General features: G+C 72.0%; 106 protein-coding genes, 1 tRNA gene and 2 pseudogenes. 61 read left to right on the top strand and 48 right to left on the bottom strand.

Annotation, left to right across the window (positions count from 1 at the left end; translation table 11 throughout):
- Positions 1-125 precede the first annotated feature (125 nt).
- A complete protein-coding gene (locus L615_RS17380; RefSeq protein WP_028654707.1) occupies positions 126-995 on the top strand; it encodes a sulfotransferase domain-containing protein in 870 nt (289 codons plus the stop codon).
- 269 nt (positions 996-1,264) lie between these two features.
- Here the strand turns inward: L615_RS17380 and L615_RS17375 are convergent, their stop codons facing one another.
- Genes L615_RS17375 through L615_RS17365 form a run of 3 tightly spaced genes read right to left on the bottom strand, consistent with a single transcriptional unit; the run spans position 1,265 to position 4,125 of the window.
- The gene (locus L615_RS17375) at positions 1,265-2,329 is read right to left on the bottom strand and encodes a glycosyltransferase (protein ID WP_028654706.1); all 1,065 of its coding nucleotides are present in this window, start codon (positions 2,327-2,329) and stop codon (positions 1,265-1,267) included.
- Between the two features lie 22 nt (positions 2,330-2,351).
- Positions 2,352-3,338: a GDP-mannose 4,6-dehydratase gene (gene gmd, locus L615_RS17370; RefSeq protein ID WP_028654705.1), complete on the bottom strand. Its 987-nt coding sequence runs from the start codon at positions 3,336-3,338 to the stop codon at positions 2,352-2,354.
- Between the two features lie 58 nt (positions 3,339-3,396).
- Positions 3,397-4,125 carry a hypothetical protein gene (locus L615_RS17365; RefSeq protein WP_186449913.1) on the bottom strand — a complete coding sequence of 243 codons (729 nt, stop codon included), beginning with the start codon at positions 4,123-4,125 and terminating at the stop codon, positions 3,397-3,399.
- Positions 4,126-4,189: 64 nt separating this feature from the next.
- Here L615_RS17365 and L615_RS17360 point away from each other — a divergent pair, with 64 nt between their 5' ends.
- The 3 genes from L615_RS17360 to L615_RS17350 all read left to right on the top strand — a co-directional run bounded on the left by L615_RS17360 (position 4,190) and on the right by L615_RS17350 (position 6,117).
- Positions 4,190-5,035 (top strand): methyltransferase domain-containing protein, encoded by an 846-nt coding sequence (locus L615_RS17360; RefSeq protein ID WP_051485498.1) that lies wholly within the window; start codon positions 4,190-4,192, stop codon positions 5,033-5,035.
- 108 nt (positions 5,036-5,143) lie between these two features.
- On the top strand, positions 5,144-5,380 hold the full coding sequence (locus L615_RS17355; RefSeq protein ID WP_028654703.1) for an acyl carrier protein: 237 nt from the start codon (positions 5,144-5,146) through the stop codon (positions 5,378-5,380).
- The gene (locus L615_RS17350) at positions 5,377-6,117 is read left to right on the top strand and encodes an SDR family NAD(P)-dependent oxidoreductase (protein ID WP_028654702.1); all 741 of its coding nucleotides are present in this window, start codon (positions 5,377-5,379) and stop codon (positions 6,115-6,117) included. The genes L615_RS17355 and L615_RS17350 overlap by 4 nt, the downstream gene beginning before the upstream one ends.
- A gap of 269 nt (positions 6,118-6,386) precedes the next feature.
- Here the strand turns inward: L615_RS17350 and L615_RS17345 are convergent, their stop codons facing one another.
- The 5 genes from L615_RS17345 to L615_RS17325 form a co-directional block, all read right to left on the bottom strand.
- Positions 6,387-7,346, bottom strand: coding sequence for a GDP-mannose 4,6-dehydratase (locus L615_RS17345; protein ID WP_145725868.1), 960 nt, complete (start codon positions 7,344-7,346; stop codon positions 6,387-6,389).
- Positions 7,343-8,128, bottom strand: coding sequence for a DUF563 domain-containing protein (locus L615_RS17340; protein ID WP_186449912.1), 786 nt, complete (start codon positions 8,126-8,128; stop codon positions 7,343-7,345). The genes L615_RS17345 and L615_RS17340 overlap by 4 nt, the downstream gene beginning before the upstream one ends.
- Before the next feature lie 365 nt (positions 8,129-8,493).
- Complete coding sequence (locus L615_RS17335) at positions 8,494-9,303, bottom strand: FkbM family methyltransferase (RefSeq protein WP_028654699.1); 810 nt, start codon at positions 9,301-9,303, stop codon at positions 8,494-8,496.
- A 14-nt stretch (positions 9,304-9,317) separates the two neighbouring features.
- Positions 9,318-10,166 (bottom strand): TylF/MycF family methyltransferase, encoded by an 849-nt coding sequence (locus tag L615_RS17330; protein ID WP_028654698.1) that lies wholly within the window; start codon positions 10,164-10,166, stop codon positions 9,318-9,320.
- Positions 10,167-10,291: 125 nt separating this feature from the next.
- Positions 10,292-11,689 carry a polysaccharide biosynthesis tyrosine autokinase gene (locus L615_RS17325; RefSeq protein WP_051485497.1) on the bottom strand — a complete coding sequence of 466 codons (1,398 nt, stop codon included), beginning with the start codon at positions 11,687-11,689 and terminating at the stop codon, positions 10,292-10,294.
- A 112-nt stretch (positions 11,690-11,801) separates the two neighbouring features.
- Here L615_RS17325 and L615_RS17320 point away from each other — a divergent pair, with 112 nt between their 5' ends.
- The 6 genes from L615_RS17320 (at position 11,802) to L615_RS17300 (ending at position 16,534) form a co-directional block, all read left to right on the top strand.
- Positions 11,802-13,655 (top strand): DUF4012 domain-containing protein, encoded by a 1,854-nt coding sequence (locus tag L615_RS17320; RefSeq protein ID WP_028654697.1) that lies wholly within the window; start codon positions 11,802-11,804, stop codon positions 13,653-13,655.
- Positions 13,656-14,129: 474 nt separating this feature from the next.
- Entirely contained in the window at positions 14,130-14,210 is an 81-nt protein-coding gene (locus tag L615_RS24775; protein WP_372449664.1) for a putative leader peptide, read from the top strand.
- A gap of 156 nt (positions 14,211-14,366) precedes the next feature.
- Positions 14,367-15,215 carry a sulfurtransferase gene (locus L615_RS17315; RefSeq protein WP_028654695.1) on the top strand — a complete coding sequence of 283 codons (849 nt, stop codon included), beginning with the start codon at positions 14,367-14,369 and terminating at the stop codon, positions 15,213-15,215.
- Positions 15,215-15,523: a DUF1416 domain-containing protein gene (locus tag L615_RS17310; protein WP_028654694.1), complete on the top strand. Its 309-nt coding sequence runs from the start codon at positions 15,215-15,217 to the stop codon at positions 15,521-15,523. Before L615_RS17315 ends, L615_RS17310 begins: the two co-directional genes overlap by 1 nt.
- Before the next feature lie 67 nt (positions 15,524-15,590).
- Positions 15,591-16,091, top strand: coding sequence for a thioredoxin family protein (locus L615_RS17305; protein WP_028654693.1), 501 nt, complete (start codon positions 15,591-15,593; stop codon positions 16,089-16,091).
- Positions 16,088-16,534, top strand: coding sequence for a DUF4395 domain-containing protein (locus tag L615_RS17300; protein WP_028654692.1), 447 nt, complete (start codon positions 16,088-16,090; stop codon positions 16,532-16,534). The genes L615_RS17305 and L615_RS17300 overlap by 4 nt, the downstream gene beginning before the upstream one ends.
- A 49-nt stretch (positions 16,535-16,583) precedes the next feature.
- Here L615_RS17300 and dtd read toward each other — a convergent pair whose 3' ends face one another.
- The 3 genes from dtd to L615_RS17285 form a co-directional block, all read right to left on the bottom strand.
- A complete protein-coding gene (dtd, locus tag L615_RS17295; protein ID WP_028654691.1) occupies positions 16,584-17,012 on the bottom strand; it encodes a D-aminoacyl-tRNA deacylase in 429 nt (142 codons plus the stop codon).
- Between the two features lie 20 nt (positions 17,013-17,032).
- Positions 17,033-17,968 (bottom strand): bifunctional 2-polyprenyl-6-hydroxyphenol methylase/3-demethylubiquinol 3-O-methyltransferase UbiG, encoded by a 936-nt coding sequence (locus L615_RS17290; RefSeq protein WP_186449911.1) that lies wholly within the window; start codon positions 17,966-17,968, stop codon positions 17,033-17,035.
- Positions 17,969-18,184: 216 nt separating this feature from the next.
- The gene (locus L615_RS17285; RefSeq protein ID WP_145725865.1) at positions 18,185-18,547 is read right to left on the bottom strand and encodes a DsrE family protein; all 363 of its coding nucleotides are present in this window, start codon (positions 18,545-18,547) and stop codon (positions 18,185-18,187) included.
- A gap of 25 nt (positions 18,548-18,572) precedes the next feature.
- Here L615_RS17285 and L615_RS17280 point away from each other — a divergent pair, with 25 nt between their 5' ends.
- The 12 genes from L615_RS17280 (at position 18,573) to L615_RS17225 (ending at position 30,536) form a co-directional block, all read left to right on the top strand.
- On the top strand, positions 18,573-19,067 hold the full coding sequence (locus tag L615_RS17280) for an FABP family protein (RefSeq protein WP_028654688.1): 495 nt from the start codon (positions 18,573-18,575) through the stop codon (positions 19,065-19,067).
- Positions 19,060-19,494, top strand: coding sequence for a Fur family transcriptional regulator (locus L615_RS17275; RefSeq protein WP_145725864.1), 435 nt, complete (start codon positions 19,060-19,062; stop codon positions 19,492-19,494). The genes L615_RS17280 and L615_RS17275 overlap by 8 nt, the downstream gene beginning before the upstream one ends.
- On the top strand, positions 19,491-19,958 hold the full coding sequence (gene tagD, locus L615_RS17270) for a glycerol-3-phosphate cytidylyltransferase (protein ID WP_036516949.1): 468 nt from the start codon (positions 19,491-19,493) through the stop codon (positions 19,956-19,958). The genes L615_RS17275 and tagD overlap by 4 nt, the downstream gene beginning before the upstream one ends.
- Complete coding sequence (locus L615_RS17265) at positions 19,955-20,923, top strand: folate-binding protein YgfZ (RefSeq protein WP_145725863.1); 969 nt, start codon at positions 19,955-19,957, stop codon at positions 20,921-20,923. Before tagD ends, L615_RS17265 begins: the two co-directional genes overlap by 4 nt.
- Positions 20,924-21,126: 203 nt before the next feature.
- Positions 21,127-21,498: a hypothetical protein gene (locus L615_RS17260; protein ID WP_145725862.1), complete on the top strand. Its 372-nt coding sequence runs from the start codon at positions 21,127-21,129 to the stop codon at positions 21,496-21,498.
- Between the two features lie 171 nt (positions 21,499-21,669).
- Positions 21,670-23,412 carry a DUF4012 domain-containing protein gene (locus tag L615_RS17255; protein ID WP_145725861.1) on the top strand — a complete coding sequence of 581 codons (1,743 nt, stop codon included), beginning with the start codon at positions 21,670-21,672 and terminating at the stop codon, positions 23,410-23,412.
- Positions 23,413-23,456: 44 nt separating this feature from the next.
- Positions 23,457-24,827, top strand: a complete 1,371-nt coding sequence (locus L615_RS17250; RefSeq protein WP_145725860.1) for a polysaccharide biosynthesis tyrosine autokinase — start codon at positions 23,457-23,459, stop codon at positions 24,825-24,827.
- Entirely contained in the window at positions 24,824-25,933 is a 1,110-nt protein-coding gene (locus L615_RS17245) for a glycosyltransferase (RefSeq protein WP_145725859.1), read from the top strand. The genes L615_RS17250 and L615_RS17245 overlap by 4 nt, the downstream gene beginning before the upstream one ends.
- Before the next feature lie 47 nt (positions 25,934-25,980).
- Positions 25,981-26,844, top strand: a complete 864-nt coding sequence (locus L615_RS17240) for a glycosyltransferase (RefSeq protein ID WP_186449910.1) — start codon at positions 25,981-25,983, stop codon at positions 26,842-26,844.
- Entirely contained in the window at positions 26,841-28,151 is a 1,311-nt protein-coding gene (locus L615_RS17235) for a hypothetical protein (RefSeq protein ID WP_145725857.1), read from the top strand. Before L615_RS17240 ends, L615_RS17235 begins: the two co-directional genes overlap by 4 nt.
- Positions 28,148-29,383 carry an oligosaccharide flippase family protein gene (locus tag L615_RS17230; protein ID WP_145725856.1) on the top strand — a complete coding sequence of 412 codons (1,236 nt, stop codon included), beginning with the start codon at positions 28,148-28,150 and terminating at the stop codon, positions 29,381-29,383. Before L615_RS17235 ends, L615_RS17230 begins: the two co-directional genes overlap by 4 nt.
- Positions 29,376-30,536 carry a CDP-glycerol glycerophosphotransferase family protein gene (locus L615_RS17225; protein WP_145725855.1) on the top strand — a complete coding sequence of 387 codons (1,161 nt, stop codon included), beginning with the start codon at positions 29,376-29,378 and terminating at the stop codon, positions 30,534-30,536. Before L615_RS17230 ends, L615_RS17225 begins: the two co-directional genes overlap by 8 nt.
- Positions 30,537-30,981: 445 nt before the next feature.
- On the opposite strand, the gene L615_RS17220 is transcribed toward L615_RS17225, so the two are convergent.
- The 3 genes from L615_RS17220 to cysD all read right to left on the bottom strand — a co-directional run bounded on the left by L615_RS17220 (position 30,982) and on the right by cysD (position 34,880).
- Positions 30,982-32,376 carry a sugar transferase gene (locus tag L615_RS17220; RefSeq protein WP_186449909.1) on the bottom strand — a complete coding sequence of 465 codons (1,395 nt, stop codon included), beginning with the start codon at positions 32,374-32,376 and terminating at the stop codon, positions 30,982-30,984.
- A 330-nt stretch (positions 32,377-32,706) separates the two neighbouring features.
- Positions 32,707-33,966 carry a sulfate adenylyltransferase subunit 1 gene (locus L615_RS17215; RefSeq protein ID WP_261376751.1) on the bottom strand — a complete coding sequence of 420 codons (1,260 nt, stop codon included), beginning with the start codon at positions 33,964-33,966 and terminating at the stop codon, positions 32,707-32,709.
- A complete protein-coding gene (gene cysD, locus L615_RS17210) occupies positions 33,966-34,880 on the bottom strand; it encodes a sulfate adenylyltransferase subunit CysD (RefSeq protein WP_145725853.1) in 915 nt (304 codons plus the stop codon). The genes L615_RS17215 and cysD overlap by 1 nt, the downstream gene beginning before the upstream one ends.
- Positions 34,881-34,980: 100 nt before the next feature.
- Between cysD and L615_RS17205 the strand changes: the two genes are divergently transcribed.
- The 3 genes from L615_RS17205 (at position 34,981) to L615_RS24395 (ending at position 37,256) form a co-directional block, all read left to right on the top strand.
- Positions 34,981-35,754, top strand: a complete 774-nt coding sequence (locus L615_RS17205; RefSeq protein WP_145725852.1) for a DUF4143 domain-containing protein — start codon at positions 34,981-34,983, stop codon at positions 35,752-35,754.
- Positions 35,755-35,844: 90 nt separating this feature from the next.
- Positions 35,845-37,011, top strand: coding sequence for a nucleotide sugar dehydrogenase (locus L615_RS17200; RefSeq protein ID WP_145725851.1), 1,167 nt, complete (start codon positions 35,845-35,847; stop codon positions 37,009-37,011).
- 116 nt (positions 37,012-37,127) lie between these two features.
- Entirely contained in the window at positions 37,128-37,256 is a 129-nt protein-coding gene (locus tag L615_RS24395; RefSeq protein WP_261376750.1) for a hypothetical protein, read from the top strand.
- Here L615_RS24395 and L615_RS17195 read toward each other — a convergent pair.
- Both L615_RS17195 and cysC read right to left on the bottom strand, forming a co-directional pair.
- Complete coding sequence (locus tag L615_RS17195) at positions 37,253-38,284, bottom strand: sulfite exporter TauE/SafE family protein (RefSeq protein WP_145725850.1); 1,032 nt, start codon at positions 38,282-38,284, stop codon at positions 37,253-37,255. The two genes, L615_RS24395 and L615_RS17195, sit on opposite strands and share 4 nt — an antisense overlap.
- Positions 38,281-40,131 (bottom strand): adenylyl-sulfate kinase, encoded by a 1,851-nt coding sequence (gene cysC, locus L615_RS17190; RefSeq protein ID WP_145725849.1) that lies wholly within the window; start codon positions 40,129-40,131, stop codon positions 38,281-38,283. The genes L615_RS17195 and cysC overlap by 4 nt, the downstream gene beginning before the upstream one ends.
- Positions 40,132-40,287: 156 nt before the next feature.
- Between cysC and L615_RS17185 the strand changes: the two genes are divergently transcribed.
- From L615_RS17185 to L615_RS17175, 3 genes are all read left to right on the top strand, one after another.
- Positions 40,288-40,746 carry a helix-turn-helix domain-containing protein gene (locus L615_RS17185; protein ID WP_145725848.1) on the top strand — a complete coding sequence of 153 codons (459 nt, stop codon included), beginning with the start codon at positions 40,288-40,290 and terminating at the stop codon, positions 40,744-40,746.
- A 5-nt stretch (positions 40,747-40,751) separates the two neighbouring features.
- The gene (locus L615_RS23470) at positions 40,752-41,450 is read left to right on the top strand and encodes a hypothetical protein (protein WP_186449908.1); all 699 of its coding nucleotides are present in this window, start codon (positions 40,752-40,754) and stop codon (positions 41,448-41,450) included.
- A 98-nt stretch (positions 41,451-41,548) separates the two neighbouring features.
- Positions 41,549-41,869, top strand: coding sequence for a DUF2516 family protein (locus L615_RS17175; RefSeq protein ID WP_051485494.1), 321 nt, complete (start codon positions 41,549-41,551; stop codon positions 41,867-41,869).
- A 744-nt stretch (positions 41,870-42,613) separates the two neighbouring features.
- Here L615_RS17175 and manA read toward each other — a convergent pair.
- Genes manA through rfbB form a run of 3 tightly spaced genes read right to left on the bottom strand, consistent with a single transcriptional unit; the run spans position 42,614 to position 46,188 of the window.
- A complete protein-coding gene (gene manA, locus L615_RS17170; RefSeq protein WP_145725847.1) occupies positions 42,614-43,795 on the bottom strand; it encodes a mannose-6-phosphate isomerase, class I in 1,182 nt (393 codons plus the stop codon).
- 4 nt (positions 43,796-43,799) lie between these two features.
- Positions 43,800-45,185, bottom strand: a complete 1,386-nt coding sequence (locus L615_RS17165; RefSeq protein ID WP_145725846.1) for a bifunctional dTDP-4-dehydrorhamnose 3,5-epimerase family protein/NAD(P)-dependent oxidoreductase — start codon at positions 45,183-45,185, stop codon at positions 43,800-43,802.
- 4 nt (positions 45,186-45,189) lie between these two features.
- Positions 45,190-46,188: a dTDP-glucose 4,6-dehydratase gene (gene rfbB / locus L615_RS17160; protein WP_145725845.1), complete on the bottom strand. Its 999-nt coding sequence runs from the start codon at positions 46,186-46,188 to the stop codon at positions 45,190-45,192.
- Positions 46,189-46,276: 88 nt separating this feature from the next.
- Here rfbB and rfbA point away from each other — a divergent pair, with 88 nt between their 5' ends.
- The 4 genes from rfbA to L615_RS17140 all read left to right on the top strand — a co-directional run bounded on the left by rfbA (position 46,277) and on the right by L615_RS17140 (position 51,640).
- Positions 46,277-47,152: a glucose-1-phosphate thymidylyltransferase RfbA gene (rfbA, locus tag L615_RS17155; protein ID WP_028654668.1), complete on the top strand. Its 876-nt coding sequence runs from the start codon at positions 46,277-46,279 to the stop codon at positions 47,150-47,152.
- A 68-nt stretch (positions 47,153-47,220) separates the two neighbouring features.
- Complete coding sequence (gene galE / locus L615_RS17150; RefSeq protein ID WP_028654667.1) at positions 47,221-48,225, top strand: UDP-glucose 4-epimerase GalE; 1,005 nt, start codon at positions 47,221-47,223, stop codon at positions 48,223-48,225.
- 479 nt (positions 48,226-48,704) lie between these two features.
- Positions 48,705-50,906, top strand: coding sequence for an MMPL family transporter (locus L615_RS17145; protein ID WP_145725844.1), 2,202 nt, complete (start codon positions 48,705-48,707; stop codon positions 50,904-50,906).
- The gene (locus L615_RS17140) at positions 50,903-51,640 is read left to right on the top strand and encodes a hemerythrin domain-containing protein (protein ID WP_222430594.1); all 738 of its coding nucleotides are present in this window, start codon (positions 50,903-50,905) and stop codon (positions 51,638-51,640) included. Before L615_RS17145 ends, L615_RS17140 begins: the two co-directional genes overlap by 4 nt.
- A 22-nt stretch (positions 51,641-51,662) precedes the next feature.
- Here L615_RS17140 and L615_RS17135 read toward each other — a convergent pair whose 3' ends face one another.
- The gene (locus L615_RS17135; protein WP_145725843.1) at positions 51,663-55,007 is read right to left on the bottom strand and encodes a BTAD domain-containing putative transcriptional regulator; all 3,345 of its coding nucleotides are present in this window, start codon (positions 55,005-55,007) and stop codon (positions 51,663-51,665) included.
- Positions 55,008-55,071: 64 nt separating this feature from the next.
- Between L615_RS17135 and L615_RS17130 the strand changes: the two genes are divergently transcribed.
- Positions 55,072-55,941, top strand: coding sequence for an N-acetylmuramoyl-L-alanine amidase (locus L615_RS17130; protein ID WP_222430593.1), 870 nt, complete (start codon positions 55,072-55,074; stop codon positions 55,939-55,941).
- 33 nt (positions 55,942-55,974) lie between these two features.
- Here L615_RS17130 and L615_RS17125 read toward each other — a convergent pair whose 3' ends face one another.
- Positions 55,975-56,157 (bottom strand): hypothetical protein, encoded by a 183-nt coding sequence (locus L615_RS17125; protein ID WP_145725842.1) that lies wholly within the window; start codon positions 56,155-56,157, stop codon positions 55,975-55,977.
- Positions 56,158-56,281: 124 nt separating this feature from the next.
- Here L615_RS17125 and L615_RS17120 point away from each other — a divergent pair, with 124 nt between their 5' ends.
- The 5 genes from L615_RS17120 (at position 56,282) to L615_RS17100 (ending at position 60,266) form a co-directional block, all read left to right on the top strand.
- Positions 56,282-57,217 carry a glucosyl-3-phosphoglycerate synthase gene (locus L615_RS17120; RefSeq protein ID WP_036516936.1) on the top strand — a complete coding sequence of 312 codons (936 nt, stop codon included), beginning with the start codon at positions 56,282-56,284 and terminating at the stop codon, positions 57,215-57,217.
- A gap of 38 nt (positions 57,218-57,255) precedes the next feature.
- Entirely contained in the window at positions 57,256-58,071 is an 816-nt protein-coding gene (gene folP / locus L615_RS17115; RefSeq protein ID WP_145725876.1) for a dihydropteroate synthase, read from the top strand.
- A 20-nt stretch (positions 58,072-58,091) separates the two neighbouring features.
- On the top strand, positions 58,092-58,565 hold the full coding sequence (locus L615_RS23465) for a hypothetical protein (protein WP_186449907.1): 474 nt from the start codon (positions 58,092-58,094) through the stop codon (positions 58,563-58,565).
- Positions 58,566-58,909: 344 nt separating this feature from the next.
- A complete protein-coding gene (locus L615_RS17105) occupies positions 58,910-59,452 on the top strand; it encodes a rhomboid family intramembrane serine protease (RefSeq protein ID WP_261376749.1) in 543 nt (180 codons plus the stop codon).
- Positions 59,453-59,486: 34 nt separating this feature from the next.
- On the top strand, positions 59,487-60,266 hold the full coding sequence (locus L615_RS17100; protein WP_028654661.1) for an enoyl-CoA hydratase-related protein: 780 nt from the start codon (positions 59,487-59,489) through the stop codon (positions 60,264-60,266).
- 43 nt (positions 60,267-60,309) lie between these two features.
- Here the strand turns inward: L615_RS17100 and L615_RS17095 are convergent, their stop codons facing one another.
- The 7 genes from L615_RS17095 to typA form a co-directional block, all read right to left on the bottom strand.
- Entirely contained in the window at positions 60,310-61,650 is a 1,341-nt protein-coding gene (locus L615_RS17095; protein WP_028654660.1) for a class I adenylate-forming enzyme family protein, read from the bottom strand.
- Positions 61,651-61,749: 99 nt separating this feature from the next.
- Positions 61,750-62,772 (bottom strand): TIGR03617 family F420-dependent LLM class oxidoreductase, encoded by a 1,023-nt coding sequence (locus L615_RS17090; RefSeq protein ID WP_028654659.1) that lies wholly within the window; start codon positions 62,770-62,772, stop codon positions 61,750-61,752.
- A 60-nt stretch (positions 62,773-62,832) separates the two neighbouring features.
- Positions 62,833-64,716 (bottom strand): hemagglutinin, encoded by a 1,884-nt coding sequence (locus L615_RS17085; RefSeq protein ID WP_145725841.1) that lies wholly within the window; start codon positions 64,714-64,716, stop codon positions 62,833-62,835.
- Between the two features lie 338 nt (positions 64,717-65,054).
- Complete coding sequence (locus L615_RS17080) at positions 65,055-66,449, bottom strand: MFS transporter (protein ID WP_145725840.1); 1,395 nt, start codon at positions 66,447-66,449, stop codon at positions 65,055-65,057.
- 16 nt (positions 66,450-66,465) lie between these two features.
- Entirely contained in the window at positions 66,466-68,052 is a 1,587-nt protein-coding gene (locus L615_RS17075; RefSeq protein WP_028654658.1) for a fatty acyl-CoA synthetase, read from the bottom strand.
- Positions 68,053-68,078: 26 nt separating this feature from the next.
- Positions 68,079-68,747 (bottom strand): nitroreductase, encoded by a 669-nt coding sequence (locus L615_RS17070; RefSeq protein ID WP_261376748.1) that lies wholly within the window; start codon positions 68,745-68,747, stop codon positions 68,079-68,081.
- 596 nt (positions 68,748-69,343) lie between these two features.
- A complete protein-coding gene (typA, locus tag L615_RS17065) occupies positions 69,344-71,239 on the bottom strand; it encodes a translational GTPase TypA (protein ID WP_028654656.1) in 1,896 nt (631 codons plus the stop codon).
- Positions 71,240-71,305: 66 nt separating this feature from the next.
- Between typA and L615_RS17060 the strand changes: the two genes are divergently transcribed.
- Positions 71,306-71,995, top strand: coding sequence for an aspartate/glutamate racemase family protein (locus tag L615_RS17060; RefSeq protein ID WP_028654655.1), 690 nt, complete (start codon positions 71,306-71,308; stop codon positions 71,993-71,995).
- 26 nt (positions 71,996-72,021) lie between these two features.
- Here L615_RS17060 and L615_RS17055 read toward each other — a convergent pair whose 3' ends face one another.
- The 3 genes and pseudogenes from L615_RS17055 to L615_RS17045 form a co-directional block, all read right to left on the bottom strand.
- Positions 72,022-72,318, bottom strand: coding sequence for a PqqD family protein (locus L615_RS17055; protein WP_028654654.1), 297 nt, complete (start codon positions 72,316-72,318; stop codon positions 72,022-72,024).
- Positions 72,299-73,273 (bottom strand): hypothetical protein, encoded by a 975-nt coding sequence (locus tag L615_RS17050; RefSeq protein ID WP_145725839.1) that lies wholly within the window; start codon positions 73,271-73,273, stop codon positions 72,299-72,301. The genes L615_RS17055 and L615_RS17050 overlap by 20 nt, the downstream gene beginning before the upstream one ends.
- A gap of 19 nt (positions 73,274-73,292) precedes the next feature.
- Positions 73,293-73,640 (bottom strand): annotated as a pseudogene (locus L615_RS17045) (lasso peptide biosynthesis B2 protein); the annotation flags it as partial.
- A 406-nt stretch (positions 73,641-74,046) separates the two neighbouring features.
- On the opposite strand from L615_RS17045, the pseudogene L615_RS24390 reads away from it, so the two are divergent.
- Positions 74,047-74,790 (top strand): annotated as a pseudogene (locus tag L615_RS24390) (nucleotidyltransferase family protein); the annotation flags it as partial.
- Between the two features lie 431 nt (positions 74,791-75,221).
- Here the strand turns inward: L615_RS24390 and L615_RS17035 are convergent.
- Positions 75,222-75,962 carry an SDR family NAD(P)-dependent oxidoreductase gene (locus L615_RS17035; RefSeq protein WP_145725837.1) on the bottom strand — a complete coding sequence of 247 codons (741 nt, stop codon included), beginning with the start codon at positions 75,960-75,962 and terminating at the stop codon, positions 75,222-75,224.
- Between the two features lie 130 nt (positions 75,963-76,092).
- Here L615_RS17035 and mshA point away from each other — a divergent pair, with 130 nt between their 5' ends.
- On the top strand, positions 76,093-77,394 hold the full coding sequence (gene mshA / locus L615_RS17030; RefSeq protein ID WP_145725836.1) for a D-inositol-3-phosphate glycosyltransferase: 1,302 nt from the start codon (positions 76,093-76,095) through the stop codon (positions 77,392-77,394).
- Complete coding sequence (locus L615_RS17025; protein ID WP_145725835.1) at positions 77,391-77,924, top strand: YbjN domain-containing protein; 534 nt, start codon at positions 77,391-77,393, stop codon at positions 77,922-77,924. Before mshA ends, L615_RS17025 begins: the two co-directional genes overlap by 4 nt.
- Before the next feature lie 12 nt (positions 77,925-77,936).
- On the opposite strand, the gene L615_RS17020 is transcribed toward L615_RS17025, so the two are convergent.
- Positions 77,937-79,121, bottom strand: coding sequence for an RNA polymerase sigma factor (locus tag L615_RS17020; RefSeq protein ID WP_261376747.1), 1,185 nt, complete (start codon positions 79,119-79,121; stop codon positions 77,937-77,939).
- Positions 79,122-79,134: 13 nt separating this feature from the next.
- A complete protein-coding gene (locus L615_RS17015) occupies positions 79,135-79,554 on the bottom strand; it encodes a YciI family protein (RefSeq protein WP_145725834.1) in 420 nt (139 codons plus the stop codon).
- Positions 79,555-79,880: 326 nt separating this feature from the next.
- Here L615_RS17015 and L615_RS17010 point away from each other — a divergent pair, with 326 nt between their 5' ends.
- Positions 79,881-80,903 (top strand): DMT family transporter, encoded by a 1,023-nt coding sequence (locus L615_RS17010; protein ID WP_145725833.1) that lies wholly within the window; start codon positions 79,881-79,883, stop codon positions 80,901-80,903.
- Here the strand turns inward: L615_RS17010 and L615_RS17005 are convergent.
- Positions 80,885-81,562 (bottom strand): response regulator transcription factor, encoded by a 678-nt coding sequence (locus L615_RS17005; RefSeq protein ID WP_028654646.1) that lies wholly within the window; start codon positions 81,560-81,562, stop codon positions 80,885-80,887. The two genes, L615_RS17010 and L615_RS17005, sit on opposite strands and share 19 nt — an antisense overlap.
- The gene (locus L615_RS17000) at positions 81,559-82,794 is read right to left on the bottom strand and encodes a cell wall metabolism sensor histidine kinase WalK (protein WP_036516925.1); all 1,236 of its coding nucleotides are present in this window, start codon (positions 82,792-82,794) and stop codon (positions 81,559-81,561) included. The genes L615_RS17005 and L615_RS17000 overlap by 4 nt, the downstream gene beginning before the upstream one ends.
- A gap of 122 nt (positions 82,795-82,916) precedes the next feature.
- Here L615_RS17000 and phoU point away from each other — a divergent pair, with 122 nt between their 5' ends.
- Positions 82,917-83,570: a phosphate signaling complex protein PhoU gene (gene phoU / locus L615_RS16995; RefSeq protein ID WP_028654645.1), complete on the top strand. Its 654-nt coding sequence runs from the start codon at positions 82,917-82,919 to the stop codon at positions 83,568-83,570.
- A 225-nt stretch (positions 83,571-83,795) separates the two neighbouring features.
- Here the strand turns inward: phoU and L615_RS16990 are convergent, their stop codons facing one another.
- The 3 genes from L615_RS16990 to L615_RS24385 form a co-directional block, all read right to left on the bottom strand.
- The gene (locus L615_RS16990; protein ID WP_028654644.1) at positions 83,796-84,542 is read right to left on the bottom strand and encodes a phosphoglyceromutase; all 747 of its coding nucleotides are present in this window, start codon (positions 84,540-84,542) and stop codon (positions 83,796-83,798) included.
- The gene (locus L615_RS23460) at positions 84,542-85,180 is read right to left on the bottom strand and encodes a hypothetical protein (RefSeq protein WP_186449906.1); all 639 of its coding nucleotides are present in this window, start codon (positions 85,178-85,180) and stop codon (positions 84,542-84,544) included. The genes L615_RS16990 and L615_RS23460 overlap by 1 nt, the downstream gene beginning before the upstream one ends.
- A gap of 154 nt (positions 85,181-85,334) precedes the next feature.
- Positions 85,335-86,474: a UbiA family prenyltransferase gene (locus tag L615_RS24385; RefSeq protein ID WP_261376746.1), complete on the bottom strand. Its 1,140-nt coding sequence runs from the start codon at positions 86,472-86,474 to the stop codon at positions 85,335-85,337.
- A 288-nt stretch (positions 86,475-86,762) separates the two neighbouring features.
- On the opposite strand from L615_RS24385, the gene L615_RS16970 reads away from it, so the two are divergent.
- Both L615_RS16970 and L615_RS16965 read left to right on the top strand, forming a co-directional pair.
- Positions 86,763-87,248: a CarD family transcriptional regulator gene (locus L615_RS16970; protein ID WP_028654642.1), complete on the top strand. Its 486-nt coding sequence runs from the start codon at positions 86,763-86,765 to the stop codon at positions 87,246-87,248.
- Between the two features lie 59 nt (positions 87,249-87,307).
- Positions 87,308-87,916 (top strand): 2-C-methyl-D-erythritol 4-phosphate cytidylyltransferase, encoded by a 609-nt coding sequence (locus L615_RS16965; RefSeq protein WP_145725832.1) that lies wholly within the window; start codon positions 87,308-87,310, stop codon positions 87,914-87,916.
- A gap of 29 nt (positions 87,917-87,945) precedes the next feature.
- On the opposite strand, the gene L615_RS16960 is transcribed toward L615_RS16965, so the two are convergent.
- Complete coding sequence (locus L615_RS16960) at positions 87,946-88,656, bottom strand: 2-C-methyl-D-erythritol 4-phosphate cytidylyltransferase (RefSeq protein WP_145725831.1); 711 nt, start codon at positions 88,654-88,656, stop codon at positions 87,946-87,948.
- Between the two features lie 103 nt (positions 88,657-88,759).
- Between L615_RS16960 and nirD the strand changes: the two genes are divergently transcribed.
- The gene (nirD, locus tag L615_RS16955) at positions 88,760-89,125 is read left to right on the top strand and encodes a nitrite reductase small subunit NirD (protein WP_028654639.1); all 366 of its coding nucleotides are present in this window, start codon (positions 88,760-88,762) and stop codon (positions 89,123-89,125) included.
- 20 nt (positions 89,126-89,145) lie between these two features.
- Here nirD and L615_RS16950 read toward each other — a convergent pair whose 3' ends face one another.
- Together L615_RS16950 and ispF are read right to left on the bottom strand one after the other, a co-directional pair.
- Positions 89,146-90,075: an alpha/beta fold hydrolase gene (locus tag L615_RS16950; protein WP_186449905.1), complete on the bottom strand. Its 930-nt coding sequence runs from the start codon at positions 90,073-90,075 to the stop codon at positions 89,146-89,148.
- Positions 90,076-90,296: 221 nt separating this feature from the next.
- Positions 90,297-90,788, bottom strand: a complete 492-nt coding sequence (gene ispF, locus L615_RS16945; RefSeq protein ID WP_232221679.1) for a 2-C-methyl-D-erythritol 2,4-cyclodiphosphate synthase — start codon at positions 90,786-90,788, stop codon at positions 90,297-90,299.
- A gap of 32 nt (positions 90,789-90,820) precedes the next feature.
- On the opposite strand from ispF, the gene L615_RS16940 reads away from it, so the two are divergent.
- Genes L615_RS16940 through L615_RS16920 form a run of 5 tightly spaced genes read left to right on the top strand, consistent with a single transcriptional unit; the run spans position 90,821 to position 97,120 of the window.
- The gene (locus tag L615_RS16940; RefSeq protein WP_145725829.1) at positions 90,821-92,365 is read left to right on the top strand and encodes a molybdopterin-dependent oxidoreductase; all 1,545 of its coding nucleotides are present in this window, start codon (positions 90,821-90,823) and stop codon (positions 92,363-92,365) included.
- 46 nt (positions 92,366-92,411) lie between these two features.
- The gene (locus L615_RS16935; protein WP_145725828.1) at positions 92,412-93,146 is read left to right on the top strand and encodes an SDR family NAD(P)-dependent oxidoreductase; all 735 of its coding nucleotides are present in this window, start codon (positions 92,412-92,414) and stop codon (positions 93,144-93,146) included.
- Between the two features lie 21 nt (positions 93,147-93,167).
- Complete coding sequence (gene cysS / locus L615_RS16930) at positions 93,168-94,601, top strand: cysteine--tRNA ligase (RefSeq protein WP_198020114.1); 1,434 nt, start codon at positions 93,168-93,170, stop codon at positions 94,599-94,601.
- A 1-nt stretch (position 94,602) separates the two neighbouring features.
- Entirely contained in the window at positions 94,603-95,574 is a 972-nt protein-coding gene (rlmB, locus tag L615_RS16925) for a 23S rRNA (guanosine(2251)-2'-O)-methyltransferase RlmB (RefSeq protein WP_145725827.1), read from the top strand.
- A 43-nt stretch (positions 95,575-95,617) separates the two neighbouring features.
- Positions 95,618-97,120, top strand: a complete 1,503-nt coding sequence (locus L615_RS16920; protein ID WP_261376745.1) for a metallophosphoesterase — start codon at positions 95,618-95,620, stop codon at positions 97,118-97,120.
- A gap of 15 nt (positions 97,121-97,135) precedes the next feature.
- On the opposite strand, the gene L615_RS16915 is transcribed toward L615_RS16920, so the two are convergent.
- A complete protein-coding gene (locus L615_RS16915) occupies positions 97,136-98,044 on the bottom strand; it encodes an FkbM family methyltransferase (protein ID WP_145725826.1) in 909 nt (302 codons plus the stop codon).
- A gap of 127 nt (positions 98,045-98,171) precedes the next feature.
- Between L615_RS16915 and L615_RS16910 the strand changes: the two genes are divergently transcribed.
- The 3 genes from L615_RS16910 (at position 98,172) to L615_RS16900 (ending at position 100,039) form a co-directional block, all read left to right on the top strand.
- Complete coding sequence (locus L615_RS16910) at positions 98,172-99,320, top strand: acyl-CoA dehydrogenase family protein (protein WP_145725825.1); 1,149 nt, start codon at positions 98,172-98,174, stop codon at positions 99,318-99,320.
- A gap of 70 nt (positions 99,321-99,390) precedes the next feature.
- Positions 99,391-99,882: a hypothetical protein gene (locus tag L615_RS16905; RefSeq protein ID WP_028654630.1), complete on the top strand. Its 492-nt coding sequence runs from the start codon at positions 99,391-99,393 to the stop codon at positions 99,880-99,882.
- 78 nt (positions 99,883-99,960) lie between these two features.
- Positions 99,961-100,039: transfer RNA gene (locus L615_RS16900), tRNA-Gln, on the top strand.
- Here L615_RS16900 and L615_RS16895 read toward each other — a convergent pair.
- Positions 100,028-101,044, bottom strand: coding sequence for a hypothetical protein (locus L615_RS16895; protein ID WP_145725824.1), 1,017 nt, complete (start codon positions 101,042-101,044; stop codon positions 100,028-100,030). The genes L615_RS16900 and L615_RS16895 overlap by 12 nt on opposite strands.
- Before the next feature lie 36 nt (positions 101,045-101,080).
- Between L615_RS16895 and L615_RS16890 the strand changes: the two genes are divergently transcribed.
- Positions 101,081-101,779 (top strand): type II CAAX endopeptidase family protein, encoded by a 699-nt coding sequence (locus L615_RS16890; RefSeq protein WP_145725823.1) that lies wholly within the window; start codon positions 101,081-101,083, stop codon positions 101,777-101,779.
- Between the two features lie 10 nt (positions 101,780-101,789).
- Here the strand turns inward: L615_RS16890 and L615_RS16885 are convergent, their stop codons facing one another.
- Both L615_RS16885 and L615_RS16880 read right to left on the bottom strand, forming a co-directional pair.
- Positions 101,790-102,701 carry an NAD(P)H-binding protein gene (locus L615_RS16885; protein ID WP_145725822.1) on the bottom strand — a complete coding sequence of 304 codons (912 nt, stop codon included), beginning with the start codon at positions 102,699-102,701 and terminating at the stop codon, positions 101,790-101,792.
- A gap of 59 nt (positions 102,702-102,760) precedes the next feature.
- A complete protein-coding gene (locus L615_RS16880) occupies positions 102,761-102,940 on the bottom strand; it encodes a DUF5999 family protein (RefSeq protein ID WP_028654626.1) in 180 nt (59 codons plus the stop codon).
- A gap of 214 nt (positions 102,941-103,154) precedes the next feature.
- Here L615_RS16880 and glmU point away from each other — a divergent pair, with 214 nt between their 5' ends.
- Positions 103,155-104,636 (top strand): bifunctional UDP-N-acetylglucosamine diphosphorylase/glucosamine-1-phosphate N-acetyltransferase GlmU, encoded by a 1,482-nt coding sequence (glmU, locus tag L615_RS16875; RefSeq protein ID WP_145725821.1) that lies wholly within the window; start codon positions 103,155-103,157, stop codon positions 104,634-104,636.
- Between the two features lie 31 nt (positions 104,637-104,667).
- Positions 104,668-105,648 (top strand): ribose-phosphate diphosphokinase, encoded by a 981-nt coding sequence (locus L615_RS16870; RefSeq protein ID WP_028654625.1) that lies wholly within the window; start codon positions 104,668-104,670, stop codon positions 105,646-105,648.
- Between the two features lie 92 nt (positions 105,649-105,740).
- On the opposite strand, the gene L615_RS16865 is transcribed toward L615_RS16870, so the two are convergent.
- Together L615_RS16865 and L615_RS16860 are read right to left on the bottom strand one after the other, a co-directional pair.
- Positions 105,741-106,913: an ATP-binding protein gene (locus L615_RS16865; protein WP_028654624.1), complete on the bottom strand. Its 1,173-nt coding sequence runs from the start codon at positions 106,911-106,913 to the stop codon at positions 105,741-105,743.
- 183 nt (positions 106,914-107,096) lie between these two features.
- Entirely contained in the window at positions 107,097-107,732 is a 636-nt protein-coding gene (locus L615_RS16860) for a maleylpyruvate isomerase family mycothiol-dependent enzyme (RefSeq protein ID WP_145725820.1), read from the bottom strand.
- A gap of 89 nt (positions 107,733-107,821) precedes the next feature.
- Between L615_RS16860 and L615_RS16855 the strand changes: the two genes are divergently transcribed.
- The 3 genes from L615_RS16855 to pth all read left to right on the top strand — a co-directional run bounded on the left by L615_RS16855 (position 107,822) and on the right by pth (position 109,800).
- Entirely contained in the window at positions 107,822-108,253 is a 432-nt protein-coding gene (locus L615_RS16855; protein ID WP_261376744.1) for a MarR family winged helix-turn-helix transcriptional regulator, read from the top strand.
- A gap of 222 nt (positions 108,254-108,475) precedes the next feature.
- Complete coding sequence (locus L615_RS16850) at positions 108,476-109,105, top strand: 50S ribosomal protein L25/general stress protein Ctc (RefSeq protein WP_028654621.1); 630 nt, start codon at positions 108,476-108,478, stop codon at positions 109,103-109,105.
- 101 nt (positions 109,106-109,206) lie between these two features.
- Entirely contained in the window at positions 109,207-109,800 is a 594-nt protein-coding gene (gene pth / locus L615_RS16845) for an aminoacyl-tRNA hydrolase (RefSeq protein WP_145725819.1), read from the top strand.
- Positions 109,801-109,835 lie beyond the last annotated feature (35 nt).

Raw genomic sequence — 109,835 nt, 5'->3', positions numbered from 1 at the left:
GGTGGCCGCGCGGTGCCCGCGGCGGGCTGCGGCTGCGACCACGGTTCCCGCTTTACTCTACGAGCGGGCGGCCAAAGGGCTACGGTGTCGGCCGGTGTCCCGGTGACGAGAAGGAAGCACAACCCATGTCGACCTCCCTCGACCCACGCGAGTGGGCCGCACGTACCGTCAACTGGCCGCCGGCCCGCACGGCCGTCAAGCGCGCGGTGCACCTCGCCGCCCGCGGACGCGGTCGCGTGCTGACTGCGCGCGACGCGGTCCCGGACCCCGGCACGATCATCGCCGCTGGCCCGCAGAAGGCCGGCAGCCAGTGGATCAAGGCGCTCTTCGACCACCCGGTCGTGCGCGCGCAGACCGGCCTGCTGACCCTGCCGCAGCTCGACTACGAGCTCACCCCGCCGCGCAACGGCTTCCCGGCGGGCACCTACGTGCCCGGCTTCTACGGCACCTACCAGGACTACCTCGCGCTGCCGAAGCGCCACCCGCACAAGGTGGTCTACCTGGGCCGCGACCCGCGCAACGTCGTCGTGTCCGGCTACTGGTCGGCCGTCGAGACGCACCGGCCCACCCACCTCGAGGAGGCCGAGCGGCTGCGCCTGGAGCTGAAGCAGATGTCGATGGACGAGGCGCTGCTGAGGATCATCTCGCTGTGTGGCGGCCACTTCGCCGCCATGGCCTCCTGGGTCGGCGCCGACGACCCGGACGTCGCCCGCTTCCGCCTCGAGGACGTCGCCCGCGACTCCGAGGCCGTCGTGCGGGCGATGCTCGAGCACTGCGGCATCGAGCTGTCCGAGGCCGACCTGGCCACCCTGCTGCGCGACACGTCCAAGGACGCGCTGCGCGCCAAGGACCTCGCCCAGCGCAGCCCGGACAGCGAGTCGCACTACCGCAGCCGCGCCTCGCGCTACCAGGACGTGTTCAAGCCCGAGCACCACAAGGCGATCGAGGAGGTCGCCCCCGGCCTGGTCGAGCTGCTGGGCTACGAGCCGGCCTGAGCCGCCTGGTCGCGGGCCGGCCGGGCGTCGTACCTGCTGGCCGGTTCCCGGGGTGGTGGCCCTTGCCGTGGTCGACCGGGTCGGGAATCACCACGGAAGCGGTGATTCTTGCGACGCATGGGACAGGTGTGACCGTCCGCGTCGCGCCTCGTGCAGCGCGGACTTCCTGACCGCTCCTGGCACTTCCTGACCGTTGCAACGGTCAGGAAGCGCAGGAATCACCTCTGGAGAGGTGATTCCCGACCCCGCCAGGCCCGGGCCGAGCGCCCCTACCCCTCCAGCGCACCCCGGGTACGACGGATGGTGCGCTCCCACGTGAACGTCTCCGCCCACTCCCGGGCAGCGGCCAGCTCCGCCTCGTCCATCGACCCGGCCCGCAGCACGGCCTCGGCGAGCGCGGCGGGGGTCCAGTCGGCCATCACGGTCGCGTGGCCGCCGGCGACCTCGAGGCAGGCGGGCTCGGGGCCGATGACCACGGGCTTGCCGAGCGCCATCCCCTCGACGGTCGGCAGGCCGAAGCCCTCGAAGTCGCTCGGGAAGACCACCATCCGGGCGGAGGCGATCACCTGCTGGAACTCGTCGTCCGGCAGGAAGGGCGCCAGCTCCACGACGTGGGCGATTCCGCGCTCCTCGATCGCCGCCTGCAGGGCGGGCCTGCGGGCGTTGCCGACGCCGAGCACGAGCAACGGGGGTGCGTCCGCGCCGCGGGCGACGAGGTCGGCCCAGGCGTCGAGCAGCAGGTCGGGGTTCTTGTTCGTGTGGTGCGCGAAGGACACCGCCGGGCCGGTGCGGTCCGGCGCGGGCCAGTCGCGCACGTGGTCGGCGCCGAGGTGGGCGACCACCGCGGGCTTGCGGGCGGTCGACGGGTGCAGGCGGTGCAGGTCGTCGAGGCTGCGCTGCGAGATCGCGACGAAGGCGTCCGCCATCTGGTAGGTCCGGCCGTAGGAGACCGCGCGGATCAGCCGCCGGCCGCGGCTGAACTGCTCGGGCCGCAGCTCGTGGCGCAGGTCGAGGATGATCGTCGCGAGCCGCCCGGGGCCCAGCGAGAGGACCGAGGTCGTCGGGGCGGTGGCCAGCACCGCGTCCGGGCGCAGGCGTCGCGCGAGCGAGCGCATCCGCGTGGTCTGCGCCCACGGCCGCCCGACGACGTACGGGCGCGGCACGGGGAGCTTGTGCAGCGTGTGCGGCGTGCCCGCGCCGATCGAGGAGTCGGCGGGCACGGCGACGTGGAGCTCGTCGTCGGGGTAGACGTCGTGCCACTGCGCCAGCACCGCGTCGACGAGGGTCCGGATGCCGCCGAACTCGGCGGCCATCGCGTCGATGAGGATCTTCATCGCAGCAGCCCGCGCCGCGGGCTCAGCCCTCCCGCTTGTGGGCGACCAGCCGGCCGAGCTGGTCGATGTCGGCGTCGACCATCAGCTCGGCCAGGCCCTTGGCGTCGGTGCTGGGCTTCCAGCCGAGCACCTCGCGTGCCTTGGACGCGTCGCCGATGAGCGCGTCGACCTCGGTCGGGCGCTCGTAGGACTGGTCGTAGCGGACGTGGTCCTCCCAGTTGAGGCCGGCGTGGCTGAAGGCGTACTCGCAGAACTCCCGCACGGTCGTGCCGATGCCGGTGGCGAGCACGTAGTCCTGCGGCTCGTCGTGCTGCAGCATCCGCCACATGCCCTCGACGTACTCCTTGGCGTAGCCCCAGTCGCGGACCGCGTCGAGGTTGCCCAGGGTGAGGTGGTCGGTGATGCCGAGCTTGATCGACGCGACGCCGAGGGTGATCTTGCGGGTCACGAACGACTCGCCACGGCGCGGCGACTCGTGGTTGAAGAGGATGCCGGAGACGGCGAAGAGGTCGTAGGCCTCGCGGTAGTTCACCGTCACCCAGTGCGAGTAGAGCTTGGCGGCGCCGTACGGCGAGCGCGGGTAGAACACCGTGCGCTCGTCCTGCGGCGGCGGGGTGGCGCCGAACATCTCCGACGTGGACGCCTGGTAGAACCGGCAGTCGATCCCGGACGCCCGGATCGCCTCGAGCAGGCGCAGCGTGCCGACCGCGTCGGTGTTCGCGGTGTACTCGGGGAGCTCGAAGGACACCTTCACGTGGCTCTGCGCGCCGAGGTTGTAGACCTCGTGCGGCTCGATGTCGCGCACCAGGTTCACCAGGCTCACGCCGTCGGTGAGGTCGCCGTAGTGCAGGTGCAGGTCGGGTGTGCCGCCCAGGTGGTCGATCCGCGACCGGTTGAGCGTGGAGTGGCGCCGGACCAGGCCGTGCACCTCGTAGCCCTTCTCGAGGAGGAGCTCGGCCAGGTAGGAACCGTCCTGCCCGGTGATGCCGGTGATCAGCGCGCGCTTCATGGGCGGTGACCCTAGCGCGAGGTCGCCGGACTTTTCCGGCCGTCCGCAGGTTCGACGCTCAGGACTTCTCCATCCAGCGCCTGACCTCGGCCTCGATCTGCGCCTGGCGGCCCTCGCGGTGGAAGAACTTCAGCCGCTCCGGCAGCTCGCGCACCGGCTCCGCCGGGTTGCCGCGGTAGAGGGTCAGCTCGGCGTTCAGCTTGGTGGCCACCACCGAGCCGGCGGACACGATCGAGCGCGCCGGCACGTTCGTGCCGCTCTGCAGCGTGCAGCCCGACATCAGCACGCCGTAGTCGCCGAGGGTCACCTTGCTGCTCCCGAACCGGTCGGTGACCAGGTTGAGGTTGTGGGTCAGGATCGCCGAGCGGAAGCCCGCGATCGCCGCCTGCTTGCCCAGCTCGATCCGGTCGGTGACGTCGAGGTCGTGCGCAGTGGTGATCACGGCGTACTCGCCCATCACCAGCGACGGGTCGCGCCGCGGGTCGGAGTAGATCCCGGACGACGACGGCACGCCGACGATCCAGTTGCGGCTCCCCCCGCGCCCCCCTCCCGGACAACCAGTGCTCGCGATGCTCGCGCCCTTCGCCATGCGCAGCTCGTCGAAGTCGCGGATCACGTTGAGGTGCCCGATCTGGGCGCCCTCCTCCATGGTCACCCGCGGCACCATCACCAGGCTGCGCCCGATGTACGCCGTGGGGTGGATCTCCCAGCCGAGGAGGCGTCGCGCAACGACGTGCTTGAGCCGTTGCGGCAGGAAGATCAGGAGCAATGCAAGGACACGCGTCATGGAAGTCCTCGAGAAGTGGTTGGATGCCGGGCGGGGGAGTCTATTGGACGAAGAAGGGACCAGCATGGGAACGACCGAGGCCGCGCCGAGCCACGAGCCGGATGTCCACTACGACCGCGTCCACGAGGCGTGGCGGTTGATCCTGGGCTCGGAGTTCCACTACGGCTACTTCGTCCCCAGCGGCATCCCGCTCGTCGACGCGACCGCCGCGCTCACCGAGCAGATGCTGCAGCGGGCCGGCATCACGCCGGGCGCCCGGGTGCTCGACGTCGGCTGCGGCACCGGGCACCAGTCCTGCCAGCTCGCCTCCGAGCACGGCGCCGAGGTCCTCGGCATCACGACGAGCGGCACCGGCGTGGCGGCCGCGACCGAGCTCGCCGCGTCCCGCGGGCTGGCCACCGCCCGCTTCGAGCAGCGCGACGGCACGGCCAACGGCCTGCCCGACGCCTCCTTCGACGTGGTCTGGGCCCTGGAGTCCTCCCACCTCATGCGTGACCGCAAGGGCCTGCTGTCGGAGTCCGCGCGGGTCCTCGTCCCCGGCGGCCGGTTCGTGCTGTGCGACATCATCCGCCGCCGCGAGATCCCCTTCCTCGAGGTCCGCGAGCGTCGCGACGAGTTCGCGCTGCTGCGCTCGGTCTACGGCGACGCGCACATGCTGCCGCTCGACGACTACGCCGCGATGCTCACCGAGGTCGGCATGGAGGTCGACGACCTGACCGACATCAGCGACGAGACGCTGCCGACCTTCGCCGCCTGGCGGGCCAACTGCGAGGAGCACGCCGACGAGATCACCCGGCTGATCGGCGCCGACGGCCTCGACGAGTACGTCCGCTCCACCCACGTGCTCGAGGCGTTCTGGAACGACCGCACCCTCGGGTACGGCATCCTGCGGGCCACCAAGCCCGCCTGACCGGAGTGCGGACAGGCCTCGTGACCTGACCCGCCCCCGACCGTTGGGGTGGGAGAACCGCCAGACCGAGCGTGTTGTGGTTGTCGTGCAGTGTCGAAAGGATCAGTAGTGACCGTGGATCGTGCCCGGGCCGTCATCGTGGAGTTCCTCCAGCGAGCCAACAAGGAGTTCGGGGAGCTGACCGACGACCTCAGCCTGTACGGCGGCGGGCTGGAGCTCGACTCGCTCGAGGCTGCCGAGCTCTCGGCCGTGCTCGAGGACGAGTTCGGGTCGGACCCGTTCTCCACCGGTGACACCCTCCCCGAGACCGTCGGCGAGGTCCTCGCCTTCTACAACGCCGCATGACCGCTCCCATCGAGGCGCGCGTCGCCCTGGTCACCGGCGGCAGCCGCGGCCTGGGTGCGGGGATCGTGGAGGACCTGCTCGCGCAGGGCTACGCGGTCGCCACCTGCTCCCGCTCCCGCACCGACCAGGTCGAGCTGTGGGAGAAGGAGCACCCCGACCGCTTCCACTTCCAGACCGCCGACGTCTCCGTCGAGGCCGACGCCACCCGCTACGTCAAGGACACGGTCGCCCGCTGGGGTCGTATCGACGTCCTCGTCAACAACGCGGGCGTCGCCGGCGAGGGCATGATCGCGCTCACCGACGACGGCATGATCGACCGCGTCGTCGACCTCAACATCAAGGGCACGCTCTACGTCACCCGGGCCGCCAGCCGCACCATGCTGGCCCGGCGCAGCGGCGCGATCGTCAACATCTCCTCGGTCGTCGGCCTGTCCGGCTACCGCGGCCTGTCCGTCTACAGCGCCACCAAGGCCGCCCTCGACGGCATGACCCGCTCCCTGGCGCGCGAGCTCGGCTCGCGCGGCATCACGGTCAACAGCGTGGCCCCCGGCTACCTGCGCACCGAGATGAGCCACGGCCTCGACGCGGACCAGCTCAAGCAGATCGAGCGCCGTACGCCGCTGGGCCGGCTCGGCGATGCCGAGGACGTCGCCCGCGTGGTGTCCTTCCTCGTCGCCCCGGAGAACCGGTTCATGACCGGCCAGGTCCTCGTCGTCGACGGTGGCCTGACGGCATAGACGGCGCGAGCGTGTCGCCTGTCGAGTGCTGCGCGCGGGCACTCGCAAGCTCGGCCCGCACTTGCCCTCGACGCGCCTCCGGCGCGGGCGCCACGCTGCCGCGCGCGCAGTTGCCTTGAGCGGGTGGCACAGTCCGCCCGGCGGCAAGCCGGGCGTAGGTGGTCCGAGCGGTGTTCCCGGTGGTTAAGCCCTCTCCGGTGGTTGAGGTGCGAGGAGCGCCCGCGACGATCCTCGGAACCTCCGGGCCGTCCCGGCGGGCTGTGGCCCGTTCAGAGGTAGGAGACGTCGTCCTCGACCCCGGTGCGGACGCGCTCGAGGTCGACCTCGACCATGCGGGTGACGAGGTCGGCGAACGACGTCGTCGCCCGCCAGCCGATCGCGGCGGCGGCCGGCTCGGGGTCCGCGCGCAGCACCTTCGAGTCCGCGGGGCGCACCAGCGCGGGGTCCTGCACGATCCGTGACCACGGGTCGTCGACCCCGGCGGCGGCGAAGGCGACCTCGACCAGGTCGGCGAGGGAGTGGTCGACGCCGGTGCCCAGCGGCAGGTCCACCGGCTCGTCGCGACGCAGCATGCGGACGAACGCGTCGACGTACTCGGCGGCATGGCCCCAGTCGCGGCGCACGTCCAGGGTGCCGAGGGTCAGCTGGTCCTGGCGTCCCAGCGCGATCTCCGCGGCGCCGCGGGTGATCTTGCGGAAGACGAAGCCCAGCGGGCGCACCGGGCTCTCGTGCACGTAGAGCCGCGCGTACGACGCCGGCAGGCCCTCGCTGCGCGCCTTCTCCACGACCCGCTCGGCGTCGGCCTTGGCCCGTGCGTAGGGGCTGTCGGCCGCCTGGCCGACCACCTCCGCGGACGAGGCCTGGAAGAAGCGGACCTCACGGCCGCGGGCGGCGATGTCGTGGGCCGCGGCGACGAGGTCGACGACGGCGTCGTGGTTGACCCGACGGGTGAGCTCGGGCTCCTGCCAGCTGCGGCCCACCGAGCTGAGCGCAGCGAGGTTGTAGACCTCCTGTGGCGCCACGTCAGTCACGAGCGCGCGCAGCTCGGGGCCGTCGGTGATGTCGACCTCGCGCAGCTCGACACCGTCGAGGTAGGCGTCGACGCGGGGACCGGTCGCACTGCCGGGCCGGACGACGCCGACCACCCGCATCCCGTCGGCGAGCAGGCGGCGGGCGAGGTAGATGCCGTCCTGCCCGGTCACGCCGGTGACCAGTGCGGTGCGGGTCATGCGGCGAGCAGCTGGTCGAGGGCGTCCATGACGGCGGCGGGGGAGAGCTCGATGTCCTGCATCAGCTCGTTGTCACCGGTGCGCTCCGGCGTCGGCGCGACCAGGTAGCGGTAGCGCGAGTCCGCGATGTTGGCGGTCATCGCCCAGTAGCAGTGGACGGTGTAGCCGGGGGCGAACATCTCCAGCACCCGCACGCCGGGGCGGCAGAAGGCGAGGTTGGTCAGTGCCGCGCCGTGCGGGGCGACGACGACACGAGCGGCCGCGAAGTGGTCGACCTGCTCCTGCACGGACAGGCTGCCGGGGTCGACGCAGGTGAAGCCGCGCGCCTGGAGGGCGGCGCGGACAGCGTCCTCCTGCACCATCCGGCGGGTGTGGGGCGTCGTGCCGCGGGTGACGTAGATCTTCTCCGGCAGGCCGGTCGTCCGCTGCGGCGGCAGGTGCTCGCGCAGCCACGCCTGCGACTCGGGCGGGGCGTCCATCACCGCGTTCGGCAGCGACGGCACGAGCAGCCGCTTCGCCTGCAGGTGCAGGCCGGGCCCGGGGGTGACGACGCGGTCCGGCTCGATGCCGAGCATCGCCAACAGCTGCTTCTGGTAGCCGGTGTGCCGGTCCAGGACCCACACGTCCGGCTCGATGTCGCCGAACGCCTCGCGCAGCAGCCCGATCCGGGGCAGCTCGTCGGTGACGAAGTGGTAGAAGTTGTGGCCGGTCCCGCGCGCGGAGAGGACGGCGACGGTGCCGTCGACGACCTCGGGCCGCGACGGCCACGGGTTCCAGAACACCGGGTGCTCCCGCCACGACGAGATGCCGAAGTAGTGGCTGGNGCCGGCCGCCGGCGAGCTCGAGGACGAACCGCTCGGGGATCGTCGTGCGCGTCCGGTCCGAGAGGAAGGTCAGCCCGGCCGGGTCGCCCGGCGGCGCCGGGCGCTCCAGGGTGACGGCTGCACCGAGCGAGTGCAGGGTCGCCGATCCGGGCTCGGCCGCGACCGTGGCCCGTGACGTCGTCGAGCCGGTGCGCACGCCGTCGCGCAGCGGACCGGTCGTGTGCCGGGACACCGCGCCGATGGCGAGGGCCCCGGCCCGGTGGCCGCGCTTGACCAGCGGCCACAGCGGCTGGAGCTGACTTGGCAGCCGGCTCATCGGTGCCTCACGCGCGCCGGAGCCAGATCATCCCGAGTCCGGGCTCGGTGCCGTCCTCCTGGTGGTACGGCGAGAGCCCGAGCGGCTCGAGGAAGCCGAGCAGCTCGTCGAGGGAGTGGCCCGGGACGGGGTGGTACTCCAGCGCCACGGCCTTCACGTCCGACCACGACGAGGGGGATGATCGCAGCACGACGTCGTACTCGGCGCCCTCGACGTCCATCTTCACCAGCTCGACCGGCCGGCCGTCGGCACGCGCCGCGGCGACGGCGTTGTCGAAGGACACCGCCGGCACGACGACCTCGGTGCCGTTCGGGGCGGTGATGCCGTTGAGCACGCTGGCGTCGCCGTTGTCGATCAGCGAGAACTCGCCGTCCTCACCCGCGAGCGCCGCCGCGTGCACGGTCACCCGCTGGGCGAGGCCGTTGTCGCGCACGTTGCGCTCGGCGTACGACGCACTGGTCGGCGACGCCTCGTAGACGTGCACCGTCGCGCGGGGCAGCTGGTCGGCGACCGCGAGCGCGAAGCAGCCCACCTGCCCACCGATGTCGAGCACCGCGGCGTCGGGGGAGAGGCCACGGGTCAGCTCGGCCATCCCGTAGGCGTCGTCGGCGAAGATCTCGTAGATCGGGTAGCGCGCGCCGTCCGCGTTCGGGATCGTCACCTGGAAGCCGTTGCGCAGGCGCAGCGTCATCTCGTCGCGCGCGAACCGGGTCCGCTGCGTGCCGAGGTCCCAGAAGACCGTCGGGAAGTTGCGGAACAGTCCGGGCGTCTGCCGGATGCGCTTGCTGAGGTGGGAGGCGCTGCGGAGGGCAGGCACGTCGGTCCCTTCGGTCAGGACTTGCGCCAGTAGGCGCCGTTGCCGTCGATGTCGATGATCTCGTCGGTGATGCCGTGCTGCTCGCGGTAGTCGTGCACGGCCCGGCCGGCCTGGTCGGGCAGCGTGCCGTAGTCGTCGATGATGCAGAACCCGCCCGGCGACAGCTTCGGGTAGAGCGCGTCGAGGGCCTGGATGGTCGACTCGTAGAGGTCGCCGTCGAGGCGGATCAGCGCGTACTTCTCCGCCGGGGCGGTGGGCAGGGTGTCCTTGAACCAGCCGACCAGGAACTTCACCTGGTCGTCGAGCAGGCCGTAGCGCTCGAAGTTGTGGCGGACGGCGGCCTCGCCGACCGAGAGGCCGGTCTGCAGGTAGAAGGTGTCGCCGGCGTCGGCCGGGAAGTCCTTGACGTTGGGGGCGGGCAGGCCCTGGAAGGAGTCGGCGAGCCACACGGTGCGCTTGGTGTCGCCCCACGCCTTGAGGTTGGCGCGCATGAAGATGCACGCGCCGCCGCGCCACACGCCGGTCTCGATCAGGTCACCGGGGACGTCCTCCTCGATGATGGTCGCGATCGCGTCCTGGATGTTCTGCATCCGCTTGAGGCCGATCATCGACTCCGAGCGCGACGGCCAGTCGCTGCCGGTCTCGCGCAGCGCCGGGTCGTAGGGCTTCTTGTAGGCGATCTCGAAGCCGAACTTCTGCGCAGCGGTGCCGGCCGCGTTGGCGAGCCGCTTCTTCATCGAGGGCGAGCCTGCGGTGCGGACCCCGCCGAGGATGGAGTCGTTGTCCTCCATCAGGGCGCCCGTCAGGGTGCGCTTCATCAGGTCGAGGTAGAGCTCACGAAGCTCGTCGGGGGTCGTCGTCACCGGGCGAAGATAGCAGCAGAAACGGGGCCGGAGGCGGCTCCGGTGAAGATTCCCGGAACACGTTCCATCCGGCCCCGTTCGAGGCTGCGCCCACGGCCGTGGGCAGGGGATTTTCGTGCGCTCGTTCAGGCGCGGCGGCGGCCGCCCGACGACGCGCTCGCCTTGCCGCGGCCGGTCGGCGCGGTCTCCTCGTAGTAGTAGTAGTAGTACGAGCCGACGGCGCGCTTGGCGACCATGTTGACGACCACGCCGTACAGGCGGGCGCCGACCTGGTTGAGGCGGTTGATCGCCTCGTTGACCTGGTCCTTGGTCGTCTTGGCGTGCCGCACGACGACGATCACGCCGTCAGCCAGCTTCGCCAGCACCGACGCGTCGGCGACCGGCAGCAGCGGCGGGGCGTCGATGATGACCATGTCGTACGACGAGCGCAGGCGACGGATCAGGTCGTGGGTGATCTTCGACTGCAGGATCTCGGTCGGGTTCGGCGGCTTCGCGCCGCTGGCCAGCACGTGCAGGCCGCTGGCCTCGTGGACCTGGATCGCGTCGTGGATCTCGGTCTTGCCGACCAGCGCGGTCGTCAGGCCGATCGCCGGGTCGAGGCCGAGCGTGCTCGCCACCCGCGGGCGGCGGAGGTCGGCATCGATGATCAGCGTGTTGCGGCCGGTCTGGGCCAGCGCGACGGCGAGGTTCGTCGACGTCATCGTCTTGCCCTCGCCCGGCACGGCGCTGCTGATGACCAGGCAGCGCGGCTGGTGGTCGAGGTCGATGAACTGCAGGTTCGTGCGCAGCAGGCGGAACGCCTCGGTGCGCGCCGCGAACCCGCCCAGGTCGGTGAGCAGCGGCGCCGAGCGGATGTCGCCGTCGAAGCCGATGCTGGCCAGGACCGGCGACTCGGTGAGCTCGGCGACGTGGTCCGCCGTACGGATGGTGCGGTCGAGCAGCTCGCGGGCGACCGCGAGGCCGACGCCGAGCAGGAGGCCGATGAGCGCTGCGATGATGAAGTTCAGCAGCGTGCGCGGGCTGACCTTGTCGGGGTTGTACGTGGGCTGGTCGGTCTGCTTGAGCTGGACCGTGGTCTCGCCGCCGGTCAGCTGCTCGAGCGTCTGGATGAAGTCGGTGTACTGCTCCGTGGTGACGCTGGCGATCTTCTGCGCCTCGCGGGGGTCCTCGTCCTTGACCTTCAGCTCGATGAGCGAGGTGGCCTCGACGACCTCGGCGCTGATCCGGTCCGCCAGCTTCTCGGGCGTCGTCTCGAGGGCAAGCTGGTCGATGATCCGCTCCGCCAGCTCGGTGCTCTTCGCGACCTTGGCGTAGGTCGCGGCGCGCTGGGTCACCGTGAAGTAGGTCGAGTAGGAGTCGCTCGCGTCGCGCACGTCGACGGTGAGCAGCACGCGTGCCTTCGACTCGTACATCGGCGTACGGGTGAACGTGATCCCCGCGGCGACGCCGAGTGCGAGCGCCAACAGGAGCACCACAGTCAGCCAGCGACGCCGCAGCACGACCAGAAACTGCTTGAAGTCCAAGACCCAACCCTTGCTGTCGGTACCGTGTGCCACGGACAAGTGAGGTGATCCTAGTCAACAGCAGGCGGCTTCCGGTGAGTGACCACCACAACAGCCCTGGGGGCGTGTCGAGGTGACCGAGGGATCCGCCGACGAGCGGGTGCGCCGGCGGCGACGGTCCACCCCCACGCGACGACTCGTCCGCCGCCTGCGCCGGCTCCGGCAGGAGCAGCCCCGCGTCCTCGTCCTCGCAGCGGTCGGCGCGGTCGCCGCGCTCGCCGTCGCGTGGGCCGCCTGGGTGGTCTGGGCGGCCAACCACGACCTGTCGCGCGTGCGCGACAGCGCGACGATCATGCGCGCCGCGCTGGTCCGCGCCGACGCCGAGGGCGCTCGCAAGGCGATGGCGGAGTACCGCGACGCCGCCGGCTCCGCCCACGACCGCACCTCCGGCCCGACCTGGGCCGTCCTCGAGGCGCTGCCCGTGCTCGGCGACGACGCCGAGGGCATCGCCACGGTCGCCGAGGTGCTCGACGACATCGGCGAGGACGGCCTCGGCCCGATCGCCGACGCCGCCGACCTCGTGACCGCAGAGACCTTCCAGCCCGACGCCGGCCGGTTCCCCGTCGAGCAGATCGCCGCGATGGTCGAGCCGGCCCGGGAGAGCGAGGCGGCCTTCGACGCCGCCGCCGACCGGCTGGCCGAGCTCGACCCCGACGACTACGTCGGCCCGGTGCGCAACCAGCTCGACCGGCTCCGCACGCTGGTCACCGACGCCCGCGAGACCCTCGGGTCGACGTACCGCGCCGCGCGGATCATCCCCCGGATGATGGGCGCCGACCGCGACCGGCACTACCTGCTGGTGATGCAGAACAACGCGGAGCTGCGCAGCGGCGGCGGCCTGCCGGGCGCGCTGTCGCTGGTGCGGATGCGCGACGGGCGCGTCGACATCGTCGAGCAGTCCGACATGTCCGAGATCGGGCGCAACACCGACCCCGTCGTCCGCCTGACCGCCGAGGAGCGGCGCATCTTCGGGCGGATCCTCGGGCGCGCCGCCGTTGACGCGACGCTGACCCCGGACTTCCAGCGCTCCGCCGAGATCATCCGCGCCCGCTGGGAGCGCGAGATCGGCGGCAGCCTCGACGGCATGTTCTTCATCGACCCGGTCGCCGTGTCGTACCTGCTGCGCGGCACCGGCCCCGTCGACGTCCCCGGCTTCCGCCCGGTCGACGCCGGCAACGTGGTCTGGGCGGTGGAGAACGAGATCTACCGCCTCACCGACGACCGCTCGATCCACAGCGACTACCAGCAGGCCGTCGCCGAGGCGGTCTTCGACGCCTTCGCCGCCGGCCGCGGCAGCTCTGCCGAGGCGATCCGCGGCCTGGTGACCGCGGTGCAGGAGGGCCGGATCCGGATGGCGGCCTTCGAGTCGGAGACGCAGGATGAGATCGCCGGCACGATGATCGCCGGGGAGTTCTCCGACCGGGCCAGCCACGTGCCCGAGGTCGGCGTCTTCATCAACGACGGCGGCCCGACGAAGATGCAGTACTACCTGCGCTACGACGCCCGGATCATCTCCCGCTCCTGCGTCGACGACGAGCAGGTCATCTCCGGCTCGATCGACTTCCACAGCGACACCCCGCCCGACGCCCGCTCCCTGCCCCCGGCGATCACGGGGGAGGGCTACCCGGGCCTGCGCGTCGAACCGGGCGACCAGCTGCTCGTCGTCTACGTGACCTCACCGGTCGGCGGCGACGTCGAGGAGCTCTCCATCGACGGCCAGCGCCTGGCGAACCCGGTCGTCGAGCGGCTCGCCGGCCGCGGCCTGGTCCGGATCGGCATCGAGCTGGAGCCCCAGTCGCGCCACTCGGTGGAGTTCGTGATGCGCAGCGGCCCCGACCAGACCGCCGACGCCCGCCTGTCGGTCACCCCCGGCGCCTTCCCGGGCAGCCCCAACACCACCGTGCCGACCTCCTGCGCCGTGCGGTGAGCGCCGCGGGGGCGGGGGCGGGTGGCCGGTTGGGTCGGGTACGCGTGTACCTGGTGGCCGGTTCTGGGACTTGTTGGCTGTTGCAGCGGCCGACAAGTTCGGGAATCGCCGCCGAAGCGGTGAATCCCGGGGCTGGTGGGGCGGGCGGGCCCTCGGGGTGGGCGAGCGTCGTACTTCGTGGCCGGTTCTGGGGCTTGTTGACTGTTGCAGCGGCCAATAAGTTCGGGAATCACCGCCGAAGCGGTGAATCCCGGGGCGCGTGTGACCACTGTGACCACCGTGATCGAGGCACCCGTACTTCCTGACCGTTCCCCTCGCTTCCTGGCCATTGCAACGGTCAGGAACCACCGGTATCACCGCTGAAGCGGCGATCCCACGCCCACCAACCACGAGCGATCTCACATCACGGACACCCGTCTCATCATCCGATACTCGATTAGGGCGAGCGCGGTAAAGCCGCCTACTCTCTTCCACATGTCGACGACTCTGCTGCTGACCAAGCGGCGCGCGGTGGACAACTGCCGCGTCAGCTCGGCGCTGTGTCGACCCTGCTGACGGGTTTCTGAACCGGCGGCGTCTGCCTGCCACCTCCCCGTCTCCTCCCGGCGCTCCTGCGCCCCGGGCCCCTGCGTCCTGTGCGCCGCCGCGCTGCCCAGCAGCACCGCTCGTATCCGCACCGCCATCAACCGCGCAATCCCAGTTAGGAACACCATGAGCCGCGAGAACTCGCTCGTCTCCGTCCAGTGGGTCGAGGACAACCTCGACAACCCCAAGGTGGTCGTCATCGAGGTCGACGAGGACACCTCGGCCTACGACAAGGGCCACATCCGCAACGCGATCAAGCTCGACTGGACCACCGACTTGCAGGACCAGGTCCGTCGCGACTTCGTGAACAAGGAGCAGTTCGAGGCGCTCCTGTCCGAGCGCGGTGTCTCCAACGACGACACCGTCGTGCTCTACGGCGGCAACAACAACTGGTTCGCCGCGTACGCCTACTGGTACTTCAAGCTCTACGGCCACCAGGACGTCAAGCTCATGGACGGCGGCCGCAAGAAGTGGGAGCTGGACAGCCGCGAGCTGACCGACGAACTGCCGCAGCGCGCCGCGACCACCTACACCGCGCAGGAGCAGGACCGCTCCATCCGCGCGTTCCGCGACGAGGTCGTCGCCGCGATCGGTTCGCAGAACCTGGTCGACGTGCGCAGCCCCGACGAGTACGCCGGCCGCCTGCTCGCCCCGGCCCACCTGCCGCAGGAGCAGTCGCAGCGCGCGGGCCACATCCCCACCTCGGTCAACGTGCCGTGGAGCAAGAACTGCAACGACGACGGCACCTTCAAGTCCGACGACGAGCTCAAGGCGCTCTACGACGAGGTCGGCTTCGACGAGGGCAAGGACACCATCGCCCTGTGCCGCATCGGCGAGCGCTCCTCGCTGACCTGGTTCGTGCTGCAGGAGATCCTCGGCAAGAAGAACGTCAAGAACTACGACGGTTCGTGGACCGAGTACGGCTCCCTCGTCGGCGTCCCGATCGCGCTCGGTGACGAGCCGGGTGACGCCTGATGTGCGGCGCGACGGTCGGTGGCCTCTCCACTGAGGGCATCAACGTGACCAAGGAGGCCGTGATCCAGGGCCAGGTCGTGCGTGGTGCCGGCGACGACGCGACGCCGGTCTCCGGCGCCTACGTCCGCCTGCTCGACGCCAGCGGCGAGTTCACCGCCGAGGTCCCCACCTCGGCCACCGGGCACTTCCGCTTCTTCGCCGGCAACGGCAAGTGGACGCTGCGCACCCTCGCCCCCAAGGCCGACCCGGTCGACCGCGCCGTCCAGGCGCAGACCGGCTCGGTCGCCGAGGTCCTCATCGCCATCTGAGGCCTGTGACGTACGACGGCGGCGGCTCCCGGAATCCGGGAGCCGCCGTCGGCGTTGGAGGACAGCTGTGAGCCCAGGGATCGTCATCCTCGTCCTGGCCGTGGTCGCCGCGGCCGGGTTCGGCCTGCACCGGCGCCGGGTCGACGGCCGCTTCGCCGGCCACGCCCGGACGCACGCAGCGGGCGAGCCCGGCACCGGACCCGCCCCCGCGCCGGCGGTCGCCGAGGACGTGCCGCACGAGCCCTCCGCCTGGGAGCGGCTCAGCGCCTCCGTCCCGCACGCCGAGCTGGGGGAGCGGGCGACGCTGGTCCAGTTCTCCAGCGCCTTCTGCGCGCCCTGCCGCACCACCCGCGTGGTGCTCGCCGACGTCGCCGAGCGGCACGACGGCATCGCCCACGTCGAGGTCGACGCCGAGCAGCACCTCGCGCTGGTCCGCGAGCTCGACGTCCGTCGTACCCCCACCACCCTGGTGCTCGACCGCGCCGGCCGTGAGGTCACCCGCGCCGCCGGTGCACCGCGCCGCGAGCAGGTGCTCGCGGCCCTGCCCCTCACCGAGGAGTCACGATGAGCCAGCAGTCCGGCATCGACCCCCGCGGGCCGCGGTTCACCGCCGCCGTCACCTTCGTGATCTTCGCGGTGGCGCTGCTGCTGTCCGACGCCCAGCCCGCCGTGGCGGCCGTGCTCACCGGCATCCAGGCGGTGTTCTTCGCGATCGGCGCCGGCCTCGGCGTGCAGAAGACGCCGACCGGGCTGGTCTTCCGCTCGCTCGTCCGCCCGCGGCTCACGCCGCCGGCCGAGCTCGAGGACCCGGCGCCGCCGCGGTTCGCCCAGGCCGTCGGGCTGGTCTTCGCCGTCGTCGCCACGCTCGGCTTCGCGACCGGCGCGGTGCTGCTCGGCCAGGTGTTCGCCGGGTTCGCGATCGTCGCGGCCTTCCTCAATGCCGCCTTCGCGTTCTGCCTGGGCTGCGAGATGTACCTGCTCGGGCTGCGCCTGCGCCCGGCGCGCGGCTGAGCCGCCAGAGCCGAGAGCGCCGCCAGAGCAGCCAGGGCCGCCAGAGCGGTCAGGGTGACTCGAGCAGCACGGTGAACGGGCCGTCGTTGACCGAGGAGACCTCCATCATCGCGCCGAAGACCCCGCGCTCGACGTGCGTCCCGGCCTCCTCGAGCGCGGCGCACACCGCCTCGTAGAGCGGCTCGCTCACCGGTCCCGGCGCCGCCGCGGTCCACGACGGGCGGCGACCCTTGCGCGCCTCGCCGTACAGCGTGAATTGCGAGACGACGAGTACCGGTGCGCCCTCCTCTGCGACCGACCGCTCGTCGCGCAGGATGCGCAGGTCGCGGATCTTGCGGGCCATCCACGCCACCTCGTCCGGCCCGTCGTCGTGGGTGACGCCGAGGTAGACCAGCAGGCCGGGGTCGCTGATGGCGCCGACGACGGCACCCTCCACGACGACCGAGGCCGAGGTGACACGTTGCAGGACGGCGCGCATGCGCCCATCCTGCCGGGCGTTCAGCCGGCGGCGGCCAGGCCCCCGGGCTTGGCCACGTCGCCTGCGGCCTCGTCGACCGGACGCTGCTCGCTCGCCGGGGCTGCGGCCGCCGGGGCCAGCTTCCCGGGCTTGCGGGCGTAGGCCTCGAGCACGATGCGCGGCGCCCATCCCCGGTCGATGAACCGGTCGGTCGCCCGGCCGACCGCCCCGGCGGCGCGGGCGGGGACGCCCATCGACGCCAGGTAGGCACCGGAGTTCAGCGAGTAGCGGGCCCGCGGGATGACCTCGACGTCGACGAACCCGACGGCGCGCAGGGCAGCCGTCATGCTCTCGGCGGTGTGCAGGTGCCAGTGGTGCGGGGCGATCCGGCGGTCGACCCAGCGCGACATCCGGCCACGGGCGGCGGCGGTCACCGCGAGCGCGGCGGTGTCGACCTTCGAGCGGCGCGGCGTCTGCAGGAAGAGCGTGCCGCCCGGCTTGAGCACGTCGAACGAGCTCTGCAGCAGCGCCTCCGGCTCGGCGACGTGGGCCAGCACGCACCACATCGTGACCGCGTCCTGCTCCGGCACGTCCAGGGTGGAGAGGTCGCCGAGGTCGACCTCGACGTCGTACGAGCGCTTCGCGAGCGCGACGTTGGCCTCCATCAGGTCGTTGCCGCGCACCCGGAAGCCGCGCTCGCGCGCGACCGCGAGGAACTGGGCGTCACCCGTGCCGATGTCGTAGAGGAGGCGGTCCTGCGGGCCGCCGTCGAGGCGGGCGGCCAGCTCGTCGAGCACCTCGGCCTGCGCGGCCTCCGCCGCGTGGTTGCGCTTCAGGGCGACCCAGGCGGCGCGGTCCTCGACGCTGATCTCGTCGAGGCTCACCGTGTCGGGCAGCACCAGCTCGGCGCGCTCGGACCAGCCGACCAGGCCGCAGGAGCGGCAGCGGAAGTTGCTGCGCCCCGTCCGACGCGACACGGGGTAGGACTTCAGCCATGCCGACGCACAGGCTGGACATGCGGTGACGGACATCGCCGTAGGAGCCTCCGGACCACCGTGGCGTAGGAGAAGGGGGGTGCACGGCGGTGTGAGCACACCCTAAGCCGCGCGACCCGTGCGTGGAGGTCGGTCCCGTAAATTTTCGTGAGGCGTCCAAAGATTTCGACCGACGGCCGCCGCTCGCCCAGGGGCGTCTCAGTAGACGAGCGCCTGGGCCCCCTCGGCCAGCGCCTCCTCGACGAAGACCGGCGCCCCGGCGATCCGGGCGCCGGGGACGAGGTCGTCGACGCCCAGCGAGCGACGCGCGGCGCACTGGCCGCACACGGTGACCGTGCCGGAGGCGAGCACGGTGTCCAGCAGGTCGGGCAGGGGAGTGGCCAGCGGCAGGTCGAGCTCGGCGGCCCGGCCGGGCACGGCGAGCCACGCCGCCTCGCCGGTCAGCCAGAGCGACACGGGCACCCCGGGGGCGGCCGCCGTGGCGGCCACGGTGAACCCCTGGTTGCACCGCTCGGGCGCGTCGGTGCCGCAGGTGACCTTCACGACGAGTGAGCGCGCCATGGGAAGCAGCCTAGAATGGCCCGTCGTGGCCTTCGAACTCCCCGACAACCTGCACCCCGACTGCGGTCCCATCGCCTGGATGCTCGGCACCTGGCGGGGCAACGGCCACGGCGACTACCCGACGATCGAGTCGTTCCAGTTCGGCCAGGAGCTGATCTTCACCCACGACGGCCGGCCGTTCTTCCACTACATGGCGCGCGCCTGGATCATCGACGACAAGGGCGAGAAGGTCCGCGACGCCGCCATCGAGACCGGCTTCATCCGCGCCGTCGGTGACGGCAAGTTCGAGATCCTGCTGACCCACAACACGGGCATGGCGGAGATCTGGCACGGCGAGGCCGCCGACGGCAAGTTCGAGTGGACGACCGACGCCGTGGCCCGCACCGAGACCGCGAAGGAGTACGCCGCCGGCAAGCGCCTCTACGGCAACGTGGAGGGCGACCTGCTCTACGCCTTCGACATGGCCGCGATGGGCCAACCGCTGCAACCGCACCTGTGGGCGAGGCTGAGGCGTGCCTGACCGATCCGACACCGTCGACTGGCGAGCCGCGCTCCGGGACCGCGGCTACCGGCTCACGCCCCAGCGTGAGCTGATCCTCGCCGCCGTCGACGAGCTCGGCCACGCCACGCCCGACGAGGTCCTGGCGAAGGTCCAGGAGACCGCGAGCACCGTCAACGCCTCCACCGTCTACCGCACCCTGGAGGTGCTGGAGGAGCTCGGGCTGGTGCACCACGCCCACTTCTCGGACCGCGCCCCGACGTACCACTCCGTGCGGGGCCACGAGCACTTCCACCTCGTCTGCCGGGGCTGCCACAGCATCACCTCGATCGACACCGCGGAGGCGGACCCGCTCGTCGAGACCCTCCGGGCCCGGGGCTTCGAGCCGGACCTGGGGCACCTGACCGTCTTCGGCCAATGCGCCGACTGCCAAGGAGGGGCGTCATGACGACCGTGCTGACCTACGGGACCTTCGACCTGTTCCACATCGGCCACCTGCGGCTCATCCAGCGCCTGGCCGCGATGGGCGACCGGCTGATCGTCGGGGTCTCCACCGACGAGTTCAACGCCGGCAAGGGCAAGAAGTCGGTGGTGTCGTACGACGACCGCGCGGCCATCGTCGAGTCGATCAAGGGCGTCGACCTGGTCCTGCCCGAACGGTCCTGGGACCAGAAGCGGTCCGACATCGTGGAGCACGGTGTCGACCTCTTCGTCATGGGCGACGACTGGACCGGGAAGTTCGACGACCTCTCCGACGTTTGTGAAGTGCGCTACCTGCCTCGGACCTCGGGGGTGTCGAGCACGGAGATCAAGGAGATGCTCCGCACCCTGGACCCCGTCCACATCGAGGAGATGCAGGGGGCGCTGACCACCCTGACCCGCCTCCTCGAGCACTACCGGGACCTGACATGACCGAGAACGCCCAGCCCAGCCCGCTCCTCGCCCTCCCGGGGGCGGTCGCCGGCGACGGCGTCGACGCCCCGGTGGCTGCCCACTACGGCAGCCTCTTCGGCGAGCAGCGCGCCCTCGAGGCCGGCGAGGGGTTCGTCGACCTCTCGCACCGTGACGTCCTGCGCGTCACCGGCCCGGACCGGCTGACCTGGCTGCACTCCCTGACCACCCAGTTCTTCGAGGGCCTCGAGCCCGGCCGCTGGGTGTCCGCGCTCGTGCTGAGCCCGCAGGGCCACGTCGAGCACGCGTTCACCGGCGTCGACGACGGCGAGGCGTTCACCGCGCACACTGAGCCGGGCCGTGCCGCTGCGCTCATCGAGTTCCTCGAGCGGATGATCTTCATGATGCGCGTCGAGGTCACCGACGTCACCGCCGAGACCGCGGTGGCGTGGCGTCCCGGTCGCTACGACCTCGTCCCGCGCGAGCGGCTGACGGCGTACGCCGAGGCGGCCGGTCCCGCGGCCGGGCTGTGGGCCTTCGAGGCGCTGCGCATCGCCCGCGGCGAGCCCCGCTTCGGCATCGACACCGACGCGCGCACCATCCCCAACGAGGTCGGCTGGCTGGACGCGGAGCAGGCGCCGGGCTGGGCGGCGGTGCACATGGACAAGGGCTGCTACCGCGGGCAGGAGACGGTCGCCCGGGTGCACAACCTCGGCCGGCCGCCGCGGCGGCTCACCCTGCTCCACCTCGACGGCTCGGAGAACCGGCTCCCGACGGCCGGTGCAGAGGTGCTCCCGGCCGACGGCGGTCGTGCGGTCGGCTTCGTGGGTTCCTCGGCCCGCCACCACGAGCTCGGACCGATCGCGCTCGCCGTGCTCAAGCGCAACACCGACGTCGCGGCCCCGCTGGTCGTCGACGGCCTGCCGGCCGCCCAGGAGGTCGTGGTCGACCCCGAGGTCGGCTTGCACTTCCGGCCCTCGCGCTGACCGGTCGGACATTCCATCCGGGGCCCAAAGTCCCGGTTCTACGGGGGGTTCCTACCCCCGTTCGAGGGGCCGGGGTGTGAGGTATCACTCATGATCCCCGAACCGCCGGACCGCCCGGCGGAGCTCGTGTTGACTGTCCCGGAAGTCGTACCGGACCGCGGTGCGACTGGCACCAATCAAACGTTGGGGAGAGTCAAACTCACATGAAGCAGATCGTTGTCGGCCTCATCGCGGCCGCCATGGTGACCTTCGGACTCGGGGCTGGAGCCGCCGAGGCGTACGTGCCGGACGTCAAGGTCGTCCAGGTGAAGGCGAAGAGCACCATCAAGAAGAACGCCAAGCCCTCCATCCGGGTCAAGGCCAAGAGCGGCAACGCCCGCCCGGTCGGCTGGGGCCAGGTCCGCTGCGTCTCGCTGAACGGCAAGAAGGTCTTCAAGGCCTCGGGCCACGTGAAGAACGGTGTCGTCCCGGCCCCGAAGATCGCGCGCAAGGGCGTCTACAACTGCTCGGTCAAGTTCACGGGCAAGGGCAAGTTCGTCACCCGCTCGTTCAACCACCGCGCCGTCGTTCGCTGACGACGTCAGTCGTGCAGCTCGGGTCGTTCTCGACCCGATCGTGATTCTCGGCTGAGGACCCCGGGCCCGCCCGGGGTCCTCAGCCACGTTCCGACACGTGGCAGCAGGGCGCGTCCGCGACCGCCCACGTCGTCGTCTGTTGGTGTGTAGTGCCTTTCTTGGGGGGTTGGGGTGAGCTCGAGGAACCGTTGGGTCCTCGCGGCGGTCGGTGTCGTCGTGGTGCTGGCCGGAGCGTGGTGCGCGTACACCGCGTGGCAGGTGCAGGACGACCTGGACGACGCCGTACGCCATGCCGAGGCGGTCCAGACGGCCGTCGAGGAGCGCGACCCCGAGACGTTGCGCGACGAGCTCGACGCCCTGCGCGACGCGAGCAGCGCCGCCGCTGACCGCACATCGGGACCGACCTGGGCCCTGCTGACCAAGGTGCCGTGGTTCGGCGACGACGCCGCCGGCATCGAGCTGGTCAGCGACGTCCTCGACGACCTCGCCGCCGACGGCATCGAGCCGCTCGCCACGGTCTCCGAGCGCGTCGACGAGCTGCTGCCCCGCGACGGTGGCGCCGACCTCGCCGTGGTCGGCGAGCTCTCCGGTCCCGTGAGCCAGGCCGAGGCCGCCTTCGCCCGCGCCGACGAGCGCCTGCAGGACGTCGACGCCAGCGGCCTGCACACCCGCTTCACCGACTTCCGCGGCCGCGTCGACTCCGCGGCCCGTGGCCTGCGCTCCGCGCGGATCGCCACCGACGTCCTGCCGACCATGCTCGGCGGCGACGGCAAGCGGCGGCACCTGCTGGTCTTTCAGAACAACGCCGAGGTGCGCGCCACGGGTGGCCTGCCCGGCGCGGTGTCCTACCTCGAGGCGGAGGACGGCCGGATCGCGCTCACCCACCACGTGGCGGGCAGCGCGCTCGGCAGGACACCGACGTCGGTGCTGCCGCTCACCGACGCCGAGGTCGAGCTCTACGACGACTACCTCGGCCGCTACTTCGTCGACGCCAACATGACGCCGGACGTGCCCCGCGCCGCCGACCTGATGGTCGCCCGCTGGCAGCAGGAGTACCCGATGCGTCCCGTCGACGGCGTCGTCATGGTCGACGCAGTCGCGATCTCCTACCTGCTGGAGGCCACCGGCCCGATCACCGTGGACGGCGTCGAGCTGACCGGCGACAACCTCGTCGACGAGCTGCTCCACGAGTCCTACGTCCGCCTGCCCGAGCCGGCCGCACAGGACGCCTTCTTCGCCGAGGTGGCCGGGGAGACCTTCGCGCGGTTCACCAGAGGGGTGGGCGATCCCGCGGCGATGCTGCGGGCCCTGGCCCGCGGCGTCGACGAGCGCCGGGTGTTCGTGACGTCCTACGACGACGACGTCCGGGCCGCGCTCGACGGCACGGCGATCGCGGGCGAGCTGGTGACCGATGCCGACGTCACCAGCCCGCAGGTCGAGGTGACCCTGAACGACACCACGGGCGCGAAGATGTCCTACTACCTGCGCTACGACGTCGACGTGGTCCCGGTCTCCTGCGTGGACGGCGTGCAGTCGTTCAGCGCCAAGGCCCGGCTGCGCTCGATCGCGCCCGCCGACGCGGCCACGCTGCCGGCGTACATCACCGGCGGCGGGGACTACGGCGTCGACCCCGGCAGCCAGGTCGTGACGGTGCGGGTCTTCGGCCCGGTCGGAGGTACCGTGGGCCAGCTCGAGTTCAACGGTGAGCCGATGGACCTGATCCGCGCGGACCAGGACGGGCGCCCCGTGGGGATGACCTACGTCCAGCTGGACCCGGGGCAGACCGTCGACCTGGCCTGGACGATGAAGAGTGGCGCGGGCCAGACCGGCGACGCCGTCGTGGCCGTCACTCCGACGATCGAGAAGCGCAACAGCCGGGAAGTGCTGGCGACAGCCTGCCGGCGCGCGGACTAGGAGTGTCCGCGTGTTCGAGGGAGCAACAAGGGGGAGGAGCAGCTGTGGAGCTGCATGACTACATCCGGATCGTCCGGCGACGATGGATCTCGATCCTGGTCGTCGTCGTGCTCGCCGCAGCCGCGGCGGCCGGGGTGACGGCACTGCAGACGCCGCAGTACGCGTCGACCGCGCGTCTCTTCGTGACGACGTCGCAGATCGACCAGGCGCAGCTGCTGCAGGGGAGCCAGTTCTCCGCGCAGCGCGTGAAGTCCTACGCCGACCTCATCACCAGCCGTGAGCTCGCCAAGCGCGTCATCACCGACACAGAGATCGACGCCAAGCCCGAGGAGATGGCGGAGAAGGTGGAGGCCCGTGCGGTCCTCGACACCGTCAACCTCGAGATCACCGTCACCGACACCGACGCCAGCCGCGCCCAGCTGATCGCGCAGTCGTACGCCGAGCAGCTCAGCGACCTCGTGCGGGAGCTGGAGACCCAGGCCGGCGCCACGAACGCCCCGATCAAGGCGACCATCGTCGACAACGCGTCGTACTCCGACTCCGCCGTCTCCCCGCAGCCCAAGCGCAACGTGGGCCTCGGTGTGGTGCTCGGCCTGCTCGTCGGCCTCGGCCTCGCCGTCCTGCGCGAGCTGCTCGACACCCGGATCAAGTCGTCGGAGGACGTCGCGGAGATCACCGACGCGCCCACGCTGGGCACGATCGTCTTCGACTCCGCCACGGAGAAGACGCCGCTGCTGACCCAGCTCCCGTCGCACTCGCCGCGCGCGGAGTCCTTCCGCGTGCTGCGCACGAACCTGCAGTTCGTCGACGTCGACAGCGAGCACAAGGTCTTCGTCGTCACCTCGGCCGTGCCGGGCGAGGGCAAGACGTCCACCGCGCTGAACCTCGCCATCAGCCTGGCCCAGGGCGGCGCCCGCACCCTGCTGGTCGAGGCCGACCTGCGCCGCCCGATGGCCGCCAAGCGCCTCGGCCTCGACGAGGCCGTGGGCGTCACGACCGTCCTGGTCGGCAAGGCCGACCTCGCCGACGTCACCCAGCAGCACGAGGAGTCCGGCCTCGAGTTCGTCGCCGCCGGCTCCGTGCCGCCCAACCCGGCCGAGCTCATCCAGTCGCGAGCGATGGACGACTTCCTCGCCCAGGCCCGTGCGGACTACGACGTCGTCATCCTCGACGCCCCGCCCCTGCTCCCCGTCACCGACTCGGCGCTCCTCGCCGCCAAGTCCGACGGCGCGATCGTCGTGCTCAGCCACGCCCGCGTCACCCGCGACCAGGTCCGCCTCTCGATCGACCGCCTCGAGCAGGTGGACGCCCCGGTCGCCGGCCTCGTGCTCAACAAGGTCCCGGTCAAGGGCAAGTCCTATGGCTATGGCTACGGCTATGGCTACGGCTACGCGCCCCATGAGGAGAAGGCGTGACGCCTCAAGCCATGCTCGTGGCTCACGAATGGGTGGCGCCTACGGGGGGTTCGGAGCAGGTCTTCGAGGAGCTGCTGGCTACGTTCCCGGAAGCCGACGCACTGTGTCTTTGGAACGACGCACCCACGCGAATCGGTCGCCCGGTTGCCGAGTCCCGTCTCGCGAAGACGGCACTGCGTCGAAACAAGGCCTTGGCTCTGCCGTTCATGCCATGGGCTTGGTCCGAAGTGGAGCTGTCCTCCTACGAGGTCGTGCTGACGTCGTCCCACGCCTTCAGCCACCAGCTGGCTGCTCGAGCAGCGCGCGAGGGACGGCGTGCGTACTCCTACGTCCACACACCCGCAAGGTATGTGTGGGCGCCTGAGGTCGAACAGCGCGGCCGGGGGCTGATGGCACGGCTGGGCTCTGTTCCATTGAGGCGGTCGGACCGACGTGCGACCGACGAACGGGTTCAGTACCTCGCGAACAGCAAGTACATCGCGGGGAGGATCGAGCGGTCTTGGGGAGTGTCTGCCGCGGTGGTCTATCCCCCCGTCGACGTGACCCTTCTCCAAAGTGTGGGTAGCTGGAGCGACCGCGTCCGCGGACCCGAAACTCGCGTGCTGGAACAGCTTCCGCAGCACTTCGTGCTCGGTGCCTCCCGCCTGGTGGACTACAAGCGCCTGGACATGGCGATCCGCGTTGGTCAGCAACTGGACCTCCCCGTCGTCATCGCAGGCGACGGTCCGCACCGTCCACACCTGGAGTCGTTGGCGACGGCCGCAGATGTCCCCGTTCACTTCGTCGGCAGGGTTTCAGACGAATTGCTGTACGCCCTCTATCAGCGAGCGGCGCTGTTCGCATTCATGCCCGTCGAAGATTTCGGAATCATGCCCGTTGAGGCCATGGCGCTTGGAACACCGGTGGTGGTCAACGCAGAAGGCGGCGCCGCTGAATCCGTGTCCGTTCTACGTGGAGGCTTCGCAGCTGAACCTGACGATGAGGTCGCGCTCCTGTCTGCAGCACGACGAGCCATCGACGTCGACATGACGTATGCACGCGAGGGAGCGGGTCGCTTCTCCACAGAGCGGTTCCGGGAAGAGATTGCGAGCTGGGTGCAGCGATGACCTCGACTAGCGCCGTCGGCCCGGGGCGTGGTCGTTTCTCCGTCGCAGTGCTCGTCGTCAACTACAACAGCCACGAAGCCGTGGATCGCCTCCTCGCCACCCTGCCGGCGGACCAACGGGTCGCAGTCTCGATCGTCGACAACTCTGAAAACGCCGAGGAGCTGCGCAGCCTCGCTGCGGCCGCGCACCGGCATGTCATGCGTTTCGGACACGTGAGCGTCGTGCCGGCGCCAGGCAATCTCGGCTATGGATCCGGCAACAATTTCGCGTACCAACAGGTTGAGCACCTGGACTTCGCCACCGTCGTCGTTGCGAACCCAGACGTCGAGCTGCAAGGTCCTGCGACCCGCGACTTGGTCGATTCAGTCATTCAGCTCCGCGGTGTGGTCGGCGTGGAAACGATTGAGGACGGAAAGACGGTCGTGGCGACCCGTTTGCGCCCGGCTACAGGTCGAGCGAAGCACGTTGTTGGAACCCCTGACCGAGTCCGTGGGGGCTTCATCTACCCAGGCGGTCATTTCCTCATCATCGATCGGTCTGCGTGGCAGAGGCTCGGTGGGTTCGACGAGAGGTACTTCCTGTACTGCGAGGAGCTGGATCTCGTCCTTCGTGCCCGGCGTCTCATGATCAGCGTTGGGTTCACGGATGACATCAGAGTCGCTCACGGCGGCAGCGGCGCAGCAGGAGCGCGATCTGGGTTGTCCGCGAAGACATCGGTGGGGTTGCACCACGCGACCCGGAGCAGGGTTCTCCTCTACCGTGCGCACGCTGAGCTGCGGTGGTTCCTGCCTTGCCTCCTTGCCACACGCATATGCGCGGCGGCGGTCCTGGCCGCCCGCGCAAAGGGACGGCCAGCATGGGCCATCCTGTCGGGCCTGGCGAGCGGATCCGCGTCAGGCGTCCGCCCATGAGTGTGGTTCTCGTAGCGGCCCTGCTCGCCGCTGGCGTCGTATGGCTCATCCGGGTCCCGGTTGGTCTGGTGCCACTCGCGGTGCCACAGCTAGGGTTTGTCGGCTGGGGTCTCGCCGACCTCTCCACGAGACCGAGCAGTGCAAACCACCTGCCTTATTACCTGATGGCACTGGTGCTGCTCGTCCTCGGTTACTCGCTCGCTGGGCCTCGTGGGAGGTCGGAAAACTCCAGCCCGGCTGCGCCGCTCCCGAAGTCCGCTGTCCTCCTGGTGGTGCTGATCGCGGGGGCACTGACGACCTATCACTTCGCAGTCGGCGGGATCCCGCTGCTCAGTAACCAGATCGAACGTGCGCGCTTCGACTTCGCCAACTCCGGGCTGTTCGGCCTCCCGGGCCGGATGTATCTCTTCGGCTCGATCTTCGCGTGGATGCTTGCCACGGTGAACGGCCACGTGCGGGGAGTCCGCCTGCTCACCGACTGGACGTGGATCCTCGCCACGACGTTCCTGGTGGTTCCGGCCCTGCTGTCTGGGTTCAAGGGCCGCCTGGCATACGTGGCGGTCGTCCTCATCTTCGGATTGGTCGCGGTCGGCGCTCGTCGGATCACGATGGTCGGCCTCGGACGTCGCTACTGGTGGGTCGCGGCGATCCTCTTCCTGAACTTCGTCGCCGTAGCAGGTCTGTACGCAACCTATGCCGCGGAACCCCGATCAGGGTTGACCTTGCTGCAGGACCGGCTGACCGTCATTGCGGCAGAGCCGGCGAAGACAGTTCTCGACTGGGCGGATGCAGGACACCGCCCCATGATGGCGAACGACTTCGACCACCTGACTCGAAAGTATGCCGGTCTCGATGGTGGTAGCGGATACACACTGGAGCGAGAGGTATCCACGAATCTCATTGGCATCAGTCCGCGGTCCTCAGGATTCGCACCCCCTGTCACAGTTGGCGCCATCGCGGAGCTTCGCCTGACCTTCGGGAGCATCCTTGGCTTGCTCTCGATCCTCGCCGTGGGCGTGGTGCTGAGGAGACTTGAGGGTCTCGGCAACAAGTCAGTGCTGACCGATTCTGCGCGTCTCTTTATTGCGCTGGGTGTTTACACCTTCGCGGTTCGCGGCGGCTTCGCCTACTACGTCCTCAACTTCGCTGCTATGACTGTGCTGATGGCTGCCTTGACGGTGGCTTGCACGGCATGCCTGAGAAGGTCGAGGAGTACTGAGGGTGCGCGCGAGCGTCCTCGGACGCAGAGGACCGCGGGCTCGACTGGGGCCGTCGGCGCGATCGGGAAAGAGGATCCCGTCCAATGACTGACAAGCGGACCCTCACACTGAATACGGCGGCCCTAGTCACGATGCAGGTGACCAACGTCCTGCTTCCGCTGCTGCTCATTCCTCTGCTCGCCAGGGAACTCCCGAAGGCCGAGGTAGGTCTCTACTTCTTCGCGACGGGCCTGGTCGCCGCGGGGCACATCATCGCCGAGTTCGGCTTCATGCTGTCTGGCGTCAAGGCTGCGGCCGTCTTGCGCCAGGACCGTGCGAGTTTGGGTCGGCTGTGGTTCTCGATCGCGACGGGCAAGTTGGTGCTGGCTTGCTCGTACGTGGGTGCCACTATCGCGTTGGTAGCCGTGACCGACAGCGCAGGTGGACAGCTGCCATTCGTCTCGACCTACCTGTTGTCGGTAGTAGCGCAAAGTCTGCTACCCACGTGGCTCTTTCACGGGCTCGAGCGAATGGGCTCGGTGGCTGCGTACACGTTGGCGTCTCGATTGGTTTTCGTCGGCGTCGCTGTTCTGGTAGTGACGTCCACCGGCAGCTTGTTCCTCGTCGGACTCGCCAACTTGGTGTCGCTGATCCTAGGCGCAGTCGTTGCGCACCTCATCATGCGTCGTGAGGGAGTCTGGTACCACCGCACTTCCATCTCCGAAGTGCTGCGCCACATGCGGACTTCCGTGCCTTACTTCGCATCGCGGGCGGCCGTGATGGGCTACACCACGGGGCCGACCATCTACCTAGGTTTCCTCGCTGGCGCTCCACAGGTCGCAAAGTTTGCTTCGGCCGAGCAGCTGTACCGGGGCGGCCAGGTCCTCGTGAACCCGCTGGTGCAGGCGCTCTATCCCTACATGTTGAGGACGCGAGATCTTCGGCTTCTTCGCCGGATAATTGTCAGTGTCTCGGCGCTCACGCTCGTAGGCGCGTTGGCGGTCTGGCTGGTGGGGCCTGTACTCCTGGAACTGGTCTATGGACCCGAGTACCGCTCGTCCTTCTCGGTCTTGATGGTCTTCATGGTGACGTTCGTCGTGGCCACGCCATCAATGCTGATCGGATACCCGGGGCTCGGCGCCGTCGACAAGCTCTCGATCGCCAATGGCTCCGCGGTGTTCGGTCTTGCAGTGCACGTGGTCGCGATTCTTGGGTTGTGGGTTGCGGACTCCTTGACTGCTCTGCATGTTGCGTTCGCTGTCTTGATCACGGAACTGGTGGTACTGGTGATACGGCTTTGGTGCTTGATGACGCGGCTCAGGGAGCTCAGCAATGCGTAGAATCGGGCTGCTGGGAGCAGCATTACTGAACTTTCCGCTCTACTGGCTCGCCCGCGCGCTTCCGGCTCAAAGAGGTCTGGTCGTCTTCGGTGCCTGGTTCGGCGAACGTTATAGCGACAGCCCTCGTTCCGTTTTCGAGGCGGCGCGCAGTGACAGCGACCTTCGTGCCGTCTGGATCACGAGAAACCGCGAGGTGCTGAGGGGTTTGCGTGCCGCCGGCGCCGAGGCGTACCTGTCTACATCTGTGAAGGCCTACTGGCTGGTTGCGAGATCCGAGTGTGTCGTTGTGTGCACCAGCTTGCGGGATGTCAACCGCTTCGCTCCCTGTCGGCGGGTCCTCAACACCTGGCACGGCGTTCCCACCATGAAGCGGATCATGCGGGACGACGCAAACTTCAAGGCTCGGCCGCGCCTCGTCCAGATACTGGCTCCCTATGTCCGATCAGACCTGCAGCATGAAGTACTTTCTTGCTCGCTCGAGGAGCGTCGACGCATGGCCTCCGCGTTCGGTGTCCCCGAGCGAATGGTCCACATGACCGGATTGCCGCGCCATGATCGGCTGACGGTAGGCATCAGCCACGGATCCGGCTCTCGGAGGCACGGTCTCTACCTGCCGACACATCGCGGCGAGGGTGCGGGTTCCCTCGAAGACCTCTTCGACGGAATCGAGAGGCTTGACGATGAGCTGACCAGCCTCAACGCCTCCCTGCGAGTCAAGTTGCACCATTACCACGGTGCTGATTCCGGGGCGGTCCAGGGGTTGAAGAACATCGAGATCGTTGACGACAGCTCCTGGAACTTCGACTTGCAGGAAGAACTGGCTTCTTGCGACTTCCTCGTCACTGATTACTCCAGCGTTGCTATCGACTTCCTCGTGACGGGGCGGCCGATCGTGTACTTCGCTCCGGACCTCGAGAAGTACCTGCATACGGAAGGGCGCGGTGACTTCTACTACGAGTACTACGACGTCGTTGCCGGACCCATCTGCGATTCTTGGGGCCAGGTGTCCGACGAGTTGTCTGAGATGTTCTCCGGTCGCGATGCGTACTTCGCTCGGCGACGGCACCACGCCGAGCGCTTCGTACCGATGTCTGACGGAGTCTCGACCAGCCGGGTGCTGGAACTTCTCAAGCAACGCCCCGAAACGGCTTGACGAGTTTGGCCCGGCACCCCGGATCTTCGCTGGCCAGATCGCTGAGAGCTTGACTCCAGGACGGACAACAGGCCACAGCAATCGCGACCTTGTCACTCCTGCGCCGCGGCGCACCGAACTGCACGCGGCCCCTGCCCCGGCTCGCCTGGTTCGCGGAGCCGGCTCCTCGGGTGAACAAGTTGGGCGCTGCTGTTCGTCACTGCTGTGCTGCGCCCCGGCCAGGCTGGACCTTGCGGTGTAGGTACGAGCAGGGCGGTGATTGCGGGATGGGTTCTCAGCCAGTCGTTGTGTCTGCGCCGTCCCGAGAACCTGCAATGGTGACAGCATTGTGCCGGCCGCCACGGGTCGCAGAGACGCGGACTGTATCTGTCGCTGCTGAACGCTTTATTAGCGACGATTCAGCGACGTCAGTGGGACAGATCCTGTCCGGTGAAGGGCCTCGCTGCTAGTACGCGCCGTCGGAGCCGACCACGGCCCTCACGGTCCGAGCGAGGATCGAGACGTCCTGGAGCATCGACCAGTTGTCGACGTAGTAGAGGTCGAGGCGCATGGCTTCCTCGGCGCTGAGGTTGCTGCGGCCCGAGACCTGCCAGAGGCCGGTGATGCCGGGGCGGACGAGGAGGCGGCGGGACATGCCGCCCTGGTACTCGTCGACCTCGCGCTGCACCTGGGGGCGGGGGCCGACCAGGCTCATGTCGCCGCGCAGGACGTTGAAGAACTGGGGCAGCTCGTCGATCGAATAGCGGCGCAGCCACTTGCCCGGCTTCGTGATGCGCGGGTCGTCCTTCACCTTGAACAGCAGCGCGTTCTGGCCCACCTGCTGGCGCAGCGCGTCCACCTTGGCGTCGGCGTCGACGACCATCGTGCGGAACTTGAGGCAGTCGAAGGGCTGGCCGTCGCGACCGATGCGGGAGTGGCGGTAGAGGACCGGACCGCCGTCGTGGAGCTTGATCCGGAGCGCGGCGAACAGGAAGACGGGGGAGAGGAGCGCGATCAGCGACGCGGAGCCGGCGACGTCGAAGGCGCGCTTGCGCCAGCGGATCGCGCGCTCCCAGCGCGGGTGGTCGACGTGGATGAGGGGGACGCCGCCGACGGGGCGGACCTGCAGTCGTTCCTCCGAGATGTCAGCAAGTGCCGGGGCGATGACCACATTGGTCTTGTGCTGCTCGAGCGACCAGACCAGCTCCTTCATGTGCTGGCTGGAGGGGGCGACGCCGCCGGTGAGGACGGTGAGCTCGACGCCTGTCTCGGCGGCGATCTCGACGAGGTCGGCGGTGCTGCCGAGGACGGGCACGCCGCCGGGGGTCTCACCGTCGCTGGGCTGGATGTCGGTGACGGCGCCGACGACGCTGTAGCCGAGCCAGTTCTCGCGGCTCAGCACGCCGCTGAGCTCGTCCACGCGGTCGACGGTGCCGGCGAGGAGGACGCGACGCTGGAGGTGGCCACGGCGCCGCGCGCGCTTGAGCGACTGGCGGGCCAGGAGGCGGCCGCACAGCAGCAGGACCGGGCCGATGATGAACGCGAGCAGGAAGAAGCCGCGGGAGAGGTCGTACTTCGCCAGGTAGCAGGTCACGCCCGTAGCGCTCGCGGTGATCATGCTGGCGTTGAAGACCCGCTTGAACTCGTCAGGGCCGGCGCCGAGGAGGTCGCGGCGGTAGCCGCCGAGCAGGGCGATGATGCCGATCCAGGCGGCGATGATCTGGGCCCCGACGAGGGGCAGGTGCCTGCGGACGCCGCTGGACGAGTCGAAGACCTCGAGCTGCTCACGCCCGATGAGGGCGAGCACGCCGGTCGCTCCGAGCACCGCGATGTCGAGCACCAGCAGGCTCGCTGGGAGCACCACAAGACGCCGCGCGCGTGGTGTCGGCGCTCCGACCTGCAATTGGTCGCGCGTGAATGACGACAAGCTTGTTCCCTACCCGAATGCGCACGCGCTGTGCCTCCCCACGAAGCCCTTCGAGATCGCGTGCATCGAAAACGCTAATCGGCAGGGAACGGCCGCGCAGGAGAACTTCGGGCCACGTCCGTGGCCTTCCTCACATACGAAAGAGGGGGCCACATCGCCGTACTTTCGGCGTTCTGGGCTCGCGGCGCCAGGAAAGACGAACGGCGCCCACCCCCATCGGGTGGACGCCGTCCGGTTGGCTGCAGGCTGCCTGGCTGGCCTGGGTCAGCCGTTGATCATGCCGGCACCGACAGTGACGCCGGTCGCCTCGTCGATCAGGATGAACGAGCCGGTGGTGCGGTTCTTCGAGTACGGGTCGGCCAGCAGCGGCACCGTGGTGCGCAGCGTGACGCGGCCGATCTCGTTGACGCCGAGCTCGCGGGTCTCCTGGTCGCGGTGCAGGGTGTTGACGTCCAGGCGGTATTGGATGTCCTTCACCAGGGCGCGGCCCGTGCGGGTGGTGTGCTTGATGGCCAGCTTCTGCCGCGGCTGCAGCGGGGTGGTGGTCATCCAGCAGATCATCGCGTCGATGTCCTGCGTCGGCGTCGGGGCGTTCTTGACGCGCGCGATGGTGTCGCCGCGGGAGACGTCGACGTCGTCCTCGAGGTGGATCGTCACGCTCATCGGAGGGAACGCCTCGGAGATCTCCTTGTCGAAAAGGTCGATCCGCGAGATCTTCGACGTCATGCCCGAGGGCAGGACGACGACCTCGTCGCCCGGCTTGAGGACCCCGCCCGCGACCTGGCCCGCGTAGCCGCGGTAGTCGTGGAACTCGTCCGACTTCGGCCGGATGACGTACTGCACCGGGAACCGCGCGTCGATCAGGTCGCGGTCCGAGGCCACGTGGACGTGCTCGAGGTGGTGCATGAGCGTGGGACCGGAGTACCACGACATGTGCTCGGAGCGGGTCACCACGTTGTCGCCCTTGAGCGCCGAGATCGGGATGACCTCGAGGTCGGGGACGTTGAGCTTCGTCGCGAACTGCGTGAACTCGGCGTAGATCCGGTCGTAGACCTCCTGCGAGTAGTCGACGAGGTCCATCTTGTTCACGGCCAGCACCAGGTGCGGGACGCGGAGCAGCGACAGGATCACCGCGTGCCGGCGGGACTGCTCGGTGAGGCCCTGGCGGGCGTCGACGAGCACCAGGCCGAGGTCGGCGGTGGAGGCGCCGGTGACCATGTTCCGGGTGTACTGCACGTGCCCGGGGGTGTCGGCGATGATGAACTTGCGGTTCGGGGTCGCGAAGTAACGGTACGCCACGTCGATCGTGATGCCCTGCTCGCGCTCGGAGCGCAGGCCGTCGGTCAGCAGCGCGAGGTCGGTGTAGTCGTACCCCTTCGCCTCGCTGGTCGCCTCGACCGCCTCGAGCTGGTCCTCGAAGATCGACTTCGAGTCGAGCAGCAGCCGTCCGATGAGGGTGGACTTGCCGTCGTCGACCGAGCCTGCCGTCGCGAAGCGCAGGAGATCCATGTTGGTTCCGGCCATCAGAAGTAGCCCTCCTTCTTGCGGTCCTCCATGGCTGCTTCCGAGAACCGGTCGTCACCACGGGTGGCGCCGCGCTCGGTCACGCGGGCCACGGCGACCTCCTCGATGATCTCCTGGATGGTGCTGGCGGTGCTCTCCACGCAACCGGTGAGGGTCAGGTCGCCGACCGTGCGAAAGCGCACCGTCCGCTCCTCAGCGACCTCGCCGTCGCGCAGCGGGTTGTGCTCGCTCTCGGTGAGCAGCATCCCGTCGCGCTGGAAGACGCGGCGCTGGTGGGAGAAGTAGATGCTGGGGATCTCGATGCCCTCGCGGCCGATGTAGTCCCAGATGTCCAGCTCGGTCCAGTTCGAGATCGGGAAGATCCGCATGTGCTCGCCCTCGTGCAGGCGGCCGTTGTAGAGGTTCCAGAGCTCGGGACGCTGGTTCTTCGGGTCCCACTGGCCGAACTCGTCGCGGTGGGAGTAGACGCGCTCCTTGGCGCGTGCCTTCTCCTCGTCGCGGCGACCGCCACCGAAGGCGGCGGTGAAGCCGTTCTCCTCGATGGCGTTGAGCAGGGTGCCGATCTGGAGGCGGTTGCGCGAGGTCTTGCCGTCGTCGACGACGATGCCGTCGGCGATCGCCTGCTCGACGCTGGCGACGATGAGCTTCACGCCGAGGCGGTTGACCCAGTTGTCGCGGGTCTGGAGGACCTCGGGGAAGTCGTAGCCGGTGTCGACCTGGAGGACCGGGAACGGGATGCGTGCCGGGTAGAACGCCTTCTCGGCCAGGCGCATCATGACGATGGAGTCCTTGCCGCCCGAGAACATCAGCACGGGCTTCTCGAACTCGGCGGCCACCTCCCGGAAGATGTGGATCGACTCGGCTTCCAGCTGGTCCAGCTGGCTGAGCCGGTAGTCGCTGTGGGTCTGGGACATGCTCTGCATGGTGCCATGCACGGCCTGTCACCCCGGCATCGCCACGGGGCCGATAGACAAATCGACGAGTTTCGTGCGGAAGTCGTCCTAGAGTGCGGGCGTGGCCGCTGACTTCGTCGCCCGACTGGGCTCGCGGGCCACCGTGCCCGCGGAGGTCCGCACCACCTGGGAGGTGCCGGAGTACGTCGGCGCGCTGGCGCGGGAGGTCACCGACGACGAGCTGCGGCGGATCGCGCGGCAGGCCCGGGCGGTGCGTCGTACCGACCCTGAGAGGGTGCGCGCCGTGCTCACGGCCCTGGCCCGGCCCCCGGCGGCGGAGCTGAACAAGGCGCGGATCGGCGCGGAGGCCGGGATCCCGCCCACCACCGTCGGGCCGTACGTCGACGTGCTGGTCGCGCTCGGCGTCGTGCGCCTGATCCCCGGGTGCCGGTCCCCAGCCGCGCGTCGGGCGATCGGACGTCCGCAGGTGGCGTTCGAGGACCCGGCCCTGGCCCGCCACCTCGCCGGGCTGGGGCCGACAGACCTCCTCGCCTTCTCCCGGCGCCGCCAGCTGGCGCCGCTGCTGCGGGGCATGGTGGCTGCCGAGCTGCTGCGCCAGCAGACCACCAGCGTCGTCGAGCACCGGGTCAGCCACCTGCGGGAGCGCAACGGCCTCGAGGTCGCCATCGTGGTCGAGCTGCCCGACAACACCCTCTACGCCCTCGAGGTGCTCACGGCCGGCAGCCTGCGGCCGCACCAGTTCGCCCGGCTCGAGGCCCTGGCGCGCCGCGCCGGCGCCCGCTTCCGGGGCGGCGTCGTCCTCAACACCGCGACGGCGGGGCACCGCTACGGACCACGGCTGTGGGGACTGCCGATCGCGTCGGTATGGGAGTGACCTGCGTGGGGACCTGACGTGACGTGACGGCGGCCGCGACGTTGAGCCCGGTGTGAGGACCTCCCAGCGCCCCTGCCCGGTGGTGACGCCGTGAAGATCACCGTCGTCGGCACCGGCTACGTCGGCATGTCCAACGCCGTCATCCTCGCCCAGCACCACGACGTCTGGGCGCTCGACGTCGACGCCGAGCGGGTCGCGATGGTCAACCGGCGCGAGTCGCCGATCATCGACCCCGAGCTGCAGGAGTACCTCGCCGAGCGCGAGCTGTCGCTCACCGCGACCCTCGACAAAAAGGAGGCCTATCGCGACGCCTCCTTCGTGGTGATCGCGACGCCGACCGACTACGACCCGGTCACCAACTACTTCGACACCTCCACGGTCGAGGCGGTCGCGGCCGACGCGATCGCGGCGAACCCGGCGGCGACGATCATCATCAAGTCGACCGTGCCGGTCGGCTTCACCTCCCGGCTGTGCGAGCGCCACCTCGGCGCGTCGATCATCTTCAGCCCGGAGTTCCTGCGCGAGGGCCGGGCGCTGCACGACAACCTGCACCCGTCACGGATCGTGGTGGGCTCCGACAGCGAGGCCGGCCACCAGTTCGCGAAGCTGATGCTCCACGGTGCCCTCGACGACGACGTCCCGGTGCTCTTCACCGGCGCCACCGAGGCCGAGGCGATCAAGCTCTTCTCCAACACCTACCTCGCCCTTCGCGTGGCCTACTTCAACGAGCTCGACACCTACGCCTCGATCCACGGCCTCGACTCCAGGCAGATCATCGAGGGCGTCGGGCTCGACCCGCGCATCGGTGCGCACTACAACAACCCGTCCTTCGGGTACGGCGGCTACTGCCTGCCCAAGGACACCAAGCAGCTCCAGGCCAACTACCGCCACGTCCCGCAGAACCTGATCAGCGCGATCGTGGACGCCAACACCACGCGCAAGGACTTCATCGCCGCCGACATCCTCGCCCGCCGCCCTCGGGTGGTCGGCGTCTACCGGCTCACCATGAAGCAGGGCTCGGACAACTTCCGGATGTCCTCGGTGCAGGGCGTGATGAAGCGGATCAAGGCCAAGGGCGTCGAGGTCATCGTCTACGAGCCGGAGCTGGAGGGGGACGCCTTCTTCAACTCCGAGGTGGTCCGCGACCTCGGAGAGTTCAAGAAGCGCTCCGACGTCATCATCGCCAACCGGCGCACCGAGGCCCTGGCGGACGTCGCGGCGAAGGTCTACACCCGCGACATCTACGGCCGGGACTAGACCACCCGCCTCGTCCGACTGCGCCGAGGGCGCACCTGCGCCCCGGGACGAACGTCCCAGGGATTTGAACCATTGTGATGGTTGGTTGCCTCGGACCCGCTGCCTACCGTGGATCCATGGAGACACTGCTCACCCTCGGCGCCCTGTGGGTCGCCGGCGCCACGGCCCTGACCCTGGCGCTCGGGCGGGCCGCGGCCAGCGACGAGCCCTTCCGGCTCGAGCAGCGGGCCCGCGTGCGCGCCTAGGAGGTCCCGGCGTCCCGGTCGCCCGTCGTCGGCGCCCGGTGACCGCTCCGGCCCGCCCCGAGGGACTCGATCTCGCTGACCGTCGGTGCCCCGAACATCGGCAGCCCGTGCCGCTTGCGGAGCACGCCCCACACCAGCGGGACCAGCAGCAGCATCGCGACGCCGATGAGGGCGACCAGGATCGCCTCCAGGGTCTCGTGCCCTTCGCCGAACGGGTGCAGGCCCGCCTTGAAGAGCAGGGCCACCCCCGACATCGTCAGCACGATCACGATGCCGCGACGGATGACCGACTGCGGCACGCGCGGCGCGATCCGGGAGCCGATGAGGGTGCCCGGCACGGAGCCGATCACGAGCGGGATCAGCAGTTCCCAGTCGAGGCCGTGGATGGCGATGTTCGCGATCGCCGCGCTCAGCACGAGCGGTACCGCCTGGACCAGGTCCGTGCCGACGAGGCGGACGGCCGACAGGCCGGGGTAGAGCATCAGCAGCGCGATCATGATGACCGAGCCCGAACCGACGCTGGTGATGCCGACGAGCAGGCCGCCGAGCATGCCGACGAGCAGGGTCGGGACCGGCCGGATCGGCGGGTTGTCGTCCGGCATGACCGCTCCGCTGCGGACGCGGCCGAGGTTGATGTAGAGGCGCAGTGCGTACGTCGACGCGGCGAACAGCAGCGCGATGCCGATGCAGAGCTTGAGCGTCTTCTCGAGGTCGGCGGGGTCGTCGGTCAGCGCGTCGACCAGGTAGGGGCCGACGAACGCCATGGGGACCGATCCCGCGATCAACCACCCGGCCAGGCGCAGGTTGGGGGAGCCCTCCCGGGCGTGCGTGATCGCGCCCCCTGTCTTGTAGATCGCGGCAGCCGTGAGGTCCGCGGTGACGATCGCCGAGGTGTGGCCGACGCCGAGGAAGATCAGCGCAGGCGTCATCAGGGCGCCACCGCCCATGCCGGTCAGGCCGACCACGATGCCGACGAAGAAGCCCGCGGCTGCGATCGAGAGCGCGGTGAGGGTGATCCACTCGGTCATGGCGTGCCTGTCTCGGGAGTGGCCAGTCGCGGCAGCACGGCCGCGAGCAGGGCGTCGATCTGGTCGGCGGATGCCTCCGCGGCCGCCCGGCCACGTCGGTAGGGGTCGCGCACGTCGTGCGCGTCGACGGCACCGGCCCGGCGGTGCCCGGCGGCGGTGACGAGCGCGGCGCCCGTCAGCGACGGGTCGACGCGCTCGATGGTCTCCGCGAACTGCCCCAGGGTGAAGACCTTGCGGAAGGCGCCCGGCACCTCCTCGAGGACGAACGCGCGGTGCGAGGCCTCGGCGGTGAGCACGAGGTCGGCGTCGTTGATCATCTCGCGGGTGAGGCGGCGGCTGGCGAAGGTCTCGGCGACGTCGGCGTCGATGCCGCGGTCGGCGAGCACGACCGCCATGGTCGCGTCGACGTGGTGAGAGCGGAACCCGTGGGTCCCCGCGCTGGAGAACTCGACGCCGGAACGCCCCTGGGTCATCGCCCGCGCCCGCAGCTCCATGTACGGCGAGCGGCAGATGTTGGCGGTGCACACGAAGAGCACGCGCAGCGGGCCGCCGGTTCCGCCCGGGCGGGCGGGGGAGCTGCTGCTCTGGGTGACCGTCCGGGAGGCCCGGTTGCGCTCCGCGGGCGGCTCCGGCGTGGCCCGCGGCCCACGCAGGTCCATGATCCCCTCGGACGCGAGGGCGGCGAGCACGTCGTCGAGCGCGTCGTCGATGGAGCGGCCGGTCGTGTCGACCCGGACGTCGGCGTCCTCGGGCTCCTCGTAGGGGGAGGAGATGCCGGTGAACTCGGGGATCTCGCCACGGCGGGCCTTGGCGTACAGGCCCTTGCGGTCGCGGCGCTCGCACTCCTCCAGCGGCGTGGCGACGTGGACGAGGAAGAACCGCCCGCCCGCCTGCTCGACCATCGCCCGCACCTGCTGCCGGGTCTCGTCGAACGGCGCGATCGGGCTGCAGATCGCGACCCCTCGGTGCCGGGCGATCTCCGCGGCCACCCAGCCGATCCGGCGGATGTTGGTCTCGCGGTCGGCCTTCGAGAAGGTCAGGCCCGCGGAGAGGTTCCGGCGCACGACGTCACCGTCGAGGCTGGTGATGGTCCGGGTGCCCTGCTCGAGCACGCGGTCCATCAGCGCGCGGGCGAGGGTCGACTTGCCGCTGCCGGACAGGCCGGTGAAGAAGAGCACGAGGCCCTGGTCGGCGGGTGCGGGACGCTCCTGCGCCTCGATGTCGGCCAGCTCCGGCAGCGTCCGGCCGCCGGGCTCGAGCTCGACGACGTCGTCGGCGCCGGCGTACCAGGACAGCACCGACTGCCGCAGCGAGGCGTCGGCGTCGGACCCGTGGTCGGTCAGCGGGATCGCGACGACCGCTGCGTCGAGCATCGCTGCGACCCGCACGGTGGCCCGGAGCAGGCCGACCGGGCTGACCGCCGGCGTCCCGACGCCGACGAGGGCGGCGAGCAGGACCGGGCCGAGCCCGCGCAGCTGCTCGAGCTGGGTGTCGGTGACGAGGTCGGTCACCGGGACGACGGTGCGTCCGGCGTACCGCTCACGGGCCTCCTCCGGGGGGAGGTACAGGGAGCGGAACGCGCCGAACTGCGCGTGGGTCAGCGGCTCGACGCTCAGGCCGCGCAGGGTCCGGGAGACGCGGGCGAGGGGAAGGCCCTCGGGGTCGACGAGCTCGACCGGGTGGCCCTCGTCGAGGTGGGTCTCGAGGTCCTCGGGCAGGTCGAGGGTGATCGGGCTGCCCGGCTCGTTGAAGCCGACGATGGGGCCGGCTGCGCCGGAGGTCAGCAGCTCCAGGTCGTCGAGCTCCCGCGGGGTCGGGCAGTGCTGGGGGACGGAGGGACTCGACACGGACGTGATCGTACAGAGTCGAGTGAGTTGATCCCATTTGAAGACTGATAGTCGGGACCTTGCACCGGACCGCGTCGAGCACCGCGCACCTCGTGTGAAGGAGTTCACGGGTCGCGTGCTTGCAAAGTGCTAACTCTTGCTAGCACCATGGGTCGCATGGCCAAGGGAAAGGTCGGGAAGACCGTCGGGTCGCTCGGTGACTACCTCAAGGAGCAGCGGGTGTCGGCCCGCCTCTCGTTGAGGCAGCTCGCCGACCAGGCAGGTGTTTCCAACCCGTATCTCAGCCAGATCGAGCGCGGCCTCCGCAAGCCGTCCGCCGAGGTCCTCCAGCAGATCGCGAAGGCCCTCCGGATCTCTGCGGAGCAGCTCTACATCCGGGCAGGGATCCTCAGCCCGGACGACGGCGTCGGTGGCTCGGTCGAGCTCGCCATCCTCGGCGACACCGGCCTGACCGAGCGGCAGAAGCAGTCGCTCCTCGACGTCTACGCCTCGTTCCTCGCCCTCAACGCCGCCGAGGCGGCGGAGTCCGAGGACGAGCCGGACGCCGACGACGCCGACAGCGCTCCGATCCCGACCGAGAACGATCCCGACAGCACCACCACCAACGAAGGATGAACTCAATGCCCAAGCTTGACCTCCCCAAGCTCGACCTCCCGAAGATCGACGTCCCCTCGATCGACCTGAAGGCGATCGACCTGCCGGAGCTCCCCCCGGCTGCCGCGAAGCCGATCTACGCCGGCGTCGGTGCGACCGACCTCGCCGTGGAGAAGGTCGTCGCCTACGTCGCCGAGGTCCAGGCCAAGGTCACCGCCCGCGTCGCCGAGGTCCAGAAGGACGTCACCACCCGCGTCGCCGGCGTGCAGAGCTCCGTGAAGGCGTTCGAGCTGCCGCAGCCGAAGTCCCTCCAGGGCAAGGCCGAGGCGAAGATCGCCGAGCTGCAGGCCGACGCCAAGGCCCTCCCGGCCAAGGTGCAGAGCACCGTCAAGGGCGCCTACGACGAGAACGTCGCCGTCGCGACCGCGCTGTACGCCGACCTCGCCAAGCGCGGTGAGGGCGTCGTCGTGAAGCTGCGCTCCGGCGAGGCCCCGAAGCCGGCCGCCCCGGCCAAGAAGGCCCCGGCCGTCAAGGCGCCCGCCGAGAAGGCCGAGGCCGCTCCGGCGAAGAAGGCTGCCGCCAAGAAGGCGCCGGCCAAGAAGGCTGCCGCGAAGAAGGCGCCGGCCAGGAAGGCTGCCGCGAAGAAGGCGCCCGCGAAGAAGGCTCCGGCCAAGAAGACGCCCGCCGCGTCGGCTCCGGCCACCGAGGCCACGCCCGCCAGCTGAGCGAGCACCGCACAGCATCACGACCCCGGGGACTCCCCGGGGTCGTGGTCGTTCTCGGGGCGGTACGACGCCCCGCCACCCCGTAGGATCGAGTCACCATGCAGGACGTCTTTCTTCCCCGGCTGCCCGAGGGCCTCGAGCTCGGCTGGGCGATCGAGGGCTGGGTCTTCGTGATCGTCGCCTTCGTCGTCCTCGTCGTGAAGGTCTTCGCGCTCGTCAGTGCGCTGCTCTACTCCAACGAGGCGTACCACGCGGCCGACAAGCTCAACAAGACGACCTGGTGCGCGATCCTCGGCGTCGGCGTCCTGCTGCACGTGGTCCCCGTCCCGCTGACGCTGGTCAACCTCGCCCTGCTCGTCGCCGCGCTCGTCTACCTCGCCGACGTGCGCCCCGCCCTCGCTGGCCTGCGCCGACGCTGACGGTCACGCCGCTGCGCACCGCGGTGCACCGGACTGTCCCCGGCACAGCCCGCCTGTCGGCCCCGGTGGGTCTGCCGCTGGTTGAGGTGTGAGGCGCCCCGGCGCCGAGCCTCGAAACCTGCGGCACGGGTGCACCGGACTGTGCCCACTACAGCCCGTCTTGCAGGCCCGGTGGTTTCGAGGCTCGGCCGCGGGCGGCCTCGCACCTCAACGAGCTGGATGGCGCGAGTGCGTCGCTCGTTCCTCGCGCCGCGCTGCCGCGCCGCGGTTGCCTCCGGTGCAGGGCTGGCTTGGCCTGGCGGCAAGACCGCCGGCACGCGCGACCTCGCCTCCCTGCGCCTCCGGTCGCTCGTCCCTCGCTCCGTGCGGCTCCGGGCCGGCTCGGTCGCGCGTACGCCGGCCCTGCGCCCGCTGGTTGAGGCGTGAGGCGCGCTAGCGCCGAGCCTCGAAACCTGCGGCACCGGTGCACCGGGCTGTGACCGGGACAGTCCGCCTGGCCGGCCCGGAGGTTTCGAGGCTCCTCGCTGGCGCTCGTCGCACCTCAACCACCGGGGGTGGAGCGACGCGCTCGCGCCACAGGGTGTCGGTCAGGCTTGCCGCCAGGCGGTCTCAGCCATGTACCGGGGGCAACGGCGCGCGCGGCAGCGCGGCGCCCGCGCCGGAGGCGCGTCGGCGACAAGCGCGGGCCGAAGCGGAGCGAGTGCCCGTGCGCGGTCGTCGACAGGCGACGCGCTCGCGCCAGACCTACAGCAGGTCGAAGAGCTGGCCGCGCTCGTCGGTGCCGGGGACGAAGGCCTGGGCGATCTCGCCGGTGCCGCCGACGCGGAGCTCGCCGTCGCTCTCGTCGGCGAAGGCGACGTCGCCGCGGTGCAGGCGGAGCACCTCGTCGCGGCGGTTGACCAGGGCCACCTCGCCGCCCGTGCACACGAGCAGGCGGGTGCCGGAGGCGGGGAGCACGACGCCGGCGGGGTCGGCGGGGGAGCTCTGGGTGACCGACAGGGCGAAGTCGTCGCAGGGGGCGAACACGTCGGTGGAGTAGTTGAAGACGCGCGGCTCGACGCGGGCGGCGCGGGAGGTGCCCTCCTCCAGGCACTGCACGAGGCCCTGGGCGTCGATGTGCTTGGTGGTCAGGCCGGCGCGCAGCACGTTGTCGGAGGAGACCATGACCTCGAGGCACAGGCCCTTGAGGTGCGCGTGGATGATGCCGGTGGCGAGGTACGCCGCCTCGCCGGGCTGCAGGGTGAGCCGATTCAGCAGCAGCGAGATGATCACGCCGACGTCGCCGGGGCAGTGCTCGGCGATCTCGACGGCGGTCTCGAAGGCGCGGCGCACGTCGCGGCCGGCGTCCAGCGCCTTGTCGCAGGCGGTGACGACCTCGCCCACGGTGTCGGGCGCGGGCGGCTCGGCGAGCAGGCCCTCGATGAGCCGGATGATCCCGTTGAACCCCGAGTGCACCGTGAGGCTGGACATCAGCTGGTCGGCGAGCGGGTGCTCGAGGGCCTGCAGCACCCGCATGATCTCCGAGGTGCGGCGCAGGCCCACGAGGGTGTCGAAGGTGCTGAGCGCGTAGACCATCTCGGGCTTCGGGTGCGGGTCCTTGAAGACGCGCGCGGGGGAGTCGAGCGGGATGCCCGCGTCCTCCTCGGCGGCGAACCCGGCGGCGGCACGGGCGGCGTCGGGGTGCACCTGGATGGAGAGCGGCCGCTCGGCAGCGAGCACCTTCAGCATGAAGTCCAGCTCGCCGGCGACCTCGGTCAGCGGCTGCTCGTCCCCGGAGGGCTGGACCACGCGCGCGGTCCCGAGCGGGTGGGTGCCGATCCAGACCTCGGCGACCCGGCTGCCGTCGGCGTCCTGGCGCTGGAAACCGGGGATGGCGTGGGTGGAGCCCCAGTCGTACGACTGGGTGGGACAGCTGAGCGCGCGCATCGGGTCAGTCTAGATGGGAGAGGTACTCGGTCAGTGCGGTATCGGCGTCGGTGCTCACGAACCCGGTGGCCGCGATCTTGTCGAGCGCCAGCGTGCTGTGGAGCGGCCGCGGCGCGAGGTCCTTGCCGGCGCCGTACTCCTCCGTGGTCACCGACGAGACCCGGGCCGGGTCGTGCCCGGTGAGCTCGAAGACCCGGCGCGCGTAGTCGGCCCACGAACGGGGCTCGCCGCCGTTGGTGACGTTGTAGGTGCCGTACGGCGCGCCGCTGGTCACCAGGTGGTGGGTGGCACGCGCGAGCTCGGCGGCGAAGGTGAGCCGGCCGACCTGGTCGTCGACGACCGCCGGGTCGACACCGTCGGCGGCCAGCCGGGCCATCGTGCGCACGAAGTTGTGGCCGTCGCCGATCACCCACGAGGTGCGCAGCACGTAGTGCTTCGGGGCGGTGCCGACGGCGAGGTCGCCGGCTGCCTTGGTCTGCCCGTAGACACCGAGGGGCGCGAACGGCTCGTCCTCGCGGTGGCCGCCCTCGACCGCGGCACCGTCGAAGACGTAGTCGGTCGAGTAGTGCACGAGCGTGATCCCGTGCCGTGCGGCAACCGCCGCGAGCGCTGCGGGCGCGGCCGCGTTCGCCGCCCACGCGGCGGTCCGTCCTTCAGACGTCTCCGCGCGGTCGACCGCGGTGTAGGCGGCGGCGTTGACGATCAGGTCGTAGTCCTGCCACGGCCAGGCCGCCAGCGCCTTCGGGTCGGTGATGTCGAGCTCGTCGAGGTCGACGAGGGTGGCGCCGGGGAAGAGGGGGGCGAGCGCGCGGCCGAGCTGGCCGTTGCACCCGGTGACCAGCGTGCGCTTGGGCTGCATCGGGGTGACCTCGGCCAGCCGCGGGTTCACCCGGTCCTTGTCGGAGACCTCGGCCTCGTCGAGCGGGATCGGCCACGGGATGCCGGCGGTCTCGTCGGCGAGGTGCACCGCCGGGTAGGAGAACCCGGCCACGTAGTGGTCGTTGACGAGGTAGGAGTAGACGGTCCCGTCCTCGAGCGCCTGGTAGGAGTTGCCGACGCCGCGCGGCACGAAGACGGCGACGCCCTCGTCGACCTCGGTCCAGAAGGTCGCGCCGAAGCTGTCGCCGGCGCGCAGGTCCACCCAGGCGGCGAAGACGCGGCCGCTGGCGACCGAGACGAGCTTGTCCCACGGCTCGGCGTGCACGCCGCGGGTCACCCCGCGGGTGGCGTTGAAGCTGATGTTGTTCTGCACCGGGCCGAAGTCGGGCAGGCCCTGGGCGACCATCCGCTCGCGGTGCCAGTTCTCCTTGAACCAGCCGCGGGCGTCGCGGTGCACGGCCAGGTCGAGGACGACCAGCCCCGGGATGGGGGTCGTCTGCACACCGGTCACCGGGTCACTGCCCCTTCGCGGCGTACGCCGCCTCGGTGGCGGCCTTCGCCGGGCGCCACCAGTCGGCGTTGTCCTGGTACCAGCGCACCGTCTGCTCGAGGCCGGAGGAGAAGTCGGCGTACTGCGGCGTCCAGCCCAGCTCGGTGCGCAGCTTGGTGGAGTCGATGGCGTAGCGCAGGTCGTGCCCGGCGCGGTCGGTGACGTGCTCGAAGTCGTCGCGGTCGCGGCCCATCAGCTCGAGGATCATCTGCACGACCTCGAGGTTGGACTTCTCGCCGTCGGCGCCGATCAGGTAGGTCTCGCCGATCCGGCCGCGCTCGAGGATCGTGAGCACGGCGGAGGAGTGGTCCTCGGTGTGGATCCAGTCGCGCACGTTCTCCCCGGAGCCGTAGAGGCGGGGGCGCCGGCCCTCGATCACCTCGGTGATCTGGCGGGGGATGAACTTCTCGACGTGCTGCCACGGGCCGTAGTTGTTCGAGCAGTTCGAGATCGTCGCCTGCACGCCGAAGCTGCGCACCCAGGCCCGGACCAGGTGGTCGGAGCCCGCCTTCGACGCGGAGTACGGCGACGACGGCTGGTACGGCGTGTGCTCGGTGAACCGCTGCGGGTCGTCGAGCTCGAGGTCGCCGTACACCTCGTCGGTGGAGACGTGGTGGAAGCGCACGCCCGCCTTGCGCACCGCCTCGAGCAGCGTGAACGTGCCGACCAGGTTGGTGCGGATGAACGGCGAGGGGTCGTCGAGCGAGTTGTCGTTGTGCGACTCGGCGGCGTAGTGCACGACCGCGTCGGCCTCGCCCACGAGCGGCTCGACGACCTCGGCGTCGGCGATGTCACCCTCGACCAGCCGCACCCGGTCACCCGGCAGCCCCGCCAGCGACTCGCGCGACGCGGCGTACGTCATCTTGTCGAGGACGGTCACCGTCGCGTCGGTGTGACGGACGACGTGGTGGACGAAGTTGGAGCCGATGAAGCCGGCTCCACCCGTGACGAGGATGCGGTGCACGGCGGGCAGTCTAGGTGTGCTGCCCCGCGCCAGCCCGGTTTAGGCGACAATGGCCGCCGTCACCCACGGCGAAGGAGCGGGAAATCACATGCGCGGGATCATCCTCGCCGGCGGCACCGGCAGCCGACTGCACCCGATCACCCATGCGATCAGCAAGCAGCTGATGCCGATCTACGACAAGCCGATGATCTACTACCCGCTCTCCACGCTGATGCTGGCGGGGATCCGTGAGGTGCTGGTCATCACGACACCGCACGAGTCCGACCAGTTCCAGCGGCTGCTGGGCGACGGCTCGCAGTTCGGCATCGAGATCACCTACGCCGTCCAGCCCTCGCCCGACGGGCTCGCCCAGGCGTTCCTGATCGGCGAGGAGCACCTCGCCGGCGGCGGCGCCGGCCTGGTCCTCGGCGACAACATCTTCTACGGCGCCGGGCTCGGCACCCAGCTGTCCCGCTTCGCTGACCTCGACGGTGCCGCGGTCTTCGGCTACCGCGTGGCCGACCCGACGGCGTACGGCGTCGTGGAGTTCGACGACCAGGGCCGCGCCCTGTCACTGGAGGAGAAGCCGGAGAAGCCGCGCAGCCCGTTCGCGGTGCCCGGCCTCTACTTCTACGGCGCGGACGTGGTGGAGAAGGCGAGGACGCTGGAGCCGTCCGCCCGCGGCGAGCTGGAGATCACCGACCTCAACCGGATGTACCTCGAGGAGGGGCGCCTCGAGGTCGAGGTGCTGCCGCGCGGCACCGCGTGGCTCGACACGGGGACCTTCGACGACCTCAACGACGCCAGCAACTTCGTGCGCGCGCTCGAGGCGCGGCAGGGCACCAAGGTCGGTGCGCCCGAGGAAGTCGCCTGGCGCCTCGGGTTCATCGACGACGCCCAGCTGGCCACCCTGGCCGAGGGCCTGCTGAAGAGCGGCTACGGCCGCTACCTGCTCAGCCTGCTCGACGAGAAGCACCACGGCTGAGACCGAGGCCACGCCCGCGGTGGTCCGTTGACCAGCCCGCGCCGGGCCGGCTGGGTATCGTCGCGGGCATGAAGGTCCTCGTCACCGGCGGAGCCGGCTACATCGGCTCCATCACCGCCAAGGCGCTCGAGCAGGCCGGCCACGTGCCGGTCGTCCTCGACTCGCTGCTCACCGGCCCGCGGCAGTACGTCGGCGACCGGATCTTCTACGAGGGCGACATCGCCGACCGGGCGCTGCTGCGCCGCATCGTCGAGGAGCACCCCGACATCCACGCGACCATCCACATGGCCGCGCGCATCGTCGTGCCCGAGTCGGTGCAGAAGCCTTACGAGTACTACCGCGACAACGTCACCAAGTCGCTGGAGATGTTCGACGAGCTCACCGCACTCGGCAAGCCGCGCATCATCTTCTCCTCGACCGCGTCGCTCTACGCGATGACACCGCAGTTCGAGGTCACCGAGGAGGACCCGGTCGATCCGACGTCCCCCTACGCGCGGACGAAGCGGATGATGGAGCAGGTCCTCGAGGACCTCTCCCGCGCCAGCGACCTGCGCGCGATCATCCTGCGCTACTTCAACCCGATCGGGGCCGACCCGGACCTCACGACCGGCTACCACCTGCGCGACGCCACGCACGTCGTACCGCTGATGGCGCAGACGGCCCTCGGCTACCGCGACACCTTCACCCTCACCGGCACCGACCACCCGACCCGCGACGGCACGGGCATCCGCGACTACATCCACGTCTGGGACCTCGCCCGCGCCCACGTGCGCGCCGTCGAGGAGTTCGACGCCGTGCTGTCCAAGGTCGACGGCACCTACACCTACATCAACCTCGGCGGCGGTGACGGCGTCACCGTGCGCGAGCTCCTCGCCGCGGTCGAGCGCGTCGTCGGCAAGCCGGTCCCGGTCACCGAGGCCCCGCCTCGCCCCGGTGACGCCCCCGGCGCCTTCGCCAACGCCGACAAGGCCCGCGAGCTGCTGGGCTGGCGCACCGAGCTCTCCCTCGACGAGGCCATCGCCTCCGCCCTGGCTTGGGGCGAGAAGCGGCAGGAGATCCTCGGCTACGCGTAGCGGGTCTCGGGACCGGGCTGTGGTGGGCACAGCCCGGTGCACCGGAGCCGCAGGTTTCGAGGCTCGGCGCTAGCGCGCCTCGCACCTCAACCAGCGGCGGTTGGGCGTGCGGCACGTCCTGTCTCGTGCTGGATCGGCGACGGTGGTGCCCGGTGGTTGAGGTGCGACGAGCGCCAGCGAGGAGCCTCGAAACCTCCGGGCCCGGCGGGCTGACTGTGATGGGCACAGTCCCTGCGCCGGTGCGCTGGTTTCGAGGCTCGGCGCTGGGGCGCCTCGCACCTCAACCAGCGGCTGGGCGTCGGCGGTGGGCGGCCTGGCACCTCAACCAGCGGCGGGGCGTCGGCCGCGGGCGGCCCTCTCCCTCAACCGGCGGCAGTCGGTAGGGCGCGACTGGAGCCGGGCTCCAGTCGCGCACAAGCACGGCTCAAGGAGCCTCCCCGACGGTGGGTGCCGAACCCACCGATCCAGGAGGCACCTCGATGTCCACCCTTCATCACCTCGGCCGCGCGGCCGCGCTCCACCCGTGGCGCGTGCTCGGCGCGTGGCTCGTGGCGCTGGTCGCGCTCGGCGGCCTCGCCGCGACGGCCGGCGGCACGCTCCAGGACAACTGGAACGTGCCCGGCACACCCGCGCAGCGCGGGATCGACACCCTGCGTGAGCACTTCCCCGACGCGGGCGGCTCCTCCGCGCAGGTCGTCCTGCACGACGACGGCCCGCTCGACGAGCGGGTCGTCAACGACGTCCTCGACCGGCTCGCGGCCACCGAGCACGTCGCGACGGCCACCCCGCGCTGGTCCGAGGACCGCGACACCGCACTGCTCCAGGTCCGGTACGACGTGCCGACCACCGACAACGACATCGTCGGTGACCTCGCCCCGCTCGAGGCGGCCGGTCAGCCGGCCGAGGACGCCGGCTACCAGGTGGAGCTCGGTGGCGAGCTGCCGAGCACCGCGACCGAGATCGAGGGCCGCGGCGAGCTGATCGGCATCGTGGTCGCCCTGCTGCTCCTCGTCGTCGCGTTCGGCTCCGTCGTCGCCGCCGGGCTGCCCGTCGCCACCGCGGTCGGCGGCCTGGTCGCCGGCTCGTCCGGCGTCATCGTGCTGGCCGGCCTCGTCGACGTCTCGCCGACCGCGCCGACGGTCGCCACGATGGTCGGCCTCGGCGTCGGTATCGACTACGCGCTGCTGATCGTCACCCGGCACGTCGAGCGGCTCCGCGCCGGCGACACCCCGGTCGAGGCAGCCGGCCGCGCCGTCGGCACCGCCGGTCGCGCCGTCGTCGGCGCGGGCCTCACCGTCCTGGTGTCCCTGATGGGCCTCGGGCTCGCCGGCCTGCCGACCTTCTCGGCCTTCGGCATCGCGACCGCGATCTCGGTCCTCGGCGTCATGGCCGCCGCGCTCACCCTGGTGCCCGCGCTCTGCGCCCTCGCCGGGCAGCGGGTGGCCCCCCGCCGCGAGCGCCGCGAGGAGACCGGCGACACGCGGGACTCCAGCCGCGAGCCGCTCGTCGCCCGCTGGGCGGTCCGTGTCAGCCGTCGCCCGGTCGCGTGGGCGCTGCTCGCCCTCACCGTGATGACCGCGCTCGCCGCACCGGCGCTCGGGATGCGCACGTGGCCGCAGGACGGGGGCTCCGACCCGCTCGGCACCACCACCCGCGCGGCGCACGACCTGGTCGCCGACGAGTTCGGGCCGGGTGCGAACGGGCCGATCACGCTCGTCGCGGAGCTCGACCGCGTCACGCGCGCCGAGGTCGACACCCTGCGGCAGCGCATCGACGCCCGCGCCGACATCGCGGCCTCGGGGCCGGTCAGCGTCTCCCCGGACGGCGCCCTCGCCGTCTGGGACGTCGAGCCGACCACCGCCCCCAGCGACGAGGCCACCATGGACACCCTGACCGAGCTGCGCGCCGACGTACTGCCCGACGGCGTCGACGCCACCGGCTACGTGCCCATCCTCGGTGACATCTCCGAGATGCTGGCCGACCGGCTCTGGGTCGTCGTCGGCTTCGTGGTCGCGGTGTCGGTCGTGCTGCTGGCCCTGATGTTCCGCTCGGTCGTCGTGCCGCTCAAGGCGGCGGCGATGAACCTGCTGTCGGTGGCCGCGGCGTTCGGCGTGCTGACCCTGGTCTTCCAGCACGGCTGGGGGCTCTCGCTGCTCGGCGTCGACCACGCGATCCCGGTGTCCAGCTGGGTGCCGATCCTGCTGTTCGCGGTGCTCTTCGGGCTCTCGATGGACTACGAGGTCTTCCTGCTGTCCGCCGTGCGCGACGACTGGCTCGACACCGGTGACGCCCACCGCTCCGTCGTCCGCGGCCTGGCGTCGACGGGCCGGCTGATCTCGGTGGCCGCGGCGATCATGGTCGCCGTCTTCCTCGGCTTCGCCAGCGAGGCCGCCGTGGTCGTGAAGATGCTCGGCCTGGGCCTGGCCGTCGCGGTCGCCCTCGACGCCACCGTCGTCCGGATGGTGCTGGTGCCCGCGACCATGACGCTCCTCGGCCGCTGGAACTGGTGGTGGCCCGGCAGCAGCCTTTCCGCCGGCACCCCGACCGGACGACCGGTCGACCAGGCCGACCAGACCGACCAGGCCGACCAGACCGACCAGGCCGACCAGACCGACCAGGCCGACCAGGCCGACCAGGCCGACGAGACCGATCACGAGATGGAGAAGGAGGAGGTCCGGTGAGCACGTCGTACCCCCAGCAGCTGATGCTCCCCGGCCAGGCGGCCGCACCGGGCGGCCCGGTCGACATGACCGTGATGTACCTGATGCACCACGGGTTCCGCCGCGACCTGCGGAAGTTCGCGGCCGCCGCGCCGGCGACGCCGGTCGACGACCGGGCCACCTGGCGGGCGCTGCTCACCCGGTGGGACCGGTTCGCCGGGATCCTGCACCACCACCACAGCGGTGAGGACACCGGCATCTGGCCGTGGCTGATGGCACGCGCCGACGCCGACGAGCGGGCCACCCTGGAGGCGATGGAGGCCGAGCACGACGAGATCGACCCGACGCTCGCGGCGTGCCGCGACCTGCTCGCGGTTCTCGCCGACGAGGCCCCCGGCACAGCCGGTGCCGGTCGCAGCCGGGAGGAGGTGCGGGCCGGGCTCTCGGTACGCCTCGCCGAGGCCGCCGACCGGCTCGGGGCTCACCTCCGCCACGAGGAGTCCGAGGCGATGGTCATCTTCCAGCGGTACATGACCCCGGAGGACTGGAAGGCGGTCGAGGCCGAGCACTTCCGCAGCCAGGAGACCCTCGGCCAGCTCGCGTACATGGTGGCCTGGATCGCCGAGGAGCTGCCGACCGACGTGCTGCGCGGCGCGCTGGACGACGCCGGGTTCGGGATGCGGGTCGTGCTCCGCCTCGGCCGGCCGGGCTTCGCCCGCCTCGAGCGCAAGGCGTTCCGGCGCCTGCCTGGCTGACCCCGCACCGGACCCCCACGGGTCAGAAGCCGTGGCGCTCCCGCTGGTCGAGGAACCACCTCTCGACCCGCGGGAGCTGCCATGCCCGGACCTGGGCGAGCCCGCTGTCGGCGTACCGGGTGGCGGTCCCCAGCTCCCCGGTGCCGGCGGCGGCCAGGGCGAGGTAGCAGTCCACGGGGCCGTGGAAGGGGGAGGTCCCGGACATGATGCAGGTGCCGCGGTACGGCAGGAGGCGGGCGTACGCCGCAGCGCCGAGGTCCGGCATCCCGAGGCCGACCGCCAGCTCGGCCCCGGTCGCCCAGACGAACATCGAGAACCAGTTGTCGGTGTCGAGGTCGACCCCGAAGGTCTCGACCGTGGCACGCGCCTCGTCGAGCAGGCCGTGGCGCAGGGCGAGCACGGCGGCCGCGGGCCCGATCGGCATCGCCGACTCCTCGAGGAAGCGCAGCACCGTGTCGTCCGACGGCATCGGCGCCTGCGGGTCCCACAGCGGCACGAACAGCGCGGCGCCCTGCACGGTGTCGACCTTGTGGGCGGTGGAGACCAGGTCGAAGCAGTCGATCAGCCGGCCGAAGACGGCGGCGATCCGCTCCTGGTCGTCGCCCATCGCCGCCCACGAGTGGAGGAAGGTCAGCGCGACCATCTCCACGAAGTAGAGCTTGTCGTCGTGGGCGGTCCGGGCGATCTCCTCGACCTCCTCGACCAGGCCATCGACGTCACCGAGCTCGCAGCGGGTCGTGGCGAGCAGGATGCGCAGGTGCGTGCGGGTGCGCTCGTCGCCGATCCGGCCGGCGAGGTCGATGCCTTCCTCGCACCACGCGCGGCGCTGCGGAGCGGTGCTGCGGCGGAAGCCCGTCGCCGCGGACCCGGCGAGGGCGCTGAGCAGGAGGGTGTCGTCGCCGAGGCGCCGGGCCATCGCGATCGCCTCGGCGCTCCAGGCGTCCAGCTCGGCGGCGCTGGCGCAGTAGTAGGCCTCGGTCGCCAGGGCCAGCAGGAGCCGGCAGTGCACCTCGCTGTCACCGGACTGGCCGGCCAGCGTGGCGCGCAGGGTCTCGACGACGTCGGCGTTCCACTCGCCGTACGCACGGGCGGGCCAGAGCGCGTCGCGGCTGGCCACCGAGGCGGCCGCCACGACCAGCCCGGTGTCGCCGAGCGAGCCGGCCAGCACGACGGCCTCGTCGGCGGCGGCATGCATCTCCAGCCGCCGGGTGCTCCAGCGGCAGGCGTCGGCGTAGCGCACCAGCAGGTCGACCCGCTCGCGGACCGTGGCGGACGGGTCCTGCTCCAGCAGGCGCAGCGCGGTCGCGAGGTGGTCCCGCGCCTCGTCGGTCGCGTGCGCGGCGAGCGCCTGGTCGCCGGCCGCGGCGGCGGCCAGGTGGGCGGCGCGGACGTGCCGGGGACCAGCGGCCTCCCAGTGCCGTGCGAGCTCCGCGGCGCGGCGGTCGTTGTCGGGCGCCTGCTCGACGAGGCCGGCGAGGGTGGCGTGGAGCCGCTCGCGCCGCGAGGGCGCCAGGGCGTCGTACGCCGCTTCCCGGACCAGCGCGTGCACGAAGCGGAACCGGTCACCGCCGAGGTCCTGCACCAGGTCGGCGGTGACCGCCGGCTCCAGCAGGTCGAGCACCTCCAGCTCGTCGCGGCCGAGTGCCGGGGCGAGCAGGTCGAGCCCGAACTCCCGGCCGATCGCAGCAGCCGAGGTGAGCGCCGCAGCCGTGTCGGGGGGGAGCTGGGCGATGCGGCGGTTGACGACGGCAGCGACGGTCGACGGCAGGTCGTCGACGACCTCGGCCAGGCCGCGCTCCTCGCTGCGGGCGAGGCGGCCGTACTCGACGAGGAAGAACGGGTTGCCCTCGGTCCGCCGGTGCAGCGCCCCGGCCAGTGCAGGGTCGCCGTCCCCGGTCAGCGCGTCGAGCAGGGCGGCGGTCTCGTCCGCGGACAGGCCGCCGAGGTCGATGCGCAGCGCGTGCTGCCGGGCGAGTGCGGCGGCGGTCTCGGCGAGCGCCGGCTCGGCCTCGCCGCTGGGTCGCCAGGTCGTGACCACGAGCAGCCGGAGGTCCGGCTCGACGTGCGTGCACAGGTGGCGCAGCACCCGCAGCGACGACGCGTCGGCCCAGTGCAGGTCCTCGAGGCCGAGCAGGACGGTGCGGTCGCGGGCGAGGTGGGACAGCGCGCGCCGGACCTCCTCGGCCACCGCGAACCGCGCCGCGTCGTGGTCCGGGCCGTGGACGCGCGGGGCGAGGCCGAGCGCGGAGGTCCACGGCCACAGGGGTGGTGCGTCCTCCTCCTGCGAGCAGCGGCCGATCAGCACGAGCGCGTCCGCGGCCTGCGCCCGCAGCGCGAGCTCCGCGCCGAGCCGGGTCTTGCCGGCGCCGGCGTCGCCGACGATCGCGGCGAAGCCTGCGCGGCCCTGCACGGCCCCGTCGAGCAGTGCGGTCAGCCCGGCGAGGTGGGTGTCGCGTCCGACGAGCGGCCACGGGGGCACGACGACGCGGGCGGGCTCCGGCGGCGCCGGCGTCGCTGTGTCCGGTGGCCCGGCCGGCGGCGGGGGTGCGGTCGCTGTGGTCGCGGTGGACACCGTCGTGGTCGCGGCCGCGGCGGGCAGCTCCTGCCGCAGGATCGTGGTCTGCAGCTTGCGCACGGCCCCGGACGGCTCGATGCCGAGCTCGTCGTCGAGCGTGCGCCGCAGGCGGTCCAGCACGGCGAGGCCGTCGGCCTGGCGGCCGGTGCGGGCCAGCGCCGTGGCCAGCAGCGTCCACGGTCGTTCGCGCAGCGGGTGGGCCCGGGTGAGCGCCTCCAGGCCGGCGACCGCCTCCGCGTCGCGACCGGCGGCGACCAGCAGCGCGGCGCGCTGCTCGCGGGCCAGCAGGTGCACCTCCTCGAGCCGGGCGCGCTCGGGGTCGACCGCGTCGGAGGCGGGCAGGTCGGCGTACGGCTCGCCGCGCCACCGCGCCAGCGCCCCGGTGAGCCGGTCGAGGACCGGCCCGACATCGGTGGCCGGGGCGACCGGGACCGTGCCGAGCCCGGCCACCAGGCCGGCCGCCTCGGTGACGGCGGCGGTCAGCTCGGCGGCGTCGGTGCGGGCGTGGAGGAGGTAGCCGTGCCCGCTGCTGGAGAGGTACGACGACGGCGATCGTGGCGGCAGGTCCGGCTCGAGCAGGCGCCGGATCTGGGAGACGTAGGTCTGCAGCGTCGCCGCGGCGCTCGCTGGCGGGTCCTCGCCCCACAGCGCCGCGACGAGGGAGGCGGCCGGTGCGGGGCGCCCGTCGGCCAGCGCGAGGGCGGCCAGCAGCGCGCGGTGCTTCGCGGCCGCGACGGCCACCGGTCGGCCGGCGACCTCCACGACGGTCGGGCCCAGGACGCCCACCCACATGCGACCGATCCTAGGGACGTCGTGCGGCGCCGGGACGCGCTTTGGCGGAACGTAGGGTGGCCGGGTGCCAGCCCGCCGACGCCGCCTCGCCGTGGTGGCTGCCGCGGCCGTCCTGCTCGCGGGCTGCCAGACCGACGGGTCGCGAGGGCCCGCGCGGGTGACCTCGACCGCCGGGCCGACCACTGGGTCGAGCGCTGGGTCGAGCGCTGGGTCGAGCGCCTCCACTCCGGCGGGCCGCGACCCCGGGCCTGCCCGGCCGCTCGCCGGCCGTGTCGTCGTCCTCGACCCGGGCCACCAGCTCGGCAACCGCCGCCACGTCGCCGAGGTCAACCGGCTCGTCGACGCCGGCGGGTTCGCCAAGGAGTGCAACACCACCGGCACGGCCACGAACAGCGGCCTGCCGGAGTCGACCTTCACCTGGGCGGTCGCCCGCGTGGCGAGACGGCACCTGGAACGGATGGGCGCGAAGGTCGTGCTCACCCGCGACACCGACTCCGACGACCAGTGGGGCCCGTGCGTCGACGAGCGCGGCCGCGTCGGCAACCCCGGCGAGCGCGGGCCGACCGCCGACGTGCGGGTCAGCATCCATGCGGACGGCAACCTCGACCCCGGCGCGACCGGCTTCCACGTGATCCGCCCGGCGCTGCGCGAGGGCTGGACCGACGACATCGAGCGACCGTCGCGCCGGTTGGCACGGACCCTGCGCGACGCCCTGGTCGCGGCCGGGATCCCGCCGGCGACGTATCGCGGCGCGGACGGGATCGACGCCCGCGACGACCTGGGCACGCTCAACCTGTCCGACGTCCCGGCCGTGATGGCCGAGCTCGGCAACATGCGGCACCCCGACGACGCGGCCCGGATGGAGAGCCGGGCGGGGCAGCGGCGTTACGGGCGCGCGATCGCCGTCGCGGTGCGTGACTACCTGGCCCGCTGACGTCGTGCCGGCGGGCGCGTCGAGGGGCGGCTCCTAGTGGCCCGTCAGCAGCTCGGAGGGGTCGACGATCCGCACCGGGGGCCGGTGCCGTCCACCGCCTGCCTGCAACCTCTTCTTGCGTCGTGGCCGCTTGCTGTGCCGCTCGATGTGCGGGCAGCCGCGCGGGCCGTGCTTCACCAGGCAACGCACCTTGCGCCGCCAACGTCCAAGGCTCATCGGAATCTCCTGGGGGAGGGAGCGCCCACCAAATTCCCGAGGCTTCGGACCGTAGCACTGGAACGCGTTCTCGGGGCCGGACCTCGGCAAAATCCCCGGGTTCGCGCCCGGTAGGTTGGCGGGCATGGGGATCCGCGCCGCCCACTGGGACGACTGGTCCCTCGAGGGGCTGCTGGGGGCCAAGGAGCGGCTGGGGCAGCAGGTGAGCCTCGTGGTCCCCGCCCGCAACGAGGCGGCCACCGTCGGCGACGTGGTCACCCGGGTCCGTGAGGCCCTCGTCGACACCGTCGCGCTCGTCGACGAGGTGGTCGTGATCGACAGCGACTCCGTCGACGACACCTACGCCGTCGCGGAGTCCGCCGGCGCGCGGGTGCACCGCTCCGCCGAGATCCGGCCCGACCTCGGCACCCACCCCGGCAAGGGCGAGGCGATGTGGAAGTCGCTTTTCGTCACCACCGGCGACCTCGTCGTGTTCATGGACGCCGACCTGCACGACTGGGACACCCACTTCGTGCCCGGCCTGCTCGGCCCCCTGCTCTCCGACCCGCAGGTCCAGCTGGTCAAGGGCTTCTACGAGCGCCCCGGCGCCGACGGCCCGCTCGAGGGCGGTCGCGTCACCGAGCTCGTCGCCCGGCCGCTCATCGCGCTGCTCTTCCCCTTCCTCGGCGAGCTCGTGCAGCCGCTGGCGGGGGAGTGGGCCGTGCGCCGCTCCTGGTTCGCCGGGCTGCCCGTGCCGACCGGGTACGCCGTGGAGCTGGCCGCGCTCGTCGACACCGTCCGCGCCGCCGGACCCGACGCCGTCGTGCAGGTCGACCTCGGGGTGCGCGCGCACCGGCACCAGGCGTTGCGCGACCTCGGCGGGATGGCCACCCAGATCATCGCGGCGGCACTGGCGCGGTCCGGCGTGGAGCTGCCCGGTGACGAGCCCGGCGGTGACGGGGCAGGCCGCGCGGGAGCTGCCCCCGAGGCGGCGGAGCTGCGGCAGTACCTGCGCGGGCTCGAGCCCGTCACCCGCGTCGTACCCACCCTCGAGCGCCCACCGGCGGAGGCCTACCTGTGAGACTCGGACGCCAGCAGTTCGGCGACGACGAGCCGTTGATGATGGCGATCGTCAACCGCACCCCCGACTCGTTCTTCGACAAGGGCGCGACGTGGGCGGAGGAGGCGGCGTTCGCGCGGGTTGCCGAGGTCGTCGCCCAGGGCGCGGAGATCGTCGACATCGGCGGCATCAAGGCCGCGCCCGGCGTGGAGATCTCGCCAGCCGAGGAGAAGGCGCGGGTCGTCGACTTCGTGGCGCGGGTGCGCGAGCAGTACCCCTCGCTGGTCATCTCCGTCGACACCTGGCGCGCGGAGGTCGGTGCCGCCGTCTGCGCTGCGGGCGCCGACGTCCTCAACGACGCCTGGGGCGGCGCGGACCCCGAGCTCGTCGACGTCGCCGCCGAGCACGACGCCGCGATCATCTGCACCCACACCGGCGGCGTGACCCCGCGGACCCGGCCCTACCGCATCGACTACGACGACGTGGTCGCCGCCGCGATCCACGACACCGTCGCCTACGCCGAGCGCGCCTTGGCCGCCGGCGTCGCGCGCGAGTCGGTCGTCATCGACCCCGCCCACGACTTCGGCAAGAACACCTTCCACTCCCTCGAGGTGACCCGCCGGATCGGCGAGATGGTCGCCACCGGCTGGCCGGTGCTGGTCTCGCTGTCCAACAAGGACTTCGTCGGCGAGACCCTCGGCCTCGAGGTCGGCGAGCGGCTCGTCGGTACCCTCGCCGCGACGTCGGTGTGCGCCCTCGCCGGGGCCCGGATCTACCGCGTCCACCAGGTCGTCGAGACCCGCCAGACCGTCGACATGGTCTGGTCGATCGCCGGCCGCCGACCGCCCCTGCGCGCGATCCGGGGGCTGCAGTGAGCGCGCCCGCCGATCGGCCCGTGACGGCACTCGTGCCGGGCGTGCTGGCCCTGCTGCCGTCGTACCGCTCGATCGAGGACCCGGTCGCCGACCTCCGCGCCGCGTGCCGGGCCGCCGTCGGCCGCCTCGGCCCGCGGGTCCGCGTCGTCGCCTCGCCCGCCACGGGCGGCTCGGGGGCTGCCGTCGCTGCCGCGCTGGTCGCCGAGGTGGGCGCCGAGGTCGTGGAAACCGGCGAGACCGGCGTGCTGGTCGTCGGCAACGGCTCCGCCAAGCGCACCGAGAAGGCCCCCGGCCACCTCGACGAGCGCGCCGAGGCCTTCGACGCCGCCCTCCGGGCCGACTTCTCCGCCGCTGCCACCGACCCGGCCCTCGCCGCCGACCTCTGGGCCGACACCACCTGCCTCGCCGACCTCCCGCCCCTCGCCGACGCTGACGTCCTCTACGACGCTGCCCCCTTCGGCGTGCAGTACTGGGTCGCCGTCTGGCCCCGTTGAGACGTCACCTGTGGCTCGTCGAGGCGTCACCTGTGGCTCGTCGAGACGTCACTTCTGCCGGGTTGAGACGTCACTTCTGGCCGGTTGAGTGGTCGGACCTGGCCGGTTGAGGCGTCACGTGCGTACGTCGTCCGGTCCGGTGACGTTTCAACCTGCCGCAAGTGACCACTCGAGGTGCCCTTCCTGACCACTCGAGGTGCCCTTCCTGACCACTCGACGGGCCGCAGGTGACGTCTCAACGGGCCAGAAGTGACGCTTCGGGGAGTCGGGTGGGGTGTCAGACTGGCGGGGTGAGCATGACGGGGACGAGTCGGACCAGGCCGGCGTGGCAGGTGGCCGGGCTGGTGGCAGTCACGTTCGTGGCGCTGCTGTGGGTCATCGAGGTCATCGACGCTGCGGTGTCGAACCGGCTCGACGGCTGGGGGATCCAGCCGCGGTCGGGGGAGGGGCTGCTCGGGATCATCGCGGCGCCGCTGCTGCACGGTGGGTGGGGGCACCTGACCGCGAACACCGTGCCAGCGCTGGTGCTCGGATTCCTCACCCTCGCCACCGGGCTGGCGCGCGGCTTCGCCGCGACCGCGGTGATCTGGCTGCTCGGCGGGCTCGCGGTGTGGCTGGTCGCGGGCGGCAGCTCGGTGCACATCGGTGCGTCCGGGTTGATCTTCGGCTGGATCACCTACCTGGCGGTGCAGGGGTTCGTGGACCGCAAGCCGTCGGAGATCCTGATCGGCCTGGTCGTGCTCGTCGTCTACGGCAGCGTCCTGTGGGGCGTCCTGCCCGGTCAGCCGGGCGTCTCCTGGCAGGGCCACCTCTTCGGCGCGGTCGCGGGTGTCGTGGCGGCGTTCGTGGTCAGCGAGCGGGGCTTCTCGCGTCCGCACCGGCCGTGAGGGGAGCGGTCCGCGCGGCGGTACCCTCGCGGGCGTGACCGACGACCTGCTGATCGACCGCGACCGCATCGGGCCGGGCGTGCTCGAGGTGACCTTCAACCGCCCCGAGCGCCGCAACGCCTTCACCAGGGAGATGTACGGCGAGCTGCGGGCCCTGTGGGAGCAGACGGCCGAGGACCGCTCGGTCCGCGTGGTCGTCCTGCGCGGCGCGGGCGGCAAGGCGTTCGCCGCCGGCAACGAGATCAGCGACTTCCTCGAGGCCGACGCGGTCGACTACGAGAACTGGATCCGCGAGATGTTCGACCGGCTCTGGTCGCTCCCGCAGGTCACCATCGCGGCCGTCGACGGCGTCTGCGTCGGCGGCGGCCTGGCCGTCGCGACCCACTGCGACCTGCGCGTCGCGACCACCGCCTCCCGCTTCGGCTACCCGATCGCGCGCACCCTCGGCAACGCGCTGTCGGGCACGGTGCTCTACCGCTGCCAGGCGATCTTCGGCGAGTCGCTGACCCGCGAGATGCTGCTCGCCTCGCGCCTGGTCTCCGCCGAGCGCGCGTACGCCGTCGGCGCGCTCGCCGCCGCGGTGCCGGACGCCGCGGCGCTCGATGCCGAGGTCGCCGACCTCGCGGCCGGGATCGCGCAGGCCTCGCGGGTCACCATCGAGGCCACGAAGCACCAGCTCGTCTCCCGCGCCCGTCCTGCCGAGGCGTCGATCGACGGTGAGGAGGCGCTGCTGCGCGAGGTCTACTCCGGCCCTGACTTCAAGGAGGGCGTGCGGGCGTTCCTCGCCAAGGAGAAGCCGGCCTTCGGCCGCTGAGCCGGCCCGGCGGTCCCGTCGGGCCGGCTCGCCCGGGCCCGGGTCAGCGCCCGGCGCCCCGCAGCATCTTGTTGCCGGTCGTGGTCATCGTGTCGAGGAACTTGATGCTCCGCGGCCGGGCCGCCGGCGGGAGGTCGGCGCACACGGCGCGGACCTCGCTGGCGACCGCCTTCTCGTCGTACCCCGGCTCGAGGACGATCTCGACGGCGAGCACGTGCCCGACCATCGGGTTCGGGCGGCCGTAGGCACGCACGAGCGAGACGCCGTCGACCTTGCTCACCCGGTCCTCGATCGGGATGGGGTGCACCTTGACGCCGCCCACGTTGACGACGTCGGTCTTGCGGCCGCGGAACTCGATCCGGTCGCCGACGACCTCGACCAGGTCACCGGTCGCGCGCCAGGCGCCGTCGGGAACCTCCTCCTCGCCGTGGTAGCCGAGCATCGAGGCCTTCGAACGCACCCACAGCTCGCCGTCCTGCACCTTGAACTCGACGTCGCCGCCGGGCTCGAGCATGGAGATCGGCAGCCCGGGGCGACCGTCGCGGACCGTGACGTTCTGCCCGAACTCGGTGGCGCCGTAGATCTGGGAGATGTTGGCGTTCGGGAAGCGCTCCGTGATCCGGTCCAGGAGCGCGCCGGGCACCGCCTCGCCGCCGAGGCTGACCTGCCGCAGGTCCGGCACGGCGCCGCCGTCGGACTTGATCTCGGCGAGCAGGAAGCGCCAGAAGGTCGGGGTGCCGCTGGCGTGGGTGACGCCGGAGGCGCGCATGGCGTCGAGGGCGTCGCGGGGCTGGAAGGACTCCGCGGCGACGAGCATCGCCTGAGCGGCCAGCACGTGGATGAGGATCTGCAGGCCGCCGAACTGGTTGAGCCCGTAGGCCAGCAGCCAGCGCTGCTCGGGCGCCGGCTTGATCTTGTGGGTGGTGCGCAGCAGGCGGTCCCACTCATGCCGGACGCCGCGCGGGAAGCCGCTGGTGCCGGTGGTCATCGCCATGATCGGCCGGGACTCCGGCAGCGCCGGCAGGTCGCCGGGCGTGGTGGCGGCGAGCTCGGCGTACCCGACGACCGGCGAGGAGATGCCGCGCCCGGTGACGACGACCTCGTGCTCGAAGCGCGCGACCATCTCGTCGATGGCGTCGTCGGTCGGCGCGAGCGGGTAGACGCAGCCCTCCACGCCGACCCGGGAGCAGGCGGCGAGGACCGCCAGCACGTGCGCGGGGTCGGGGTCGAGGATGGCGATGCGGCGCAGGTCGCGCTCGACCAGCGCGGTCGCGATCGCCTGGACGTCGCGGTGGAGCTCGGCGTAGGTGGTGGTGCCGTACGGGCTGGTCACCACGACGTCGTCGGGGCGGGCGGCGACGGCCGCCTCGAGGAGTTCGATCATTGCTGTCCGTCCGTGGGGGTGTGGAGCAGGGCCCGGGCGGGGGCTCCCGAGCGCGTGGGGATTGTCGCACCACCACCCCCGGCTACTGGCCGGTATGGCTCAGGTCTCAGCATTCAGCGCGCCGACCAGCGCTGCGACCTGCTCGCCCGAGGGGTCGTGGCCGGGGAAGTAGCAGCACACCCGGTCTGCCACCCCCGGCGCGCCGGCGAAGCGCCGCCGCACCTCGGCGGCGCACTCCTCGGGCGTGCCGACCACGGCGATCGTCTCGAGCATCGTGTCGTCGACCAGGGCGACCATCGCGGCGACGTCACCGGTCTTCGACAACCGGTTCAGCTCCGGCTGCAGGTCGCCCCATCCCTCGACGTCGAGCACCGGGCGGTACGCCGGCGTGGAGCCGTAGAACGCCAGGAGGGCCCGTACGCCGGACCGCGCGGTGGCGAGCTCCTCGTCGGTGCGGCCCATCGCGAGGATCGCCTGCGGGAAGACCTCGAAGCGGCTGCCGGTCCGGTGCCGCCGGGCGAGGCCCTCGGCCACGGCGGGCAGCGTCCGCTCGTGGAAGTGGCGGTGGGTGTGGAAGGGCATGACCAGCAGGCCGTCGGCGACCTCGGCGGCGGTGCGGGTCATCCGTGGACCGAGCGCGCCGAGCAGGACCGGCGGAGGCCCGAACGGGTTCGGGCCGGGGACGAAGGTCGGCGGCATCAGTGTGTGCGTGGTGTGCTCACCGCGGAACTCCAGCCGGGTGCCCTCCTGCCACGAGGTGAGGATGGCCTGGGTGGCAGCCACGATCTCGCGCATCCGCTCGGCCGGCGGGGACCACCGGGCGCCGTACCTCTTCTCGACGTGAGGGCGGATCTGCGACCCGAGGCCGAGCCGGAACCGGCCGCCGGACATCAGCTGCAGGTCCCACGCCGCGTGGGCCAGGTGCATCGGGGAGCGGGGCATCGCGATCGCGACGTTGGTCATCAGGTCGGCGTCGACCTGCCCGGCGACCGCCGCGAGCGGGAGGAAGACGTCGTGCGGGCCCTCGAAGGTGAACAGGCCCGCCGCACCGGCCTCGGTCAGCTCCCGCGCCCGGGCCAGGACGCGGTCGGGGCGGGCATCGAGCTGCAGGTCGACGAGCACGGCCCCATCCAACCGGATGGGGCCGTGCTGTCGTGGTCGATCGGTCAGGGTCGGTCGTCGTCAGTCGTCGCTGCTCACCGGGTCCCCGTTGTCGATCGTCAGGGCCGACGTCTCCTCACAGCTCGCCCCGATGTCCTGCTGCGCCGGGTTGGTGCTGTCGTAGGACACCTCGAAGGAGTACGTCCCGGAGGTGCTGACGGCCTCGTCGTTGGTCGTCGAGACCTCCACCCCCGATGCCCCGTTGACTGCGCGGTCCTCGGTCCACACCGGGGTGCCGGTGCAGGTCCCGTTGTCGAAGAACCGGAAGGTGACGGTGCCCGTCATCGTCCCGCCGGACGGCGCGGTGAGCGTCGCCGAGTCGTTCGGCACCCAGCTCTGCTCCGTCGAGAGGGTCGAGGCGACGGAGCTGACCACCACGTCCTCGTCGGTGTCGGTGCAGTCGCTGTTGTGGGTGACACCGCTGGTGTTGGGTGACGATCCCGAGTAGGTCGCGACCCAGTGGTAGTCACCGACAGCGGTCGGCACGAACTGCGGGTCGGGCGTGCTGTAGCTGCCGTTGCCGCTGACCGCGACGGCGGGCGAGGTGTAGGCGAGCGAGCCGCAACCGTCCTCGCTCGGCCGGTACAGCCGGAACGTGATCGTCCCGTTCGCCGCCGCACCCGAGGTCGAGGTCGTGTGGATCACCGCCGCCGTCGGCTGCGTCGCCGTGCCGCCCAGGGTCGCGCTGTCGCTCACGGACCCGCCGAGGAAGACGTCGTCGCCCGCCGTGGTGCTCAGCGTCGGCGTCACCGGGTTGACGGTGAAGCACTCGTCGTCGGGGTTCGACTCCGTGGCGGCCGGGATACCGTTGGCGGCGTCCCCCGGCCAGCTGGCGGACCAGCAGTAGTCACCTGCTGCAGTGACGTACGCCGAGGGCGAGGTCACCGTCTTCGGGTAGCTGCCGCCGGCGATGCTCGTCGACCCGACCTCCACACACTTGTCCGGGGTGCTGTCGAGGTAGCAGAGCGTGAACGTGATCGCCCCGGTGGGCGTCGCCGACCCGCCGTCGAGGTCGAGCGTCGCGCTGTCCTTCACCTCGACCACGCCGCTGCCGATCGAGATCCCGCCGGCGCCGATGTCCTCACCGGCTCCGGTCTTCGGGGTGGTGGTGAGGGTGGCGTCGCAGGTGCTGATCGGCTTCAGGTCGTTGAGGATCGTGTCCTTGTAGTCGGCCGTGTCCGAGTTCCCGGTGACCGTGCTCGGGATGACGTTGGCGAAGACCTGGCAGCCGCCGTCGCTGAGCCCCTCGTCGGTCAGGTTGATGGCGGCCTCGCCCTTGAACTTGTCGGGGCTGAACTTCGCCAGGCCCGCGGTGATCATGGTCGCCCCACCGAGCACCAGTGGCCCGTTCTGGACCGGCTGGGTCCAGATCCTCTTGTAGAGCGTGGTGCTGCTGCCGCTCTGGTCCCACAGGATGAGGAAGTCACCGGCCTGGCGGTTGGCCCACGGGTTGCAGCTCGCCCGCAGGGCCGTCTCGCTGGCGCTGTAGTCGCAGCCCGCCGGGAGCGGGCTGGCCATGAACTCGAAGGAGATGAAGCCGCTACCGCTGTTCGCGTCACGCTCCCACGCGAAGTAGATCCAGTCGTCGCCTGTGTCGTCCCGCTGCAGGTCGAGCCAGGCCCGGCGCAGGTCGACCTGTGCGTTCGGGTTGGTCATGTCGAGCATCGGGGTGGCGGCATTGTGGATGACGCCGATCTTGGTGGAGCTGCCGTTCTTCGGGCCGAGCTCCTTCACGCTGCCGAAGCCGTTCGCGTCGCTCGACGGCGACACGGTGTCCGGGACCTCCTGGGCACCGGAGTCGGGAATGACGACCCCGTCGATGTCGTACGGGCCGACGGGCTCCGCGGTTGCGGAGTCGGGCCGGATGATGGCTGCGCCGAGCGCGAGCACGAGACAGCTGAGCACGGCGGCCGATCGCCGCCAGCGCCTGGTCGAGGCGCGATGGTTGTGTCGCATCGGACGATGTCCCCCAAAGGTCTACGGGTGCAGGGAAGGTGCACGCGGTCGAAGTGGACCGACACCTGTCCCCGAGAACCCCCGAGGGCGACGCAGTGTTCGACGGGCCGTTTCTCCCCTCCGGCTCTCCCACCGGATCCCTCTCGGCCCTGCGCACATCACACGCCCGCGCCGGTCCCGGCGACAATGACCCGTCGGGGCCAACCCGGGCAGCGAATGCGCTGCAATCGGATCCGCTGCCATCGCATCCGATTGCCCGGACCTGCGGGTGTGCCCGGACCCGTGCCTCAGGCCGGGACAGGGGTCCCGGGGCGCCGGCGCCCGGCGAGCGCGACGACGGCGCCGGTCACGAAGCAGAGCGCCGCGAGGGTGAGTCCGGTCGCGCGGAAGGCGGCGTCGTCACCGCCGTACACCCCGACGAGGGCGACGCTGACGGCCGAGCCGGTCGAGAAGCCGAGGTAGCGCAGCAGCAGGTTGAACGCCATCGCGCTGCCGGTCTCCTCGCGCGGCACGTGCGGCACGATCAAGGGGGCGAGCGAGGAGAACGTGAACCCGCTGCCGAGGCCGCCGACAGCCATCGCGAGCAGCGCTGCGGGCAGCGTGTGGTGGTGCAGCGCGAGCAGCACCATGGCGGCGGCGAAGGTGGTCGCCCCGACGGGCAGCAACAGGTGCGGGCCGAAGCGGCGGGAGACCCGCAACGCGAGCCGGCTGCCGCCGACGCTGCACACGGCGTACGGCACGAGCACCAGCCCAGCGGCCGCGGCACCCCGGTCGAGGCCCCAGCCGGCGCTGCCGTCGGCACGGACGAGGAGCACGACGATCGTGAGCAGGCCGTACATCCCGACGGCGAGGGCGAACGCGACCGCGTTCGGCCCCAGCACGCCCGGCCGCGCGGCCAGGCGGAGGTCGACGAGCGGCAGCCGGCCGCGGCCGGTCAGGTGGCGGGTCCGCACGACCCAGCCGACCAGCAGGGCGGCCCCGCCCGCGGCGAGGCCGAGCACCCCGGCGGACAGCCAGCCCCACTTCTCGCCCTCGCTGACCGCGAGCAGGACGGCGACGGTGCCGGCGGCGACGAGGACTGCGCTGGGCAGGTCGACCGGCTGCGGCTCGCCGGGCGCGGTGCGGGGGAGGTGGCGCCACGCGAGCACCAGGGTGATGGCGACCAGTCCTGCTCCCATGCCGTAGGCGCCGGCCACGCCGAGCTGGTCGGCCACCAGCCCGGTGAAGGGGTAGCCCAGGCCCGCGCCAGCCACGGTCGCGACGGAGAGCAGGGAGAGCCGGGAGACCAGCCGGTCGCCGGTCCACGCGTCCCGCGCGACCGCCAGCGTGAGGGGTACGACGGCCAGGCCGATGCCCTGTGCGGCGCGCCCGACGATGAGCGGACCCATCCCGAGCGGGAGCGCCGCGAGGAGGGTCCCGGCGAGCACGACGAGGAGTGCGCCGACCACCACCGGACGCCGCAAGCGGCCACTGCCCCAGCGCCCGATGACGGGCGTGGCTGCTGCGGCGGCGACCATGCTCGCGGTGAGGATCCACTGCGCGGTAGAGACCGGGACGTCGTACCGCTCGGCGATGCTGGGGACCAGCGGCGCCCCGAGGCTGCTCACGATGGACGAGACGACGGTGACCGCCAGGAGCGTCACGAACAGCCAGCGGTCCTCGCGCGCCGACTGCGGGCTCACGCGTCCACCGTGGCGCTCACTCCTGGTCGCCGGCCGCGAGGTCGGCGTGGGTGTCGCGCAGCTGGCGCTTGAGGATCTTGCCGCTGGGGTTCTTCGGCAGGCTCTCGGCGACGACGACGTACTTCGGCGCCTTGTAGCCGGCGAGCTGCCCGCGGGCGTGGGCGACGACGTCCTCAGCGGCCAGGCTCGCGCCGTCCTTCGGCACGACGACCGCGGCGACCGCCTCGACCCAGCGCGGGTGGCTGACGCCGAACACGGCGACCTCGGCGACGTCGGGGTGGGTGTAGATCGCCTCCTCGACCTCGCGGCTCGCGACGTTCTCGCCGCCGGTCTTGATCATGTCCTTCTTGCGGTCGACGACGTAGAGGTGGCCGGTGTCGTCGAGGTAGCCCAGGTCGCCGGAGTGGAACCAGCCGCCGCGGAACGCCTCGGCCGTCTTCTCCGGGTCGTTGTAGTAGCCCAGGGTCGCGTGCGGGCTGCGGTGCACGATCTCGCCGACCGTGCCCGCCGGCACCGGCTCGTCGTTGTCGTCGACGATCCGGGTCTCGACGTTGACCGCCGCCCGGCCCGCCGACCCGGCGAAGGGGAGCTGCTCGTCCGGGCCCAGGATCGTCGCCACCGGTGCCATCTCGGTCTGGCCGTAGAAGTTCCACAGCTGTACGTCGGGCAGCCGCTCCTGCAGCTCGCGCAGGACCTCCACCGGCATGGGGGAGGCGCCGTAGTAGCCCTTGCGCAGGCTCGACAGGTCGGTGCTGTCGAAGTCAGGGTGGCGCAGCAGCCCGATCCACACCGTCGGCGGCGCGAAGAACTTCGTCACCTTGCGCTCCGCGATGGTGCGCAGCACGGTGGCCGGGTCGGGGCCGGGCAGGATGATGCTCGTCGCGCCGAGGTAGACGTCGGTGCCGAGGAAGCAGTCGAGCTGCGCGCAGTGGTAGAGCGGCAGCGTGTGCAGCTCGACGTCGTCGGCGGACATCGAGCCGTCGACGACGCACGAGACGTACTGCCACATCAGCGACCGGCTGCTCAGCAGCGCGCCCTTGGGGCGGGACTCGGTGCCGGAGGTGAACATCATCCGCACCGGGTCGTCGTCGCCCACGGGTACGACGACCGGCGGGCCGTCGTGCTCCAGCCACTCCGCGAGGTCGACCCAGCCGTCGGGCACCTCCGCGTCCGTCAGCCGGATCACGTGGCGCAGCCGCACCTGCGGGTCGGCAGCGGCGGCTACGGCGGCGTCGGCCGTCGGCACGAGGGCGTCCTCCACCACGAAGCCGGTCGCGCCGCTGTGGTCGAGGATGAAGGCGATCTCGTCGGCGCCCAGCATGAAGTTGATCGGCACCAGCACCACGCCGGCCCGGGCGGCGGCGAAGTTGAGGACCGCGAACTCCCAGCAGTTGTGGCTCAGCAGCGCCAGCCGGTCACCCTTGGCCAGTCCGGCCGCGGCGATCGCGGCAGCGGTCCGCTCGACGTACGCCTCGAGGTCGGCGAAGGTCAGCTCGGTGCCGCGGTCGGCGATCGCGAGCTTGTCGGGCACGCGCTGGGCGGTGCGGCGGGTGAGGTCCCCGAGGGAGTGCTGGCGGGCGGTGAGGACGTCGTTGGCGCTCATGGCGTCGAGGCTAACCGGCTCGGCGGTCACGGTCGCTCGACCCGGGTGACGACCTCGTCGAGCGACGCGCGCTCGGTGCGGAAGCTGTTGACCGGGTGGCCCGACGCGGGCCTGCCGAACGAGACCGCGCAGACGACGAGCCGGTCCTCGGGCAGGTCGAGCAGCTCGCGGACCGCGTCGGAGTGCATCGCGATGGCACCCTGCGCGATCGAGCCCAGGCCGAGGTCGTGGGCGGCGTTCATCAGGTTGGCGACGTACCCGCCGCAGTCGATGGCGCCGTAGGTCCCGTGCTCGGCGTCGGCGGTGACGATCGCGACGTGCGGGGCGCCGAAGAAGGTGAAGTTGCGCAGCATCTGCTCGAGCCGGCCCATGGAGTCGGACCGCTCGATGCCGAGCATCTCGTAGAGGCCGTGCCCGGCGGCGCGGCGGCGGTCGGCGTAGACCCCGCTGTAGGTCGTGGGCACCGGGAAGTCTGCCGCACCGGGGGAGCCGGACGACACCCGGGCGAGCAGCTCTTTACCGAGCCACTCCGCGGCATCGCCGGAGAGCAGGTGCACACCCCAGGACTGCGTGTTGCACCACGAGGCCGTGCGCTGGGCGGCGGTGAAGAGCCGGGTCAGCGTCTCCTCGTCGAGCGTCTCGGGCAGGAACTCCCGACAGCTCCAGCGGGTCGACATCAGCTCCTCGAAGCTCACGGTGGCTCCTCTCCTCGCCCGTCCCTCGACAGGTCGACTCCGCACGCTAACCACCGCCGCGGGACCGTTTCGGGGCCGTCCATGATCAGGGTTGTGGTGGGTGACCCGGGTCACAGCAGTCGGTCACAGCAGTCGTGGCTGGGAGGGCGGCGGTGCCGTGGGTGCGCGCCGCCGGGAATCACCGCCTGGGTGGTGATTCTCGAGGCTGGKGGGTCTGGTGGGGCTGGTGGGGCAGCAGGTGCGTCTGGGCTGCCGGACCGACGTACCTGGTGGCCGTTCCTGGGACTTGGTGGCCGCTACAGCAGTCAACAAGTTCGGGAATCGCCACCGGAGCGGTGATTCCTGTGACCGCTGGTGCCCCTGTGACTCCCCTCCAGTGCCAGTGCGCACGCCGACTGACCGGCGAAGAGCAGAAGCCCGCCGCGAATCTCTTCGCGACGGGCTCCTTCTGGCAAGCGGCGGGCTACTTGTTCGCCTTACGCGCTCGGCTCGCGATCGGCCCTCGCTGCGCTCGGGCGATCGCTCGCCTCGCAGAAGACAAACAAGAAGCCCGCCGCGAATCTCTTCGCGACGGGCTCCTTCTGGCAAGCGGCGGGCTACTTGTTCGCCTTACGCGCTCGGCTCGCGATCTTCCCGCGCTCGTTCTGGTCGAGGATGACCTTGCGGATCCGCACCGTCTCCGGCGTGATCTCGACGCACTCGTCCTCGCGGCAGAACTCCAGGCACTGCTCGAGGGAGAGCTTCTTCGGCGGGATGAGCTTCTCGAAGTTGTCGGAGGTGGCGGACCGGATGTTGGTCTGCTGCTTCTCCTTGGTGATGTTGACGTCCATGTCGTCGGCGCGGGAGTTCTCGCCGACGATCATGCCCTCGTAGACCTCGGTGCCGGGCTCCACGAAGAGCACGCCGCGCTCCTGCAGCGAGGTCATCGCGTACGCCGTGGCCGCGCCCGCGCGGTCGGCGACCAGCGAGCCGGACTGGCGCGAGCGGATCTCGCCGGCCCACGGGAAGTAGCCCTCCGAGATGGAGTGCGCGATGCCGGTGCCGCGGGTCTCGGTGAGGAAGTCGGTGCGGAAGCCGATCAGGCCGCGGGCGGGGACGATGAACTCCATCCGCACCCAGCCGGTGCCGTGGTTCGTCATGCCCTCCATGCGGCCCTTGCGGTTGGCGAGCAGCTCGGTGATCGTGCCGAGGAACTCCTCGGGGGCGTCGATGGTGAGGCGCTCGTACGGCTCGTGCAGCTTGCCGTCGACCTCGCGGGTGACCACCTGCGGCTTGCCGACGGTCAGCTCGTAGCCCTCGCGGCGCATCTGCTCGACCAGGATGGCCAGCGCCAGCTCGCCGCGGCCCTGCACCTCCCACGCGTCGGGGCGCTCGGTCGGCAGCACGCGCAGCGACACGTTGCCGATCAGCTCGGAGTCGAGACGGTCCTTGACCAGGCGGGCGGTGACCTTGTGGCCCTTGCCGCCCTTGCCGACCAGCGGGGAGGTGTTGGTGCCGATGGTCATCGAGATGGCCGGCTCGTCGACGTGGATGAGCGGCAGCGCGACCGGGTTCTCCGGGTCGGCGAGGGTCTCGCCGATGGTGATGTCCGGGATGCCGGCGACGGCGACGATGTCGCCGGGGCCCGCGGACTCGCCGGGCTTGCGCTCGAGGCCCTCGGTGATGAGGAGCTCGGTGATCTTGACGTTCTTGACGTCGCCGTCGCGACGCATCCACGCGACCTGCTGGCCCTTCTTCAGGGTGCCCTGCTTGATGCGCAGCAGCGCGAGGCGGCCGAGGAAGGGGGAGGCGTCGAGGTTGGTGACGTGGGCCTGCAGCGGGGCGCCCTCGTCGTACTCCGGGGCCGGGATGGTCTCGAGGATCGTCTGGAAGAGCGGCTCGAGGTTGTCGCCGGCCGGGAGGCTGGCGTTCGCCGGCTTCTCCAGCGAGGCGATGCCGGCCTTGCCCGAGGCGTAGACCACCGGGAAGTCCAGGGCGTCCTGGCTGTGCGAGTCGTCGAGCAGGTCCATGAACAGCTCGTAGGTCTCGTCGACGACCTCGTCGATCCGGGCGTCGCCGCGGTCGGTCTTGTTGACCACGAGGATCACCGGCATGCCGGCGTTGAGCGCCTTGCGCAGCACGAAGCGGGTCTGGGGGAGCGGGCCCTCCGAGGCGTCGACCAGCAGCACGATGCCGTCGACCATCGACAGGCCGCGCTCGACCTCGCCACCGAAGTCAGCGTGGCCGGGGGTGTCGATGATGTTGATCGTCATCCCGCCCTCCGGCGCGTGGGCGCCGGTGTAGCGGATCGCGGTGTTCTTCGCGAGGATCGTGATGCCCTTCTCGCGCTCGAGGTCACCGGAGTCCATGACCCGCTCCGCGACGCCCTCGGCCTCGTGGGCGCTGAAGGCGCCGGCCTGGTGGAGCATCGCGTCGACGAGGGTGGTCTTGCCGTGGTCGACGTGCGCCACGATGGCGACGTTGCGGAGGTCAGTGCGACGAGTCTTGGACACGAACGACCAGCCTACTGGCGGCGGACCTTCCCACCCGCATCGTCGCGGACGCCCTACACTGCCCGGATGCAGACCATCGGCCTCGTCGGCGGAATGTCCTGGGAGAGCAGTGCGGCCTACTACGAGGCCCTCAACCGTGGGGTCGAGGAGCGCCTCGGCGGCTTCCACTCCGCGAGGACGGTGATGGCGTCGGTCGACTTCGCCGAGGTCACCGCCCTGCAGGAGGCGGAGGACTGGGACGGCGTCGCGACCGTCCTGCGCGATGCGGCCACCTCGGTCGAGCGGGCCGGCGCCGACTTCCTCATGCTCTGCACGACGACCTTCCACCGGGTCGCCGAGCAGGTCCAGGACGCGGTCTCCATCCCGTTGCTGCACCTCGGTGACGTCGTCGCGGAGGCCACGAAGGCCGAGGGCGTGGAGACCGTCGCCCTGCTCGGGACGAAGTTCGCGATGTCGCGCACCTTCTTCACCGACCGGATCGCCAGCCACGGGCTCGAGGTCGTGGTGCCGGACGCCGCGCACCACGACGAGCTGAACCGGATCATCTACGACGAGCTGGTGCACGGGAAGGTGCTCGACGACTCCCGCCGATCCGTGGTCGAGATGATCAGCGAGCTGTGGGACGCCGGCGCCGGTGGCGTGATCCTCGGCTGCTCCGAGCTCGAGCTGCTCATCCGCCAGGCCGACTCCGAGATCCCGGTCATCCCGTGCACGACGCTGCACGTGAAGGCGGCGCTGGACCGCGCCCTGGCCTGACCACCCGCGCGTCGCGGACGCGGCCGTCAGGCGGCCGGGTGCACCATGCCCCTGCCGTGCAGCTGGTCGACGAACGCCTCGACGTCGGCCCGGCAGGCGTCCGGCGTGACGTCGTACTCCTCGGCGACGAGGGCGCACAGCGCGTCGACGTCGCGCGGCTCGGCGAGGTGGCGCCACAGGGTCGCGGCGACGCCCTTGACGGCGTAGTACTCGCCCTGGTCGACCCCCATCATCACGAACTCGCCGTTCATCTCGACGGCCTGCAGGGCGTCGTCGCGGACCCAGCGGGTCGCGGTGGCCTGGTCAGCGGAGCGCTTGGGCATGGTGGTCCTCTCGTACGGCGGGCAGGTCGGGCAGGCCGGGCAGGCCGGGCAGGTCGCCCGGGTCGAGGAGGTCGAGCGGGACGTCGCGCCCGATGTCGGCGAGCACGGCCTCGGCCGACGCTGCGACCGAGTCGGTGCCGCGCGGCCGGTCGAGCCGCGCCAGCCGCGCGCTCGCGGCGAGGACGGCGCTCCGCGCCAGGTGGGTACGACGGTGCGGACCCACGAGCAGCTCGTTGCGGTAGCTGTGCTCGTGCAGCGTGGTGAACACCGCCGCGCCGGTCACCGGCGTGAGCCGCAGCGGGCCGTCGTGCCGGTCGAGGGCGTAGAGCCAGCGCACCGGCAGCGGCTCGAGCGCGGGACGGTCCAGGGGCACGTGGAACTTGGCGTGCTCGGCCCGCACCCGGCGCAACCCCGCGCTGTCGCGACCCAGCCGGTCCAGGGCGTCCTGCCAGAGCTTGATCCGCGGCCAGCCGGGCAGCGCCCGGCCCTGCGCGTCGACGGGCACGACGTCGTCGCTGAGCACGTCGAAGCCGCGCCGGTGCATCTCCGCGGCGAGCGTGGACTTCCCGGCGCCGGAGTGGCCCAGCACGACCGCACACGCGTCGCCGACGCGGAACGCGTTGCCGTGCAGCACCAGGTGGCCGCGCTGGAGCATCAGCGCGCCGAAGGCGGTGCCGAGCAGGAACAGCCGCACCACGTCCGGTGCGGTGCCGGGGAGGGCGTCGACGGTGATCGCGGTGCCGCGGTCGACGGCGAACCGGCCGACGTCGGGGACGTCGAGGCCGATGCGCTCGCCGTCGAGCCACAGGCCGAGCGGGAGCAGGGAGGCGTCGGCCCCCGGGGGAGGCACCGAGCCGGTGCGGATGACCACGTCCGGCGTACCGGTGGACGGGGCAGGCGCCAGCTCGGGCAGCGGGAGGTCGCTGTCGACGAGGAGTCCGTAGCCGGTGTGCATGGCGGTCCTGGTGGTCGGGTCAGGGGCGTCGCGGCGCCCACGCGGCGCCGCCGACGCGGGTCCAGGCGTCGCTGGAACCGCCGGTGACGGCGACCTCGCCGGCGGCGACCCAGACGTGGGCCTTGAGCTGTCCGGCGGCGTCGCGGCGCAGGCCGAAGGTGACGGTGTGCGGCACGCGGGCGGCGCGCAGCAGCAGGCGGGCGGTCAGTGCCTGCGGGAAGCAGTCGGACCGCCAGGGCGTGCGGGTGGCGGCCGTGCGCACGACCCAGCCCACGCGCTCCCGCTGGCGACGGGGCCGGTCCCGATCCGGGCCCCGTCGCGTCCGGTGTGACTCGTCCGCCCAGCAGGTGGCGCACCACCGTGGAGGGGAGGACGAGCGTGAGCAGCCGGGTGACCCCCAGCAGCAGCCAGGCCGCCGCGACGGACAGCCGGCTGGCCGGACTCAGCTGCCGATGCCGATGATGATGTCGAGGTCGAGCTCGAGGTCCTGGGTGGCCCGGAGGCTGAGGGACTCGAGCACCGGCGGGGTGTAGGTCTGCTTCATGAGCGACTCCTCGGGATGACGGACGGAGGGAGGGAGGTCTCCGTTGACCGTTGAAACGGAACTCTGGGCCCGAGGGAACGCCCGCGCCGGCCGATCCGCGAAGTTTTTACTTTCCCGGGAGCCTCGCCGCGGCTGACCCTTCGTCCGCAAGGATCGTTTCCGATGGATTCGCGGGTGGATTCGCCCGTTCCGGCACCGCGCGGGACCCGGCGGTGCCACCCTCGGCTGCGTGACCGTTCCCTCCGGCAGGCCGGACCCCGCCCGCGCCGTCGTCACGGCGCTGGTGCGTGCCGCGCTCGCGGCCGAGGAGGGGGCCGCGGCCCCCGGGGTCTCCCTCGACGGGTACGCCGCCCGGGCCCTCTTCGCGACCGCCCAGCGGCACCGCGTGCAGGAGCTGCTGCGCACCCACGCCGACGCGCTCGGGCTGCCCGCGGAGCTGGTTGGGCTGCTCGACCGCTGGCGCCTCCTGGCTCGGCAGCGGGTGCTGCTGCAGACCCTCGAGACAGTGCGTGCGTGGGAGCTCCTCGATGCTGCCGGGGTCGATGCCCTGGTGTTCAAGGGCCAGGCGCTCGCGGTGCAGACCACCGGGCGGGCCGACGCCCGTGGCCCCGGCGACGTCGACCTGCTCGTCGCCCCCGACCAGCTCGTGGCCGCCCACCGCGCCCTGACCGGTGCCGGGTGGCGCCTGCGCGACGGGGTGCGCGTGGAGCCGGGGACCTGGTCGTGGCGGCACGTGAGCCGGTGGGGCAACGCGCTCACCTACCGCGGCGAGGGCGCCGACGTCGACCTGCACTGGCGCCTGGAGATCACGCCCGACGCCCACCCGCCGTTCCGCGAGCTGCTCGCCCGCGCCGAGCCGGTCGTGATCGGCGACGCGAAGGTCCCGACCCTGGGCCGGTACGACGCCCTGCGGCACCTCGCCGCCCACCGCGAGGGCTGGGTGTGGCTGCGCACGCTGGCCGACCTGCGCCGACTGTGCCGGGAGCCCGGCGTGCTCGACGGCCCGCTGCGGCCCGCGGCGGTCCGCTCGCTGGCCGCGGCCCGCACGACCGTCGGCCTGCCGCAGGGGGTGCCGGCGAGCGTGCACGCGCAGCTGGACCGCACGCCGCCCGCGTTCCTGGCGCAGGTGCTGCGCAACCACGCGGCCGAGGTGCCCTCCGGCTTCGGCGGCGGCGTCGGCGGCGCGATCGGGGCTCGCCACGAGCACCTCGCCGGCCGACCTGCAGCACACCGCGGTGGCGCTGGTGCTGCCGGCGCACGCCGCCTACCCGGTGCGCTCCCGCACCGCGTGGACCGGCGTCCCGCGGGCGCTCGCGCTGCGCCTCGCCTCCGCCCTGCGCGCGGTACGACGCCTCCTGGTCCCGCAAGCGGACGGAGGTCGTGCCGGGCGGCTCGGCGACGGGGTCAGGCGCGGTGCACCTTGTGCGAAGCAGCCTGCGCGCGGGGCTTGATCACCAGCTCGTCGATGTTCACGTGCGGCGGCCGGGTCGCGACCCAGGTGATCGCCTCGGCCACGTCGTCGGCCACCAGCGGCTCGGCCACCCCGGCGTAGACCGCGTCCGCGCGCTCCTGGTCGCCGTCGAAGCGCACCAGCGAGAACTCCTCGGTGCGCACCATCCCGGGCGCGACCTCGCACACCCGCACCGGCTGGTCGTAGAGCTCCAGGCGCAGCGTCTCGGTGACGACGCGGGTGCCGTGCTTGGCCGCGGTGTAGCCCGCCCCGCCCTCGTAGGCCGTGCGACCGGCCAGCGAGCCGACGTTGACGACGACGCCCGCGCCACCGGCCACCAGGGCCGGCAGCAGGGCCCGGGTCACCTGCATGAGGCCGATCACGTTGACGTCGTACATGCGGCGCCACTGGTCGGTGTCCGCCTCGGCGACCGGCGCGAGGCCGAACGCACCGCCGGCGTTGTTGACCAGCACGTCGAGCCGGGGGCCGACGGCCTCGGCCAGCGCGGCGACCTGGTCGGCGTCGGTGACGTCGCAGGCGACCGCGCGGCCGCCGATCTCGGCGGCGAGGGCCTCGATCCGGTCGGTGCGCCGGGCGGCGCAGACCACCTCGAAGCCCTCCCGGGCCAGGTGCCGCGCGGTGGCGGCGCCGATCCCGCTGGACGCTCCGGTGACGACGGCGAGGCGGCTGCTCATGACCCCCATCCTCCCGGACCGGGAATGCCGGGCAGACTGGGAGGGTTGGCCTATCGCCGGAGTCGGTGGGTACCGCCCCGACAGCGAGGGTCACGACGGCGGCACGACAGGCACGAGAGCAGGAGGTGGGATGGCGGAGCCGAGGGATCCGAGGCAGTCGCGCATCGGGCGCGTCGCCATGGTCAGCCTCCACACCTCCCCCCTCGACCAGCCTGGCACCGGTGACGCGGGCGGCATGAACGTCTACGTCCTCGAGGTCGCCCGCCGCCTCGCCGCCAGCGGCATCGAGGTCGACATCTTCACGCGCGCCACGAGCAGCGCCCTCGACCCGGTCGTGGCGGTCTCCGACGGGGTGTCGGTGCACCACGTGCACGCTGGTCCGTTCGAGGGACTGAGCAAGGAGCAGCTGCCCGGGCAGCTGTGCGTCTTCGCCCGCGAGGTGCTGCGCGCCGAGGCCGTCCACCCGCCCGGCCACTTCGACGTCGTGCATTCCCACTACTGGCTCTCCGGCCAGGTCGGTGCGCTGGCCCGCGACCGCTGGGGCGTGCCGCTCGTGCACTCGATGCACACGATGGCCAAGGTCAAGAACGAGGCGCTCGCCGAGGGCGACACCCCCGAGCCCGAGCAGCGGGTGATCGGCGAGGAGCAGGTGGTCGGGGCCGCCGACGTGCTCATCGCGAACACCGACCTCGAGGCCAAGCAGCTGATCAACCTGTACGACGCCGAGCCGGCCCGCGTCGAGGTCGTGCACCCCGGCGTGGACACCGAGGTCTTCCGCCCGCTCTCCCCGACAGACCGGGCCCGTGCCCGTCGCGAGCGCGACCTCGGCGACGACGCGCTCGTGCTGCTCTTCGCCGGCCGGATCCAGCCGCTCAAGGCGCCCGACGTGCTGCTGCGCGCGGTGGCCGAGCTGCTGGTGCGCCGCCCCGAGCTGCGCCCGCGGCTGGTCGTGCCGATCGTCGGCGGTCCCTCGGGGTCCGGCCTCGAGCGGCCGGCGTCACTGGCCAACCTCGCGGCCGAGCTCCGCATCGACGACGTGGTCCGCTTCGTGCCGCCGGTGCCCCAGCACGAGCTGGCGGGGTGGTACTCCGCCGCGTCGCTGGTCGCCGTGCCGTCGTACAACGAGTCCTTCGGGCTGGTCGCCGCCGAGGCCCAGGCCAGCGGCGCACCGGTCATCGCCGCCGCGGTCGGCGGGCTGACCACCGTGGTCCGCGACGGGCACAGCGGCCTGCTGGTCGACACCCACGACGCCCGCGACTGGGCGGTCGCCCTCGAGCGCGTGGTCGCCGACCCGGCCTACCGCGACCGGCTGGCGGCCGGTGCCCTCGTCCAGGCCGAGCAGTTCTCGTGGGAGGCGACCGCCGCCCAGACCCTGGCCGTCTACGAGCGCGCGCACTCCCTGATGCGCGAGGAAGCAGGAGCGCTGCGATGAGCGACCCCGCGAGCCCCCCCGCGAGCACTTCCGCCGGCAGCCCTGTCGAGGTCGTCCGCGAGCACCTGCGGGGCAACGACATCGAGTTCGAGGAGACCGAGCAGGGCACCTTCAGCTTCGCCCTGCCGGGGGAGAAGAAGCTGCAGACGCCGGTCCGCCTTGACGTCGGCCCGCACGCGCTCGGCGTCCACGCGTTCGTGTGCCGGCGCCCCGACGAGCAGTTCGAGCGGGTCTACCGCTGGCTGCTCGAGCGCAACATGCGCATGTACGGCGTCGCGTTCGGCATCGACCACCACGGCGACATCTACCTCGACGCCCGGCTGCCGCTCTCGTCGGTCACCCCCGAGGACCTCGACCGGCTGCTGGGCTCGGTGCTCACGTACGCCGACGAGTCGTTCAACACGATCCTCGAGCTCGGCTTCGAGAGCTCCATCCGCAAGGAGTGGGAGTGGCGCATCGAGCGGGGCGAGTCGACGAAGAACCTCGAGGCGTTCCGCGGCTGGCTGGAGTCAGGGCAGCCGGCCGACTGACGGTCCCGGTCGTCACGGGTGGCGCAGCCGTGCCGCCTGCCGGGTGAGGTGGTCGCGCTCGGCCGTGCTGGTCGCCCGCGCGGCCGCGACGGCGTAGAGCCGTGCCGCCTCCTCGCGCTCGCCCACCTGCTCGTGCAACCACGCTGCGGCCGCCTCCCTGCGCGGGACGTCGTCGGGGACCTGCTCGAGCTCCCGCAGCCCGGCCAGCGGGCCGTCCGCGGCGCCGACCGCGACGGCCCGGTTCAGCAGCACCACCGGGCTCGGCGCGAGGCGCACCAGCTCGTCGTACCACTCCACGACCTGGACCCAGTCGGTCTCCTCGGCGGTGGCGGCGTCGTCGTGGAGCGCGGCGATCGCCGCCTGGGCCTGGTACTCGCCCATCCGGTCGCGGGCCAGCGCACCCTGCAGCAGGTCCACCCCCTCGGCGATGAGCGCGGTGTCCCACAGCGACCGGTCCTGCTCGGCGAGCGGGACCAGGTCGCCGGTGGGGGTACGACGCGCGCGCCGGCGCGCGTGGTGCAGCAGCATCAGCGCGAGCAGGCCGTCGACCTCCGGGTCGTCGGTCGCCGCCGCGAGCTGCCGGGTCAGCCGGATCGCCTCCTCGGCGAGGTCGACCTCGCCGGTGAAGCCCTCGTTGAAGATCAGGTAGAGCACCCGCAGCACCGCGCGGACGTCCCCGGGCTGGTCGAAGCGCTGGCCCGACACCGTGCGCTTCGCGCGGGAGATGCGCTGGGCCATCGTCGCCTCCGGCACCAGGAACGCCTGCGCGACCTGCCGGGTGGTGAGGCCGCCGACCGCCCGCAGCGTGAGCGCCACCGCCGACGCGGGGCTCAGCGCCGGGTGGCAGCAGCGGCTCAGGAGCAGCAGCGTGTCGTCGGCCTGCTCGGTCGGCCCCGGGGCGGGCTCGCGCTGGACGCGCTCCTCCCGGCGTTGCCGGGCAGTCGCCGAGCGCACCTCGTCGACGAGCTTGCGACGGGCCACGGTGAGCAGCCACGAGCGGGGCTCGTGGGGCGGGTCGTCCGGCCAACGTCGTACCGCCTCGAGGAGGGCCTCCTGCACGGCGTCCTCGGCCGCTGCGAAGTCGCCACCGCGGCGGACGAGGACACCGAGGACCTGCGGCCCGAGCTCGCGCAGCAGGTCCGCGAACCCGTCGCCGTGCACGTCCACCACCGGCCCCGCCCCGGTCGCCCAGGTCACCCAGGTCGCCCGGTCACTCGGTGACGACCGGCGGCTCGCCCAGGAAGGGGCGCACCTCGATCCACTCGTGGATCGGCCGCCCGCCGGGGCCGGGCGCCGCGGAGAGCGACGCTGCCGCCTCGTGGGCACGCTCGGGGGTGTCGACGTCGATGACCATCCAGCCGGCGATGAGCTCCTTGGCCTCGGCGAACGGGCCGTCGGTCACCGGCGGGCGCCCCTCACCGTCGTACCGCACGAAGGTGCCCTCGGGCGCCAGCGCCTGCGCGTCGACGAACTCGCCGCGCTCCCGCATCTGCTCGGCCCAGTCCTGCATGAACCGCACGTGCGCGTCCACGTCCTCCGGCGCCCACTGGTCGATCGGCAGGTCGGTGCCCGGCACGTTCTCCGGCCCGCTGGTGCGCCGGTAGTGCTTGAGCAGGAGGTACTTCGCCATGGTCTGTCTCCTTGTTCCGAGACGGCCATCTTGCCGCCTTCACCCGGGAGACGGAGCCACCCCGGCATCCTCGACATCCGCCACCGGACCTATTTCCGGTCCTCTCTCCGGCGTCGGTCGACGGGCGGCCGGCTGGGGTAGTCCCGGGTCACCAGCACCCTGGAACGGCGTGTCGCGGTGCTTGTGACCCGGGACTACCGCGCCGGGAGCCAGGAGCTGTCCGCAGACCGGGTCAGCGGGCGGGTCGTGCACAGGGTCGGATCACGCGCGGGGCGGTGTGCGGAACCCGCGCGGCCGGTGTCGGTGGGCGTCCCTAGATTGGCCGGGTGACGAAGCGCGGATGGTCGCTGTTCCTGGCGATGTGCCTGATCTGGGGGCTGCCCTACCTGTTCATCCGGATCGCGGTCGAGCACGTGTCACCGGCGTCCCTCGTCTTCCTGCGCACGGCGCTCGCGGCCCTGGTGCTGCTGCCGCTCGCCCTCGCCCGCCGCGAGGTCGCGCCGGTGCTCGCGCGGTGGCGACCGCTCGCGTTGTTCGCGGCCATCGAGATCATGGTGCCATGGGTGCTGCTCGGGCACGCGGAGCAGCGCATCTCCTCGTCGCTGGCGGGGCTGCTGGTCGCCGCCGTCCCCCTCTTCGGGGCGCTCGCCTTCCTCGTCACCACCCACGCCGAGCGGTTCAGCCGCTCCCAGGCCGCGGGGCTGGTGCTCGGGTTCGCCGGCGTCGCCTGCCTGGTCGGTCTCGACCTCGACCACGTCGACCTGCTCGCTGTCGCGGAGATGCTGGCCGTCGCGGTCTGCTACGCCGCCGGGCCGCTCGTGCTGACCCGCTGGCTCGCCGACGTGCCCGGACTGGGCGTGATGGCCTGCGCGCTCACGCTCACCGCCCTCGTCTACCTGCCGTTCGGCGTGGTCGACGCGCCGATGGGGTTGCCCGGCGAGGCGTGGGGGAGCATCGCCGTGCTCGGGCTGCTGTGCACCGCGGTGGCCTTCGTCGTCTTCCTCGAGCTGATCAGGGAAGCCGGGCCGACGCGCTCGACGATCATCACCTACGTCAACCCCGCCGTCGCGATCGTGCTCGGTGTGCTGCTTCTCGACGAGGCGGTCACCGCCGGCATGCTCGTCGGCTTCCCGCTCATCCTCGTCGGCTGCTTCGTCGCGGCCGGGGGCCGCGGCGCCGCCGACGGTACGACGGCCGCGAGTGCCGACCCGGCCGCCGACGTCGCGCTCGAGGCCGAGTGCCCGGTCGACCTGGCTGCTCCGGACCCTGCCGGGCCGGGCCGACCACCTGGGCGCGCGGAGGAGGCCGGCGGGGCGAACCCGGCGTCGGGTCAGACGTCGAGCTTGTAGCCCAGCCCGCGCACGGTCACCAGGTACCGCGGCTCGCTCGGCTCGGGCTCGAGCTTGGCCCGCAGCCGCTTCACGTGCACGTCGAGGGTCTTGGTGTCGCCGACGTAGTCGGCACCCCACACCCGGTCGATCAGCTGCCCGCGGGTGAGGACCCGGCCGGGGTTGCGCAGGAACATCTCGAGCAGCTCGAACTCCTTGAGCGGCAGCTTCTGCTCGACGCCGTCGACGGTCACCACGTGCCGCTCGACGTCCATCCGCACCGGCCCGCCCTCGAGGGTGTCCGGCTGTGCCTCCTCACCGGCTCCGCGGCGCAGCACGGCGCGGATCCTCGCGACCAGCTCGCGCGGGGAGTACGGCTTGGTGACGTAGTCGTCGGCGCCCAGCTCGAGGCCGACCACCTTGTCGATCTCGTCGTCCTTGGCGCTGACCATGATCACCGGGACGTTGGAGGTCTGCCGGATGGTGCGGCAGACCTCGGTGCCGGGGATGCCGGGCAGCATGAGGTCGAGCAGCAGGATGTCGGCGCCGTTGCGGTCGAACTCCTTCAGCGCCGCGTTGCCGTCGGCCGCGATCGCGACCTCGAAGCCCTCCTTGCGCAGCAGGTAGGCGAGGGCGTCGCTGTAGCTCTCTTCGTCCTCGACGACAAGAACCCGTGTCACGGGCGTTCCTCCTGGAGGTGGGGCTGGACGGGGGCGGCAGGGGTGGCAGGGGTGGCAGGGCTGGCTGGGGTGGCAGGGACAGTGTCGGCGACCTCGCCGCCGGGGCGGGCGGCCGGGTCCGGGCGGCGCGGCAGCGCGAGGGTGAAGGTGGAGCCCTGGCCCTCGACCGACCAGACGCGCACCTCGCCGCCGTGCGTGGCGGCGACGTGCTTGACGATCGACAGGCCGAGGCCGGTTCCGCCGGTGGAGCGGTGCCGGGCGGGGTCGACGCGGTAGAAGCGCTCGAAGATCCGCTCGACCTCCTGCTCGGGGATGCCGATGCCCTGGTCGACGACGGAGACCTCGACCATGTCGCCGGCGGTGCGACGGGTCACCACCACCCGGGAGCCGGGCTCGGAGTAGGTGACGGCGTTGGAGACGAGGTTGCTGACGGCGGCGGCGACCTGCTTCTCGCTGCCGAGCACCGTCAGGCCGTGCTCGCCCTCCGCGACCACCGCGATCTCCTTGCTCGCCGCGGTCGTCGAGACGACGTCGACGGCGGTGGCGACGACGGAGTCGATCGACACCGGTGCGGGCGAGTCGAGGGGCTCGTCGCCCTGCAGCCGGGACAGCTCGATGATCTGCTGCACGAGCCGGGAGAGGCGGTCGCTCTCGGTGATCATGCGGGCGGCGAAGCGTCGTACCGCCTCCGGGTCGTCGGCCGCCCCGTCCACCGCCTCGGCGAGCAGGTGGATCGCGCCGACGGGGGTCTTGAGCTCGTGGCTGACGTTGGCGACGAAGTCGCGGCGGACCTCCTCCACCTGCCGCTCGCGGGTGCGGTCCTCGACCAAGGCCAGCACCAGCCGCGTGCCCAGCGGCGCGACCCGCGCGGTCACGTGCCGTGGGCTGCCGGCCGGGCGCGGCACGATCAGCTCGGTCTCGCGGATCTCGCCGTCGCGGCGTACCTGCCGGATCAGCTCGCCCAGCTCGTCGGACAGCAGGGTCGTGCCCCGCACGAAGCCCATCGCGAACGCCGGGGCGGACGCCTTGAGGACGGTGTCGGACTCGTCGACGACGACCGCGCTGCTGCGCAGCACCGACAGCACGGCGGCGACGCCGTCGGGCACGACCGGCTCCTCCGGGGCGCGGTAGCGGTGCTGCTGCCGGTCGCTGAGGTGCCACGCGAGCATGGCGCCGGCGGCCACGACGCCGCCGAGGAGCGCGGCCAGCACGGCCTGGGTCGTCGCGTCCACGGCTCGATCGTACGGCGGCACGCCGGCCCGTCCGGGCAGCGGGAACGACCCGCCGCGCGATGTTCACCCCGCGTTCACCGGGCGCCGCCGCGCGTACACCTGCGGCTCGTACCGTCCGCCGCATGCGTGATGCGTACACCGAGGAGCTCGAGTCCGTCTTCGCCGACCTGGCAGCCATCAGCCGCAGCGTGCGGACCGCCGTCCGCGACGCCAGCCGCGCCCTGCTCACCGGCGACGCGGCCGTCGCGGAGCGGGTCATCAGCGGCGACGCCGCCATCGACCGCGCCCGCGAGCAGGTCGAGGAGCGCGCGTTCAGCCTGCTGTCGCTGCAGCAGCCCGTCGCCGGCGACCTGCGCACCATCGTGGCCGCGCTGCGGATGGTCGCCGAGCTCGAGCGGATGGGCGACCTCTCGGTGCACGTCGCGAAGATCGCCCGCCTGCGCGTCCCCGAGGTCGCGGTGCCCGCCGAGGTCCGCCCGACGATGGAGCAGATGGCCGAGGTCGCCCAGGACATGGTTGCCCGGGTCAGCGACGTGATCACCACCCGCGACGTCGAGGCCGCGATCGCGCTCGGCCGCGACGACGAGGAGATGGACCAGCTGCGCCGCCGCAGCTTCACCGAGCTGCTCGGCGACGACTGGTCCCACGGCGTCGAGGCGGCCGTCGACCTCGCCCTGCTGGGGCGATACTACGAGCGGATCGCCGACCACGCGGTGTCCGTCGCCAACCGGGTGGTGTTCGTGGTGACCGGGCAGCACCCGGCGCCGGCGGCGTAGGAATCCCCGCCTGAGCGGGGATTCCCGCGCCTGGTGACCGTTGCAACGGCCGACAAGCGCGAGGAAACGTCATCAGGCTCGGCTCGGGGCCGGCCGGCGGAGGGGTTTCACCACCTAGGCGGTGAAACCCCTACTGGGCACACGAAATCAGGCCCGCCGGGGCGGGGAATCACCACCTAGGTGGTGAAACTCGTGACTGGTGGGACGCGTGTGACGTCCCGCCGGTCACCGGCCCTGGTTGGCGACCGCGGCTGCGGCGGCCGCGGCGGCCTCCGGGTCGAGGTAGCGGCCACCGGGGACGGTGGGGGCCAGCGTGTCCTCGTCGAGCTCGTAGACCAGCGGCATCCCGGTGGGGATGTTCAGGCCGGCGATGTCGGTGTCGCTGATCTGGTCGAGGTGCTTGACGATCGCGCGCAGGCTGTTGCCGTGGGCGGCGACGAGGACGGTGTGGCCGGCGCGCAGGTCCGGCACGATGCCTGCGTCCCAGTAGGGGAGCAGTCGGGCGATGACGTCCTTCAGGCACTCGGTGCGCGGCATCTCCTCGCCGAGGTCGGCGTAGCGCGGGTCACCGGCCTGGGAGTACTCGCTGTCGTCGTCGAGCGGCGGCGGCGGGGTGTCGAACGACCGGCGCCAGAGCATGAACTGCTCCTCGCCGTACTGCTCGAGCGTCTGCTTCTTGTCCTTGCCCTGCAGGGCGCCGTAGTGGCGCTCGTTGAGGCGCCAGGACCGGCGCACCGGGATCCAGTGGCGGTCGGCGGTGTCGAGCGCGATCGCGGCGGTGTTGATCGCCCGGCGCTGCAGCGAGGTGTGCACGACGTCCGGGAGGAGGCCGGCCTCCTTGAGCAGCTCGCCGCCGCGCGCTGCCTCGGCGCGGCCCTTCTCGGTCAGCGCGACGTCGACCCAGCCGGTGAACAGGTTCTTCGCGTTCCACTCGCTCTCGCCGTGGCGGAGCAGGACGAGGGTGTACGTCATCAGTGGCCGCCCTCCGGCGAGGGGGCGTCCTCGGCGCAGTTGAAGGTGGCGTCCTCGCCGTCACCGTGGCCCTCGTCGTGGCCCTCCTCGTCGGCGGCGGCCTCGGCGGCCTCACCGGCGGGGGACTCGTCCGCGGCCGGCTCCTCCTCGGAGGCGGTGCTCGGGGTCGGGGTCGGGACCTGCGTGTACTGGTAGCAGGCCTTCACCACGGGGGCGTCGACGCTGGCGGTCTCGCCGGTGCTGAAGGTGAGCTCGAGCGGGAGGACGTCGCCGGCGGTGAAGTCACCGGTCAGCTCGATCGCGTCGATGTTCGCCAGGTTGACCGTGCCGCGGCCGGGCACCTCGACCTTCTCGAAGGACGCGGCCTGGGCCTGGCCCTCGGGGGAGGCGACGCTGTCGAGGGTCGCGGCGTCCTCGAGGTTGTTGGCCAGCGAGCCGATGAGGCGGCCCTCGCCCTTCGCGGTCGCGAGCACCCGGATGCCGAGCGCGTCGACGGACTGGTCGCGGTCGTTGTCGCCGGCGCCGATGGTGTTCACCCGGTCGGTGGGGTAGTCGAAGCCGCAGGACGTGAGCGTCGCGGCCGCGGGCACGAGGGCCAGCAGCAGTCCGGCGATCGCAGTCGGGCGCAGGTGGGGCATGTCGGCAGGCCTCCGCTGGTCTGTCGTGGTCGGCCGCCGGGCGGCCGGTGGAACCGGGTGGGCGCGCCCGCGGACGCACCGCGGGAGCGGCCACACTCTAGCGTTCCCGGGTGGCGGACCTCCGCCCAGCCTCCGGTTCTGGGCTGCGCCCGGGCTACTGGCTGAGCCCGACCTTGGCGCCCATCACCACGATCAGGATCACGACGACGACCGTGTAGACCGTCGAGAGCGCCAGCAGTCGCGTCGCGCCGAGCTTCAGCCCGAGCTTGAGCGGGAGGTAGGTCCAGCCGTCCTCGTGGTCGGCGACCAGGCCCCACACGGCCCGCATGAAGTGCACGCCGATGCCCAGCAGGGCGGCGAGCGCGACGATGACCGGCTCGGGCGGGCTGCCCTCGGCCTGGCCGCCCCAGCCGCCGTACGACAGGTAGGCGGGCAGCAGTGCGAAGGACACCGCCCACGACCACCACGAGAAGAAGCCGGTGCGCAGGATGACGTTGCCCAGCAGGCCGACGGCGACTGATGCGAGGTAGAGGCAGCCGGCCTTGATGCCGGTGGTGATCGCCAGCGGCACCAGCAGCAGCGCGGCGACGAACAGGCTGTACCAGAGGGTGTCGGTCGAGAGCCGGCCCATGGCGACCGGCTTGCCGGTCAGGCCGTGCGCCTGGTCGCGCTGCCGGTCGACGATGTCGTTGTGCCAGCCGAGGATCGTCTGGCCGACGAGCACGGTGAGCAGCACGACGGCGGTCTCGCGCGCCGGGCGGCCGGCGACGGCAGCGGCCAGGCCCATGACCAGTGCGGTCGTGATGGCCTGCTTGGCGTGGGCGGCCTGGAGGAGCTGGACGGCGAGCAGGTTGCCGAGGCCGCCCTCGCTGGCGCTCGGCAGCGGCGGCAACGCGTCCGGCTCCCCGGTCCCGGCCTCCTCGTCCAGCACGTCCTCGTCGGACAGCTCGGCGTCGAGCTCGGCCGCGAGCTCGGGGTCGTCCTCGTCGGTGGCCGGGGGGAGGTCCCCGGCCGGCTCGACGGGCTCGGCCGCCTCGGCGAGGTCCTCCTCGGCAGCGTCCTCGACCGGCTCGTCGTCGACGAGGACGTCGGCGCTCGCACCGGCCTCCCCGGTCTGCGCGGTCTCCCCGGTCTGCGCGGTTTCCCCGGTCTGCGCGGTCTCCGCAGTCCGCGCGAGGTCGCCGGGGTCGCCGAGGTCGTCGAGCTGCTCGTCCGGGGTCTCCTCGACCTGCTCCTCCGAGCCGGTTCCCGCCCCGGCGGGGCGACTGCGCCGCCAGCGCTGCATCCGTGCCATGGCGGCCAGTATTGACCACGCGCCCTGTCCGACGGTGCGGGCCCGCCGATCGGGCGTGCCCGGCGCCCGGATCCCACACGGGTACGGCGGCCGGGGGAGCCGGGGGCAGGCTCCGGTCCCCTCCGGGTGACGTGGCCCACAGGTCCGACCGCGCGCGGGAAACACACCTGACCCCTGTTGTCAAGCCACCGTCACCACCCCGATTGCGCCGCTGACCTGCGCAAACGCTTTCTGGTGAGCCGTCGAGACGTGGTAGGATAGGTGACCCTAGGAAGGGGTTTTGCTCATATGACTTTCACCGTCGGCGAAACGGTCGTCTACCCCAATCACGGGGCCGCGGTCATCGAGAACATCGAGATGCGGACGATCAAGGGCCAGGAACGGCAGTACCTCGTGCTTCGGATTGTCGCCCAGCAGGACCTCGTGGTCCGTGTGCCGGCCGACAACCTCGATCTCGTGGGTGTTCGGGATGTCGTGGACAAGGACGGGCTGGACAGGGTCTTCGGGGTGCTCCGTGCGGAGCACGTCGAGGAGCCGACCAACTGGTCGAGGCGCTACAAGGCGAACCTCGAGAAGCTCCACAGTGGCGACGTCATGAAGGTGGCCGAGGTCGTGCGCGACCTGTGGCGCCGCGAGCGCGACCGCGGGCTGTCGGCCGGCGAGAAGCGGATGCTCGCCAAGGCTCGCCAGATCCTGGTCTCCGAGCTCGCCCTGTGCGAGAACACCAACGAGGACAAGGCCGAGACCATCCTCGACGAGGTGCTGGCGAGCTGAGGCTCCGCTCCACCTCCTGACAGCGTCACAGCTGCGACGGCGTCATACGGTGGGTTCCGATGAACCCGCACCCGTATGACGCCGTCGACATTTCCGCCCCGGTCTCCGGGATCGTGGTCGAGGAGGGCCGTGGTGCCCTGCCCTTCCACCTGATCCACGGCGAGTCCCTCGTCGCGGCCGCCGCCTGGGCGGCCGGCGAGGCCGGGGTCGACCTGGTCGACCTCACCGTCGCGCTGTCGGTCGTCGCCGAGCGCGGCGAGGCGCTCGTGCTGCACGACCCGCTCTGCCCGGCCACCCCGCCGGACTTCATCGCCTCCTGCGCCGACCGTGCTGCCGTCGACGACGTCGTGGCCGTCGGGGTCCGCCCGGTGACCGACACCGTCAAGGAGGTCACCGGTGCCGCCGGGGCCGCGACGGTCGGGGCCACCGTCGACCGGGACGGCCTGGTCGCGGTCTGCTCCCCGGTGGTCCTGCCGCCCTCGGTCGTCGGCGACCTCTTCGGCGACGGCGGCGGCCTGCCGTCCACGGACTTCGTCGAGCTCGTCGCCGCGCTGCGCGAGCGGTACGGCGACGACCGGGTCGCCCTCGTGGACGCGCCTGCCGAGGCGCGCCGGGTGGGGGGGCCCGACGATATCGCCGTGCTCGAGGCGCTGACCGACCCCCGCTGACCCCGGCGCCCGCAGGCGGGTGGTCGAGGCTAGCCGAGCAGCCGCTCGGCGACCCGCAGGTCCTCGGCCCAGGTGACCTTGACGTTGCGCGCGCTCGACGGCACGGCGTGGATCGACAGGTCGCCACCCGCTGCGAACTCCGCGAACGCGGCCGCGGTGTCGGTGCCGTCGAAGCCGGCCTCCGCGGCTGCGGCGTACGCGACCAGCAGCGGTGCCGCCCGGAACGCTTGCGGGGTCTGCACCCCGGCCAGCCGGGTGCCGGGACCACCCGGCGCGGGCACCTCGCTCGCGGAGCGGGGGAGCAGGCCGGGCAGGTCGAAGGCGGGCACCGCGCCGCCGTGCTCGCGGGCCGCGGCGATGGTCTCCTCGAAGAGGTCGACGCCGGCCAGTGGGCGTGCACCGTCGTGGATCGCGACCACGTCGACGCTGCCGTCGGCGACGCGGGGCGCGAGCAGGTCGAGCGCCGCCTGCTCGGAGGCCTGCCGGGTCGCGCCGCCGTCGATCAGCAGCACCTCGCGCTCGCCGACCAGCGGCTGCAGCGCGGCGCCGACCTGCCCGCGCTCGCCCGGGCGGCACACGACCACGACGGGGTCGACGCCGGGCACCTCGAGCGCGGTGCGCACCGACCACCCGAGCAGCGGCACCCCGTGCAGGGGGAGGAGGACCTTGTTGACCTGGGCGCCGACCCGGGTCCCGCTGCCTGCAGCGAGCACGACGACGGCGGCGGTGGGACTCGGCACGGGGCGAGCCTAGCGAGCGCCGCCCCCGGGACGAGAGCAAGCGTTTTCATGCTCGTTACACGGCGAAACGCCGCTGAGAACGAACGGACCCTACGTTCGCTGCATGACGGGTCACCCAGCGGCGGAGGAGTGGCAGCCGGTGTGCCGCATGGCCGAGCTCGAGGTCGACCGGGGCGTGACGGCGCTCGTGCACGGCCAGGCGATCGCGATCTTCCGCACCGCTGACGACGCGGTCTACGCCCTGGGCAACCACGACCCCTTCGCCCGGCACTCCCACGGCGGCATCTCCCGCGGGATCGTCGGTCGGCGCGGCGACACCCCGTTCGTCGCCTCGGTCGCGCACCGGCACGCCTTCGACCTGCGCACCGGGCAGTGCCTCGACGACCACCACGTCGCCGTGCCGGCGTACGACGTCAAGGTGGTCGAGGGTGTCGTGCTCGTCGGTGGCCGGAAGGTCACCGCCGCCTGATCCCGTCCGGCGGCTGCCGGTCAGGCCTCGGCCCGGTGCCGGCCAGTCCGGGGATCCTGCTCGGTCCCGGCATCGGCCAGCGCCCGGTCGACGAGCGCGACCAGCTCGTCGGTGACCAGCTCGCGCCGCTCGAAGGGCAGGTAGTGCCCGGCGTCGGGCGCGACCAGCAGGCGCGCCCCGCGGATGCCCTCGGCGATCTTCGCGGCGTGCTCCGGCGGGGTGAGCAGGTCGCGACTTCCGACGAGCACGGTGGTCGGCACGTCGTCGAACGCCGACAGGTTGCCCACGCGGTCGTGGGCCATCATGTCGCGGAAGAAGCCGGACATCGTCTCGGGCCAGGCGTGGATCAGCTGGTCCACCACCAGCCCGACGTCGCGCGGACGGGCCGGGCGACCGAAGAGGAAGCGCTTGGCGATCTGGCGCTCGATGACCGGGAACCGCTCGCGCCGGCTGCGGCTGAGTATCCGCGAGCGGTTGGCCAGCAGGAACGGCAGCACCGGGCCGGTCGCGGCCGGCAGGCCGAGGGTGACCTTGCTCAGGTCGCCGCAGCTGGTGCTGACGAACAGGGCGCCGGCGATGCGGGGCACCAGGTCCGGGCGTTCCTCGGGGATCGCGGTGAGCGTCATCCCGCCCACGGAGTGGCCGGCGAGCACCAGCGGCCCGTCCGTGGCCCAGGTGTCGACGACCAGGCCCAGGTCGCGAGCCAGGTGCGGGATCGTGCACGCCGGCTCGGGAGCCCGGTCGGAGCGCCCGTGGCCGCGGTGGTCCCACGTGATCAGCCGGATGTCGGGTCCGTAGCGGTCCAGCAGGTCGGTGACCTGGTAGTGCCAGTCGGACTCCTCCGCGGTCCAGCAGTGCGAGAGCAGCACGTTCACCGGCGCGTCGTCGCGGCCGCGCACGGTGACGTGGATGCGCAGCCCGTCCTCGGTGATCACCTCACGCTGGGGCACGAAGGGTCCTCCTCGGCGTCGTGGCCGACCCCTCGCCGGAGGGGCCGGGTCCGTTCCGCCGCCCACCCTGCCACGCCCGGAGCCGTCCGCGACAGCGTGTCGCACCTTGGGCGGGTCGCGGGGAGCGGGAGGGGATGARTTCGCCGGTCGACCGGCGAAACTGTCGCTGGACCGACGAAGTTTCGTCGGTCAGGAAACAGATTTGTCGGTCAGGTCCCGTCTCAGGACGACAGCAGCGCGGTGGCGATGGCAGCGACGCCCTCGCCGCGGCCGGTCAGGCCGAGCCCGTCGGTGGTGGTGGCCGACAGTGACACCGGGGCGCCGACGACGCCCGACAGCGCGGCCTCCGCCTCGGCCCGGCGCGGGCCCACCTTGGGCCGGTTGCCGATCACCTGCACGGCGACGTTGACGACCCGGAAGCCCGCGGCCTCGACCCGGCGCCGGGTCTCGCCCAGCAGTGCGGCCCCGCTGGCGCCGGCCCACTCCGGCTCCGCCGTACCGAAGTTGCTGCCGAGGTCGCCCAGCCCGGCTGCCGAGAGCAGGGCGTCACAGGCCGCGTGGGCGGCGACGTCGGCGTCGGAGTGGCCCTCCAGCACGACGTCCTCGTCGGGCCACTGCAGGCCGCCGAGGGCGAGGGGCGGGGCGTCCGCGGCGCGGGGGACGAGGCGGTGGACGTCGGAGCCGATGCCGACGCGCAACCCGGTGGTGTTCACGGCCCGATCATGCCTGAGGAACAATCGAGGTCGTGAGGACCTCCCGCGCCTGGTGGGCGCTGTCCGGCCTGGTGGCCGGCCTGCTGGGGCTGGCGACGAGCTACGCCGCCGCGGCACTGCTGCACGTGCGGGAGGCGCCGGTCGTCGCGGTCGCCGAGGGGATCACGGCGCTCACGCCGGGATCGGTCGTGAAGTGGGCGATCAACACCTTCGACCGCGACGACAAGAAGATCCTGGTCCTCGGCATCCTGTTCTTCCTCGCCGTCGCCTTCGCGCTCCTCGGCCGCCTCGCCCGGCGCCGCTGGTGGCTGGCGGTGACCGGGTACGTCGCCCTCGCGGTCGTGGCGGTGGTGGCGGTCGCGACCAAGCCGACCCCCTCCCCGATCGACTTCGTGCCGATCGTCGTCGGGCTGCTGGTGTGGGTGGTGACGCTCGCGGTGCTGGCGGAGTGGTTGCGCGGCTGGGAGGTCGTCGAGGACGAGGGCGACGAGGACCCGGGCACCGAGCCTGCGCACACCCGTCGCCACTTCTTCGTCGCGATCGGCGGTGCTGCGGCGCTCGCCGCTGCGGCGGGCCTCGTCGGCCGGATCGCCGGCAACGCCCGTCGCCGTGCCGAGGAGAGCCGGCGGCTGCTGCGCATCGAGGGCGTCACCGCGCCCGCCGTGCCGGCCGGTGTGGGAGTCGGCGTCGACGGCGTCGTGCCGTGGCAGACGCCGAACGAGGACTTCTACCTGATCGACACGGCCTTCATCAAGCCGACCATCGCGCCCGCCGACTGGCAGCTGCGCATCCACGGGATGGTCGAGCGCGAGATCACGCTGACCTACCGCGACCTGCTCGACCGCGAGCTCACCCAGGACTGGATCACCCTCAACTGCGTGTCGAACCCGGTCGGCGGCAACCTGGTCGGCAACGCGTGGTGGAGCGGCGTGCGCCTCGCCGCCCTGCTCGCCGAGGCCGGGCCGGCGCAGGGCGCCGACGCGGTGCTGCAGACCTCCGAGGACGGCTGGACCTGCGGCACCCCGCTGGCCGCGCTGATGGACGAGCGCAACGCGATGCTCGCGGTCGCGATGAACGGCGAGCCGCTGCCGATCGAGCACGGCTTCCCGGTGCGCACGATCGTCCCCGGCCTCTACGGCTACGTCTCCGCGACCAAGTGGGTCGTCGACCTCGAGGTCACGACGTTCGACGACATCACCGCCTACTGGACCGACAAGGGCTGGGCCGAGCAGGGGCCGGTCAAGATCGCCTCCCGCATCGACGTGCCGCGCAACAACGCCGAGGTCCCCGCCGGCGAAGTCGTCTGTGCCGGCAGCGCCTGGCTGCAGCACACCGGCATCTCCCGGGTCCAGGTCCAGGTCGACGGCGGCGGCTGGGAGGACGCCGAGCTGGCCAGCACCCCGAACGTCGACACCTGGGTGCAGTGGCGAGCGAGCGTGCGCCTCGAGGAGGGCGACCACCAGATCCGCGTCCGCGCCGTCGACAACGACGGCAGCACCCAGACCGGGGTCGTCGCCGACGTGCTGCCCGACGGCGCCACCGGCTGGCACACCGTCAGCGTCTCGGCGAAGGCCTGACCCGGACGTCCCGTACGACGCGTCGGGCAGACCCTAGGCTGCGCCCGTGCAGGACTTCGCTGGCCGCGACGGCGGCGCCCTGGTCGTGGGCGGTTCGGGCGGTCTCGGCCGTGCGATCGCCGAGCTGCTCGAGGAGCGCGGGGCCCGGGTCGCGGTGACGCACCGGTCCCGGCCGGTCGACGTCGGCGTGGCGTCGTACGGCCTCGACCTGGCGCAGCCCGAGGAGGTGCCGCGCGTGGTCGGGCACGCCGCCGCCGAGCTGGGCGGCCTCCACACCGTCGTGCACGCCGCCGGGCCGCACGTGCCGATGGTCCACCTCTCCCGCGTGCCGCCGGCCGACATGSCTGCCCAGCTGGCCGTCGACACCGCCGGCTTCTTCGCCGTCGCCCATGCAGCCCTGCCGTTCCTGCGCGAGTCCCGCGGCAGCCTCACGGCCGTGACGACCGCTGCCACCACCCGCTTCCCCGTCCGCGACGGTCTCTCGTCGGCGCCCAAGGCCGCGGTCGAGGCGATCGTGCGCGGCCTCGCCGCCGAGGAGGGGCGGTTCGGCGTGCGGGTCAACGCGGTCGGCCCGGGCATGCTGACCGACGGGATGGCCGAGCGGCTGATCAGCAGCGGCGAGCTGGACGAGCGGGCCCTCGAGGTCACCCGCGGCAACATCCCGCTGCGCACCTTCGGCACCGCCGCCGACATCGCCGAGGCGGTCTGCTTCCTCGCCTCCCCGCGTGCGGGCTTCATCACCGGCCAGAAGCTCGACGTCGACGGCGGCTACGGCTGCTGACAGCGCGCCCGCGCCGCGGGGATGAGTGGCCGGGCGTCCCGGATCCCTAGACTTGCCCGCGTGACCATCAGGCTCTACGACACCGCGACCCGCGAAGTCCGTGACTTCGTGCCCCTCCAGGAGGGCAAAGCGGGTCTCTACGTCTGTGGTCTGACGGTGCAGAGCGAGCCCCACGTCGGGCACGTGCGCTCGGCGGTGAACTTCGACGTGCTCCAGCGGTGGCTGCGCCACCGCGGCTACGAGGTCACCTTCATCCGCAACATCACCGACATCGACGACAAGATCCTCACCAAGTCGGCCGAGCAGGGCCGCCCCTGGTACAACCTCGCCTACGCGATGAAGATCGAGCTCGACAAGGCCTACGCCGCGCTCAACGTCGCCCCGCCGACGTACGAGCCGGCCGCCACCGGGCACATCCCCGAGATGATCGTGCTGATCGAGCGGCTCGTCGAGCGCGGCCACGCCTACCCGGCGGCCGACGGCTCCGGCGACGTCTACTTCGACGTCCGTTCCTGGCCGCAGTACGGCGAGCTGACCCACCAGGGTGTCGACGACATGGAGCCCGCCGCCGACGCCGACCCGCGCGGCAAGCGGGACCCGCGCGACTTCGCGCTCTGGAAGGGCCGCAAGGACTCCGAGCCGGAGACCGCGTCGTGGCCGAGCCCCTGGGGCCCGGGCCGCCCCGGCTGGCACATCGAGTGCTCCGCGATGGCGGGCAAGTACCTCGGCGAGGCCTTCGACATCCACGGCGGCGGCGTCGACCTGCGCTTCCCGCACCACGAGAACGAGCAGGCCCAGTCGCGTGCGGCCGGCGGCGCGTTCGCGTCGTACTGGATGCACAACGCGTGGATCACCACCGCCGGCGAGAAGATGAGCAAGTCGCTCGGCAACACCTTGAGCATCCCGTCGATCCTCGAGCGCTACCGCGGTGCTGAGCTGCGCTTCTACGTGGTCGCGGCGCACTACCGCTCGCACGTGGAGTTCTCCTTCGACGCCCTCGACGAGGCCGCCGCGGGCTACCGCCGGATCGAGGCCTTCCTCGAGCGCGCCGGCACCGCCGAGCCCGGTGACCTGCCCGAGGCCTTCGCCGCCGCGATGGACGACGACCTCGGTACGCCGGCGGCTGTCGCCGTCCTCTACGACACCGTGCGCGAGGGCAACCGCCAGCTCGCGGCGGGTGAGGACGCCTCGGTCGCGGCGGGCGCGGTGGCGGCGATGCTCGACGTGCTCGGCGTGCACCCGGCCGACCCCGCCTGGGCGGGCTCCGGCAGCTCGGACACCGAGGAGCGGCTGAGCCGCGCGGTCGACGCCCTCGTCGCCGGCCTGCTCGAGGAGCGCGCGCAGGCGCGCGCCGACAAGGACTGGGCCCGGGCAGACGCGATCCGCGACCGGATCAAGGCGGCCGGCATCGAGGTCACCGACACCCCCGACGGACCGACCTGGACGGTGAGCTGACATGGCAGGCAATTCCTCGCGCAGGGGCGCGGTGCGCAAGCAGAGCAAGAAGCCGACCGCCGGCTCCGGCGGCCGCGTGAAGCGTGGCCTCGAGGGCAAGGGCCCGACCCCCAAGGCGACCGAGCGCGAGTACCACAAGGCCCACAAGATCGCCCAGGCCAAGAAGGCTGCGGCTGCGAAGAAGGGCGGGCGTGGCGGCCCGCGCCGCAAGGGCAGTGACGCCGAGTGGATCGCCGGGCGCAACTCCGTCGTCGAGGCGCTGCGCGAGAAGGTGCCCGTCACCTCCGTCTACGTCGCCGAGGGCGCCGAGCGCGACAACCGGTTGCGGGAGGTCTTCCGCCTCGCCGCTGAGCAGGGCGTCGGCCTGCTCGAGGTCAGCCGCGGCGAGCTGGACCGGCTCACCGACGGTGCCGCGCACCAGGGTCTCGCCGCGCGCATCCCGGCCTACGAGTACGCGCACCCCGACGACCTGCTGGACCTCGCCGAGGAGGCCGGCCAGGCCCCGCTGGTCGTCATGCTCGACTCGATCACCGACCCGCGCAACCTGGGCGCGATCGTCCGCAGCGCCGCCGGCTTCGGCGCGCACGGCGTGGTCATCCCCGAGCGGCGCGCGGCCTCGATGACCGCAGCGGCGTGGAAGACCTCCGCCGGCGCCGCGGCGCGCTGCCCGGTCGCCCAGGCCACCAACCTCACCCGGCAGATCCAGGCCTACCAGGAGGCGGGCTGCTTCGTGGTCGGCCTGGCCGCCGACGGCGACCTGACCCTGCCGGAGCTGGCCGCCGACGACGACCTCGCCAAGGGGCCGCTCGTGATCGTGGTCGGCTCCGAGGGCGACGGCCTGTCCCGCCTGGTGTCGGAGAACTGCGACCGCCTGCTGTCGATCCCGATGGCCGGCGTGCTCGAGTCGCTCAACGCTGGTGTGGCCGCCTCGGTCGCGCTGTACGCCGTCGCCGAGGCCCGTGCGCGCAGGTAGCGACCGGCTCCCTGGCCGGGGTGCGTCGTGGCCGCGAGCCGCCGTGCTGCACCGGCTCGCGCTGCTGGCCGGCGTGCTCGGCTGGGCTGCGCTCACCGCGAGCGTCGCGGCGGTGATCTTCGTCGAGAGCGAGCGGACCGTCGACCTCGCCAGCCACGAGGCGACGATCAGCCCCGACTTCTCGGGCGACCTCGTGCTGCGCATGGGACCGGTGCTGCCGGACCTGCGCATCCCGACCGGGTCCCGGTTCGGGCTGGAGATCGAGCTCGGCAACACCGACACCACCTCGGTTCCGGAGCTGACCGCCCGCTACGCGGCGATCGCCTCCCAGCCCGAGGGACAGATCGCGGTCGTCGAACGCTCAGTGCGGACCATGGCCCTGGCCGCGCTCGTGCAGGCGAGCGCACTCGCCACCGTGCCGTTCGCGCTGTGGTGGCTCGTCGGCCGTGAGCGGCGCCACGCACTGCTCGCCCGGTTGCCGTCGCGACGCGGCGTCGTCGCGGCCGGTGGCTGCCTGGTGCTCGTCACTGCGGCCGTCGCCCCGCTCGGCTGGGGGCGGCACCAGCCGGAGCCCGAGCGGTGGATCACGCTGGCGCAGTTCCTGGGGCCGGACATCCCGCTCCCGGAGCAGGTGCGCGACGTCGAGGTCACCGGCGCGGTCACCGCGGCCGAGACCCGGCGGCTCATCGGCAGCGCGGTCAACAGCTACCGCCAGGGCGAGGCGTTCTATTCGAAGGCCACCAAGGACGCGGCCGAGCTGCCGCTGCGCGAGCCGCGGGAGGACGAGACCGTCGCCGTCCTCGTCTCGGACCGCCACCTCAACGTCGGCATGGACGCGGTCGCGCGTGCCGTCGCCGACCGCGCCGGCGCCACCGCCGTCCTCGACGCCGGCGACGACACCTCGACGGGGGAGCGGTGGGAGGCCTTCTCGCTCGACTCCGTCTCGGCGGCGTTCTCCGGCTTCGACAGGTGGGCGGTGGCCGGCAACCACGACAACGGCGACTTCGTGCGCGCCCACATGAGCGACCACGGGTGGGAGTACTTCGACGGCGAGGTCGTCGACGGTCCCGGCGGCTCCCGGATCATGGGGGTCGACGACCCCCGCTCCAGCGGCCTGGGCAACTGGCGCGACGAGAAGGGCCTGTCGTCGGCCGAGGTCGCCGAGCGGCTCACCGAGGCCGTGTGCGAGGCCGACGAGGACGGCGACCGGGTCAACACCCTGCTGCTGCACGACGCCGACTTCGGCGACGGTGCCCTCGCCCGCGGCTGCGTCGACCTCGTCGTCGGTGGCCACGTGCACGTCGAGGACGGCCCGAACGCCGTCACCGCCGAGGACGGGCGGGTCGGCTACACCTACACCGTCGGCACGACCGGCGGCGCGGCGTACGCGATCGCCATCGGCACCAAGCTGCGCCGCGACGCCAACATCGCGCTGATCACCTACCGCGACGGCCGGCCGGTGGGCGTGCAGTCGGTGGTGCTCCGCACCAACGGCCGGTACGACGTCAACGACTGGGTCGCGCTGGAGTACACCCCCGCACCGTGAGGTCGGGGGAGCAGGTCAGTCGGCGACGATCTCCTCGAGGACCCGGCCCCCGACCGGGTCGTCGACGTGGGCGACCGCGACGTCCCAGAAGCCGTAGCCGCGCTCCTGGACGGTCAGGTCGAGGACCGCGCTGCGCTCGGCCAGCTCCTCGGTCGCCGCGCTGAAGAGCAGGTTGCCGAGGTTGTCCCACACGACGGCCGAGGTGTAGCCGGCGTCGACCAGCTGGGCCCAGAGCTTCTGCGGCTCGTACTCCGGCGTGACCATCCGGGTCGGGCGCGGGTCGAACTCGAAGAAGATGACCGGTCGCGAGCCCACGAACGTCTCGAGGTAGGCGTTGACGAGCATGACGTCGTAGCCGTCGGTGTCGGACTTGATGAGTCGCACGTCGCGCAGCTGCGGGTGCTGCTCGAGCAGCACGGTCGTGGTCAGCGCGGGGAAGGACTCGGCCTCGGCGGTGCCGGCCGTCTCGTCCTCGTCGCGGACCACGATGCTGCTGCCGACGTCGGCCGAGCGCACGCCGAGCGGCACCGAGGTGTCGGTGCCGGGCGCCACGAGCACGGCCGGCACGATCTCCACGCCGGGGCGCTGGGCGAGGTTGGCCTCCAGGTAGGGCAGCCAGCGCGGGTTGGCCTCCAGGCAGACCGCGCAGCCGTCCACCTTGGCGAGCACGAGCATCGTCGAGTCGCCCACGTTGGCGCCGACGTCGAGGAGGTTCACCGACCCCTCGTGCGCGCCGAGCAGCTCGGCGAGGCGCACCAGGTTGTCGGCGTACTTCGTGCCCTTGCGGGCGAAGTAGGGCAGCCCGTGGCGACGCGGCAGCGTCATCCGGACGCCGCGGATGCGGCGCTCGACGGGCGTGTCCGGCAGCCGCGAGGCAGCCATCAGGCGCAGGCGGCCGAGCACGTGGCGGGGGTATGAGAGCACGACGGAACTCCTCGTCCAGTCCCCCCTGACGCCCCCCAGCGACAGCCGGAGCCTAGTGGCAGCGGCTCGTGGTTGGTGAGCCTTTCCCGGATTTTCCGGAAGCGGCGCCGACGCTTAGGTTCGGGTCATGGCCACGACTGTCGACCGCCTGCTGCCCACGGAGGAGGCCGAGGAGCTGCTCGCCCTCGCCCGCGAGATCGCGACGAAGGAGCTCGCGCCGCAGGTGGCGGAGGCCGAGGAGGCGGCGGTCTTCCCGGAAGCGGCCTACCGCCTGCTGGGGCGGTCGGGCCTGCTGAGCCTGCCCTTCGACGAGGAGTACGGCGGCGGCGGACAGCCCTACGAGGTGTACCTCCAGGTCGTCGAGGAGATCGCCACGGCGTGGCCCAGCGTCGGGGTCGGCACGAGCGTGCACGCGCTCACGGCGACCGTCGTCGCAGCGAACGCCTCCGCGGAGGTCCGCGACGCGTGGCTGCCGCGGATGCTGTCCGGTGACTGGCTCGGCGCCTACTGCCTCTCCGAGCCGCAGGCCGGCTCCGACGTGAGCGGCATCCGGACCGCCGCGGTGCGCGACGGCGACGACTACGTCGTCAAGGGCACCAAGCAGTGGATCTCCAACGGCTCCTGCGCGGACTACTACATCCTCTTCGCCCGCACGGGCGAGGACCGGACGCGCGGCCTGTCGGCCTTCGTCGTCCCCGACGGCACCGAGGGCATGAGCTTCGGCGCTCCCGAGAAGAAGATGGGCCTGCACTGCGACGTCACCACGCAGGTGCTCTTCGACGGCGCCCGGATCCCGGCCGCCCAGCTGGTCGGCGAGGAGGGCGCCGGCATGCGGGTCGCCCTGTCGGCGCTCGACGCCGGCCGGCTCGGCATCGCCGCCGTCGCGACCGGCATCGCGCAGGGTGCGCTGGCCTACGCGGTCGAGTACGCCAAGGAGCGCGAGCAGTTCGGCAAGAAGATCGGCGAGTTCCAGGGCCTGCAGTTCCTGCTCGCGGACATGGCCGCCGAGGTCGAGCGGGCCCGGGCGTCGTACCTCCACGCCGCGCGGCTCAAGGACGCCGGCCGCCCGTTCTCCCGGCAGGCCTCGATCGCCAAGCTCACCGCCACCGACGCGGCGATGCGGGTCACCACCGACGCGGTGCAGGTGCTCGGCGGCAACGGCTACACCCGCGAGTACCCCGTCGAGCGGATGATGCGCGACGCCAAGGTCACCCAGATCTTCGAGGGCACCAACCAGATCCAGCGGATGGTCATCGGCCGCGACCTGCTGCGCTGACCTGCTGGGCTGACCGGCTGGGCTGACCGGCCGCTGGTTGCGCCGGGCGCGAGCGTGCAAGGCTGCGCGCATGGGAAAGAGCCTCGTCGCCCGCCTCGTCGGCATCGGTGTCGCGATCGCCGTCGCGCTCGGCGTCTACTACTTCTCCTCCAGGGGCGAGGAGAAGGCCGAGCAGGCCAAGGCGCCCGACGTCGGTGAGTGCGTCTACTTCGAGAAGGACGGCACCAACGACGAGGCCGTCGAGGTCGGCTGCGGCGACGCGAAGGCGAGCCACAAGGTCGTCGGCGACGCCGGCAGCTGCGGGGCGAACGAGACCGGCTACCAGGTCTCCCGCGCCGGCTCCGACGCCTTCGTCGACCTGTGCCTGGTGATCAACGCCGCCAAGGGCGACTGCTTCGACCTCGCCACCGAGGGCAAGGTCGACTGCGCCGCCACGAAGGGCCAGCCGCAGGTCCAGAAGGTCGCCTCCGTCGGCAAGGCCGGCGGCGCCTGCGCGACCCCGGGCCAGCCCTTCGAGTACGCAGAGCAGGACACCCTGATCTGCTTCGTGCCGAACGGCTGAGCCCCGCGCCGCGAGCCCGACCGCACCGCCGACCACTTCGCCCGGCCCGGCGCCGGCACCCTAGGCTGGGCCCTGCAATCCCCGGTTGGTCTGTCGGCAGGGCCCGCCTGACTTTGAATCAGGACAAGCGACGTAGGTTCGACTCCTACCCGGGGAGCTCGTCGAGGATCGCCGCGACCTCGGGGGAGGCGTAGAACGGCGCGAGCCGCTCGCGCAGCAGCCGCTCCAGGTCGCCGGCCTCGTGTGCCGTGGTGACCACGACCGAGGCCAGCTCGGTGACGTGGGCGACCAGCGTGTCCTGGTCGAGGCCGAGGTCGGCCGCCAGGGCGGTGGCGGGGTGGTCGCCGTAGATCCCGTAGAAGGCGTCGACGAGCGCGTCGGCCAGCGCGTGCGCGGGGTCGCTGGTGGCCGCCGCGATCGCCACGTCCTGCAGCAGGTCCGCAGCGCGGTGGACGTCCTCGCGCGAGGCGACCTCGCTCAGGTGCGGCACCGGCTTGTCGGCGTACAGGTCGTAGAGCTCGACGACGGCCGCACGGGCGGCCGGGTCCTTGAGGGTCTCGACCAGCACCTTGTTGAGCCGCTTGGTAGCGAACGCACCACCGGCGCCCAGCACGCCCTCCAGCTGCTTGTCGGCCGCGCCGGCGACGACCCCCGCCGCACCCACGCCGAGCGCGAACAGGGCGCCCACGCCGGGGATCTTCTCCGCGACGGCGCGGTTGGACTGGAGCACCTCGCCGACCAGCCGGCCGACGAAGCGCGAGGCCAGGGTCGAGGCGAGCGGGCTGGCCGTGGCGTCGTCGAGCAGCCGGGCGACCAGGTCGGTGCGCGACAGCGCCGCCGGCGCGATGCGCTCGACGTCCTCGCGGGACACCAGCTCGCCCAGCGTGTACGACGCCTCCGGGCCCTCGTGCAGCACGTCGGCCACCATCGCGACCAGCGTGCTCGCGCCGGTGCTCGCCGGGACCGTGGCCAGCGCCTCGTGCACCAGCTCCTTCGCCCGGTCGGCGTCGACGAGCTCGGCGAGGGTGGTGCGCGACTCGACGTCGAGCAGCGCCCGCACGTCCCGCTCGACGGTGGCGGCCAGCTCGTCGCCGGTGAGCCGGGTGACCAGCCACGCGACGTGGGCGTCGAGGAGGCGCTCGGAGCGGGGAGCGGTCGTCATGGGGCGAGGGTAGTGGCGACCCCGTAGGTTCGGGGCATGGTGCCGCGCTGGGTCCGCAGGTCGTTGTGGGACGTCGTCCCACGCGACCACCGCGACTCGCCCGAGGCGCTGCGGCAGCGGCAGGGCGTCACGGTCGGTGTCGTGCTCGTCGGCGCCGCCATGCTCGGACTCTCGCTGCGCATCGAGCCGGGCAACCCGTGGTTCTACCCGGCCACCTTCGCGATGGCGGTCATCTGGACGGCGGGCGCCTTCCTCTCCGGGCCGCTCCACCTGGGCCGGATCGTTTCGCCGCGCGACGGCGACACCCTGGTGCGGCCGGTGCTCTCGCCGATCGTCCTCGGGCTCGCCCTCGCCGCGGTGTTCGTCGTCGGCGGGCTCGTGGTGCGGGAGGTCCCGTGGCTCCACGACCAGGTCCGGTCGGTGACCGACTTCGCCGACCAGGGCGCGCTGCCGCTGCTCGTGCTGGTCACGGTCGTCAACGGGGTCGCCGAGGAGCTGTTCTTCCGTGGGGCGGCCTACGCCGCCGTACCTCGCCACCCGGTGGCGTGGACGTCGGTGGCCTACGTGCTGGCCACCCTCGCGACCGGCAACGTGATGCTCGCCTTCGCGGCGATCGTGCTCGGCGTCGTGGTCGGGCTGGAGCGTCGGGCGTCCGGCGGCATCCTCGCGCCGATCCTGACCCACTGCACCTGGTCGTTCGCGATGCTCGTGGTGCTGCCGTTGCTCTTCGGCTGACGGCTCGCCCTCAGACCTCCAGGCCCTCCTGCAGCCGCTCGGCCAGCGCCCGCTGCACCGCCTCGCGGTAGCTCAGCGGCTCACCCGGCACCAGCTCGCGGATCCGGCCGTCGGTGACTACCACCTCGGTGCTCATCGAGTCGATCAGGTTGCGCCCGGTCGTCACGTCGACGTCGGTGACCAGGGCGAGCCAGAACGACGACAGCCTCGGGGTCAGCACCGGTGCGCGCACCAGCGGCACCGGCTTGCCGCCCTGCACCTCGGCGGCGATCTCGAGCATGTCGACGTAGGTCATCGCCTCGGGTCCGCCGATCTCGAAGACCTCGCCGAACGCCCGTTCGTCGCCGATGACGCCGACGATGTAGCGGATCACGTCGTCGACAGCGATGGGCTGCGTGCGGGTGCTCGTCCACCTCGGCACCACCATCGCCGGCAGGTTCTTCACCAGCTGGCGGGTGAGCTCCCACGAGATGCCGCCGTGGCCCACGACGATCGCTGCGCGCAGCACCGTGACCGGCACGCCGGCCTCGCCGAGCAGCGACTCCACCTCGCGCCGCGAGCGCAGGTGCGCCGACAGCTCGTCGCCGTCGTCGCCCAGGCCGCCGAGGTACACGATCTGGCGCACCCCGGCCTCGGCCGCGGCCGCCCCGAAGGCGCGCGCCGCGGCGGCGTCGCGCTCCTCGAAGTCCTCGCGGTCGAGGGAGTGCACGAGGTAGACCGCCACGTCGACGCCGGCGAGCGGCTCGACCAGGGAGGCGGGGTCGGAGACGTCACCGCCGTACGGCGTGCCGGCGCCGTCGTACCTCTCGGGTCGCCGGGTGAGGGCGCGCACGTCGGCGCCCTGGTCAACGAGGGCGTCCACGAGCCGGCGACCGATGAATCCGGTCGCCCCGGTCACGAGGACGGTGGAGCCTTCCGCCATTCCCCGAGCCTACGGGGCGGTCGCGAGGGGTCAGCCGGTCGGCGGACGACGAGCCGGCGTCAGGCCGTGCGGCGCAGCTCCATCGGCTGGCCCTCGGGCGTGAGGTACGCGCCGTCGTCGAAGAGGATGACGCCGTTGCAGAGCCGGCACCAGCCCTGCTCGCTGTGGTCGGCGGTCACGTGGGCGCTGCAGCAGTCGGTGGCCGCGGCGTCCGGGCACTGCGGGGAGTGGTCGCACATCGTCGTGCTCCCTTCATTGGTCGGTGTCGTTGTCCCTGTGTGTCGTAGGTCTCCTGTGATACGCCTCATCGGCGCCGGATGCACGGGCTTTCGTCGAACTGTGGAAAAGGATGCGACCGGATCCGGTCGCGGGCGGTCCGCTCAGGTGGGCCGCTCGGGTGGGCCGCTCGGGTGGGCGCGCGGGGCCTCCGTCCCGCGGGATTACTGTGTCCGCGTGAGTGAGCAGCTGACCGTCATCGTCCTCGCCGCCGGCGGGGGCACCCGGATGAAGTCCAAGACCCCGAAGGTGCTCCACCGCATCGGCGGGCGCAGCATGATCGGCCACGTGCTCGCCGCGGTCGGCTCGCTCGAGCCGACCCGCGTGGTGACCGTCGTGGGCCACCAGCGCGAGCTGGTCGCCCCGCACGTCGGCGAGCTGCGCCCCGACGCCGTGCTCGCCGTCCAGGAGGAGCAGCTCGGCACCGGGCACGCCGTCCGGGTGGCGCTGGAGGCGCTCGACGCCCCGCCGAGCGAAGGCACCGTCCTCATCGCGTACGGCGACACGCCGCTCCTCGCCGGGGACACGCTGCGCGCCTTCGCGGAGTCCCACCGCAGCGCGGGCGCCGCGGTCAGCATCCTGTCCGGCATCGTCGCCGACCCGCACGGCTACGGCCGGGTCGTGCGCGACGACGCGGGTGCCGTGCAGGCCATCGTCGAGGAGAAGGACGCCACCGCCGAGCAGCGGGCGATCACCGAGATCAACTCCGGCATCCTCGCCTTCGACGCGGCCTTCCTCGCCGACGCCATCGGCCGGATCGGCAACGACAACGCCAAGGGCGAGTACTACCTGACCGACGCGATCGCGCTCGCCCGTCGAGACGACCTGCTCGTCGCCGCCCACGCCGTCGAGGACGCGCTGCAGACCGAGGGGGCCAACGACCGCGCGCAGCTGGCCGAGCTCGGCCGCGAGCTCAACCGCCGCATCGTCACCCGCTGGATGCGCGAGGGCGTCACGGTCATGGACCCCGCGACCACCTGGATCGACGCCGACGTCGTCCTCGCCCAGGACGTCACGATCCTGCCCGGCACCCAGCTGCTCGGCGCGACCGTCGTCGGCGAGGACGCGGTGATCGGGCCGGACACCACCCTCGAGGACTGCGAGGTCGGTGCGGGCGCCCGCGTCGTGCGCGCCCACGCCCAGCTGGCCGTCGTCGGCGACGGTGCGACCGTCGGCCCGTTCGCCTACCTGCGCCCCGGCACCGCCCTCGGCGCGAAGGGCAAGATCGGCACCTTCGTCGAGACGAAGAACGCCGCCATCGGCGAGGGCGCGAAGGTCCCGCACCTGTCGTACGTCGGCGACGCCGAGATCGGCGAGGGCACCAACATCGGGGCGGGCACGATCTTCGCCAACTACGACGGCGTCGACAAGCACCGCACGAAGGTCGGCCGCCACGCCAAGACCGGCTCCAACAACACCTTCGTCGCACCCATCGAGATCGGCGACGGCGCGTCCACCGGCGGCGGCACCGTGGTCCGCCGCGACGTCCCGCCGGGGGCCCTCGCGGTGAGCACCTCGCCGCAGCGCAACATCGAGCGCTGGGTGCTGCTGCGTCGTACCGGCACGGCCCAGGCGGACGCCGCCGCCGCGGCGCTGGGTGAACCGTCCGAAAACGGCCGTGGAGTTGGGGACGACCTCCCGGAGAAGGCAGAATCCTGAGTATCAACTCCGGCGACCAGGGGAGTCACGCGTGAGCGGCTTGAAGCGGACGACCGAGAAGAACCTGATGGTCTTCTCGGGACGGGCACACCACGAGCTGGCGGAGGAGGTGGCCGAGATCCTCGGGCAGCAGCTCGTGCCCACCGACGCCCGCGAGTTCGCCAACGGTGAGATCTACGTCCGCTACGCCGAGTCGGTGCGTGGCTGCGACGCGTTCGTCATCCAGAGCCACACCACTCCGATCAACGAGTGGATCATGGAGCACCTGATCATGGTCGACGCGCTCAAGCGTGCCTCGGCCAAGCGGATCACGGTCGTCATGCCGTTCTGGGGCTACAGCCGCCAGGACAAGAAGCACCGCGGTCGCGAGCCGATCTCCGCGCGCCTCATCGCCGACCTGTTCAAGACCGCCGGCGCCGACCGGATCATCACCGTCGACCTGCACGCCGACCAGCTCCAGGGCTTCTTCGACGGCCCCGTCGACCACCTGATGGCGCTGCCGGTGCTCACCGACTACATCAAGGCGAAGTACGGCCACCAGGAGCTCGCCGTCGTCTCGCCCGACGCCGGCCGGATCAAGGTCGCCGAACGCTGGGCCGCCCGGCTCGACGGCGCGCCGCTGGCCTTCATCCACAAGACCCGCCGCATCGACGTCGCCAACGAGGTCGTCGCCAACCGCGTCGTCGGCGAGGTCGCCGGCAAGATCTGCGTGCTGACCGACGACATGATCGACACCGGCGGCACGATCGTGAAGGCCGCCGAGGCCCTGATGACCGCCGGTGCCGCCGGCGTCGTCATCGCCGCCACCCACGCGATCCTGTCGGAGCCTGCCGTCGACCGGCTCAAGAACAGCACCGCGACCGAGATCGTCGTCACCAACACGCTCCCCGTCCCGGACGAGAAGCAGTTCGACAAGCTGACCACCCTCTCGATCGCCCCGATGGTGGCCCGTGCCATCCGCGAGGTGTTCGAGGACGGCTCGGTCACGTCGATGTTCGACGGGCACGCGTAAGGGGTCACCAGAAGGGTTGTCGTTTGGGACCAAACGGCGACAATTCGGCCCCGCGGGCTGCAGTTCCTGCCCAATCGACGCGGCNCCAGCCGTCACGCCTGGTCGAGCGAGCGTACGAACGCCCCGAACCCGGGCAGGGTGAAGCGCACCAGGCCGTGACCGACCGGCTCGATCACGCCCTTCTCGATGAGCCGTTCCCGCGGCACGCTGATTGCCCGTGAGTCGACGCCCATCCCGGCGGCGATCGCGGCGCGGGTGACGTTGCCGTCGCCGGCCGCGGCCATCGCGGCGAGGAAGCGCTGCTCGAGCCGGGTCGCAGCACCCCAGCGGGCGCGGTGCATCGCGGCGAGCTGGTCGCGCGCGACCGGGAGTCCGCGCCGGACGTCGTTGAGGGTGAGCCGGTCGCCGCGGTCGGGCTCCGCGGCGTCCCAGGTGGTGCTGCCGAGCAGCTGGATGAGGTACGGGTAGCCGTGCGACTCGGCCACGATCGCGGCGAGCGCGGCGTCGGTCCAGCCCACGCCCTCGACCTCGGCCGGCTGCACCAGCGCCGCCCGGGCGTCGTCCTCGGAGAGGACGTCGAGGGAGATGAACGTGCTCCGCTCACCGAAGGTGGCGGCCCGGGTCAGGGCCTCGGGCGTCACGGGCAGGCCGGCGGACACCGCCGCGAGCGGGTTGTCGGCGCGCTCGCCGTCGAGGTTCTGCAGCGTGTTGAGCAGCACCGACATGTCGTCGGCCGACGCGGTGTGCAGCTCGTCGAGCAGGAGCAGCAGGCCGGCCCCGCCGTGCTGGCGGACCGCGGTGGCAGCGTCGTGCAGCAGCGACTCGAGGATCCCGATCACCGCCTGCGGGGGAGCGGTCGCCTCCTTGCGCGCGAGCTCGGCCTGCACCTTCGCGCCGGGCAGGCCGACCTCGACGGTGAGCCGCTCCAGCTGACCACGCCAGCGGTTGCCGGCCGCGCCGGACGGTACGGCGTCCGCGCGCTCCAGCGCCCGGCCGATGCTGTGCGCGACCTCCGGTAGCACCGGCCGCTGCCGAGAGCACGCGACCCACGCGGTGACGAACCCGGACTCGGTCGCGCGGCGCTGGCCCGCGCGCAGCAGGGAGGTCTTGCCGATGCCGCGCGGCGCGTGGAACACCAGCAGCGGACCACCCAGCTCGCCGTACGTCGCGACGCGCGCCAGCAGCCCCTCGATCCGCCGCATCTCGACCGCGCGCCCGGCGAGGATCCGGGGCACCTGGCCGGGGGTGTAGGGGTTGCTGGGCATGCCGCCTCCGCGTGATACGTCTTTATACTTCGGCCGAGTATAAATCGGTATCCCGACACAACCCCGGCGTCCGGGACGAACCTGACCGTCAAGCTCACGCTTGACCGACGAAGCTTCGTCGGTCAAGCGTGAGTTTCGCCGGTCGACCGGCGAATTTCTCCCCCGCCGCCGCGCCGACCAGCGTCAGGACAGCGCCGGCACGAGTGCCACGCCCTCGCCGGAGACCAGGGCGGGGTCGGGGCGGCGGCCGGAGGCGATCATCAGCAGCTCCTGCATCGGGCCGGTGATGGTCGGGCCGGAGCCACGGGCCCAGTCGACGTCGGTGGCGACGAGGCGCACGCTGCGCAGCAGGCGGCGGGTGCCCATGAGGAAGGCGAGGCGGCGCACCCGGTCGGCGGCGACCGCCGCCGCCTCCGGTGGCATCTCGCGGGTCCGGCCGAGCGGGCGGACGACGTCCTGGTGGTGGATCAGCGCGTCGATGAGTGGCTCGACGCTGGTGGTCGTCGGCACGTGGTTCGTGCTGGTGGCGAACCGGTCGAAGTCGGCGAGGATGCTCTCCCTCGTCTCTCGGGCGCCGAGTCGCTTCACCTCGCGGAAGATCATCGTGTTGTAGCCACGCCCCAGGTTGCGCGCCACCAGCCCGCCCATCTGGGGCCAGCCGATCTGCGGCGTCGAGATCACGTGCGCGGCCACGTCGTGCACGCTCCACCCCGGGCACAGCGACTCGTGCGCCCACTCCTCGGGGGAGAGGTCGGCGAGGGTGGTGGCCAGAGCCGTGCGCTCGGCGTGGACCCAGGCCCACAGGGTGCTCTTGTCCATCGCCGCCCTCGTGATCTCGACTGGTCAGTTTCCCTGACTGATATGGTCAGTCGCGCTGACCAGTTCGTCAAGGTCTCGAGGAGGAAGAGTTGTCCGGTCCGCATCCCGGCCTGCTGATGTTCATCGGCGCGCGGTACGTCGAGCAGCGGATCAACGACGCGGTCGTGGCCGCTGGCTTCGAGGACCTGACGCCCGCGATGGCGCGGGCCGCCGCCCGACTCCGCGAGGACGGCATCCGGGTCACCGACATCGCCGAGCAGGCGCGGATCACCAAGCAGAGCGCCAGTGCGCTCGTCGACCAGCTCGAGCGGTGCGGGTACGTCGAGCGGGTGCCTGACCCCGCGGACGCCCGGGCGCGCCTCGTCGTGCTCGCCCCCCGCGGCCGCGCCGCGCGGGCGGTTGCCCGGCGCGAGGAGCGGGCCGTGGAGCGGGAGTGGCGCCGCCACCTCGGCGCCGAGCGGATGGCCGCACTGCAGGACGCGCTGGTCGCGCTCCGCGAGGTCACGGACCCGTACCTCTAGCGGTCCGGTCGGGGCCCTGACGTGGATTTCGCGGCGGCGGCCGTCCCTCGGTAGTCTCTTCCGGTTGCCTCGGCGAGGGAGCACCCGCTTCTGTGACTCCGTGATCGACTGGGCCGGTTCGTCTTCTGACGCCGCGCGCCCTGCCGGTCATCGGGCCAGGGAAGCGTGGCGTTCCTCTTTCCCGGGCAACGCCACCCGACAAGGACGAGCCAGGAGTTCCCCATGAGCACCGAGAAGATCAAGGCCGAGCTGCGCACCGAGTTCGGCAAGGGCGCCGCCCGCCGCATCCGCCGCGAGGACAAGATCCCCGCCGTCGTCTACGGCCACGGCAACGACCCGATCCACCTGACCCTCCCGGGCCACGAGACCATGATGGCGATCCGCCACGGCGGCGCGAACGCCCTGCTCGAGCTCGACATCGACGGCGACGTCCAGCTCGCCCTGACCAAGCAGGTCCAGGTCGACCCGGTCCGCCGCCTCCTCGAGCACGTCGACTTCGTCGCCGTGAAGCGTGGCGAGAAGGTCACCGTCGACGTCCCCGTCCACCTGGTAGGCGACGCCGCCCCGGGCACCCTCGTCGTCACCGAGAACGCGACCCTCCAGGTCGAGGCCGAGGCGACCCACATCCCCGAGCAGTTCGAGATCAGCATCGAGGGCGCCGAGGCCGGCACCCAGATCCACGCCAGCGACGTCGAGCTGCCCAACGGCACCACGCTCCTGACCGACGCCGAGACCCTCGTCGTCAACGTCACCGAGGCCCCCGTGGCCGAGGAGCCCGCCGACGAGGCCGCTGAGGGCGACACCGAGGCCGCCGAGGAGGCTGCGCCCGCCGAGGGCGGCGACAGCGAGTGACCTTCGCACGGCTCAGGTGGTTCCTGGGCCGGTTGATCTCCCCGGCGCGGTCCTCCGCGCCGGGGAGCTCTGCTTCCACCCCTGACCCGAGGAGCGATGACGTGACCGGCACCGACGTGTGGCTCGTCGTCGGCCTCGGCAACCCCGGGCCGTCGTACGCCGGGCACCGGCACAACATCGGCTACATGGTGGTCGACGAGCTCGCCCGCCGGATGGGCAGCGGCTTCCGCGCTCACAAGTCCGGCCGTGCCGACGTCGTCGAGGGCCGGCTCGGCGCCCCCGGCGCCGACGCGCCGCGAGTCGTGCTCGCGAAGGCCCGCTCCTACATGAACGAGTCCGGCGGCCCGGTCAAGGCGCTCGCCACGTTCTACAAGGTCCCCGCCGAGCGCATCGTCGCCATCCACGACGAGCTCGACATCGACTTCGGGACCCTCCGTGTCAAGAAGGGCGGCGGCGACAACGGCCACAACGGCCTCAAGTCCATGCGGTCCTCCCTCGGCACCGGCGACTTCTTCCGGGTCCGCGCCGGCATCGGCCGCCCGCCCGGCCGCCAGGACGTCGCCGACTTCGTGCTGTCGAACTACTCGACCACGCAGCGCAAGGAGCTCCCCTTCCAGGTCGACTCCGCCGCCGACGCCGTCGAGTGCCTGATCGCCGAGGGCCTCGAGAAGACCCAGCAGCGGTACAACTCCTGATGGCGCGAGCGTGTCGCCTGTCGAGGGCTGCGCGC

Source organism: Nocardioides sp. J9 (genome assembly GCF_007829375.1).
Taxonomy (GTDB): Bacteria; Actinomycetota; Actinomycetes; order Propionibacteriales; family Nocardioidaceae; genus Nocardioides.
This window is presented reverse-complemented; position numbering and strand designations above follow the sequence as displayed.

Excerpts from the sequence above, each read along its gene's own strand:
- L615_RS17380 (WP_028654707.1), top strand. The coding sequence starts at position 126 with ATGTCGACCTCCCTCGACCCACGCGAGTGGGCCGCACGTACCGTCAAC.
- L615_RS17375 (WP_028654706.1), bottom strand. The coding sequence starts at position 2,329 with ATGAAGATCCTCATCGACGCGATGGCCGCCGAGTTCGGCGGCATCCGG.
- gmd (WP_028654705.1), bottom strand. The coding sequence starts at position 3,338 with ATGAAGCGCGCGCTGATCACCGGCATCACCGGGCAGGACGGTTCCTAC.
- L615_RS17365 (WP_186449913.1), bottom strand. The coding sequence starts at position 4,125 with ATGACGCGTGTCCTTGCATTGCTCCTGATCTTCCTGCCGCAACGGCTC.
- L615_RS17360 (WP_051485498.1), top strand. The coding sequence starts at position 4,190 with ATGGGAACGACCGAGGCCGCGCCGAGCCACGAGCCGGATGTCCACTAC.
- L615_RS17350 (WP_028654702.1), top strand. The coding sequence starts at position 5,377 with ATGACCGCTCCCATCGAGGCGCGCGTCGCCCTGGTCACCGGCGGCAGC.
- L615_RS17345 (WP_145725868.1), bottom strand. The coding sequence starts at position 7,346 with ATGACCCGCACCGCACTGGTCACCGGCGTGACCGGGCAGGACGGCATC.
- L615_RS24775 (WP_372449664.1), top strand. The coding sequence starts at position 14,130 with ATGTCGACGACTCTGCTGCTGACCAAGCGGCGCGCGGTGGACAACTGC.
- L615_RS17315 (WP_028654695.1), top strand. The coding sequence starts at position 14,367 with ATGAGCCGCGAGAACTCGCTCGTCTCCGTCCAGTGGGTCGAGGACAAC.
- L615_RS17310 (WP_028654694.1), top strand. The coding sequence starts at position 15,215 with ATGTGCGGCGCGACGGTCGGTGGCCTCTCCACTGAGGGCATCAACGTG.
- L615_RS17300 (WP_028654692.1), top strand. The coding sequence starts at position 16,088 with ATGAGCCAGCAGTCCGGCATCGACCCCCGCGGGCCGCGGTTCACCGCC.
- dtd (WP_028654691.1), bottom strand. The coding sequence starts at position 17,012 with ATGCGCGCCGTCCTGCAACGTGTCACCTCGGCCTCGGTCGTCGTGGAG.
- L615_RS17285 (WP_145725865.1), bottom strand. The coding sequence starts at position 18,547 with ATGGCGCGCTCACTCGTCGTGAAGGTCACCTGCGGCACCGACGCGCCC.
- tagD (WP_036516949.1), top strand. The coding sequence starts at position 19,491 with ATGACGACCGTGCTGACCTACGGGACCTTCGACCTGTTCCACATCGGC.
- L615_RS17265 (WP_145725863.1), top strand. The coding sequence starts at position 19,955 with ATGACCGAGAACGCCCAGCCCAGCCCGCTCCTCGCCCTCCCGGGGGCG.
- L615_RS17260 (WP_145725862.1), top strand. The coding sequence starts at position 21,127 with ATGAAGCAGATCGTTGTCGGCCTCATCGCGGCCGCCATGGTGACCTTC.
- L615_RS17235 (WP_145725857.1), top strand. The coding sequence starts at position 26,841 with ATGAGTGTGGTTCTCGTAGCGGCCCTGCTCGCCGCTGGCGTCGTATGG.
- L615_RS17230 (WP_145725856.1), top strand. The coding sequence starts at position 28,148 with ATGACTGACAAGCGGACCCTCACACTGAATACGGCGGCCCTAGTCACG.
- L615_RS17225 (WP_145725855.1), top strand. The coding sequence starts at position 29,376 with ATGCGTAGAATCGGGCTGCTGGGAGCAGCATTACTGAACTTTCCGCTC.
- L615_RS17215 (WP_261376751.1), bottom strand. The coding sequence starts at position 33,966 with ATGGCCGGAACCAACATGGATCTCCTGCGCTTCGCGACGGCAGGCTCG.
- cysD (WP_145725853.1), bottom strand. The coding sequence starts at position 34,880 with ATGTCCCAGACCCACAGCGACTACCGGCTCAGCCAGCTGGACCAGCTG.
- L615_RS24395 (WP_261376750.1), top strand. The coding sequence starts at position 37,128 with ATGGAGACACTGCTCACCCTCGGCGCCCTGTGGGTCGCCGGCGCCACG.
- L615_RS17195 (WP_145725850.1), bottom strand. The coding sequence starts at position 38,284 with ATGACCGAGTGGATCACCCTCACCGCGCTCTCGATCGCAGCCGCGGGC.
- L615_RS17185 (WP_145725848.1), top strand. The coding sequence starts at position 40,288 with ATGGCCAAGGGAAAGGTCGGGAAGACCGTCGGGTCGCTCGGTGACTAC.
- L615_RS23470 (WP_186449908.1), top strand. The coding sequence starts at position 40,752 with ATGCCCAAGCTTGACCTCCCCAAGCTCGACCTCCCGAAGATCGACGTC.
- L615_RS17175 (WP_051485494.1), top strand. The coding sequence starts at position 41,549 with ATGCAGGACGTCTTTCTTCCCCGGCTGCCCGAGGGCCTCGAGCTCGGC.
- manA (WP_145725847.1), bottom strand. The coding sequence starts at position 43,795 with ATGCGCGCGCTCAGCTGTCCCACCCAGTCGTACGACTGGGGCTCCACC.
- rfbA (WP_028654668.1), top strand. The coding sequence starts at position 46,277 with ATGCGCGGGATCATCCTCGCCGGCGGCACCGGCAGCCGACTGCACCCG.
- galE (WP_028654667.1), top strand. The coding sequence starts at position 47,221 with ATGAAGGTCCTCGTCACCGGCGGAGCCGGCTACATCGGCTCCATCACC.
- L615_RS17145 (WP_145725844.1), top strand. The coding sequence starts at position 48,705 with ATGTCCACCCTTCATCACCTCGGCCGCGCGGCCGCGCTCCACCCGTGG.
- L615_RS17135 (WP_145725843.1), bottom strand. The coding sequence starts at position 55,007 with ATGTGGGTGGGCGTCCTGGGCCCGACCGTCGTGGAGGTCGCCGGCCGA.
- L615_RS17125 (WP_145725842.1), bottom strand. The coding sequence starts at position 56,157 with ATGAGCCTTGGACGTTGGCGGCGCAAGGTGCGTTGCCTGGTGAAGCAC.
- L615_RS17120 (WP_036516936.1), top strand. The coding sequence starts at position 56,282 with ATGGGGATCCGCGCCGCCCACTGGGACGACTGGTCCCTCGAGGGGCTG.
- folP (WP_145725876.1), top strand. The coding sequence starts at position 57,256 with ATGATGGCGATCGTCAACCGCACCCCCGACTCGTTCTTCGACAAGGGC.
- L615_RS17095 (WP_028654660.1), bottom strand. The coding sequence starts at position 61,650 with ATGATCGAACTCCTCGAGGCGGCCGTCGCCGCCCGCCCCGACGACGTC.
- L615_RS17075 (WP_028654658.1), bottom strand. The coding sequence starts at position 68,052 with ATGAGCGCCAACGACGTCCTCACCGCCCGCCAGCACTCCCTCGGGGAC.
- L615_RS17060 (WP_028654655.1), top strand. The coding sequence starts at position 71,306 with ATGCAGACCATCGGCCTCGTCGGCGGAATGTCCTGGGAGAGCAGTGCG.
- L615_RS17055 (WP_028654654.1), bottom strand. The coding sequence starts at position 72,318 with ATGCCCAAGCGCTCCGCTGACCAGGCCACCGCGACCCGCTGGGTCCGC.
- L615_RS17050 (WP_145725839.1), bottom strand. The coding sequence starts at position 73,273 with ATGCACACCGGCTACGGACTCCTCGTCGACAGCGACCTCCCGCTGCCC.
- L615_RS17035 (WP_145725837.1), bottom strand. The coding sequence starts at position 75,962 with ATGAGCAGCCGCCTCGCCGTCGTCACCGGAGCGTCCAGCGGGATCGGC.
- mshA (WP_145725836.1), top strand. The coding sequence starts at position 76,093 with ATGGCGGAGCCGAGGGATCCGAGGCAGTCGCGCATCGGGCGCGTCGCC.
- L615_RS17025 (WP_145725835.1), top strand. The coding sequence starts at position 77,391 with ATGAGCGACCCCGCGAGCCCCCCCGCGAGCACTTCCGCCGGCAGCCCT.
- L615_RS17015 (WP_145725834.1), bottom strand. The coding sequence starts at position 79,554 with ATGGCGAAGTACCTCCTGCTCAAGCACTACCGGCGCACCAGCGGGCCG.
- phoU (WP_028654645.1), top strand. The coding sequence starts at position 82,917 with ATGCGTGATGCGTACACCGAGGAGCTCGAGTCCGTCTTCGCCGACCTG.
- L615_RS16990 (WP_028654644.1), bottom strand. The coding sequence starts at position 84,542 with ATGACGTACACCCTCGTCCTGCTCCGCCACGGCGAGAGCGAGTGGAAC.
- L615_RS23460 (WP_186449906.1), bottom strand. The coding sequence starts at position 85,180 with ATGCCCCACCTGCGCCCGACTGCGATCGCCGGACTGCTGCTGGCCCTC.
- L615_RS24385 (WP_261376746.1), bottom strand. The coding sequence starts at position 86,474 with ATGGCACGGATGCAGCGCTGGCGGCGCAGTCGCCCCGCCGGGGCGGGA.
- L615_RS16970 (WP_028654642.1), top strand. The coding sequence starts at position 86,763 with ATGACTTTCACCGTCGGCGAAACGGTCGTCTACCCCAATCACGGGGCC.
- L615_RS16965 (WP_145725832.1), top strand. The coding sequence starts at position 87,308 with ATGAACCCGCACCCGTATGACGCCGTCGACATTTCCGCCCCGGTCTCC.
- nirD (WP_028654639.1), top strand. The coding sequence starts at position 88,760 with ATGACGGGTCACCCAGCGGCGGAGGAGTGGCAGCCGGTGTGCCGCATG.
- cysS (WP_198020114.1), top strand. The coding sequence starts at position 93,168 with ATGAGTGGCCGGGCGTCCCGGATCCCTAGACTTGCCCGCGTGACCATC.
- rlmB (WP_145725827.1), top strand. The coding sequence starts at position 94,603 with ATGGCAGGCAATTCCTCGCGCAGGGGCGCGGTGCGCAAGCAGAGCAAG.
- L615_RS16910 (WP_145725825.1), top strand. The coding sequence starts at position 98,172 with ATGGCCACGACTGTCGACCGCCTGCTGCCCACGGAGGAGGCCGAGGAG.
- L615_RS16905 (WP_028654630.1), top strand. The coding sequence starts at position 99,391 with ATGGGAAAGAGCCTCGTCGCCCGCCTCGTCGGCATCGGTGTCGCGATC.
- L615_RS16895 (WP_145725824.1), bottom strand. The coding sequence starts at position 101,044 with ATGACGACCGCTCCCCGCTCCGAGCGCCTCCTCGACGCCCACGTCGCG.
- L615_RS16890 (WP_145725823.1), top strand. The coding sequence starts at position 101,081 with ATGGTGCCGCGCTGGGTCCGCAGGTCGTTGTGGGACGTCGTCCCACGC.
- L615_RS16885 (WP_145725822.1), bottom strand. The coding sequence starts at position 102,701 with ATGGCGGAAGGCTCCACCGTCCTCGTGACCGGGGCGACCGGATTCATC.
- L615_RS16880 (WP_028654626.1), bottom strand. The coding sequence starts at position 102,940 with ATGTGCGACCACTCCCCGCAGTGCCCGGACGCCGCGGCCACCGACTGC.
- L615_RS16865 (WP_028654624.1), bottom strand. The coding sequence starts at position 106,913 with ATGCCCAGCAACCCCTACACCCCCGGCCAGGTGCCCCGGATCCTCGCC.
- L615_RS16860 (WP_145725820.1), bottom strand. The coding sequence starts at position 107,732 with ATGGACAAGAGCACCCTGTGGGCCTGGGTCCACGCCGAGCGCACGGCT.
- L615_RS16850 (WP_028654621.1), top strand. The coding sequence starts at position 108,476 with ATGAGCACCGAGAAGATCAAGGCCGAGCTGCGCACCGAGTTCGGCAAG.